At 36.4% G+C, this 115,343-nt stretch carries 106 protein-coding genes, 1 other RNA gene and 1 other annotated feature (1 of these 108 cut by a window edge); of the genes, 30 read left to right on the top strand and 77 right to left on the bottom strand.

Annotated elements, in window-relative coordinates; translation table 11 throughout:
- The 11 genes from iolD to iolB all read right to left on the bottom strand — a co-directional run.
- On the bottom strand, positions 1-79 hold the beginning of the coding sequence (gene iolD, locus JG29_RS04225) for a 3D-(3,5/4)-trihydroxycyclohexane-1,2-dione acylhydrolase (decyclizing) (protein ID WP_045922646.1). 1,847 nt of this gene lie to the left of the window's left edge; only the first 79 of its 1,926 coding nucleotides appear in the window; it begins with the start codon at positions 77-79; the stop codon falls past the left edge of the window.
- Positions 80-344: 265 nt separating this feature from the next.
- Positions 345-1,508: a Gfo/Idh/MocA family protein gene (locus tag JG29_RS04220; protein WP_045922645.1), complete on the bottom strand. Its 1,164-nt coding sequence runs from the start codon at positions 1,506-1,508 to the stop codon at positions 345-347.
- A 50-nt stretch (positions 1,509-1,558) separates the two neighbouring features.
- Positions 1,559-2,503 carry a sugar phosphate isomerase/epimerase family protein gene (locus JG29_RS04215; RefSeq protein ID WP_045922644.1) on the bottom strand — a complete coding sequence of 315 codons (945 nt, stop codon included), beginning with the start codon at positions 2,501-2,503 and terminating at the stop codon, positions 1,559-1,561.
- 13 nt (positions 2,504-2,516) lie between these two features.
- Positions 2,517-3,362 (bottom strand): Gfo/Idh/MocA family protein, encoded by an 846-nt coding sequence (locus JG29_RS08890; RefSeq protein ID WP_282432000.1) that lies wholly within the window; start codon positions 3,360-3,362, stop codon positions 2,517-2,519.
- Positions 3,359-3,544 (bottom strand): Gfo/Idh/MocA family oxidoreductase, encoded by a 186-nt coding sequence (locus tag JG29_RS08955; RefSeq protein ID WP_282431999.1) that lies wholly within the window; start codon positions 3,542-3,544, stop codon positions 3,359-3,361. Before JG29_RS08955 ends, JG29_RS08890 begins: the two co-directional genes overlap by 4 nt.
- Before the next feature lie 63 nt (positions 3,545-3,607).
- Complete coding sequence (locus JG29_RS04205; RefSeq protein WP_045922643.1) at positions 3,608-4,624, bottom strand: Gfo/Idh/MocA family protein; 1,017 nt, start codon at positions 4,622-4,624, stop codon at positions 3,608-3,610.
- Positions 4,625-4,657: 33 nt separating this feature from the next.
- Positions 4,658-5,605 carry a sugar phosphate isomerase/epimerase family protein gene (locus JG29_RS04200; protein ID WP_045922642.1) on the bottom strand — a complete coding sequence of 316 codons (948 nt, stop codon included), beginning with the start codon at positions 5,603-5,605 and terminating at the stop codon, positions 4,658-4,660.
- A gap of 195 nt (positions 5,606-5,800) precedes the next feature.
- Positions 5,801-7,255, bottom strand: coding sequence for a CoA-acylating methylmalonate-semialdehyde dehydrogenase (locus JG29_RS04195; RefSeq protein ID WP_045922641.1), 1,455 nt, complete (start codon positions 7,253-7,255; stop codon positions 5,801-5,803).
- 292 nt (positions 7,256-7,547) lie between these two features.
- Positions 7,548-8,588 carry a 5-dehydro-2-deoxygluconokinase gene (gene iolC / locus JG29_RS04190; protein WP_045922640.1) on the bottom strand — a complete coding sequence of 347 codons (1,041 nt, stop codon included), beginning with the start codon at positions 8,586-8,588 and terminating at the stop codon, positions 7,548-7,550.
- 42 nt (positions 8,589-8,630) lie between these two features.
- Positions 8,631-9,020, bottom strand: coding sequence for a tautomerase family protein (locus JG29_RS04185; protein ID WP_045922639.1), 390 nt, complete (start codon positions 9,018-9,020; stop codon positions 8,631-8,633).
- Positions 9,021-9,040: 20 nt separating this feature from the next.
- Positions 9,041-9,862: a 5-deoxy-glucuronate isomerase gene (gene iolB, locus JG29_RS04180; RefSeq protein ID WP_045922638.1), complete on the bottom strand. Its 822-nt coding sequence runs from the start codon at positions 9,860-9,862 to the stop codon at positions 9,041-9,043.
- Positions 9,863-10,161: 299 nt separating this feature from the next.
- On the opposite strand from iolB, the gene JG29_RS04175 reads away from it, so the two are divergent.
- On the top strand, positions 10,162-10,920 hold the full coding sequence (locus JG29_RS04175) for a DeoR/GlpR family DNA-binding transcription regulator (protein WP_045922637.1): 759 nt from the start codon (positions 10,162-10,164) through the stop codon (positions 10,918-10,920).
- Positions 10,921-11,008: 88 nt separating this feature from the next.
- On the opposite strand, the gene JG29_RS04170 is transcribed toward JG29_RS04175, so the two are convergent.
- On the bottom strand, positions 11,009-11,848 hold the full coding sequence (locus JG29_RS04170; protein WP_045922636.1) for a phosphate acyltransferase: 840 nt from the start codon (positions 11,846-11,848) through the stop codon (positions 11,009-11,011).
- Positions 11,849-12,148: 300 nt separating this feature from the next.
- Here JG29_RS04170 and amaP point away from each other — a divergent pair, with 300 nt between their 5' ends.
- From amaP to JG29_RS04155, 3 genes are read left to right on the top strand one after another with little or no spacing between them, the layout of a single operon-like run.
- Positions 12,149-12,706, top strand: coding sequence for an alkaline shock response membrane anchor protein AmaP (gene amaP, locus JG29_RS04165; protein ID WP_045922635.1), 558 nt, complete (start codon positions 12,149-12,151; stop codon positions 12,704-12,706).
- Between the two features lie 12 nt (positions 12,707-12,718).
- Positions 12,719-12,901 (top strand): DUF2273 domain-containing protein, encoded by a 183-nt coding sequence (locus JG29_RS04160; protein WP_045922634.1) that lies wholly within the window; start codon positions 12,719-12,721, stop codon positions 12,899-12,901.
- A gap of 12 nt (positions 12,902-12,913) precedes the next feature.
- A complete protein-coding gene (locus JG29_RS04155) occupies positions 12,914-13,432 on the top strand; it encodes an Asp23/Gls24 family envelope stress response protein (protein WP_045922633.1) in 519 nt (172 codons plus the stop codon).
- Positions 13,433-13,619: 187 nt separating this feature from the next.
- Here the strand turns inward: JG29_RS04155 and JG29_RS04150 are convergent, their stop codons facing one another.
- Positions 13,620-14,513, bottom strand: a complete 894-nt coding sequence (locus tag JG29_RS04150) for an SDR family oxidoreductase (RefSeq protein WP_045922632.1) — start codon at positions 14,511-14,513, stop codon at positions 13,620-13,622.
- 483 nt (positions 14,514-14,996) lie between these two features.
- Entirely contained in the window at positions 14,997-15,806 is an 810-nt protein-coding gene (locus tag JG29_RS04145) for a hypothetical protein (RefSeq protein WP_045922631.1), read from the bottom strand.
- A 378-nt stretch (positions 15,807-16,184) separates the two neighbouring features.
- Between JG29_RS04145 and JG29_RS04140 the strand changes: the two genes are divergently transcribed.
- Positions 16,185-16,706 carry a GNAT family N-acetyltransferase gene (locus JG29_RS04140; protein WP_045922630.1) on the top strand — a complete coding sequence of 174 codons (522 nt, stop codon included), beginning with the start codon at positions 16,185-16,187 and terminating at the stop codon, positions 16,704-16,706.
- 230 nt (positions 16,707-16,936) lie between these two features.
- On the opposite strand, the gene JG29_RS04135 is transcribed toward JG29_RS04140, so the two are convergent.
- The 3 genes from JG29_RS04135 to JG29_RS04125 all read right to left on the bottom strand — a co-directional run bounded on the left by JG29_RS04135 (position 16,937) and on the right by JG29_RS04125 (position 19,175).
- Positions 16,937-17,578: a hypothetical protein gene (locus JG29_RS04135; RefSeq protein ID WP_045922629.1), complete on the bottom strand. Its 642-nt coding sequence runs from the start codon at positions 17,576-17,578 to the stop codon at positions 16,937-16,939.
- A 2-nt stretch (positions 17,579-17,580) separates the two neighbouring features.
- A complete protein-coding gene (locus tag JG29_RS04130) occupies positions 17,581-17,850 on the bottom strand; it encodes a DUF6275 family protein (RefSeq protein ID WP_045922628.1) in 270 nt (89 codons plus the stop codon).
- A gap of 956 nt (positions 17,851-18,806) precedes the next feature.
- Positions 18,807-19,175, bottom strand: coding sequence for a DUF3021 family protein (locus JG29_RS04125; RefSeq protein WP_045922627.1), 369 nt, complete (start codon positions 19,173-19,175; stop codon positions 18,807-18,809).
- 213 nt (positions 19,176-19,388) lie between these two features.
- Here JG29_RS04125 and JG29_RS04120 point away from each other — a divergent pair, with 213 nt between their 5' ends.
- Entirely contained in the window at positions 19,389-20,996 is a 1,608-nt protein-coding gene (locus JG29_RS04120) for a peptide ABC transporter substrate-binding protein (protein ID WP_045922626.1), read from the top strand.
- 26 nt (positions 20,997-21,022) lie between these two features.
- Positions 21,023-21,865 carry a M55 family metallopeptidase gene (locus JG29_RS04115; protein WP_045922625.1) on the top strand — a complete coding sequence of 281 codons (843 nt, stop codon included), beginning with the start codon at positions 21,023-21,025 and terminating at the stop codon, positions 21,863-21,865.
- A 47-nt stretch (positions 21,866-21,912) separates the two neighbouring features.
- Here the strand turns inward: JG29_RS04115 and JG29_RS04110 are convergent, their stop codons facing one another.
- From JG29_RS04110 to JG29_RS08575, 5 genes are all read right to left on the bottom strand, one after another.
- On the bottom strand, positions 21,913-23,616 hold the full coding sequence (locus JG29_RS04110; protein WP_045922624.1) for an MFS transporter: 1,704 nt from the start codon (positions 23,614-23,616) through the stop codon (positions 21,913-21,915).
- A gap of 98 nt (positions 23,617-23,714) precedes the next feature.
- Entirely contained in the window at positions 23,715-24,242 is a 528-nt protein-coding gene (locus tag JG29_RS04105) for a PadR family transcriptional regulator (protein WP_045922623.1), read from the bottom strand.
- A gap of 267 nt (positions 24,243-24,509) precedes the next feature.
- On the bottom strand, positions 24,510-25,856 hold the full coding sequence (locus JG29_RS04100) for a uracil-xanthine permease family protein (protein WP_045922622.1): 1,347 nt from the start codon (positions 25,854-25,856) through the stop codon (positions 24,510-24,512).
- Positions 25,846-27,129 carry an amidohydrolase family protein gene (locus tag JG29_RS04095; protein WP_232297081.1) on the bottom strand — a complete coding sequence of 428 codons (1,284 nt, stop codon included), beginning with the start codon at positions 27,127-27,129 and terminating at the stop codon, positions 25,846-25,848. The genes JG29_RS04100 and JG29_RS04095 overlap by 11 nt, the downstream gene beginning before the upstream one ends.
- A gap of 374 nt (positions 27,130-27,503) precedes the next feature.
- The gene (locus JG29_RS08575) at positions 27,504-28,346 is read right to left on the bottom strand and encodes a helix-turn-helix domain-containing protein (RefSeq protein WP_052696297.1); all 843 of its coding nucleotides are present in this window, start codon (positions 28,344-28,346) and stop codon (positions 27,504-27,506) included.
- Between the two features lie 167 nt (positions 28,347-28,513).
- Here JG29_RS08575 and JG29_RS04085 point away from each other — a divergent pair, with 167 nt between their 5' ends.
- The gene (locus JG29_RS04085; protein WP_045922620.1) at positions 28,514-29,599 is read left to right on the top strand and encodes an NAD(P)-dependent alcohol dehydrogenase; all 1,086 of its coding nucleotides are present in this window, start codon (positions 28,514-28,516) and stop codon (positions 29,597-29,599) included.
- Positions 29,600-29,638: 39 nt separating this feature from the next.
- Entirely contained in the window at positions 29,639-30,334 is a 696-nt protein-coding gene (locus JG29_RS04080) for an MIP/aquaporin family protein (RefSeq protein ID WP_045922619.1), read from the top strand.
- Positions 30,335-30,460: 126 nt separating this feature from the next.
- On the opposite strand, the gene JG29_RS04075 is transcribed toward JG29_RS04080, so the two are convergent.
- Complete coding sequence (locus JG29_RS04075; protein WP_045922618.1) at positions 30,461-30,832, bottom strand: DUF805 domain-containing protein; 372 nt, start codon at positions 30,830-30,832, stop codon at positions 30,461-30,463.
- Between the two features lie 333 nt (positions 30,833-31,165).
- Positions 31,166-31,429: a binding site (T-box leader), on the top strand.
- A gap of 70 nt (positions 31,430-31,499) precedes the next feature.
- Between JG29_RS04075 and JG29_RS04070 the strand changes: the two genes are divergently transcribed.
- The 3 genes from JG29_RS04070 to JG29_RS04060 all read left to right on the top strand — a co-directional run bounded on the left by JG29_RS04070 (position 31,500) and on the right by JG29_RS04060 (position 35,601).
- Positions 31,500-32,411, top strand: coding sequence for a proline iminopeptidase-family hydrolase (locus JG29_RS04070; protein WP_045922617.1), 912 nt, complete (start codon positions 31,500-31,502; stop codon positions 32,409-32,411).
- Entirely contained in the window at positions 32,405-34,057 is a 1,653-nt protein-coding gene (locus JG29_RS04065; protein ID WP_045922616.1) for a peptide ABC transporter substrate-binding protein, read from the top strand. The genes JG29_RS04070 and JG29_RS04065 overlap by 7 nt, the downstream gene beginning before the upstream one ends.
- Before the next feature lie 143 nt (positions 34,058-34,200).
- Positions 34,201-35,601: an MFS transporter gene (locus JG29_RS04060; protein ID WP_045922615.1), complete on the top strand. Its 1,401-nt coding sequence runs from the start codon at positions 34,201-34,203 to the stop codon at positions 35,599-35,601.
- Positions 35,602-35,661: 60 nt separating this feature from the next.
- On the opposite strand, the gene JG29_RS04055 is transcribed toward JG29_RS04060, so the two are convergent.
- Positions 35,662-36,528, bottom strand: a complete 867-nt coding sequence (locus JG29_RS04055; RefSeq protein ID WP_045922614.1) for a DegV family protein — start codon at positions 36,526-36,528, stop codon at positions 35,662-35,664.
- 156 nt (positions 36,529-36,684) lie between these two features.
- On the opposite strand from JG29_RS04055, the gene JG29_RS04050 reads away from it, so the two are divergent.
- Positions 36,685-38,406, top strand: coding sequence for an Rqc2 family fibronectin-binding protein (locus tag JG29_RS04050; protein WP_045922613.1), 1,722 nt, complete (start codon positions 36,685-36,687; stop codon positions 38,404-38,406).
- 51 nt (positions 38,407-38,457) lie between these two features.
- Here JG29_RS04050 and JG29_RS04045 read toward each other — a convergent pair whose 3' ends face one another.
- The 7 genes from JG29_RS04045 to JG29_RS04015 are packed head-to-tail and all read right to left on the bottom strand — an operon-like array spanning position 38,458 to position 45,943.
- Complete coding sequence (locus JG29_RS04045) at positions 38,458-40,851, bottom strand: ATP-binding protein (protein WP_045922612.1); 2,394 nt, start codon at positions 40,849-40,851, stop codon at positions 38,458-38,460.
- The gene (locus tag JG29_RS04040) at positions 40,848-41,927 is read right to left on the bottom strand and encodes a carbamoyl phosphate synthase small subunit (RefSeq protein WP_045922611.1); all 1,080 of its coding nucleotides are present in this window, start codon (positions 41,925-41,927) and stop codon (positions 40,848-40,850) included. The genes JG29_RS04045 and JG29_RS04040 overlap by 4 nt, the downstream gene beginning before the upstream one ends.
- A gap of 14 nt (positions 41,928-41,941) precedes the next feature.
- Complete coding sequence (gene pyrR, locus JG29_RS04035; RefSeq protein WP_045922610.1) at positions 41,942-42,466, bottom strand: bifunctional pyr operon transcriptional regulator/uracil phosphoribosyltransferase PyrR; 525 nt, start codon at positions 42,464-42,466, stop codon at positions 41,942-41,944.
- Positions 42,466-43,371: an RluA family pseudouridine synthase gene (locus tag JG29_RS04030; protein ID WP_084232537.1), complete on the bottom strand. Its 906-nt coding sequence runs from the start codon at positions 43,369-43,371 to the stop codon at positions 42,466-42,468. Before JG29_RS04030 ends, pyrR begins: the two co-directional genes overlap by 1 nt.
- A gap of 19 nt (positions 43,372-43,390) precedes the next feature.
- Entirely contained in the window at positions 43,391-43,849 is a 459-nt protein-coding gene (gene lspA / locus JG29_RS04025; RefSeq protein WP_045922608.1) for a signal peptidase II, read from the bottom strand.
- A gap of 17 nt (positions 43,850-43,866) precedes the next feature.
- The gene (locus tag JG29_RS04020; protein ID WP_045922607.1) at positions 43,867-45,540 is read right to left on the bottom strand and encodes a formate--tetrahydrofolate ligase; all 1,674 of its coding nucleotides are present in this window, start codon (positions 45,538-45,540) and stop codon (positions 43,867-43,869) included.
- Entirely contained in the window at positions 45,530-45,943 is a 414-nt protein-coding gene (locus JG29_RS04015) for an EbsA family protein (protein WP_045922606.1), read from the bottom strand. The genes JG29_RS04020 and JG29_RS04015 overlap by 11 nt, the downstream gene beginning before the upstream one ends.
- Before the next feature lie 86 nt (positions 45,944-46,029).
- Between JG29_RS04015 and JG29_RS04010 the strand changes: the two genes are divergently transcribed.
- Complete coding sequence (locus JG29_RS04010) at positions 46,030-47,022, top strand: magnesium transporter CorA family protein (RefSeq protein WP_045922605.1); 993 nt, start codon at positions 46,030-46,032, stop codon at positions 47,020-47,022.
- Here the strand turns inward: JG29_RS04010 and JG29_RS04005 are convergent.
- The 4 genes from JG29_RS04005 to JG29_RS03995 form a co-directional block, all read right to left on the bottom strand.
- Positions 47,010-48,137 (bottom strand): THUMP domain-containing class I SAM-dependent RNA methyltransferase, encoded by a 1,128-nt coding sequence (locus tag JG29_RS04005; RefSeq protein ID WP_045922604.1) that lies wholly within the window; start codon positions 48,135-48,137, stop codon positions 47,010-47,012. The two genes, JG29_RS04010 and JG29_RS04005, sit on opposite strands and share 13 nt — an antisense overlap.
- Positions 48,138-48,228: 91 nt before the next feature.
- An RNA gene (gene rnpB, locus JG29_RS08670) (RNase P RNA component class B) lies at positions 48,229-48,593 on the bottom strand.
- 51 nt (positions 48,594-48,644) lie between these two features.
- Entirely contained in the window at positions 48,645-49,061 is a 417-nt protein-coding gene (gene gpsB, locus JG29_RS04000) for a cell division regulator GpsB (RefSeq protein ID WP_045922603.1), read from the bottom strand.
- An 84-nt stretch (positions 49,062-49,145) separates the two neighbouring features.
- A complete protein-coding gene (locus tag JG29_RS03995) occupies positions 49,146-49,700 on the bottom strand; it encodes an SLOG family protein (protein ID WP_045922602.1) in 555 nt (184 codons plus the stop codon).
- Positions 49,701-49,763: 63 nt separating this feature from the next.
- On the opposite strand from JG29_RS03995, the gene recU reads away from it, so the two are divergent.
- Positions 49,764-50,378 (top strand): Holliday junction resolvase RecU, encoded by a 615-nt coding sequence (gene recU / locus JG29_RS03990; RefSeq protein WP_045922601.1) that lies wholly within the window; start codon positions 49,764-49,766, stop codon positions 50,376-50,378.
- On the top strand, positions 50,371-52,692 hold the full coding sequence (locus JG29_RS03985; RefSeq protein WP_045922600.1) for a transglycosylase domain-containing protein: 2,322 nt from the start codon (positions 50,371-50,373) through the stop codon (positions 52,690-52,692). Before recU ends, JG29_RS03985 begins: the two co-directional genes overlap by 8 nt.
- A 57-nt stretch (positions 52,693-52,749) precedes the next feature.
- On the opposite strand, the gene JG29_RS03980 is transcribed toward JG29_RS03985, so the two are convergent.
- The 7 genes from JG29_RS03980 to JG29_RS03950 form a co-directional block, all read right to left on the bottom strand.
- The gene (locus JG29_RS03980) at positions 52,750-53,400 is read right to left on the bottom strand and encodes an endonuclease III domain-containing protein (protein WP_045922599.1); all 651 of its coding nucleotides are present in this window, start codon (positions 53,398-53,400) and stop codon (positions 52,750-52,752) included.
- Positions 53,401-53,405: 5 nt separating this feature from the next.
- On the bottom strand, positions 53,406-54,014 hold the full coding sequence (locus JG29_RS03975) for a DnaD domain-containing protein (RefSeq protein ID WP_045922598.1): 609 nt from the start codon (positions 54,012-54,014) through the stop codon (positions 53,406-53,408).
- A 95-nt stretch (positions 54,015-54,109) separates the two neighbouring features.
- Positions 54,110-55,405, bottom strand: a complete 1,296-nt coding sequence (gene asnS, locus JG29_RS03970; RefSeq protein WP_045922597.1) for an asparagine--tRNA ligase — start codon at positions 55,403-55,405, stop codon at positions 54,110-54,112.
- A gap of 30 nt (positions 55,406-55,435) precedes the next feature.
- A complete protein-coding gene (locus JG29_RS03965; RefSeq protein WP_045922596.1) occupies positions 55,436-55,918 on the bottom strand; it encodes a hypothetical protein in 483 nt (160 codons plus the stop codon).
- 31 nt (positions 55,919-55,949) lie between these two features.
- Positions 55,950-58,739, bottom strand: a complete 2,790-nt coding sequence (locus JG29_RS03960) for a helicase C-terminal domain-containing protein (RefSeq protein WP_045922595.1) — start codon at positions 58,737-58,739, stop codon at positions 55,950-55,952.
- Positions 58,740-58,743: 4 nt separating this feature from the next.
- Complete coding sequence (gene addA / locus JG29_RS03955; RefSeq protein WP_045922594.1) at positions 58,744-62,406, bottom strand: helicase-exonuclease AddAB subunit AddA; 3,663 nt, start codon at positions 62,404-62,406, stop codon at positions 58,744-58,746.
- Positions 62,403-65,873: a PD-(D/E)XK nuclease family protein gene (locus JG29_RS03950; protein ID WP_045922593.1), complete on the bottom strand. Its 3,471-nt coding sequence runs from the start codon at positions 65,871-65,873 to the stop codon at positions 62,403-62,405. The genes addA and JG29_RS03950 overlap by 4 nt, the downstream gene beginning before the upstream one ends.
- Before the next feature lie 274 nt (positions 65,874-66,147).
- Here JG29_RS03950 and mvk point away from each other — a divergent pair, with 274 nt between their 5' ends.
- From mvk to fni, 4 genes are read left to right on the top strand one after another with little or no spacing between them, the layout of a single operon-like run.
- Positions 66,148-67,086 carry a mevalonate kinase gene (mvk, locus tag JG29_RS03945; protein ID WP_045922592.1) on the top strand — a complete coding sequence of 313 codons (939 nt, stop codon included), beginning with the start codon at positions 66,148-66,150 and terminating at the stop codon, positions 67,084-67,086.
- Positions 67,087-67,095: 9 nt separating this feature from the next.
- Entirely contained in the window at positions 67,096-68,058 is a 963-nt protein-coding gene (gene mvaD, locus JG29_RS03940) for a diphosphomevalonate decarboxylase (RefSeq protein ID WP_045922591.1), read from the top strand.
- A gap of 51 nt (positions 68,059-68,109) precedes the next feature.
- Entirely contained in the window at positions 68,110-69,183 is a 1,074-nt protein-coding gene (locus JG29_RS03935; RefSeq protein WP_045922738.1) for a phosphomevalonate kinase, read from the top strand.
- A gap of 14 nt (positions 69,184-69,197) precedes the next feature.
- Positions 69,198-70,238, top strand: a complete 1,041-nt coding sequence (gene fni, locus JG29_RS03930; RefSeq protein WP_198139892.1) for a type 2 isopentenyl-diphosphate Delta-isomerase — start codon at positions 69,198-69,200, stop codon at positions 70,236-70,238.
- 60 nt (positions 70,239-70,298) lie between these two features.
- On the opposite strand, the gene JG29_RS03925 is transcribed toward fni, so the two are convergent.
- Genes JG29_RS03925 through JG29_RS03915 form a run of 3 tightly spaced genes read right to left on the bottom strand, consistent with a single transcriptional unit; the run spans position 70,299 to position 73,403 of the window.
- Positions 70,299-71,645, bottom strand: coding sequence for an RsmB/NOP family class I SAM-dependent RNA methyltransferase (locus tag JG29_RS03925; RefSeq protein WP_045922589.1), 1,347 nt, complete (start codon positions 71,643-71,645; stop codon positions 70,299-70,301).
- Positions 71,645-72,622 carry a hypothetical protein gene (locus JG29_RS03920; RefSeq protein ID WP_045922588.1) on the bottom strand — a complete coding sequence of 326 codons (978 nt, stop codon included), beginning with the start codon at positions 72,620-72,622 and terminating at the stop codon, positions 71,645-71,647. The genes JG29_RS03925 and JG29_RS03920 overlap by 1 nt, the downstream gene beginning before the upstream one ends.
- Before the next feature lie 4 nt (positions 72,623-72,626).
- Positions 72,627-73,403, bottom strand: coding sequence for a hypothetical protein (locus JG29_RS03915; RefSeq protein ID WP_052696295.1), 777 nt, complete (start codon positions 73,401-73,403; stop codon positions 72,627-72,629).
- Positions 73,404-73,560: 157 nt separating this feature from the next.
- On the opposite strand from JG29_RS03915, the gene lepB reads away from it, so the two are divergent.
- Both lepB and JG29_RS03905 read left to right on the top strand, forming a co-directional pair.
- Positions 73,561-74,220, top strand: a complete 660-nt coding sequence (gene lepB, locus JG29_RS03910; RefSeq protein WP_045922587.1) for a signal peptidase I — start codon at positions 73,561-73,563, stop codon at positions 74,218-74,220.
- Between the two features lie 20 nt (positions 74,221-74,240).
- A complete protein-coding gene (locus tag JG29_RS03905; RefSeq protein ID WP_045922586.1) occupies positions 74,241-74,429 on the top strand; it encodes an LBP_cg2779 family protein in 189 nt (62 codons plus the stop codon).
- A gap of 77 nt (positions 74,430-74,506) precedes the next feature.
- Here the strand turns inward: JG29_RS03905 and JG29_RS03900 are convergent, their stop codons facing one another.
- From JG29_RS03900 to rpsU, 16 genes are all read right to left on the bottom strand, one after another.
- Positions 74,507-77,035, bottom strand: coding sequence for a M1 family metallopeptidase (locus tag JG29_RS03900; RefSeq protein WP_045922585.1), 2,529 nt, complete (start codon positions 77,033-77,035; stop codon positions 74,507-74,509).
- A gap of 173 nt (positions 77,036-77,208) precedes the next feature.
- Positions 77,209-77,397, bottom strand: a complete 189-nt coding sequence (locus JG29_RS03895) for a 2-hydroxymuconate tautomerase (RefSeq protein WP_045922584.1) — start codon at positions 77,395-77,397, stop codon at positions 77,209-77,211.
- A 2-nt stretch (positions 77,398-77,399) separates the two neighbouring features.
- A complete protein-coding gene (gene pepT / locus JG29_RS03890) occupies positions 77,400-78,638 on the bottom strand; it encodes a peptidase T (protein ID WP_045922583.1) in 1,239 nt (412 codons plus the stop codon).
- 21 nt (positions 78,639-78,659) lie between these two features.
- Positions 78,660-79,454, bottom strand: a complete 795-nt coding sequence (locus JG29_RS03885; protein ID WP_376890565.1) for a Nif3-like dinuclear metal center hexameric protein — start codon at positions 79,452-79,454, stop codon at positions 78,660-78,662.
- Positions 79,454-80,140: a tRNA (adenine(22)-N(1))-methyltransferase gene (locus JG29_RS03880; protein ID WP_052696294.1), complete on the bottom strand. Its 687-nt coding sequence runs from the start codon at positions 80,138-80,140 to the stop codon at positions 79,454-79,456. The genes JG29_RS03885 and JG29_RS03880 overlap by 1 nt, the downstream gene beginning before the upstream one ends.
- Positions 80,141-80,211: 71 nt before the next feature.
- Positions 80,212-81,339, bottom strand: a complete 1,128-nt coding sequence (rpoD, locus tag JG29_RS03875; RefSeq protein ID WP_045922581.1) for an RNA polymerase sigma factor RpoD — start codon at positions 81,337-81,339, stop codon at positions 80,212-80,214.
- A gap of 12 nt (positions 81,340-81,351) precedes the next feature.
- Positions 81,352-83,190: a DNA primase gene (dnaG, locus tag JG29_RS03870; protein ID WP_045922580.1), complete on the bottom strand. Its 1,839-nt coding sequence runs from the start codon at positions 83,188-83,190 to the stop codon at positions 81,352-81,354.
- A gap of 118 nt (positions 83,191-83,308) precedes the next feature.
- Positions 83,309-85,390 carry a glycine--tRNA ligase subunit beta gene (gene glyS, locus JG29_RS03865; protein WP_045922579.1) on the bottom strand — a complete coding sequence of 694 codons (2,082 nt, stop codon included), beginning with the start codon at positions 85,388-85,390 and terminating at the stop codon, positions 83,309-83,311.
- Positions 85,390-86,310, bottom strand: coding sequence for a glycine--tRNA ligase subunit alpha (glyQ, locus tag JG29_RS03860; RefSeq protein ID WP_045922578.1), 921 nt, complete (start codon positions 86,308-86,310; stop codon positions 85,390-85,392). Before glyQ ends, glyS begins: the two co-directional genes overlap by 1 nt.
- Before the next feature lie 256 nt (positions 86,311-86,566).
- Entirely contained in the window at positions 86,567-87,328 is a 762-nt protein-coding gene (recO, locus tag JG29_RS03855) for a DNA repair protein RecO (protein ID WP_045922577.1), read from the bottom strand.
- Positions 87,328-88,233 carry a GTPase Era gene (gene era, locus JG29_RS03850; RefSeq protein ID WP_045922576.1) on the bottom strand — a complete coding sequence of 302 codons (906 nt, stop codon included), beginning with the start codon at positions 88,231-88,233 and terminating at the stop codon, positions 87,328-87,330. The genes recO and era overlap by 1 nt, the downstream gene beginning before the upstream one ends.
- On the bottom strand, positions 88,223-88,627 hold the full coding sequence (locus tag JG29_RS03845) for a cytidine deaminase (protein WP_045922575.1): 405 nt from the start codon (positions 88,625-88,627) through the stop codon (positions 88,223-88,225). Before JG29_RS03845 ends, era begins: the two co-directional genes overlap by 11 nt.
- Before the next feature lie 7 nt (positions 88,628-88,634).
- Positions 88,635-89,111, bottom strand: a complete 477-nt coding sequence (gene ybeY / locus JG29_RS03840; protein WP_045922574.1) for an rRNA maturation RNase YbeY — start codon at positions 89,109-89,111, stop codon at positions 88,635-88,637.
- A gap of 3 nt (positions 89,112-89,114) precedes the next feature.
- Complete coding sequence (locus JG29_RS03835; protein ID WP_045922573.1) at positions 89,115-90,077, bottom strand: PhoH family protein; 963 nt, start codon at positions 90,075-90,077, stop codon at positions 89,115-89,117.
- 84 nt (positions 90,078-90,161) lie between these two features.
- Positions 90,162-90,605 carry a GatB/YqeY domain-containing protein gene (locus JG29_RS03830; RefSeq protein ID WP_045922572.1) on the bottom strand — a complete coding sequence of 148 codons (444 nt, stop codon included), beginning with the start codon at positions 90,603-90,605 and terminating at the stop codon, positions 90,162-90,164.
- Between the two features lie 20 nt (positions 90,606-90,625).
- Positions 90,626-90,814 carry a 30S ribosomal protein S21 gene (gene rpsU / locus JG29_RS03825; protein ID WP_045922571.1) on the bottom strand — a complete coding sequence of 63 codons (189 nt, stop codon included), beginning with the start codon at positions 90,812-90,814 and terminating at the stop codon, positions 90,626-90,628.
- Between the two features lie 160 nt (positions 90,815-90,974).
- Here rpsU and JG29_RS03820 point away from each other — a divergent pair, with 160 nt between their 5' ends.
- Positions 90,975-91,781 (top strand): pyruvate, water dikinase regulatory protein, encoded by an 807-nt coding sequence (locus JG29_RS03820; protein ID WP_045922570.1) that lies wholly within the window; start codon positions 90,975-90,977, stop codon positions 91,779-91,781.
- A 5-nt stretch (positions 91,782-91,786) separates the two neighbouring features.
- Positions 91,787-92,680 carry a proline iminopeptidase gene (gene pepI / locus JG29_RS03815; protein WP_045922569.1) on the top strand — a complete coding sequence of 298 codons (894 nt, stop codon included), beginning with the start codon at positions 91,787-91,789 and terminating at the stop codon, positions 92,678-92,680.
- 58 nt (positions 92,681-92,738) lie between these two features.
- Here the strand turns inward: pepI and JG29_RS03810 are convergent, their stop codons facing one another.
- From JG29_RS03810 to hisS, 6 genes are all read right to left on the bottom strand, one after another.
- Positions 92,739-94,181, bottom strand: coding sequence for an MFS transporter (locus JG29_RS03810; protein WP_045922735.1), 1,443 nt, complete (start codon positions 94,179-94,181; stop codon positions 92,739-92,741).
- 79 nt (positions 94,182-94,260) lie between these two features.
- Positions 94,261-95,157: a deoxyribonuclease IV gene (locus tag JG29_RS03805; protein WP_045922568.1), complete on the bottom strand. Its 897-nt coding sequence runs from the start codon at positions 95,155-95,157 to the stop codon at positions 94,261-94,263.
- Between the two features lie 16 nt (positions 95,158-95,173).
- Positions 95,174-96,052, bottom strand: coding sequence for a YitT family protein (locus JG29_RS03800; RefSeq protein WP_045922567.1), 879 nt, complete (start codon positions 96,050-96,052; stop codon positions 95,174-95,176).
- Positions 96,053-96,103: 51 nt separating this feature from the next.
- The gene (gene msrB / locus JG29_RS03795) at positions 96,104-96,541 is read right to left on the bottom strand and encodes a peptide-methionine (R)-S-oxide reductase MsrB (RefSeq protein WP_045922566.1); all 438 of its coding nucleotides are present in this window, start codon (positions 96,539-96,541) and stop codon (positions 96,104-96,106) included.
- A 62-nt stretch (positions 96,542-96,603) separates the two neighbouring features.
- Positions 96,604-98,361 (bottom strand): aspartate--tRNA ligase, encoded by a 1,758-nt coding sequence (gene aspS, locus JG29_RS03790; RefSeq protein WP_045922565.1) that lies wholly within the window; start codon positions 98,359-98,361, stop codon positions 96,604-96,606.
- A 3-nt stretch (positions 98,362-98,364) separates the two neighbouring features.
- On the bottom strand, positions 98,365-99,645 hold the full coding sequence (hisS, locus tag JG29_RS03785; RefSeq protein ID WP_045922564.1) for a histidine--tRNA ligase: 1,281 nt from the start codon (positions 99,643-99,645) through the stop codon (positions 98,365-98,367).
- Between the two features lie 307 nt (positions 99,646-99,952).
- On the opposite strand from hisS, the gene JG29_RS03780 reads away from it, so the two are divergent.
- Entirely contained in the window at positions 99,953-101,269 is a 1,317-nt protein-coding gene (locus tag JG29_RS03780) for an N-acetylmuramoyl-L-alanine amidase family protein (RefSeq protein WP_045922563.1), read from the top strand.
- A gap of 37 nt (positions 101,270-101,306) precedes the next feature.
- Here JG29_RS03780 and JG29_RS03775 read toward each other — a convergent pair whose 3' ends face one another.
- Genes JG29_RS03775 through JG29_RS03745 form a run of 7 tightly spaced genes read right to left on the bottom strand, consistent with a single transcriptional unit; the run spans position 101,307 to position 106,827 of the window.
- On the bottom strand, positions 101,307-101,933 hold the full coding sequence (locus JG29_RS03775) for an HAD-IA family hydrolase (RefSeq protein ID WP_045922562.1): 627 nt from the start codon (positions 101,931-101,933) through the stop codon (positions 101,307-101,309).
- Between the two features lie 2 nt (positions 101,934-101,935).
- Entirely contained in the window at positions 101,936-102,373 is a 438-nt protein-coding gene (gene dtd, locus JG29_RS03770) for a D-aminoacyl-tRNA deacylase (RefSeq protein WP_045922561.1), read from the bottom strand.
- A gap of 10 nt (positions 102,374-102,383) precedes the next feature.
- Complete coding sequence (locus JG29_RS03765; RefSeq protein ID WP_045922560.1) at positions 102,384-104,615, bottom strand: RelA/SpoT family protein; 2,232 nt, start codon at positions 104,613-104,615, stop codon at positions 102,384-102,386.
- Positions 104,616-104,661: 46 nt separating this feature from the next.
- Entirely contained in the window at positions 104,662-105,003 is a 342-nt protein-coding gene (locus tag JG29_RS03760; RefSeq protein ID WP_045922559.1) for a hypothetical protein, read from the bottom strand.
- On the bottom strand, positions 105,000-105,761 hold the full coding sequence (locus JG29_RS03755) for an RsmE family RNA methyltransferase (RefSeq protein ID WP_045922558.1): 762 nt from the start codon (positions 105,759-105,761) through the stop codon (positions 105,000-105,002). Before JG29_RS03755 ends, JG29_RS03760 begins: the two co-directional genes overlap by 4 nt.
- Position 105,762: 1 nt before the next feature.
- Positions 105,763-106,620, bottom strand: a complete 858-nt coding sequence (gene prmA / locus JG29_RS03750; RefSeq protein ID WP_052696293.1) for a 50S ribosomal protein L11 methyltransferase — start codon at positions 106,618-106,620, stop codon at positions 105,763-105,765.
- Between the two features lie 9 nt (positions 106,621-106,629).
- A complete protein-coding gene (locus tag JG29_RS03745) occupies positions 106,630-106,827 on the bottom strand; it encodes a hypothetical protein (protein WP_045922557.1) in 198 nt (65 codons plus the stop codon).
- Between the two features lie 82 nt (positions 106,828-106,909).
- On the opposite strand from JG29_RS03745, the gene JG29_RS03740 reads away from it, so the two are divergent.
- Positions 106,910-107,413: a YbaK/EbsC family protein gene (locus JG29_RS03740; protein WP_045922556.1), complete on the top strand. Its 504-nt coding sequence runs from the start codon at positions 106,910-106,912 to the stop codon at positions 107,411-107,413.
- A 226-nt stretch (positions 107,414-107,639) separates the two neighbouring features.
- Here JG29_RS03740 and JG29_RS03735 read toward each other — a convergent pair whose 3' ends face one another.
- On the bottom strand, positions 107,640-107,882 hold the full coding sequence (locus JG29_RS03735) for an XRE family transcriptional regulator (protein ID WP_232297080.1): 243 nt from the start codon (positions 107,880-107,882) through the stop codon (positions 107,640-107,642).
- Positions 107,883-108,011: 129 nt separating this feature from the next.
- Between JG29_RS03735 and JG29_RS03730 the strand changes: the two genes are divergently transcribed.
- Positions 108,012-108,686, top strand: coding sequence for a LexA family transcriptional regulator (locus tag JG29_RS03730; protein WP_045922554.1), 675 nt, complete (start codon positions 108,012-108,014; stop codon positions 108,684-108,686).
- A gap of 100 nt (positions 108,687-108,786) precedes the next feature.
- Here the strand turns inward: JG29_RS03730 and JG29_RS03725 are convergent, their stop codons facing one another.
- Positions 108,787-110,190: a C69 family dipeptidase gene (locus JG29_RS03725; protein ID WP_045922553.1), complete on the bottom strand. Its 1,404-nt coding sequence runs from the start codon at positions 110,188-110,190 to the stop codon at positions 108,787-108,789.
- Positions 110,191-110,451: 261 nt separating this feature from the next.
- Here JG29_RS03725 and JG29_RS03720 point away from each other — a divergent pair, with 261 nt between their 5' ends.
- Together JG29_RS03720 and JG29_RS03710 are read left to right on the top strand one after the other, a co-directional pair.
- Complete coding sequence (locus JG29_RS03720) at positions 110,452-111,687, top strand: ArgE/DapE family deacylase (RefSeq protein WP_045922552.1); 1,236 nt, start codon at positions 110,452-110,454, stop codon at positions 111,685-111,687.
- 455 nt (positions 111,688-112,142) lie between these two features.
- The gene (locus JG29_RS03710) at positions 112,143-113,096 is read left to right on the top strand and encodes a zinc-binding dehydrogenase (protein ID WP_045922550.1); all 954 of its coding nucleotides are present in this window, start codon (positions 112,143-112,145) and stop codon (positions 113,094-113,096) included.
- A 161-nt stretch (positions 113,097-113,257) separates the two neighbouring features.
- Here the strand turns inward: JG29_RS03710 and JG29_RS03705 are convergent, their stop codons facing one another.
- The gene (locus tag JG29_RS03705) at positions 113,258-114,145 is read right to left on the bottom strand and encodes an SDR family oxidoreductase (protein ID WP_045922549.1); all 888 of its coding nucleotides are present in this window, start codon (positions 114,143-114,145) and stop codon (positions 113,258-113,260) included.
- A gap of 348 nt (positions 114,146-114,493) precedes the next feature.
- On the opposite strand from JG29_RS03705, the gene JG29_RS03700 reads away from it, so the two are divergent.
- Positions 114,494-114,859 (top strand): hypothetical protein, encoded by a 366-nt coding sequence (locus tag JG29_RS03700; protein WP_045922548.1) that lies wholly within the window; start codon positions 114,494-114,496, stop codon positions 114,857-114,859.
- Positions 114,860-115,343: the final 484 nt, after the last annotated feature.

Raw genomic sequence — 115,343 nt, 5'->3', positions numbered from 1 at the left:
CAACATCAATATATTGTTGATTTAAAAACTTAACCAGTGCTTGGGCAGTAGTTAAACGAACAGTCTTTGCTTTTTCCATCACTTGTCCTCCTTACATAATATTGTTAAAACTGCTTTAAAATAGATTTAAGACGATAATGATAATAAGGTTTTTCTTTTACCTCGACACCTCCAGATCATCATTTGTAAACCCTTACAATTGACAATATAATATATTTTCTGATGTAAGTCAATCATAATGTATTAATAATATAATCACAAAATTATCATAATATTATAAAAAGGGTTTAAAACAATCCAGTTGCTTTAAACCCTTTTTTACACTTAATATTAACTATCCTTTTTTACTTATAATCAATCCAAGAAGCCCCATTATCAGCAGATTTAACACAATTTTCAATCCAGCGCACTGCTTCGAGACCATCATTGACATTTGGATACCATTTATCGTAAGTCTTTCCATGATCAATAGCATACATCGCTTGAGCAAAGCGGCTATACAAATTAGCCCAAGATTCAAAGAGTCCTTCTACCACATCGGTTGCTCCGCGATCATCTTCTCGAGCTTCAGGATATAAATAATCGGCACCTTTAACCATAATCTTTTGCGGTTCTCCTTGAACTTCATAAGATAAAGCATAAGGATGATCTTCATGCCATTCGATACTAGCCTTTTCACCTACAATTCTAATTTTCATGCCATACATAGAGCCGCTATTTACACAACTTGACCACAAGTAGCCCACTGCCCCATTATTATACTTTTGAATTGTCATTGCGTTATCTTCTAGAGGAGCCCGGCTTTTAACAAAACTCTGACGAGAACACATTAATTTTTTAATTTTTAATTCTGGGCAGATAATACGGGAAAGATACAGGACATGAATTCCAATATCACCTAAAACGTAGCTGGGACCTGCCATTTTAGGATCAACTCGCCATTTAGTACTAGCATTATGCTTTTCAACTGCAACGTTATGATAACCATGAGCATAAACCATATTAATAACTCTAATATCACCCAAATCTCCGTGCTTAACCATTTGTCGAGCTTGTTCAATCATTTGATAACCAGAATAAGCAAAAGTTGTGGCTAAGATTTTTTTATGTTTTTCACTTAACTCTTTTAAATCTTCGGCTTCTTTAACAGTAAAAGTCATCGGCTTTTCACAAACTACATGTAAATCATTCTCTAGAGCCGCCTTAGTAATTTCATAATGTAAATAGTTAGGAGTGGCGATGATTACCGCTTCAATTCCGTCATCACGTTCTTTTTCTTTAGCAAACATTTCTTTATAATCATCATAAAGCCGACTAGGATCGATGTGTAAATTAATCCCAAAATCACGCCCACGCTCTGGATTAACATCAAATGCACCAGCAATTAGCTGAAAATTGAAGTCACGAGTTGCAGCCATCCGATGAATATAGCCAATTTGGCCACCACGGCCACCGCCAACCATACCAACGCGAATCGGACGATCTAATTTTTTTTCTCCATAATTCATAATTTATTCCTCCCATTTGGAATTTAATTAAGTAACAATTACAGTTGATACTATTGTTTAAAACCAACTGCTTTTAGGTAGTCAACACTTTGTTTAACATCTTGTAAACTACTATCGCTATTTCTGGGATCTCTTTCTTGCTCAATGGTAATAAAGCCTTCATATTTTAGCTCATCTGCTAATAAAACATGTAGTCTTTCATAATCAATTATTCCTTTACCGATAGGGCACATAACCTGATCAGCACAAGCATCAAAAAATTTAATTTTTTCTTGCATTACTTCTTCATATTTTTGCTGATCAATATCTTTAAAATGAATATAATCCACGCGATCCCAATACTTACGCAGCATTGTTTCCGGATCCATTTTGGAATAATACAAATGTCCCGTATCTAAGCAAAGTCCAGCCACTTCATAAGGTATATCTTGAACTAACTTAGCAATCTCATCTTCAAACTCAATAAAGCCTCCAGCATGCGGATGAACTACCGGACGTACATGATATTTTGCAGCTATTGCACAAATTTGCTTAATATGATCCATTAACAAATTCCACTTTGCTGCATCCAATCTCTCAGCGCGATCCGGATGACCCGCATTATAATCACGCGCTAAATGAGCAGGATCATTATCACTGAAATCCATAATTGTTAAGTAAGGAGTTGGGTAATGTTGATGAGGTTGCTTTTCTTTTTGAGGTAATTGTGAAACGAGTTGACAAATATTTTCTGTTTCTTCAATTATATCGGGAAAATGTTCTTCAGAGATTAAATCTTCAAAAATTGTACCAGTCATAATTGTAATGTTGTTTTGTTTCAAAACTGGTAATAAATCGGATAAATTAGTCGGCATATAAGTATAAGGACCTAATTCCATACCGGTAAAACCAGCTTGATGTGCTTCTTGGACAACTTGTTTCCAATCGGGTAAATAGGGATTGTTGGCATCATCCACTCCCCAGCAACAAGGCGCTCCACTAATATAAATAGTCATAATGCTGTCCTTCCTATAATTTTATATCAACAATTTTTCCAGTATTTACAGACTCTTGACAGGCTTTAGCAATTTTCAGCGCTTTAAGGCCATCTTCGACAGTAATTGAAGGCTGTTGACCCTTTATAATATTGTTGGCAAAATCTTGTAACTCAAGAATAAAAGCTTGATTAAATCTTTCAATAAAGTCCTGAAATGCGGGTCGAACTATACCTTCCTGATTAAAAATAGTTACCAAATTTTTCTCCGAATGTTCTCCTATTCGAAGCCAACCATTGGCTCCCATGACTTCCAATTCAACTTGATATCCGTGAGCAGCATGACGTCCCCCCAATAGTGTTGCAATGCTGCCATTGTCCATTTCCAACTGAGCCACTCCAGTTTCATATTCACCAAGATCTTTTAGTTCTGGAGCTGCAATATTATTGGCTAAAGCCCAAACTCTCACCGGCTCATGGCCACTAAACCATCTTACCAAATCAATATCATGAATATTCATATCTAAGAAAATTCCACCACTATCAGCTGCTGCAGCAAATTTAGTAAAGCCTTCCATTCCGGAAAGTGGATCTACACCGTATCCACGCAAATAAATAATATCTCCTATTGCTCCTTGACTAACCATTTTTTTAGCATATTGATAGGATTTATCAAAACGACGCATAAAACCTGATTGAAATATTTGGTGTGGATGAGAGTTAATGACAGATATCATTTCATCAACCGAACTTAAATTGATTCCTAGGGGCTTTTCACAAAAAACGTGCAGCCCTGCATTTAAAGCATAAATAGTCATTTCCGGGTGTAGAGCTGTAGGACTTGCAATGACAACTGCATCTAATGGTTCATTGTCAATCATTTTTTATAATCAGTATATACAGCGTTTACATTTAAATTATCTTGAGCCCATTGTAATTGGTTTTCAGCAGCACAAACTGCAACTAACTCTAAGGAATCGACCCGATTCACGATATTCTGGGCATGAAAGGAACCCAGTCGTCCTAAACCAATTACAGCTATTTTAATTTTTGGATTGTTCATTCTCTAATTAGTACATCCCTTCAGGAAGTAATTACTAATCACAAGATCATTAAAGGATCATCACTATTTATAAATATCAGGCTGTTCTCCAAAAGTGATATCTACAACTTGATTAGTCTGCAAACTTTCGGTTGCTTTAGCACAAGTAATAGCTGCCATGTAGCCTGTCCAAGCACTTGGTCCAGCCGGTTCTTCTCCTTTAGAAACATGATCAATAAAGTCTTGAAATTCCAATTGGAAAGCCTTGGCAAAACGCCCACCTGATTCTATTGGTACTGAATTATAAATTTTTTCATCTTTATGAATCCGTGTGGATGGCATATCAGGTAATTCGGCAATTCCGGTTTCACCAATTACTTGACATTTAACTTCATAACCGTAATGAGAATTAATATTTAAATAAGTGTTAATAATAGCACCGTTTTTTAATTTTAGCGTTGCTACCTGTGGCTCCTGCAATTCTGAAGCTGTATTAGTACTATTAGGCCGAGCATATTGAACCTGGACAGATTGATATTCATCATTAAAGAGCCAACTTATAACACTGATTTCATGGACAAAAGTATCATTAATAACATCTGAGGTTTTATAATAATCATTTGGCGGAGCCGGTGCAAAATGCCGACAATAACCTAATAGAGGAGCTCCAATTTCACCCTTATCAATAGTTTGTTTTAATTCTTGATAATAAGGATCATAGCGCCGCATAAATCCTACTTGAATCAAACGTTTGCCTTTTTTAACTTCTGCATCTACAATTTGCTTTGCTTCTTCAACTGTGGTTGCTAATGGTTTCTCAGTAAAAACCGGTTTATCGGCTGCCAAGGACTTTAAAATGGGTTCAGTATGAGTATCATTTTTACTGAATACTAAGACTGCATCTACTTCAGGTGATTCAATTAATTCATCAATTGAGTTGGAGGGCTGAATTCCTAACTTGAATTCGCTAATCACTTGCTCTGCAGATTTCTTATTAACATCATAAATCGCCGTAATTTTTGCTCCATGTAAATTATTAACAATATCATTGACATGAACATGACAAATATAACCGCAACCAATAACTCCAAATCTCAGCATTTTTTCCTCCTATAAATTAACAAACAAAATTATCTACTTGCTTAATGACTCATTTAAAGCCGCAATCGATGTTTTTATACCGGCATCAACACTCATTGTTAAATCTTCCATTTCTAAGGATACATAATCGTTATAACCCGACATCCTTAGGACAGAAAAGAACTCTTTCCACCAGTTAATACTTTGACCGCAGCCCACAGCTACATAATTCCAAGATCTAGCCCAAGATTCATCAACCTTTTTTGTTTCAACTAAACCATTAACAGCAGCCATCCCTCTTTCAATACGAGCATCCTTACCATGAACATGAAAGATAGCTCCAGCTTCTGCTAGCGGTCTGATTGTGGCAATAGGATCTGATCCCATAATAATCATATGCGAAGGATCCAAATTCATACCAATAATGTCACTAACTTCATTTCGCAAATAAAGGAGAGTTCTGGGGTTATAAACTAACTGACTAGGAAATTCTTCCAATGCAATTTTATTAATCCCATGATCTTTTGCGAACTGGGTAAATTTCTTCCACCAAGGAATTGCAACGTCTTGCCATTGATACTTTAAAACATCGGGCATATAATCTGGCCATGAAATAGTTGAAGAAATCCAATTCGGAGTTTTATCTTCCGGTGAGCCCGCAGGCAAGCCACTCATCATCACCACTTTTTCAACACCCAATTTGCTGGCCAATTCTATGGTTTGATAAGCAGTTTGAGAATGCCTTTGCCCCATTTCTCCCGGTGCTAAAGGATTTCCTGAACAGTTTAAGGCCACAATCTTAATATCACGTTTTTTAAATTCCTCAACGTAAGCCTGGAAGTAATCATCATCTTCCAATAAGCGTTGAGTATCAACATGCTGACATCCGCCCCAACCACCAGACGTCATTTCTACAGCATCAATGCCATAACTTTTGACTTTATCTAACATTTCGGTATAGGGCAAATCACCTAGGACATCAGTTATTAACGACAATTGCATCCGTTTAACCTCCTTTGTATTATTTTTTAAACCGCTTTCATTGTAAATTGATTTCCACCATAAGTCAACCAAAATAGGTCCAAAATAATATAATAAAATAACAATAATTACTCAAACTAAAACTTTATTACTTATCAAAAAAAGGACTAACTTATACCAAATATTTGGTCTAATTAGTCCTTACAAAAATAAAAATTATAATTCGGATTCTGCATAACGCGCAGTTACAACCTTACGATGTGTATAGAATTCTACACTATCTTTACCATTAGCATGCAGATCGCCAAAGAAAGAGTTCTTCCAACCTGAGAAAGAAAACCAAGCTAACGGTGCCGGTACTCCCAAGTTAATGCCTAACATACCCGCATCAATGTTTTCCCGGAAATAACGAATCGCTGAAGCATTGTTTGTAAAAATACATGCCCCATTCGCAAATTCTGATTGATCAGCTAATGCAACAGCAGCTTTGACATCGGGAACGCGAACAATGCAGGCTACAGGAGCAAACATTTCGTCTTTCCAAATAGTCATATCAGTGGTGACATTGTCAAAAATAGTTGGACCTACAAAATATCCCTTTTCCGGCAGGTTTTTTCGTCCGTCTAAGATTAAATCGGCACCTTCATCTATTCCCTTTTTAATGTAATTAAAGGTGCGCTCTTGAGCATCTTTACGAATCACTGGTCCTAAAAAGACTCCTTCGTCTAAACCATTACCAATTTTAATTTCCTGAGCAGCCTTTTTAAATTTAGCTAAAAATTCATCCGCGATTGCTTCTTCCAATACAATAACTGATGCCGACATGCAACGCTCACCTGCAGAACCAAAGGCTCCTCCAATGATATTTTTCACAGCACTATCTAAATTAGCATCTTTTAGGACAATAACGTGATTTTTAGCACCGGTTAAAGCCTGAACCCGCTTCAGATTCTGCGCACCGGTGCGGTAAACATATTCTCCTACATTCTTAGAACCGACAAAACTAATGCCTTTAACTAGAGGATTTTCTAAAAGTGTATTCACGACATCATGAGCTCCATAAACAACATTTAAAACACCCTTTGGAAAACCTGCCTGCTCGACTAGTTCCACAACTTTTTCCATCAACATTGGCGCTTTTTCAGAAGGTTTTAAAACCACAGTATTTCCTGTTGCTAAAGCCATTGGGAAAATCCAAAAAGGAACCATCATCGGAAAATTAAACGGTGTAATTCCACCAATAACTCCAATTGGATAGCGATAATTAGTAATTTCAATATCTGTAGCACCGGTAGAAATGGAATCGCCCATCATTAAATTAGTAATGCTAGCTGCATTTTCCACATTTTCAATTCCACGTTGGACTTCACCTAAAGATTCCGATAACGCTTTACCATTTTCCATAGTCACTAAACGAGCCAATTCTTGCTTATGTTCCATTAATAAGTTCTGTAACTTAAAGAAATAGCGTCCTCGCTTCGGAACGGCTACTTTTTTCCAGGATTGAAAAGCTGTTTGTGCCGCCTGAATTGCTTGATTAGTATCCTCAGCTGGTGATAGTGGTACTTGAGCAATCACTTCTTCGGTAGCGGGGTTAATCACGTCTAAAGTTTCGGTGGCCTGACTAGGTACCCATTGACCATTAATATAATTTTTTAAAATTCGAGCCATTTTCTTCCTCCTAATAGTATCATCAGTAAACTCATAAAAATTGCAGCGAAACAAGTGATTGATTGCTACAAGATAACTCCTAATAATTTATAAATAGTACTTATATATAGATTTTTTAAAAAATTAATCGTCCATTGATTTAAATTAACTCAGAGTAAAATTCTTTTTACAAATCTTGGGATATCAGAATTATTATAGTTGTGAATCAAAAAGCCAAAATATTATCATGACTATTATTCATTATTAGAAATCATCCTGTAACAATCAATCACCAAAAGTTTTAATCTTAAAACTATACTCGCGCAACCATATCACCATATTGGGACTTTTCCTTTTTGATAAAATCTTTCACTTCTTGTTCGTGAGGCATAAAGTCAGAACAACCATGACTGGCAACTAACATTGCAGCTTCAGCGCTGCCCATTTCTAAACAATCAATAATATCCCAGCCGTTTAAGACACCATTGAGAAAGCCGGCTGCATATCCATCTCCGCCGCCAAAAGATTTCAAAGCTTGAATTGGGAAAGGCTTAATTGAATAATCTTCACCATTATTTAAATAAGCCGTCGAACCCTTCTTGCCATGCTTAATGACCACAATTTTGGCTCGTTGATTAAACCAATAATCGGCTGAACTTTTATCAGTTCCAGCTAAGCCTAATAATTTTTCGGTTAAATCAAATTCTTCTCTGGAACCCATGATTATATCAGCAACATTAGCAATCAAACCATAATATACCGCAATTTCATCAGAACTTTGCCAATTGTAAGCACGATAATCAATATCAAAAATGATCGGTGTCTTAGTCTTTTGTGCTAAAGCAGCTGCCTTTAAAGCAGCTTCTCGCGATGGACTTGCTGCTAAAGCCGTGCCTGAAATTAGTAAGGACTTGGAATCTTTAATATAGTCTTCATCAATTATCTGTGGTTCTAACGATAAATCTGCTATTTGATTGCGGTACATTAAAATACTACTTTCATCTTTAGATAAAATCTCTGTAAAAGTTAGGCCCAAACTCTCTCCATGTTTACAAGTCATGATATGAGTAGTATCAATTCCCTCATTTTTAAAATACTCTGTAACGTATTCACCAAAGCGATCTTTGGAGACTGCTGAAAAAAAACCACATTTTTTGCCTAAACGACTGAGTCCGACTGCAGTATTAGCAGGAGAACCACCTACATATTTTTTAAAAGTAGTACTTTGTGCTAAAGTTTGAAAATAGTCTACCGGATTAAAATCAATTGCTATCCGTCCCAAAAGTGTCATATCATATTTTCTATTTTCAGGAAATTGAATAATATTTTTGGTTAAAACTGATTCACTACTCATCTTCTTATCCTTCCATTCAATACAGATTTTAAGTGAAATGTATCAAAGCTTTCCTGATACAAACTGTGCTTCACCCCAGCCAAAAGACCAATCAGCGTCTCCATTTTCCACTAATGAAATCAAGATTTCAGAGCCTTTGATTTGTAAAGCCTGCGTTAATTCTGTTGCTACTTGGCGATAAAACTTTAATTTGGCTTCTTTACTCCGTTTGCGACTAAAAACTTGAATAACAAGAGCATCCTTTGATCGCGTGAAACCCAAATTAGTATCTAATAAAACCATTTCGTTGGGAGCATGTTGCGTGATAATCTGATAACGATCACGATCAGGAATTTGAAAACAGTTAACGGCCACTTGATGAATAATATCCAAAGCTGTTTTTAACTGTTCATCAGAATAATTTTTAAATGTATCAACTCTAATTAAAGGCATAATTTTCCTCTCATTGCAATTTATTTACGGTCCCAAATCCATTCATGATCTGGATCATTGTGAAATCTCCAAATCCGTACTGGACCTGCCATCACATTTAAGTAGTAGGAATTATATCCATCAGGCACACCAACTGGATGATAACCCTTGGGAACTACTACTACATCATTATTTTCTACCGACATTGTTTCATCTAAAGACCGATCATCGGTGTAGACACGATGGAAGACAAAGCCCTGCTTAGGGGTGATTTTATGCAGATAAATTTCCTCTAATGAAGATTCCTCCGGTAAATTATCATGATCGTGACGATGCGGCGGATAACTGGAGAAGTTGCCACCATCAGTGTAGACTTCCACGATTAAGAGACTATTAGCTGCTGGATTGTCTTCTGGTAATATATTTTGTACATAACGTTTAATAGAGTGATTGCCCCGATGTTCAATTGTGTTGTCCGCAGCAGTAATTAATTTGGTTGGTAATTGTTTATTGGAAGGTGCATAGCATAAAGCAATTTCAGCCACATCACTTTTTGCGGTAACTTGATAGTCATGATCGTTAGAAATATAAACGCTGTCAGTCGGCTTTTTATCAAAAACGCTTTCGCGAGTTCCTATATTCTCAAACTGATTATCGCCTTCCTTAACTGTTACTTTCCCTGAGAGAGCCACTACACAAACTTCAGTTTTTCCCAACTTCTCCGAATAAACTGCACCTTTTTGCAGTTGGAGTAGTTTCACACCAGCATATTTTAAAGGTGCATTTTTACTACTAACATCCTGAATTAAAGTCACTCCAGAATCTAGTTCCTTATTTTGATGTACAAATTTTAATTTTGTCATTCTCAAATCCTCCAAATTTTGAGCAAACTCAGTAAACGCTATCATTAAATTGATTAGCAAAAGCCACTGACAGTCCTTGTAAACTCCCAATCATATAAAGTTGCCAAAATATAATTAATTTTATAATATTTTTGGTTAACTTTTGAATACATCTTTATAATACTAGCTCATTTTTTAATAGTCAAGAGTTCACAGCTAAGAGCTTTAGTAATTTATAGTGCTTGTTTGATAAACTTATTGCGAAGATGATTACTAAATGCTATATTAATGGTAAACTGTTTGGTTGTAGGTGAAAAACTGTGAAAGAACAAAGAATTAAAAGTATGATCCGTTATATTAAATCTTATGGAACCGTGAGTTTAGATGAACTTTGTAATGAATTTAATGTTTCTAAAAATACTGTTCGACGAGATATTAACGAAATTGCTGCCACCGGAATTATTAAAAAAGTATACGGTGGTGTGGTTGCCCAAACCCAAGGCGTTACTCCCTATGAGAATCGTGACAGTTCCTACAACGAGCAAAAGAAAGCTATTGCCCAAGAGGCCGCTAAATATATTAATAATCACGATCTCTTATTTATTGATTCCGGAACTACCACCCAATATATTCCCAAGTTTATTAATCCGGAATTAAAAATTACAATTATTACCAATAGTTTAAGCATTGTTAATGAAGTCTTAGATAACAATAATTTTGAAATTATTATTATTGGTAATCGTCTAAAGCGTAAAACTAAATCTTTTGTAAATGTTGAAGACTGGTCTTACTTTGATCGGATTAATATTAGTAAAGCCTTCTTGGCGGCTACGGGAATTTCCTTAGATAAAGGCGTCACTAATTCCGATATTTTGGAATATGAACTTAAGCGGCGCGTTGTGAACAAAGCTAGTAAAAATTATCTTTTAGTAGATCATTCCAAATTTGGCAAAGCCGCACTTTTGACCTATGCCTATGTGAACAGTTTTAATACCATCATTACCGATCATGATATTCCAGCAGATTTTATAAGATTAATGCGCGAAAAAAAAGTTAAACTAATTCAAACCAAAAATTAGTCAGCTTAACTAACTGCGGCAACATTTTTAAAGACCAAGAAAAACACTGAATTATCACTCCAAAAATTCAGTGTTTTTTTTAGTTGCATTATACTTCTGTATCCAGCTGTCTAAGCGCCAATTGTAAAGAATAAAATTTACTTTGTGCAGTATCACTACGGGAAGTTAGAATTACCGGCACTTTAGCTCCAGTAATCATTCCCCCGACTTGGGCGCCCGCAAAGAGTGCAAAAGCCTTATATAAAACATTTCCCGTATCAATATTCGGAACCACAATTACATCGGCATCTCCCATAATTGGTCCGTGATAGTGTTTTCGCTGCACTGCTTGGGGTGATAATGCTAAATCTAAAGAAAGCGGACCAAAAACTAAGCCGGTTGTTTGATCTTGAAAATGTTTCGCCACTTCTTTAGCTAATACCGAAGAAGGCATTTTAGGGTTAAAATTTTCAGCAGAACTGATTAATGCAATTTTGGGTTGAACTATCCCCAATTTATGGGCGACAACCAAAACATTATCAACAATTTCAATCATTGTCGTTGTTGTAGGCGCAATATTCATAGCACCATCTGTCAGTAAAAAAGATCTATTAGCAGCCTGCGGCAATTTAATCAGCGCAATATGACTTAAAAGTGTTTGCTTTTTTAAATCAAATTTATCTTGGACCAAAGCTTTTAATAAAATATGGCTTTGAATCAAACCCTTCATTAAAACCTGTCCCGACCCAGTTGCCACATAATTTACTGCTTGTTGTGCCACTTCTTGATCATTGGCACAATGATAATAAGTCCAAAAATGATTAGGATCAATGTTATCTGCTTTATCAAAAACTACAAATTGGAGTTGCTCACCATAAAAATTTTTTGCCAGATTAACAAATTCGACAATTTCTGGCTGTGAACCTCCCGCAATTACTATAACAGTCATGATTATAATCACCTCGATCAAAATCTCTATTTCTATTTCTATTATAGATTATTTTTTTAATAATAAATGAGAATTATTCCCTATTTTCTCAAAAGGAACTTTGGTAATCTTCCTTAGAGAAAGTTTATGAAATCACAGACTAACGTAAGAACAGGATTAATTTTTAGAGCGATTAGAAAGCTGGGCGCTTAGGAAACTACCAGCTTTTTTAATTTTTCTGAAACAAATAATAAAAAGCGTAAAAATTGGTATTGCCGTTAACAAAGGTGATATTATGACTAGTAAAGGGAGGTGAGCTTTTTGAACCGTGGTTGGAAGTGGCTATTAGTAATCATTGCTTTATTAATGATGCCAATGCCAGTATTAATTATTAACGCTAATTGGTGGCTCATTGAGCCTTATATAAAAATGAATTGGACACCAATATCTTGGAGTAACACGTTCCTAGCTTATTATTTGCTAATCGCCAGTGTGCTGGTTTTGCTGTTACTGCTGGTATTTTTACTGACAGTTCTCTTTTATCCAACAAGGCGTAAATTTAATTTAATCAATAAAAAGCATGGTCGCTTAACGATTACTGCGAAAGCCATTAACAACTTTGTGAAAGATTCTTTAGAAAAAGAACCTTATCTCAACAATCCTAAGGTAAGTTCACGTTTAACCAAACGCCAAATTAAAATTAAAATTGCTGGTGATTTGTTGGCTAGTAATAATGCTCAGGCCAAATTTGACAATTATCTACATACCTTAGAAGATAATTTGCGCAATCTATTGGGAATAGAGCAAAAGCCAAAAATTAGAATTAAATTAGCTAATTATCATCCCCAAGAAGAAAATACAAATCGCAAACTTCAATAAGAGGTGTAAATAATGAAAACATTAAGGGAGCATTATAATTACGAAATTGTCGGTGGTTTAATTGGTTTATTAATGGCAATAGGATTTGTTTGGCTGGGATTTATCAAAACGATTTTTATTGTTTGTCTCACCATAATTGGGATCGTTGGTGGACATTATTGTCCCAAGTTGTTTAAAATATTGCAAAAAAATTAGGGGGAATACACAATGGCAAAAGAAAATGAAAAGGCACAAGGAAATTCACAATCTGAAATCAAAGGTGAACTCACTTATGACCAAAAAGTTGTCCAAAAGATCATTGGAATGGCTTTATCTGATATTGATGGACTACTGACCGTGGATGGTGGCTTTTTTTCTAATTTGACTGATAAATTGGTAAACAATGATGACGTAACCTCAGGAATTAATGTTGAAGTTGGTAAAAAGCAAGTTGCTGTTGACGTAGACATTGTTGCGGAATATGGCACTAATATTTCTAAACTTTATGATCAAATCAAAGACAAAATTTATCAAAGAGTAATGCATATGACCGGTTTAGAAGTAGTTGAAGTTAACGTTAATGTTGTAGATGTTAAAACTAAAGCCGAGCATGAAAAGGATTCTACCAGTTTACAGGATAAAATTAGTCATGCAACTGACAATATTGGAAAAAATGCTAAACAAGAAGGCAAAAAAGCCCAAGATAAGATGCAAGAAAAGACTTCTTCCAACAACCGTGTGAAATAAGGCTTACACAATTATGTCTTCTTATTCTTAATTTTTATTTCGCAAATAAAAATTTCTAAAACCATTAACTTATTGGGGTGGACGACCAGGCCACCCTTTTTTATTGTTAAAAAATAAAGCTAAGCTATCATCCTTACGAATGCTTAGCTTAGCTTTCAAATTAATTAATAGCAGCCAATAATTAAACTTAACTATTAATAGGAGTCCCACCAGTGACACCATATATTTGTCCCGTAGTATAACTAGCTAAATTAGATGCTAAAAATACATAAGTAGGTGCCAATTCATCCGGTTGTCCTGCTCTTTTCAGTGGCACTTCACTACCAAAAGAAGTAATTGCTGATTGAGGTTGCCCACCGCAAACTTGAAGCGGTGTCCAGACAGGGCCGGGAGCTACCCCGTTAACCCTTATACCTCTGTCAGCTAATGCCTTCGCTAAATTTGTAGTAAAACTAACAATTGCAGCCTTAGTCGCCGCATAATCCAATAAAATAGGCGTCGGATTAAAGGCTTCTAGCGAGGTACTAGTGATAATGGAACTACCCTTTGGCAAAAATGCTAACGCTTTTTTTACAGCTGCATACATTGAAATAATATTAACTTGAAAAGTATCCTTGACCTGTTGCATCGATAAATCATCAATATTATTAACATGCTGCTGAATTGCAGCATTAAGTACTAAAATATCTAATCCGCCCAATTTTTCGGCTGCTCTTTGAACTACTGTTTCTGGTTCTTGTTCTTGACGAAAATCTGCTGACAATAAAAATACTTTGGTACCGATAGCTTTAATAATTTTTTCTACATCTCGAGCGTCTTGTTCTTCAGCTGGCAAATATTGAATTGCAACATCGGCGCCTTCTTTAGCAAAATGTATCGCCACACTGCGGCCAATTCCGGAATCACCACCAGTTATTAAAGCTCGACGTCCCTTTAATAATCCTCTGCCTTCATAATTTTGTGCATCGCTATCTGGCTGAGGATGCATTTGTGATTGAATCCCTGGATATGTTTGTGGCTGCTTATCATAGTTTTGTGCATAATACTCTTTTTGTGGATCTCTGAGCTCTGACTTCATAATTAAAACACCTCTCCCATTTAATCTGTGAAGCTTTACTTTATGAACCTTTAAAAACTTTCAGGCCTTAGTAACTAAGCCTATTTTCATTATAGTACAGACACTAAAAATCTTCCGAAATTGTGATATTTAGATTTTTAGCAACAAATATCTATAAAATTTTGTTTCGTTTAAATTCATAATAATTTTAAATTTCTAAATAGAGAGAAGCTAATCTGGCCACAAATTTATTTAGGATAGAATCAAGAATACGAATTATTTCTACCTTAAAAAGCAAAATTAAATTCCAAATTAAATGCGTAGGACTTTCTGAAATAATTTCAGATAAAGATATATCGAAAACATATAGATTTAAGCATCTGCTGATTGCTACTTCCGGGTAATTTTTTTATTTAAGTAAAGCAGACTCCTCGTATTTTCAGATACGTATTCTAAAAAATTAAACTCAAATAAAATTTTTCCAATACTTTCTGTATATGTATTTTTCTAACCTTTAAAACTAATCTGATACTTGGCCTCATACTCAGACTGATACTTCTTTAAATAATATAAGGGCAAAAAAATATCCATCGGACTATATGCTACTATAAAATAAATAGCACCAGCCGGAAATAAGGCCATAAACAACGTAAACCCAATAGATTTCAGAGTTCGATCCCACTCAAAACTTCGAAAAATCAACTTTTGCAGCCACTTAAACACCAAAATAAGCAAAAGGATAATACTGGAATAAGCACTCATTATTTTGAACCCCTTATCGATTTTAGTAAAAACCGGACTTTGGCCAGGATTGGGTATCTGTAATAAAGCGGCTCTTTGTTTAATAACACTTTTAACAGCTAAATAAATACCGAATACTGTCACAACCACACAAAAAAGCTCGATAAGAATAAATTCCACCGGTCCAGTTATCTTCTTAATTGTTAAGTAAAAAAAAGGAAATTCTATAAATATTAGAACTATTCCTAAAATGCTCAACAAACCCTGAGTAACTAACTTTTCAATAATCCAATTATGATAAAATGAACTGATTAACATAATAAAAGGAGCAATAACTGCTTGAGCCACAACCAATAGACACAAAAAATTAGTTACTGCGCCAAAAGTATGAGGAAAAATTACATAAAAGGAAATTATAAGAAAAATTGTCAAAAAATAAAAAGATAACATTCCTTTATAATCCCGCCAATACTTACGACGCAAACTGGGGTTCTCTTTTATATCTTCTATAATTTCTTCCGCTCGGGTCGAAGTAATTGCTTGACTTTGTTGAAAAGTAGCTGTAAAAAGTTTCACTAAACTAGCCTTCTTTCTTTGGTATCGCTTTCAAAAAATGATTAATATAATCTAATAAAATATTAGCAAACCACCCATACAAAGACAAGTTTGATTTACCGTTTACAAACTATCCCCAATATTTTATTACGGTTTACTAACGCTAGTAAAAACTATCTAAAATTTCTAAATTTCCCCTATAAGTTTAGAATCAGCACAAAAGTTGTGTTTGGATCATTTATATAAAAAATGAGATTTTCTTTTAAATTATAAGTATTTAAAAAATCTAATTTATTAACCTTAATTTTTGCAAGATAGAATTCTGTCTTGCAAAAATTAACTTAAAATGCTTAAATTTTAACATAAATTAATTAATAGTTTTCAATGGAGGTGTTAACTATGCCGCAAATTTATTTACGTCACACGCAAGCAACTGAATTAGACCAGGTCATGAAGATTATTCATGATGCTCAAAAACAATTATTAAGGGAAAATATTAATCAATGGCAGGATGGTCAGCCCAGTGTCGAACAACTTAAACAAGATATCCAAAACAATATTAGTTACGTTCTAATTTCTAACCAACAAATAGCCGGAACCGCTGCCCTCTTAAAAGAACCAGAACCTACTTATCAAGAGATAATAGATGGCAGCTGGCTTAATAATAACTCCCCTTATGCCACAATCCATCGCTTTGCTCTCGCAGATGATTTTAAAGGACATAGTTTAAGTTCTATTTTAATCAGTTGCTTACTAACAGTAGGCTATCAGCTAAATTTTGCTAACTTTAGAATTGATACCCATCCTGATAATCAACGCATGCAACACCTCGTTCAAAAGAATGGTTTTACTTATCAGGGAAAAATTAGATTGAATGATCCGCAGCGTAGTTTTCGACTAGCCTATGAACTTAATTTATAAATTTGCAACAAATAATTAGTTATATCACCAAATAAATCGTTTACAAAAAAAATTAACTATGCTATGATTTGGGTTGTAGGCATGGTAGCCTACTGCTTATATCAAGTCATCTTTTTCTTCACCTATCTCAAAAGCAAATTAATAATAAAAAATCTTCAGTGGACAATAACACTGAAGATTTTTTATTATTCCAAAACTAATTGGCATCTTATCAAAGTAAAATCCTGATTTTATAAAGCGGAATGATTCTTATTTTGAAATAATGACGCTAATTGAATTATATCCGTAACGTAATCCAAAACCGTCGTAACAAGCAGAAAAATATTGGCCGAACCTAATGAAGTACTTGTAGAAACCAAGCTAGCCCCCAAAGTTATAAATAATAAAATTACAGCCGTGGACGTAGAGGTGTTCGGATCATTTTTTAAATAGTGATTCAATTTTTTAATTGCTTTCCCAATGACCGCCGAAGAAACTCCTAATTTCTGTTGTAATTCCTGTTGAAAACTCTGATTGCTAAATACTGGTACTAAAGACTGATTAAATTTTTGCAGCAAAGTATTCAATTGCAACTGAATATGTTTGTTACGACTGGCACATTTCCGTAATAAAACTCGGACTTCTTGAATAATTGCCGGCGTTATTGGCTGACTTAAAAAATTTAATAACTGATTAACACTGTAATCATTTATTATTTTTTTCACAAAACCGTCGGTATTTTTAGTAAGCTTACTGGTTGATTCAGCACCACTAAGGCTTTGAAGATTAGTTAAAGAGCTCGCAGATATATGGCTGACAAATTCATCCAAAAATGAAGACTGTTTGACCAAATGTTGATTCTTATTCCAGTTAATTGCTTTTTCTTTTGCCATTGCTAATATTCCGCAACATCACTATAGATGCTATTATCGATTTTATGATAAACATCTAAATTAAACTCTTTTTTATTGCCATCATAACTAATCTCATAGTAAATTCCATCTTTATAATTGGTCGATAAAATCGCCTTATTATTTTGTAAAGTCTGACAACTCCAAATTACTTGGATATCTTCTTCGCCAATAGTCTGTTTGAAATCCGACATTTTATTGTACCGTTCAACTAATAATTGCCGACAAATCCTAAGAAAATTTATATTGTTCATTTTTATACCCCTCTCCCAAAGTGAATAAACTATATAAATTAGTTATTCTGAATAATGTATCACAAATAATAATAACGTGCCATTAATTTGTACATTTTTAATTGAGTATCTTTGCCTGTACAAGAAGTAGAGTTAAAAATTAACAACTAGTAACAATTAATTTTTAATTAAAAAAATTTACAGAAATTAATTATTTTCGCAAAAAATTATATTTTTTACATTTATAATGCTTTTTGAGATACTTTTGTTTCCACCTATGATATATTAATAGCGGGGGAGATGTCATAGCTCTGCGTTATGCGTAGAGCTATTTTTGTTTATTATTATTTTCATAAACATGAATCTTCCTCATCTCAAACTAATGAAAACATTATTTATATTTCCAGAATTGATAAATTATTGCTATTATAACAGATTTTTTTAAATTTAAATAATTAATCAGGGATTTTTTCTAATATAATTAATTATTACTGAAAATATAATTTATAATTACCCTTTTTTATTTTATATACATAGTTTAAGGACTACTATTTGAGGATTTTAAAGCTAATAGAATAATAGTAGACAGAGCTTTTTATTATGATGTCATCCAATAATAATTTTCTGAAATCATTAAAATTTAATAATGTTTAAATTATTTTCAGTAAAAATATACAGATCTTCAAATATTTATAAATTTACGGGTAGTTATCTAGCCTTAGCTAATCTTGCGGATTTACTAATTTCTAAATTATTAAATTAGAATCGCAATTAAAAAAGCTATTATTAGATAATATTATGTAATGGACAATTATTTTTAAGCAGAACAGCAATGGTGATTTATAACCTGTCCAAATCTAGGAACTTTTTATTTAGAATATCAATGCAAAATACACTTTAGTAATGAGAATATTGGAAAAATACTCAAATAAACTGCTCCGTTTTCCAAGAAGCAGTTTTTTGTTTGTTTAAAATTATTACTTTAAGATTTTACCAAACAAAATATCTGCTACCGTCCACAAAATAATACCGACAATCAAAAATAGACCAAATATCTTCACTAAGTCTAGTGCTGTTTTATTGGGAAACCAATTACTAAATACCAGACAAGGATATACAGTTAGTAGCATAATTAAAAAGTGAATGATAGATTGTTTAATCAATGACCAGCTTTCAACTTCATAAATAACAGAAGCTGCAACGACTGCTGTAACAATTAACCCCGTGATGAAAGTCGATTTAACCTGGTAATCGTCCAGTCGCTGAAATTTCATAATTCCGGAAAGTAGACTCATAATAATAAAAGGAATACTTCCACGTATTATTGCAGATAAAATATAGTTCATAACGTTTTCCTTAGTGGATAGTTAATTGTAAAACGATTTTATCATAGTTCAATTTCTAATAATAGTTTAATTTGTTTATGAAAGATACTAGATAGAAATTTATTTTTAATTTAATTTTAATTCCATATTGAAATTAAAATTAAAAAAAGTTAGTATTAGATAACATTATTTAAATGAAAAGGAAGGATTTAATTTTTAATGTGAGGTGATAATATGAAAAAAGCGCTTTTAGTTGGCTTAGCAGCCTTAAGTACTTTAGGTTTACTTGGTTGTAATAAAAGTAACGATGCCAACAGCAAAAAAGAAATCTCCATAGCTTCTTCAGCAGAATTGAGTACCGCCGATGTTTCCTTAGCCATGGACAATGAATCGGCTGAAGTAGCCGAACAAGTTAATGAAGGTTTATACGATTTTGACAAAACTGGGCAGTTAAAACCCGCCTTAGCAGCGGGAATGCCCAAAAAGTCAAATAATGGCAGCACTTATACCATTAATCTTAAGCATAATGGTAAATGGAGTAATGGTAAACCTGTTACTGCAGCAGATTTTGTATATGGTTGGCAAAGAACAGTTAATCCCAAAACCAAATCGCAACAAGCTTATTATTTGGATGGTGTAAAGAATTATAAAGCGGTTAACTCCGGCAAAATGTCTCCTAAAGCATTAGGAATTAAGGCTTTAGGAAAATATAAACTGCAAATTAATTTGGATCACCCTATTCCCTATTTTCCGTCAATTTTAGCTATGAGCGCCTCTTTTCCACTTTATCGACCTTATGTCGAAGCCCAAGGTAAAAAATATGGAACTGATTCCAAACATACCTTATATAATGGTCCTTTTGTTCTCACAGGCTGGGATGGTACCAACGATACATGGGCCTATGAAAAAAATAAAAATTATCGGGACCAAAAGCATGTTTATTTTAATAAGATCAAAGTTTCCGTGGTCAAAACCCAAGATACCGGAGTCTATCAATATCAATCTAAAGAACTATCATTGATTCCGATTTCTGGTCCGGAAGTCAAAAATCAAAAAGGCAATAAAGATTTGTATGTCCGTAAAGTTCCGGGAACTTTTTATTTAGAATACAACACACAGAAAAAACTTTTTAGTAATGAGAATATTCGAAAAGCCTTATCATTAGCAATTAATTTTAATCAATTGACAAATAAGGTCTTACAAGATAAATCAACTCCAGCTACAGGCTTTGTCCCAACCGGTTTTAAAAATAACAATTCCCAAAAGGATTTTGCAAAGCAGGCTGGGCAATTAAACAATTTTGATCCGCAGCAAGCCAAAATTTTGTGGAAAAAGGGCTTAGCTGAATTAGGTATGAGTTCGGCTCAATTTACCATTTTATCAAGTAACGATGATAAAAATAAAAAAGTTGATGAGTATCTACAATCGCAATTGGAAAATAATTTACCAGACTTAAAAGTATCTATTAAAGCGGTCCCATTTAACAATCGATTATCAGCCGCTAAATCGGGAAATTTTGATGCAGTCTTAGGTGGCTGGACACCAACTTATTCCGATCCAACTGATTTCTTAAATCTTTTGATGTCTGATAATTCTAATAATGATGGTAAATGGAAAGATGCCCAATATGATCAACTTATGAAAACAGCAAATATTGATAACGCTGGTAATCCTGATAAGCGTTGGGAGACTCTCCAAGAAGCCAATAAATATGTTTCACAAAAGGCTCCGCTTACCCCACTATATTTCTTATCGGAAGTATATTTGATTAATCCTCACCTGAAAGGAATTGTTATGGGACCAATGGGCTTTCCATATTATAAAAACGCTTATTGGAAATAAATTATTAACAAGGAGATTAGAAAGTAATGAAAATTTATATTTCAACAGATATTGAGGGCTTAGCCGGAATTACTGATTGGAACATGGAAAAAGATGACAACCAAGAATTTCGCCAATTATATAATGATCAAGTGGCCTGGGTATTAAAGGGAATTCAACAATCTTTTAATAATGATCAAGTCGAAGAAATTCTCATTTCTGATTCTCATTCTAAAGGCAATAATTTGAATTATAACTATTTATCCAAAATAGACGAAAGAATTGCTCTTATTAATGGTTATCCACGTGAAGATTACATGTTAAGCGGACTCGATTCTTCTTTTGACCAAGCATTTTTTGTCGGCTATCATTCGGGAATTGGAAAAGAAAATGGTAATATGGATCATGGTTATAGCGCCCGTTCTGCTTATAAGATTTGGATTAATGATGAATATCAAAATGAAACTACAATCAATGCCGCTTTTGCCGCTGAATTGGGAGTTCCTGTCACCTTAGTTATTGGTGATTCAGCTTTAAAAGAACAATTATTCACTGAAAAAATGTTTCCTACTCCTAAATATGTTTCTACTAAAAAGTCCCTAGCCAGATATGCAGCACTAAGCTATCCTCAAAAGCAAGTGCAAAATCAAATAATCGCAGCTGCTAAAGAGGTGATTGATAATCCTGAACCGTATAGCGCTATAAAACCTTATAATCATCCTCTAAATTTAAAAATACAATTAGCCAATACGGCCCAAGCTGATGTGATTGACTTATTACAAGATGTGACCAGACTTGATGGAAGAACTATTGCAGTACAATGTTCGAATATGAAAAAACTAATCAATGAAATTATTGCTATAGTAACTCTTGGCGGTACCCAAGCTTAATTAACTTTAACTAGTAAAAAATTCATCAACCAACAAAAAATAGAGCCTCAGGCTCTATTTTTTTGGTTACTGTCATAGTTCTTTCTTTTTTTAAAAACCAAACTCACCAAAAGAGCCATCAACAAAAACGGTAAAGAATTGGCATACAATTTGATAAAAGCCTTAGAAAATTCTCTTTTAGAATATTTTTGAATGCCTTGAATACAGTGATTGATTTTCTTATTAGTTACATTTAGTTGTCGATTTACTTTTTGTGTAATTTGAGTTTTAATAATTTTCCTCATTGTGAAATTTATCTCTTTTTTGTAACCTGTTACTCTATTATATTCGGCATTAATTATTTTTTTACGAATATTAGAGGAAATATGATTCTTAGAGTATTTTTTTCTAGGATTACCAGATTCTATACCGTTTTTAGTAGTAATAATCATAACCTTCTTTTGTTTTTGAGAAAGGTCTAACTTTTGAATTTTAGCAACAGCATATTCAATGGAATTATATTTTGCAACTTTCATATTAGAATATAAGCCTGTAACAAAAATCGCAATTGCAAGCACTACTCCTACTTGGCGCAAAACACCAGCAACACTTTGAGAAGCTGTTAATTTTTCTCCAGTAAAATCTGAAGCAGCTAGGACTGTTATAGGTCCAGTAATAACACCATAACCAAAGCCTAATATGGCACAAGCAGCAATTACTTGCAATTGGTTATCCATATTTATTTTACATAGCATAACGTAAGCAATAAACATTGCTAAAAATCCTACAAAAATGACTAATCTGGCACCCCATTTAGCTATTAAAATTGCAGCAATTGGTGAACAGATAAAAATCATAACGGTAATGGGAGTAATTAAAAGCGAAGCATATAACTCGGTTTTGCCCTGGATTTTCGTAAAATAAGTAGGTAGTATAACAGTAACTGCCACCAGAAATAAATTACTTAAAAGGATGGTAAGAGCTGCTCCATTAAATTGTCGATCGGAAAATAAACTCATAGGAATCATGGGATTATCTATATTTTTTTCGTAAATAATAAAAATTACAAAACTTATCACCGCTAATATCACTAATAATAATGTTAGCGACTTGGTCCAGCCCCATTTCCTACCTTGTACTAAAACTATTGTCAGACTAAATAAACAAATCATACTTAAAAAACAGCCAATCAGGTCGATTGGAATATTTTTACTTGGTTCTGCAAAATTTAAAGAATAAAGACATATCAAAATTGACACAATCATCAGGGGAATATTTATTAGAAAGATCCATCTCCATGATAAAAATTGAGTTAGCACCCCACCAATTAATGGCCCTAAAGCAGCTGCTAAACCTTGAGTAACACCTAAAGCAGCAATAACTTTAGTCCGGTCACTAATTTCAACTGTGGATATGCCAATAGTCATAGACAAGGGAAAAACAACTGCTGCTCCCAGGCTCTGAAAAGCTCTTCCAAAAATCAGGATAGTAATATTGCTCGAAAAAGCAGATATTAATGATCCTAATAGAAAGATAATCATGCCCCCAACATAAAATTTATGCATGCCTAATTTTTCGGATAATTTACTAAGTGGGATCGTCAACGTTGCAAATAAAATTGTATAAATGTTGAGCGCCCAGGATAAGTCATTTAAATTTACATTTAGGCCTGTCTGTATAGCTGGTAAAGCTATATTCATAATAGTTGTATCTAACATACATAAAAAGATACCAATACACGAAGCAACTACGGTTAACTTTGATTTATTCATATTATTCATCTCTATTAACATTGTTAATATAAATTATAGCAATTAATATTAACAATGTTAATATGCTTTTTAATAATATTTTTTAAGATAACAAATATTTATTCCGTAGTTGTTGTAAATTCTTTTAAAGCTTCCCTTAAAACTTTTAAGGCTGTTTGATAGTAAGAAATTCCATATTTATAGGTGATTTCTTGTAAAGAATCCATACCATTCGTTTTCCATTTTTCATAATTACGGGTTAACTCGTCCAAATTGTTTTCTTTTTTGGAAATTTCCAGTTGAATAAGTTCTCTAATTTTTTCTTTTTTTAGATTACGGCCAAAATAAAGTCGCATCAAAAAATCTGACTTATAAACTTCATCTGCTGTTTCTGATGCCAAATAATTATGAAATTCTTTTTTACCCGCACTAGTAATCGAGTAAACATTCTTATTTGGTTTATTCGTTTGTAATACTCGTCTTTTTTTAATAAAACCTTGTTTTTCCAGTTTTCTTAAAAGTGGATAGATCATCCCAAAACTGCCATCAAAGAAATACTTTAGTTGTGATTCAAAGATCTCTTTAATTTCATATCCAGTTAATTCCTTATTATTCAACAAACCTAGTACGACATCTTTACCTTGCATAAAAGTAATCCTCACTATATTTAACTGATTTAGATTGTGTTTCTTAATATTATCATAACCTAATATAGAGAAATAAGACTGGTTTTTCCAATCACACACTTTAACAAACAAAGGCCTTTACTAGCCGAACTGATTTGAAGTAAGTATTATAGGAACTATCTAAAAACAAATATTTTATTATTTCGATATTAAAAATTAATTATGTGTTCAGAAAAAATCTTTTAAAGATGCAAGAAAAACAAATTCAAACAAGAAACTCCAAGTAATTTAATTTTCTAAACTCTTTTTAGGCGTTCTTACTCGATACTCTTGGTTGAGAATTAAATTTAACACAATCGCGGTTAAAGCAGCAATGGTAATAGGAGATTTTAAAAAGTATTGTAAAAATTGCGGTGCTTGACTCATAATCTTTGCAGGAACCAAATTCAAAGCAAAGGTTAAAACCATTGGTATTCCGACTGTATAAATCTGATTACCATTAATTTGAGGAATGGATTTCAAACCATTTAACATGATAATAATGCAAATAATCGAAAAAACACCGCCAATAACTGCACTAGGAATACTTGCTAAGAAGGCAGATAATTTCCCGACAAAACCTAAAACAATGAACCAAAAACCAACTGCTAAAAAGACACGACGACTAGCTACCCCTGTAATTGAGACCACTCCGGCATTAGTAGAATAACCAGTCATTGGTGTACTACCTAATAAAGCTGAAACTAAACAGCTTAAACCTTCACCAATAAGACCTCGATTCCATTGCTGCTCAGAAATAGCTGTATCTGTCACCGTACTCATGGCAAACCAAGTACCTGTTGTTTCAGTTGTTAATACGATATAAATAATAATAAAAGTTAAAATTGCACTTCCGGAAAAACGTATTCCATAATGTAAAGCGGTAAATTGTGGCCAAGCAAACCAACTTGCCTTTTGAATAGCAGTCCAACTAAAAAGATGCATTTGACTGGCCAATAAAGTACCTATAATAATAGCAATAACAATTGATCCGGCTTTTAAAAACTTCTGTAATTTTAAGAAATAATTACTCAAAACAATCGCAGCCAACAAAGCTAACATCGTAACCCCAGCTAAGATAATATTTTGATTAGTGTTACCAGCGGCTTGAAAAATATTATCATTGATCGCCGATGGTAACAAAGATAATCCCACACAAGCAATAATAGTACCTCCCACTATTGGCGGTACTAATTTACTGATAATTTTTTGATAAAGACCGGTCATTCCTAACAGGATTAATAAAACCGCTCCGACAATACTCGCCCCGAGAACCGTAGCCATTCCACCGCGGCCACCACCATTAGCCAAATAAATTCCCACTATAGCCCCTACTGGTACATAGGAAGGTCCTTGCGACATGGGCATTTTCATTAGCCAGCCTGTTTGAATTAAAGTACCTAATCCACAAGCCAAAAACGCAACCTGTAAAAAACCGGTTTTATTAACAGCATCCAGTGACAAAAGCCCGGCAATAATTAAAGGTGGTACATAAACATCCATGGCTAAGACATGCTGTAATCCTAATAACCCAGCCTCTAAAGCTGGAATTCGATCTTCGGGTCCATACAATAAATCGTTATTTTTAGTCATCATTAACTCCCTGGTTTAAATTAATTAACTTTCCTTGAACCATCACTTGATCAATGTTGGCTTTCGTAGTATGATACATAAACTTTTCAAACCGCATTACTGGTGTTTCTGCTTGAAAAGCCTGCCAATTCTGGCGAACAATCTGCAAATCAGCATAGTGCCCAACTTGAATAACCCCGGCGGGCACATGCAAACTTTGGGCTCCACCGACAGTTGCTAAGTAAAAAGCATTCTTCATCGTTAACATTTTGCGAGAAGAACCGCGGGTGGACGGGTCAATGCGAGCATCTACACCTTCATGAAGTTGGTGTGATGAAATTACTGCTTGACGGATATTTTGATATAAACTGGGGCTAAAACCTCCGGAGATATCAGTTCCTAATCCCATTTTGTTTTTTCGTTCTAAAATTTCTTTGGCAGGTAATACTGCATTACCAAAATAAACATTAGAAATCGGACAATGGGCTAAAGCTACTTGTCGCTTTTGAAACAAATTCAGATCTGCCTCATTTAAAAGCGTACCATGTGCCATGACAGCTTTATCTGTGAGCAATCCAAAATGATTTAAAACTTCGGCATCGCGCTGATGATAATTTTGGATAGCATAATCATTTTCCCAATCACTTTCACTACAATGGGATTGAATTGGTAAATTATACTGACGGGCCAAGTAGCCTAAGCCTGCCAAAGTAGGCGTTGTACAACTAGGAACAAACCGCGGTGTAATCACGGGGGTAACCGGAATCGATTCAGATTGATTAAGCTGTTGGACCGTTTTAATAAAATCTTCCGTATCTCTCAAAGCTTGCGCAGTAGAAAGATCGCGGTAATCCTCAGGAGTTTGTTGCGGATTATCCATAACTACTTTACCCACAAAACCGCGCTGACCATAATGATAACAAGCTTTTACTAATTCCAAATTTCCCAGATTATGGACACTGCCAAAGTATAAAGCAGTAGTTGTTCCCTGTGCTAATAATTCTTGAACAAGATTGGCATAGACTTTTTTGGCAAATGAAGGATCTTGATACCTTTTTTCCAAGGGAAAAGTATAGGCATTCAACCACTGCTCTAACGGCTGATCTAAAGCAACTCCGGCATTGGGCCATTGAGGGGCATGAATATGTAAATCAATAAACCCTGGCAATATAACTTGGTCAGCTGCTAATTCCAATAAGCAATCAGCTTTTTTGGCCGCGTCAATAAGCAGCTGATAATCTTTCATTTGTGGCGATATAATTTGAGCAATATAGCCCTGATGATCTAGACAAAGCAAATTATTTTCTTGATATTCAATTTCGTTCGGATTTATAGCAGAAAAATAATTCCCGCGAATAATTTTAGCGAATTTAATACTTATCCCTCCTACATAAAACGAATTATTTTTAAATATTATTTATTTATAGTTCGTTTATCATTATAACAACTTATTTTAAAAATGAAAACCTGATTTTTTTAATTTTCAAACAACTAGTAAATTCCTGCCATCAGTCAAAAATCTCACGCTTTTCAATTTTAATAACATTTGTCAAACATCAAAAACATTTAAAAATGAAGATGACAAATTTCTCACGGTGAAATCTTAAGTACAGTAAATAAATTAAAGCCAGCAGCAACTAATTGAAGTTGCTGCTGGTGGTAAATTAAACTTTAAAGTTTAACTTTTTCTAAATACAATCTACGATATTGTTTTGGAGCTAGTCCGCTAAACTTCTTAAACACCCGATTAAAATAAGTGACATTGTCATAGCCCACGGCCAAGGCAATTTCGTAAATTTTTAGATATGGCTTAGTAATTAAAAGCGTTTGGGCCTCCCCTATCCTCCTCATTGTTAAATATTGAATTGGGGTATAACCATAATTCTCTACTAACTGCTGTTCAGCATAGGTTTTACTTAAACCTAAATCTGAACACATATCATTAATTTTAATAGGTTCAAAGAAATGTTTATCTAGGTAATTTTTAATCAACTGTCCACCCGTAGTATTTGTATGCTTAATCGTTTTGGAAGTAATAGTACTATTTTGTAGAAAAGGTATGAAAGCATTACAAATACTATTATTTGCCAATAAATTAGCTTGATAATTATCAGACTTTAACAATTGAAACGCCATATTTGCCAACTGCGTTAAAGATCTAACAATTTCTGCAGAAAAATGAAAAATAGGATACCGATATTCTGGTATTAATTGCCAAGTTGCTTCTTTTCTTTTGGATGCTACTCCAATACAAATTGATGGTAAAATATTCCCTTCTGAATGAATAATACCGGGGTTAATAACTAAGAGGTCATTTTTATTAACATTTTCATAATTATTATGAATAAAATATTTATTAGAGCCAGCCAATATGATAGTAATTTCACAAATATTTTGATGACAATGTAATCCTCGAAATGAATAACAATCAGCTGCCTCAATTTTACTGATATACTTTAAATTTAGATCGGAAAAAGTATTATCATATTCTATTTTGGAAAAACGTTGGCGCATAAGTATACTCCTCACATATTTTCATAAAGATAATAATAATGTTCATCAAGAAAAAAGAGGGCCAGCTTAACCCTTTTTTAGTTGGCAAATGTGAAAATAATAAATCTTAAAAAACCATATAATAAGATTATGTATTTATAAATAGAATTACTTAAAAGGAGAAAACAATGGTAAATAACAATAAAGAGTTACCTCAAACAAGTAAAAGTGCAGTCTTAGAAAAAGTCTTGGATTTAGAAATAAAGCAGACTCCCCTATCTCAATTGAAAGCAAATGAAGTCATGATTAAAATCATGGCTGTTGGAATTTGCGGTTCTGATGTTCATTATTATGATCAGGGAAGAATTGGCGACTTTCGCGTAGAAAAACCTTTAATTATGGGCCATGAAAGTACAGGGCAAATTATTGCAGTTGGTGACGATGTAAAAGATTTTCAAATTGGTGATCGTGTTGCAATTGAGCCTGGAATTCCGTGTGGCAAATGTGAATTTTGCCGTACTGGTCGTTATAATTTATGCCCCAAGATAAAATTTATGGCCACACCACCATATGATGGTGATCTCACTCAATATATCACCTATCCAGCTGATTTTATATACCATATTCCAGATAACATGTCCTATGAAATTGGAACTTTAAGTGAACCCTTCTCTGTAAGTATTCATGCTGCTCAATTGATGGATATTCAACCTGGAACCACTGTCTTTATTTCTGGTGCTGGACCTGTGGGACTCTTGGCAATCTTTGCAGCTCAAGCTTTTAAGGCCGGCAAAATCATCATTAGTGATGCTGAGGATAGTCGCTTAAAAATAGCTAAAAAATTTGGTGCTGATTTTACAATAAATGTTACAAATACTGATATTAAAACTGAAACCCAAAAACTGACTAATGGACAAGGGGTTGATTATGTCATGGAAGCTTCCGGCAATAATAAAGCTGAAAGTGAATCTTTGCTAACATTAAAATCAGGAGGCAAGATTGCTTATATTGGAATGCCAGCACACGATACAGCACCTTTAGATATAATGTTCATGACGACTCATGAACCACAAATATTTGGAGTTTTCAGATATGCTAACACGTACCCCTTAGCAATTTCTATTTTACAGCAAAAAAAAGAGATCGCTGAAAGTTTATTAACTGATTTTTATAGTCTTGATGAATCTCAAGAAGCATTTGAAAGAAACAAAAATAGTAAAGGCGAATCCTTAAAAATCATTATTTACCCTAATGAAAAATTAAGAAATAAATAGTAAATAAGTCAAAAATAGTTAAAGTTAGCAGGTGGAGATATGAAGGGGTTTATTGGTGAATTTTTGGGAACAGCCATCATGATTATTTTAGGAGTAGGATCAAGTGCAGGAACAAATTTAAATAAAACCTATGCTCAAAAATCAAATTGGAACTTTGTAACGATTTCTTGGGGGTTAGCAGTAACCATGGGGGTCTATGTTGCTGGTGAATTAGGTTCTTTAGGACATTTAAATCCTGCCGTAACTATTCCTTATGCTATTTTTGGATTATTTCCATGGAGTCAAGTAATTCCTTATATTTTAGGACAATTTGCGGGTGCTTTTGTAGGAGCAATCTTAGTACTGCTCCAATTTTGGCCACATTTTCAAACAACCGATCACAATGAAGTAGGTATTTTTGCAACACAACCAGCAATTACTGCACCAATATTTAATTTTATATCAGAAATAATTGCTACTTTTAGTTTTATCTTCATTTTACTAAATTTGGGTAATTTTACGACAGGATTAAAACCTATGATCGTTGGTCTAGTTATTTTAGTAGTTGGCAATAGCTTAGGAACAACGACCGGCTTTGCATTGAATCCAGCTCGTGATTGGGGACCTAGATTAGTATATACTCTCTTTAACATTCCACATAAAACAACAGCTAATTGGCAATATTCCTGGGTGCCAATGTTGGGACCCATTATTGGTAGCATCTTAGCTACAGCTTTAAAATCCTGCTTACATTAATAAATCAAAAGGGATACTAAAAAATTCTTAGTATCCCTTTTTTATTCCAAAAACTGATAAACATTGAAAGCAATGATTGACTTGTTGAGCTGGATAAGCCTCAATGCTTACTTCAAAATCATAATATTAATTACGATAGCGATTGCGCTTCGTCGGTAAGATCATTAAAATAAAAAACCAAATGGTTCCAATTATAGGAATTAAATCAATCAAAATCCACCACGCAGAATGATTGGAATCATGTAATCTTCTAAATTTCAAGGATAAGGTTCCTAACCAAACAATAAAGAATATCGTATTAGCAACGAAATTGGCCCCAAAATCTGGCAGCGTATAAATATGCACATTATAAGGATGCCCCAAAAGTGCTTGAATCCCGGTGGCTAAAATTGCTCCCAAAATATAATTAATAATTACCGGCCACCAATAATCAGCTCTGCCAGAAGTACCAGAGAAATTTAGTAAATTACTCCAAAATTTTTTATAAGAACTAGTCATATAATAATCCCCCATTAACATTAAGTAAATTAGTTACTAAGTTAATTATATACTATACCAAGGTGATATTATCAAGGCTTAAGCATTATGATTGCTGAGATTTAACGGCTAATAGTACTACTGGAAAACTGTATATTTTTGCCTTCATGGATATTTAAAGTCAGTGGGCTCCAACAAAGAATTTTAATTAAAGAAACATCAACAATATCTTTCTCCTCTAGAAATATATTTTTAAGACACCAGATTATTAATTAAAAAACATACTAACTCTTGACAATTTTAAAAATTACGTTTATGATGCAAACATCATTAAAAATAAATTAAAGATAAATTATAAAAGCGTTGAGAAAGTAAGTAACAATTAGATATTATTCAGCGAGCCTAGTTGAGTGAGAGCAGGCATATTATCTTCTTGTGAAAATCACTTTGGAGCTAACAACTGAATTATAATGTAAGTTGTATCGGCAGCTACCGTTATCCCAGCAGCAAATCACTATCCTTTTTGAAAGATGGTTGTTTGTGTTTAATGAGGCTTTTTGATTTTGGATAAATGAAAAAGCAAGTAAGGTGGTACCGCGCTTTTTGAGCGCCCTTTCAGAGAATTTCTTTGAAGGGGCGCTTTTATTTTTAATTTTATTAATATAAATAATAATGGAGGCAATTTCACATGAATCAGGGCAGTCATATTTTAACTTTAAGGAATGGATTTCACTTATTTACCCGAATTATGGGCACAGGTTCAATTAAACTATTATGTGTGCATGGTGGACCGGGCAGTAATCACGAAGAATTTGAGAACTTTGCTCAAGGTTTGGCAAAACTGCCTGTTCAAGTGGCCATGTATGATCAGCTGGGATCCTTTTATTCAGATCAACCGGACTTTGATCAACCAGAAAATCAAAAATTTCTCAAGATTGAATACTTCTTATCTGAATTAGAAGAAGTTCGACAACAATTGGGTTGGGATAATTTTTATCTTTTAGGACACTCTTGGGGTGGTCTTTTAGCTCAAGAATATGCTTTAAAATACGGTCAGCATTTGCGCGGACTGATTATCATGAGTATGATCGATAATATTCCTGAATATATTCAGCATATTAATTATTTGCGCGATCAGACTTTTACTGTTTCAGAAGTAAATTACATGAAAGATGTTGAAAAACAGGAACGTTTCTCTGATCCTATGTATAACCAACTGGTACAGCGGCTTTATAAAATATATGTAATGCGACACCCCGAAAATGGTCCCCGGCATCTCATTTCTACAAATGCCACGGCCGTTTATAATCACTTTCAAGGTAATAATGAATTTGTAATGACGGGTTCCTTAAAAACCTGGGATAATCGTTCTCAAACCAGCAAAATTACTGTACCAACGCTGTTAACTTTTGGAGACCATGATACAATGCCGCTTGCAGTGGCAGCCCGTATGCATCAACAGCTCCCTCATTCCCGTTTTGTTCTGACACCTGATGGCGGTCATTGTCATAGTGTAGACAATCCGACAGCCTTTTTCCAAAATTTAGGCGATTTTCTATCTGATGTCGATAATTCCCGAAAGGAGTTTCAATCATGCTAAACCAAACGCCCAAAAAACATTTTACTCTTAAGCTGCTAATGGTCCTATTTTTAACAGCTACAGTCAGCGGCTGTTCGCAATCAGCTTCTTCTTCAAAAAAGCAAAGTAATACTAGCAAAAATACAATTACTCTTATGCAAACGAACGAATTACTTTCATTAGATACTTCTAACCATGCTGATCTCACAACTTGGAATATTTTAGAGAACACCATGGAAGGATTATATAAAGCTGACAGCAAACATCAGCCAGCCCCAGCTATGGCCACCAAAGTTGTTTCGCCAACAGCTAATGGGACACTCTATACTTTCCCTTTACGACATAATGCCAAATGGAGTAATGGCGATCCTGTCACTGCCCAAGATTTTGTTACAGCTTGGCAAAGATCGGTAGCCCCCACAGCCAAATCTGGCTATAATTATATTTTCTCAGGAATCAAAAATGCTGATGCTATTATTGCGGGCAAAAAAGCCCCTCAAACTCTCGGAGTTAAAGCTCTAGGACGCTATCAACTGCAAGTAGAATTAGAACATCCTATGCCGTATTTTAATAAAATGATGGTCATGCCCGCCTTCTTCCCAGAAAATCAAACTGCCTTAAAAAAATTTGGCAATAATTATGGTACCAACTCACAACGTTTATATTATAATGGCGCTTTTAAAGCTACCGGCTGGGATGGAACCAATGAAAGCTGGACTTTAAAGCCCAACAAATATTACTATGACAAAAAAGCTATTCATCTTCAAGCTATCAAATATCTTGTGGTAAAAGATCCTAATACCGCCCACGAACTCTTTGAACAGCATAAACTTGATGATGCTACTATTACAGGGGTTACAGCTAAAGAACTACAAAAAGATAAGAATTTAATTCATCAAAAACGGGCTGGCAATTATTATCTACGCATTAATTTAGCTAATAATCAACCCTTAACAAATAATAATATGCGCCAAGCTTTAAACTTAGTCCTAGATCGCCGAGCTTTAACTAAAGACGTCTTAGCGGACGGCTCTGTGCCGGCTTATACCTATACGGCCAAAGATTTAGCTACAGATCCGACCAGCGGTAAAGATTTTGCTAGTGAACATCAACCACAACAAACCTATAATGTAGCTTTAGCACGTAAGCTATGGCAGAAAGGACGCTCTGAAGCTGGACTGAAAAAGACCGTAAATTTGACACTTATTGGTGATGATCAAACTGTAACTAAAAATGTAGCTCAGTTTGTTCAAGCATCTATTCAAAAGAATCTTCCAGCAGTTAAAGTTACTATGCGTAATATTCCTGAAAAAAGTGCCAGTGCAGCCGTTAAAAGTGGTAAATTTAACCTTGCTCAAACTCTGTGGCTGGCTGATTTTGCCGATCCGATTAGTTTTATGGGCATTTTAACCAAAAACAATCCGCAAAACTATGGGAAATATAATGATGACGAATTTAACCAACTGTATCAAGCTGCCCTTGAATCTTCTACCAGCACCAATCAGTATTGGCAAAACATGAACAAATTAGAGGAACGTTTAAATCAAACCGTACCCGTTCTTCCTCTTTATCAAATGGTGGAAAGTCATTTAGTTAATCCCCGTCTTCACGGAGTTTTAAGTCATCCTGTCGGTGAAAATGACTATACTAGAGCCTATTTAAAGTAAAAAAATATTTATAAAATAGTGAATCGATTTTGCAGTAAACGATTCACTATTTTTTTGGGTTTAATTTTCTGTTTTTAAAAAGGCGTCTCTATATTATGTGTTAAAATAATATGTTGTAATTCCTCAGAAAGTGTGAATTCTTAATGACAACTGTTAAATGGAAAACTAAATTAGCAATCTTAGCAACTGGTTTTTTATCCTTTATTGGCATTCTTATTGAAACTTCCATGAATGTAACCTTTCCCACCCTCATGCATGAATTTCACGTTGATCTAGCGACGATTCAGTGGGTAACTACCGGTTATTTATTATTAGTAACAATCGTAATGAGTACCACTTCTTATCTCATAAAGCGTTTTGATACGCAAAAAATCTTTTTTACAGCAGCACTGATGTGCTTATTAGGCACTTTACTTTGTGCAATCGCTCCCAATTTTCCCACTCTAATGCTGGGACGGTGGTTAGAAGCCATTGCTACAGGGCTTTCGACCCCGACTTTATTCCATATCATTACTTCGCAAATTCCTGCCTACAAATTAGGGATTTACACTGGCTTTGCCACGATGGTTACCTCGTTTGCGCCCGCATTGGGACCCAGCTATGGCGGCATTATCAATAATTACACTTCTTGGAGATTTATTTTTTGGGGAGTAGTACCAATTATTATTTTAGTCATGCTTACGGGTATGTTCACTATTAAATTACCAGCCCGGCACGATAACTCTCGTTTTGATTTTCTGGGATTAATTATTTTGGCTTCGTTGATGATTACTTTAATAGTTAGTATCGATCAGGGTGGCAAAAACAGATTCAATAGTTGGCAATTTGGGGGTGGATTGATTTTAGTACTGTTTTTACTTATCATTTTTCTGCAGCATCTCAAAAACGGTCACCGTCAATTACTCAATTTTACCATTCTGCAAACGCCTTTAATCGGACTTCGAGCCGTTAATTTCTTTATCTTACAATTTATTAATATTGGTATTTCTTTTGTCATTCCAATTTTAGCTGAAGAAACCCTCCAGGCTAACTCGATGACTGCGGGATTAGTGTTACTTCCAGGATCCATTTTAGGTGCAATCATCTCTCCTTTTGCAGGAAGCATTTATGATCACTATGGGTCTTGGCCACCTCTTTTAATTTCAAATGTTGCCATTCTTATTGGTGCCATTCTTTTTGCTAGTACTGTTCCCCAAATGACTTTGGGCTTGATTTTATTTTTTTATTGCTTTATGCGCGGAGGCTTTAATTTTGGTTATGGTAATACTATGTCCGACGCCAGTAAATTAGTTGCGCCCGCCTCCCAACCAGATGTTAATTCGCTTTTCAATACTTTGCAGCAATATGCCGGGTCTTTAGGCACAGGAATTATGTCGGCTGTAGTTTCCGCTCAACAAATTAATCTTCATAAAACTACTGCCAATGTTGCTGCTAGTGCTGCCAAAGGCTGTCAGCTTGATTTTGTCATTCTTATTATTTTGGCTGGTGTTGCTTTAGGTACAACCATCATCGGAGAACGGATTTTACGAAAAGCTAATCATTAAAATAGCGTCAAAACAAAGTTTGTCTTGACGCTGCTTTCATCTTAGTTATTGCCAGTTCATTTACACCTGATCAAAATCCTTAATCCAACCTAAAGCCAGGGCTTTTTCTCCCAAATGGGTTCCAATTACTGGACCAAAATAGCTTTGCTCAATAGTCGTATTAGGAAACTTTTTTCGCAGAGCTTCTGTCCATAAATTATTCGCTTGCGGATCGTTAGCATCAATTACCACTAACCGATAAGGAAAATCCGCTTGAGCCTGAGCTTGTGCAAAACGTTGTTCTGTTTTTAAATACGCCTTTTTAAGTGAACGTACTTTTTCGTAAGCCACAATTTCATCAGTTTGATTATCAAATGTCAGTAAGGGCTTAATATTCAGCATTGTGCCAATGACAGCTGAAGCATTAGACAAGCGCCCGCCCTTAACTAAATTAGTTAAATCGTTGACAATGATATTCTCATCAATAGTACTGCGCAAATCATCCAACCGCGCTAAAATCTTATCCAAATCCTGATTAGCAGCAGCCATTTTAGCGGCTTCGATAGCCAAATAACCCATTAAGCGAACAGTAATCCGAGAATCATAAGGAATAATCTTAATATTAGTTTGACTGGCAGCCAAAGTCTTGAGATTGTTAATTAATCCGGAAATAGTAGCTGCTAAATGTATGGAGATGACAGCATCATAGCCTTCAGCCGCTAATTGATCGTAAACCTGACTCATTTCACCTAATGCAGGCTGCGAGGTCTTGGGTAAGTCTTTTGAATTACGTAAGTGATCATAAAATTCTTGGTTTGTGATATCAACGCCTTCGTGATACATGTGTCCATCAATAATTACCGGTACTGAAATCACACAAATTTGATACTTTTCTGCTTCTTCTTTTGATAGATATGAAGAGCTGTCTGTAACTACAGCAATTTTCATATATTCTTCACCAACCGTTCTTCAATAAGATTATCCAAAGTAGCATTTACAATAGGAACAATTGTATCACATTATTATAATTAGTGTAAAATATTAATTGAATAAATTCGCGCTAATTGATAATTAAAATAAAAAACCATTGGAGTTGTTAATTTCATGTCATTTGATGGAGTATTTACTCATACAATGGTTGCTGAATTACAAAATAAGCTCTTATCCGGACGAATCACCAAAATTCAGCAGCCCTTTGCTTTAGAACTATTATTAACAATTAGGTCATTTAATCACAACTACAATTTGCTGCTGTCAGCTAACCCGAATTATGCCCGGGTACAAATTACCCAAAATAAGTTCGTTAGTCCGCCACAACCCAGCAATTTTGTTATGACCTTGCGTAAACATTTAGCAGGAGCTTTTATTAAAAATATTTCGCAAATAAAAAATGACCGCATTATTGTTTTTTCCTTGGAAAATCATGACGAATTAGGTGATCGACAGAATTATATCTTATATGTCGAAATTATGAATCGTCACAGTAATATTATTCTTGTCAATCACCAAGACCAACAAATTATCGATTCTTTAAAACACATCAGCTTAAGTCAAGACCGTTATCGGCAGTTATTGCCACATTTAAGTTACAAATTACCCCCACAACCAAATTTAAATGATCCTTTTGATATTTTTGCACGGGAAAAATTTGTCAAAGATCATACTTCAGAACTAGTAGCTCAAAATCCAGCCCAAACAACCCAGCTTTTAAAAGCCAACTTTATGGGGTTGGGTAAGGATACATTACAAGAACTAACTTTTCGTCTCACTAACACTACAGCGGAACCGGCTTTTATTTTACGGGCTTTGAATGAGACTTTTAATCAGCTGCACACCCCTCAAGCCTGTATTTACAGCAATGAAAAACGCCAAATTTTTACCCCGATCAGCTTTCAAAGCTTACAAAAACAAAACTTTACTGTGGAAAAATTTGACTCTTTAAGTACGATGCTTGATATTTATTATCAAGATCGGGCTCGTCAAGACCGGGTGCGCCAACAAGCGGATAATCTATTACAAGTCATTAAAAGAAATTTAAAACGGGATCGTCTCAAAAGTGAACGACTAAAAAAAGATTTGCAAAAAACCTCTCAAGCTCCGGCCAAACGTCTACGTGGTGAACTTTTAACTACTTTTATGAATCAGGTTCCCCAGGGAGCTAAAACTGTAACTTTGCCTAATTATTATGAGAATAATCAACCTTTGACAATTGCCTTAAAGCCGGACCTTAGTCCTTCCAAAAATGCTCAGAGATATTTTAAAACTTATCAAAAATTAAAAAACTCTACTGCTCACCTCAAAGAACAATTAGAACTGACACAGCAGGAAAGTGCTTATTTTGAAAGTATATTAGCCCAAATGGAATATGCTCAACCGCAAGATTTAGCTGATATAACTTTGGAATTACAGCAACAAGGGTATCTCAAAGCTAAGAAAAAAGCTTCGAGAAAACCCACCAAGGTCCGTCATGGCGACATATTTAAGGCAACGGACGGCACTGAAATTCATGTCGGCAAAAATAATTTGCAAAATGATTATTTAACTATGAAATATGCTGACAAAAGATATACGTGGTTGCATATTAAGAATCTTCCCGGTTCCCATGTCATCATTGCTGCTCTTCATCCCTCAACTGCCACTATTAAACAAGCAGCTCAATTAGCAGCATTTTATTCCAAAGCCGGCAAAAATCCAGCCAAAGTCCCAGTTGACTATACTTTAGTCAAGCATGTGCATAAGCCCAAAGGTGCTAAACCGGGATTTGTTATCTATACTGATCAAAAGACCTTACTCGTGGTTCCCCAAAATAATTTAAAACCTCAATAAATCCTCAAAAGGACAAGAGCTATCAAGATAGCTCTTGTCCTTTTTCTAATTTCATTTCAAAATTTGCCGATAAGAAGCTGGCAAATCAAAATAATGGACTTTAGTAGTATATAAGCCTGTATTAGAACGTTGACAATTAATCTTACGGCCAAATAAATGCTTGCTTTTTTGTGATTTCGAAGGTGCAATCCCTACTAATGAATGACATAAAACGTCAATAAAGTTAGGATTAACCTGACTAATAATCCCAATATTAGTGGTAAAACCGGCTAAATATTTAACTACGGTCTCATCAACGATAATCAGTGTCCCGAAAGTTAAATGAGAAAGTTTTTTATTAACAAATTCTGTTGCCAGCTGTACTAACCGGGAATTTAATTTGCCCGGTACAGCAGTCATTTCCCAGTGCTGACCGGTATTTCTTTTTAATACACTAGTAATTGGTAAAGACAGCCAGACTTTATGTTCCTGATTTTGAATAAAACTAATTTCCGTTAATACGCGCTGTTTAGCCAATAAACTCCGCTGATAATCCAAATTATAAAGCGAAATCGGATAGTTTACATGTTGATTTTCTAAAGTATTAATTGTAATATTCAAGCGATTTTGCTGTTCATATAAATAGGACTTGTTATAATCGGAATCGATATAATAATCCCCAACTATACTGGAATCAATTTTACTTAAAAGATAGCCCTCAGAAGCCACTGAATAACCATCCATCTGAAACTGATGCAGCAATTGGTAAGCCAGAATTGACATTTCATAGTTAGAAATCATATCTGAATTGGGATAATTTTTTAGAATAATTTGATAATTTGGCTGGCGAGGTTGCGGATCATCTAAATAAACAGTAAAATAATTATTCACTGCTCCTTGATTTAAAGAAAATGAACTGGGGGTCGGCAAAGTCAAGCAATTAAGTGACAATTGTGTCGTAATTTCTGCTACTTGTTTGGTGGTGATATTCCATAATTGAGCAATGAGAAAATCCGAAAATCCATAACGCTTACAGATAGTTAGAATTTCTAAATTACCCTTTTTATATTCAAGTAAACGTGCCAAATCTAAGAGGTGTTTTAAAGTTTCTAAAAAAACCAAATTAAATTTAGTAAAACTTTGAACTTCCTGGACATCAAATCCGCGATCTAAAGCCTCGCAGACAGCAATAATGCGTTGGATATTGGTATGAAACAATAAGGCTTCAATTTGTTCATCATCCAGCTTGGAATCTGGTTTATTAATGAAGATATCATCAGTTAGATCCAGGATTTGCAAGCCTTTCATGATTACACTTTCCAAGTTATTACCGCTGACAATTACCGACCCCAAAGAAGAAGTATGGGGACCTAAATTACTAACCAGCTGTGATTCCCGACATTTTTGCCAGATGGGAAAACGCGCTGTAAGATGATTGGAAGTTAATTCAACGGCTGCATTAATTGTGGGGCCCGCCAGCGTGGTTACCTGCTCTAAACGATGTCCGATACTTACTTGACAAATAACTTCAAACAAAGGGTAACCTGTACTAGCAATAATAGGTAAAATTTTACTTTGAAATAGTGGCGAAATAGCCAAAACATAAAAAGAATTTGTTTGCTCATCTACAGCTAAATCAAACGTACAAATACCAACTATTTTTAATAAACGGGTTAATTTTAAAACCGCATCCCGTAAACGCTGAAACATATCATTAGTCAAAGAAAATACCGGCGTGACGCTAATAGAATCATTAGAATTAATACCGATTGAATCCATATCTTCTGACGAATAAATTAAAGCCGCATTATCAAAACGATCTCTAATAGTGGTCATGGTTAGTTCTTTAAAGTTATTAATACTGCGTTCAATTTCATAACCATCATCAGCCGTGGTGGTGGCTAATAATTGAGCCAATTCTTCTTCAGTATTAATACTGTTCCAATAAGTTTTTTGTTCCTTATTATTAACCCGAATAATAATCGGAAAATGATGCTGCTGCACAAAGGCCATCGCTTCCTCAAAATTATGGACAATTTGATGTTCAATAATACGAAAGCCCTGCTTTTGTAAATAATTAGTTAACGCCTTATGACTAATAGTCAAATTCAAATTATTCTTATTTAAAACCAGCAGTTTAACCTGATGTTGCTGCAAAAAATCCTGCTTGATCAAATTTCGAAAAATGCTTAAATTTTGATTGGCGGTATAAGTAGGAAAAATAAAATCAATCTGATATTGTAAAATAATCGTCTTTAAATTATTTAAGTTAATCTCTTGAAACACAATTTGCGTAGCAACTGTCCGAAATTCTGGAAAAAGTTCCCGATTTTCTGTTAATAAGATCGTCTGATATCCTGCTTGTTGGAAAGATTTTAAAGTAACATAAATAGCTTTTTCCTGTGCCAGCTTTTCTCCCGAAACTAAGCCGGTAGTGGTCCCAATTATTAAAACATTTTTTTTCATAATTGTTTGCCCTGCTTAAAGGAATTAATCATTTCAATGAATTCATCAAAAACATATAAAGAATCATGTGTTCCCGGAGCTGCTTCCGGCTGAAATTGCACTGTCATTGTCGGATCATTACGGTGTCGCAAACCTTCAATAGTATTATCTTCCAGGCAACGATAAGTAATAAAGAAGTTTTTCCGCAATTGATTATCCGCAACTACTAAATAATTATGATTGTGATTAGAAAACTCAATATTTTCCGTAGCAACTTCTAAAGTCGGGATATTAGAGCCATGATGTCCATAAGCCATTTTCTCAATAGTTGCTCCATTAGCCAGCGCAATTACTAAATGTCCTAAACCGATTCCCATCAAGGGAATCCTACCTTCTAATTGCTGGCAAGTAGCGATGGTTTCCGGAATTTCCTGGGGATCGCCCGGTCCACTGGTAAATAAAACTGCATCCGGATCCAAGTCAAGAATATCCGCTGCACTAGCATTATACGGTAAAACTAAAGAATCACAACGCCGAATAGATAATTGTCTTAAAATGGAAAATTTCAATCCCAAATCAATTACGACAATTTTAAAACCTACGTTAGGATTTGGATAAGGCTGTTTGGTCGAAACCGTTTTGACACGATCACGCGGGATTACTAAGGCATGAATTTGATCAATAGCATGTTCATCATCCGTATCCATAATACTGGCTTTTAAAGTACCATGTTTTTTAATATGCCGGGCCAAACGTTGAACATTAACATTAGTAATACCTGGCAAGCGCCGTTTTTTTAAAAAATAAGCTAAAGAAGTATGGTCACTAGGGTCCAATTGATTAAAAGGAATACTGTTAAAGATAACTCCTTTGCAACTTAACGCAATGGATTCATAGTCATCACGATTCATCCCAATTGTATTAATTACTGGAGCCATAAAGACAATAATTTGGTCATTATAAGTTTGATCAGTAATTGCTTGTTCGATGCCGCTAACATTATTAGTTATAACCAATTCTCCCGTAGAAATAGCGCTTGAGCCCACACTATCACCACTGAAGACAGTTCCATCTTCTAGAATTAAATATCTTTTCATTTTTAGTACATTAATTAATTAGTAATAATTTCAATTTTATCTTCATCATCAATTTCGGCCATCGATACTTTAATCGTCTCTTTATGTGAAGTCGGAATATTTTTACCCACATAGTCGGCGCGAATAGGCAATTCACGGTGACCCCGATCCACCAAAACAGCTAATGAAATCTTGCTGGGACGGCCAATACTCATAATAGCATCTAAAGCAGCCCGAATAGTCCGGCCTGTATAAAGAACATCATCTACTAAAACGATGTGTTGTCCGTCTAAATCTTTTTTTGTAAAACTAGGGGCTTCCCCCTTCTTACTAGCAGGATGATCGTCGCGATAGTTAGTGACATCCAAATCAAATTGCGGTACTTCAATATTCTCTAGTTGATATAGCCGTGACTTGATTCGTTTAGCCAAATAAGCTCCCCGAGTTTTAATCCCAATTAAGACTAAGTTTTGATTGCCCTTATTTTTTTCAATAATTTCATAAGTTATCCGTGTTAAAGTCCGTTTCATCGTCTTATCATCAACAATTGCTTTATTCATTATTCTGTCCTCTCTCGTCGTAATTGCTGTAAAGCTGTTTGAAATACTGCGGGCGGTTCAACGTGAAATTGCAACCATTGGCCACTGCGGGGATGTTGAAATCCTAAAGTGGCGGCATGCAAAAATTGACCAGCACCACTCAAAGTATGACGTGGGCCATACAAAGGGTCTCCGGCAACAGGATGATTGATATATTGCAGATGAACCCGGATTTGGTGCGTTCTGCCTGTTTCCAAGCGGCATTTAATTAAACTAAAGTTGGTAAAATTTTCTAAAACTTGAAAATGAGTTACAGCGGGTTTGCCCTGGGCAATCACTGTCCAACGCTTGCGATCTTGGGGATCACGGCCAATAGGAGCATCAATTGTTCCCGATTTTTCGGAAAAAGGTTGATGTACAAGGGCCAGATATTCACGTAAATTGGTTTTCGCCTTAATTTGGGCACTCAAAGAACGTTGGGCTAATTCAGTTTTTGCAACCATTAATAAGCCCGAAGTATCTTTATCAATTCGATGAACAATTCCAGGACGAATCGGGTCCAAACTCTGCAATTGCGTATGATACAAAACCGCATTAACCAAAGTCCCATCCGGATGTCCCGCAGCCGGATGAACTACCATTCCCTGGGGTTTATTAACTACTAAAACATCTTGATCTTCATAAACAATCGCCAGAGGTAATTTTTGCGGTTTGGCAGTTAAGGGTTCTCTCTGGGGGGCTGTTACAGTCACTTCCATATTTTGCGAGAGCCGATAGCCCGTCTTCGTAATGATTTGACCATCGACTTGCACTCGACCGGTTTTAATCCAATTTTGAATTTGCGACCGCGAAAATTCCGGATGAAACTGTAAAATAATTTTATCTAAACGCCCTGAAGAATCTAAATTATTGAAATTAAAAGTAATAATAATTACTGCTCCTTTTTTAATTATCTGTTTTAAAAATATAGATGATTAATAAGACTACGCCGCTGGTTATCAAAATATCGGCAAAGTTACAAACAAAATTTAAAAAAGGCAGATTAAAAATATTTAAATAAATCATATCTACCACGTAGCCATGCAGCAGGCGATCCAGCGCATTACCTAAAGCTCCCGCTAACAGCAACGATAAACTTACACCTAAGAAATGGGACTTTCTCCCATATTTAATCAGCAAAAATAGCAGGACTACAATTGCGATCACAGTAATAATTAAAAAGAATAATCTTTGTCCAGACAAAATATTATAAGCGGCACCATGATTATTCAATCTGATAAAAGCTAAAAAATTAGGAATAATTATTTGTTCTTGACCAGCAGGCAATTTAATAATAGCCCAATATTTTATTAACTGATCTATTCCTAATCCTAAGACAATAAGCAAACCATAAATCCAACCCATTATTTTAACCTAATAACCTAAAATAGACCGGTAATTTCATTATTATCAGCAATATCCATCTGTAAAGCTGCTGGTTTAGTTGGCAAACCGGGCATTGTCAAAATACTCCCAGTTAAAACTACTAAAAATCCTGCTCCCAGGTCAGGAACCAGAGACTGAATATGCAAATCAAAATCTTGCGGGGCGCCTAATTTTTGCGGGTCATCACTAAAAGAATACTGGGTTTTAGCAATACATACAGGTAAGTTAGACCAGCCATTTTTTTCAATAAGCTGTTTTTGCTTCAAAGCTGATTTGCTGAAGATTATCCGCTTAGCACCATAGATATTTTGAGCAACTTGAGTAATCTTGTCTTCAATACTATCTTGATCTTGATATAGCCGGTGATAAGAAGCTGGCTGAGACCAATCAATTATTGCTTGAGCCAATTCTAAAGCACCTTTACCGCCATCTTGATGGACAGTTACCGGATAAGCTTGTGCGCCTAGTTGCTGACACAATTTTTGTAATAATTGAACTTCGCCATCGGTATCATTACTAAAACGATTAATCGCCACAAAAACCGGCAGTCCGAAATGCTGCATATTTAAAATATGGCGTTTTAAGTTGGCAAAACCAGCACTTAAGGCCGGTTCATTAGGCTGATTAACATCTTTTAAGTCGACTCCGCCGTTATATTTTAATGAACGAATTGTAGCTACAACAACTGCTACATCCGGCTTTTTATCTAACTTAGGTGAAACAATATCTAAGAATTTTTCCGCGCCTAAATCTGCACCAAAACCGGCTTCCGTTAAAGCGTAATCACCTAAATGCAGTGCCAAATTAGTAGCAATAATACTATTGCAGCCATGGGCAATATTGGCAAAGGGTCCACCGTGCATAATGACCGGTGTATGTTCCAATGTCTGGACCAGATTAGGTTTAATTGCATCTTTGAGAAGTAAAGTCAGGGCTCCTTGCGCATGCAGATCTTTTACAAAAACCGGCTGCTGATCATAGGTGTAACCAATCAAAATCTGACCTAAGCGCTGTTTTAAATCCGCCCGGTCTTTTGCTAAGCACAAAACCGCCATCATTTCTGAAGCAACCGTAATTTGAAAATGCTCTTCTCGTACCACTCCCGAACTAGGTCCGCCTAAACCAATGACTGTATTACGTAAAGCCCGGTCATTGACATCAAGCGCCCGCTTCCAAATAATGCGTCGGGGATCTAACTGCAGCTGATTACCATGTTGTAAATGATTATCAATTAAAGCTGCTAATGTATTAATAGCAGCGGTTAAAGCATGCATATCACCCGTAAAATGAAGATTAATATCTTCCATAGGTACTACTTGGGCAAAACCGCCGCCAGCAGCGCCGCCTTTAATACCCATTACCGGACCTAAAGAAGGCTCGCGCATGGCCACCACAGTTTTTTGCTGTAACTGTTGCAAAGCATCAGCTAAACCTACCATAACCGTAGATTTGCCTTCTCCAGCTGGAGTTGGATTCATAGCCGTTACCAAGATTAATTTCCCCAGAGGTTGCGCTGTTGCTTTTTGAATAGCAGCAGAACTAATCTTCGCCTTATAATTTCCATAAAGTTCTAAATCCTGCGGCTGTAATCCTACTTTAGCTGCAATTTTAGTTATTGCTTGAATTTCCTTTTTTTCATTTTCCTGTGCAATTTGAATATCACTTTTCACATTTTTCACATCCCGAATTTAAAGATTGTAGTTGCAGGACACCTTTTTTACTTAACCATAACTGTAAAGGAAAGTAACTTTTATCACGAAAATAAAAAATACAACGGTGTCGATGACAGTTAATTTTCTTAATTTGAGAAAATTGGAATCGATGTTGATTAGAATTAAATAAACTATGAATAATCAACAATTGCTGCTGACTATCAATTATTAAAATGTGCTGTTGCCATTGTAAAAACATTGCTATTAAAGATAAAACAATTAAAAACCAAGCTCCCCAATTATTCCATTGGCTTTCAAATATGATAATTAGGCCTAAAAACAGCACACTTAAAATCCAGCACCAAGTGATAATTCCCACTTGACTGGCTAATTGATAGTGAAATTTTTTAATGGTATTCACCTCATTTACTATGCTCTAGTGATTTAATTTTATCACAAAAATCAGCATTACTAATGATTGCCACTATAAAATAATGAGAAAAATCCATGACAAAAATTATATTTAAAGTTATGATGGCCTTAAATAATACTAAGAAAGAAATGGACATGAGCTTTATGATAAAAGAATACTCGCTTAGTGATCAATTTACAATTATTAATGCTAACGATATCACTGCAACTGATCAAAAAAGACTAATTACTGACTACCAAATTACTCATGAAACTATCAATTATGCGCTCGATAACTTAGAACGCCCCCGCATTACTTTTAATGAATTAACCCAAAGTTATTTAATGGTTATTGCTATCCCTTCATTTCATGATGAGCTCGAAAATATGATCCAATCAGTTACCTTGGTCGCTAATAAGCAACATATTATTTGTTTTACCACTCATTATAGTCAACATGTCATGAAATATATTAGTAGATTTTTTAACCAAAACAATAACTCCCAAAATATTATTTTGGAATTGTTTGCCTATCTAATTCAGGAAATATCTAAAGAATTTTTAGATGTTCTGAAAGTTTTTTATGACCAGCAGGAAAAAATTGAAGTAGAATTTCATAAACGCTCGCGGCGGGCTACAACAATTACAACCTTAGCCGAATTACAATCTAAAATCACTTTTGGTTTAACTTCTGCTTCAGGAAATGATGATTTAATTGATCAAGTTAAAAATATTTTTCGCCTACCCAATCAATCCCGCAAAATAAATCATCATACGCGCAAACAGCTGGAAGCCGCACAAATCGAAGCCAACCAAGTTTTGAAAAATTTTCAACTCTTAAATGAAATTGTTCAACAATTATCAGGAACCTACAACAATATTTTAAATAATGAAACTAATGATGTTATGCGTTATCTAACAGTTTACTCACTGATTTTAACTATTCCGACAATTGTCGTAGGCTTTTATGGAATGAATATGCATCTGCCCTTAGCTCATGGGAGTTGGGCGTGGTTATATGCACTGATTATTACAATCGTTTTAACCATTATCTTAATTATTGATATGATTCGTCGTCATTTTTTATAAGTGGGATGGCCCCAATATTGAAACAGATCCGTTCTTAAAGCTCCATTATATAACTTACGCCGTTTGGTTGCCTTAGTACCGTAATATTTTTCAAATTGCAAATCACTGGATAGATAATACTTACTCCAAGTAGTTAATTTTTCAAAATTACTTCCCATTTGCTGATACAGATTACGGGCCTGATCTTGGTCCTGCATTCTTTTTCCATAAGGAGGATTGGCAATCAAAATTCCGTTAGCAGCCTGTAATCTTAAATCTTTGACAGCAATTTGCTTAAACTGAATATCGTGTAACACTCCTGCTTGATAAGCATTTAATTTGGCTAAATCAATCATCCGGCCATCAATATCGCTGGCACTAATTTGTAAATTACCACTGGGAATAATTTGTAAGCGGGCCTGTTCGCGGACTTTTACCAATAATTCCGGCTTAAACCAGGGAAAATTCTCAAAAGCAAAGTGCCGCTGTAACCCTGGCGCAATCTGACGTCCGATCATAGCTGCTTCAATTGCAATTGTTCCTGACCCCGTGGTAGGGTCACAAAAAGGATCATTCGCCCGCCAAGGTGTCAATAAAACTAGAGCGGCAGCAAAATTCTCTTTCAAAGGAGCGCCCCCGTGTTCTTGGCGATAGCCTCGTTTAAATAAGGAAGCACCTGTAGTATCAAGGGTAATTTCGGCCTGATCTTTAACCAGCCGAATTTCAATGGGAAAAGTTGCCCCACTTTCAGGAAGCCAACCTTGACGATGATATACCGTAGCCATTTTTTCCACAATGGCTTTTTTAGTAATTGCTTGAATATCCGGTTGCGAATGTAACTGTGAATGAACGCTACGTCCTTGGACCGGAAAGGCGGCATCCAAAGGCAACCATTGATCCCAATCGAGTGCGCGAACATTTTCAAACAATTCATCAAAAGTGGTTGCGGCAAATTCTTTTAACACAATTTTAATACGATCCGCACTGCGCAACCATACGTTAGTTCGGACAATATCAATGAGATCACCTGTAAAATAAGCTTTCCCATTTTTAAGCTGCACTTGATAACCTAAGTTCTGCAGTTCTTTTTTCGTCACGGCTTCTAAGCCGGCAGCCATAGTTGCTAATAATTTCATCGTTTCTCCTTTTATGTTATAGTCTTATTTCTTCTTTAATAATAGTTATACAAAAAAAGAGCAGAACAAGTCCGCTCTCAGCTCTACAGATTTCTATAAGCCACGTTCTGTTCCAACAGTTACGCTACTAACTGTTTTTAGTAATCATCTATCTACACTATTACTAGTGTTTTCGACGTAGGTTTATTTTCCCGTATCGAAACTCCCCTACCAAAGTTTGGGTTTCCTGCTCGTGGGGTTTACCCGTTCCATTCTTTTGTTTCCAAAAGACTGCGTTTCTGTGGCACTTTCAGGCTACTTTTGCCTAATCTAAAAGACCTTAGCAATTTGACCGCCGTAATTCGATTGCCGAATTCTCCAGCTTATTGGGCTGAACGCGAACACTATAAGCATTGCAGCTTATGCCGGCGTGGACTTTCCTCAGCTTGCATTCACAAACCGCGATTACTCAAAACCTGCAGAATTACATTTTACTCTTTTTCAAGTGAAAATACCAGAGTTTCATCATTAATTATCGCTTAATTGTTCACTGGAATTGACAATTGGCTGACGATGAGCATAATGGTTATTACTTTCGCTACTGGCTGATTGGCCAAATACATGCCGTTCCAAATTAGATAAACGTTTTAAAATGTCATAATAGGTGGTTCCAGGTGCCGAATTATCCATCGTAGTATTTACTGGCTTGCTATTAGTTTCTGGTTTATCACTACTTTGGCTTTGATGAACACCACTATTATTATCTATTTGTTCAATTAGCCTTTTATTTTCTGATTTTAAATCAGCAATTATTTTAGTATATGCTTCATAATCCTGGATAATTTCATCTAAAAAAGAATCAACTTCCTTAGCGTTATATCCCTTAATTGTAGTCCTAAATCTTTTTTCTACAATCTGTTTGGGATCCAACTTAACTTCTGCCATTAATCAAACACCCCCATTGCTTCTCTTATAATTATAACAAAAACTAAACCCAGCTAAAAAAATAAACCAGAACTTTAGTTTTTTTTAAAATTCTCTTTGGGAATCTGCAAACTCTTGCAAATCATAAAAACTGATTAATCGTAATTCATAATCATGTTGCCTTTGATAACGCCGAATCGCCTGGTATTCATATTGACATTTTCCAGGAAATTCCAAATCGTAAACCAATAAGCTGCTATCCGTATGTTGCAGCATGAATTGTTGCCAATTGGTAAATTGGCGGGGATTAAGATAATTTTGATTACTAACACTTTGATGATAATCGGCTGCTTGTATAGCTTGAATTAAATGCTGTTGATTTTTTTCACTCCAATGCTGAGACATATTTTTAAAAGGAGTCATCAGTGCCACTTGTAAATTATACGCTTGTAATTGCGGTTTCTTAGCTACCGTAACTGCATATTGCTCGATTCCTAATTGACCTCCTGTTAAAATCCATTGCAGACCTTGATCACAATATTCTTCTAAAACTTGCAGCAAATACTTTTCAATAATTTGTTTTTTGGGATCCTGATCTTGAAAAATCTTTAATTCATAAGAACGATAACCACTAATCCATAAATTTTTAACACTTTTCATTCTTCATCATTCTCGTCTATTTAGTAACCATGATATAATGTTTAACGATTAGGAGTGATTTAATTGGACATTAAATATCCAAAAGGTGCGACTTTAACTGCCAGTTCATCTGCCGCTGCTAAAAGACCGACTATTTTTGGCGATCGCGGAATGACACTGGAACAAGAGATTAACGAAAGCAACACCTATTATCGCAAACAAAACCTCGCTGTTATTTATAAAAAACCCACCCCGATTCAAATCGTTAAAGTTGACTATCCTAAACGCAGCCGAGCAGTAATTCGCGAAGCTTATTTTCGTCAAGCTTCAACGACTGATTATAATGGAGTGTATCAAGGCTATTATATTGATTTTGAAGCCAAAGAAACAAGACACAAGCGTTCATTTCCTTTGAGCAATTTTCATGAACATCAAATTCAGCATCTGGCTAACTGCTTGCAGCAGCAAGGAATTTGTTTTGCAATTATTAAATTTGTAACCCTACAACGTTATTTTGTTTTACCGGCAGCCGTTTTAATTGATTTTTGGCAAAAAGCTAGTCATGGCGGTCAAAAATCCCTGCCCCTTCATTTTATTGAAACAAACTCTTTTGAAATCAAAGCTGGCTATAATCCTATCTTACCTTACTTGGATATTTGCCGCCAACTAATTAAGCTCACAGGAGAACATCATGGCTAATTCACGCATGGCAAAGTACCATCAAGTATCATCCAAATCACCTAAACGTTCACATTTTTTTAAATACCTCTTATTAATTATAATCGGACTGTTAGTTCTTAGCTTGGGGATCTTTCTTTATTACGGATTGAGTGCTCCTAAGATTAACGCCGAAGTGCTTCAAAGTGGCGGTTCTTCCACTATTTATGATCGCCATGGACAAGAAATTACCGCTTTAGGTAATGAAAACCGCACTTATGTCACCATTGATAAAGTTCCGACTCAAATGCGTGATGCAATTATTTCAACCGAAGATCGACATTTTTATCAAGAGCATTTGGGAATCAACCCGTTTAGAATTGCCAGAGCCGCTATTAATAATTTAGAAGGTGATTCATTACAAGGTGGAAGTACTTTAACTCAGCAATTAATTAAGCTATCCGTTTTTTCTACGAAAAAATCTGATCAAACTATTAAGCGTAAAATGCAGGAAGTTTGGCTTGCCGTCCAAGTCGAACGGAATTTTTCCAAAGATCAAATTTTAGAATATTATTTAAATAAAGTTTATTTAGCTAACGGAACTTACGGTTTTCAAACGGCGGCTCATTATTATTTTGGAAAAAATCTCCAGCAACTAACCTTGGAGCAAATGGCTTTACTGGCGGGAATGCCACAAGCTCCTAACAATTACGATCCCTATAAAAATCCCCAGGCTGCTAAAAACCGGCGGGATCTGGTTTTAAAAGCAATGTATAATAATAATAAAATTACTTTGGAACAGGCGCAAGCCGCCAAAAATACGCCTATTACTACTGGTTTAAAACCTTATCGGCCTAATACCGGTGTGGGCGAAAACAAGTTAATTGTGGACCCTTATATTAAAGAAGTTATCCATGAAGTAAAGGCTAAGGGCTTTGACCCTTATCGTGACAATTTAAAAATTACCGTTAATATGGATATTAAAGCACAAAAGCGGTTATATCAAATTGTTAATGGTTCTGAAATTGCTTTTCCAAATGATCAATTGCAAACTGGTGTTAGTGTAGTCAATCCGCAAAACGGTGCGGTCATTGCTATGATCGGGGGACGTAAATTGGGTAATGTCCAATTAGGATTAAACCGGGCCGTACAAACATCGCGCAGTAATGGCTCTACTATGAAACCTATTCTCGATTATGCTCCTGCCATTGAATATTTACACTGGTCAACTAATCAGACCCTGCGTGATACACCTTATACCTATCCAGGCACAGATATTACTCTTAATAATTGGGATCATACCTATATGGGTAATATTCCCTTACGGACTGCTTTAGCTGAGTCAAGAAATGTTCCAGCGGTTAGAACCTTAGGTGCAGTTGGATTCAATCGCGCTCGTAAATTTGCCCGCAAGATGGATATTAAAGTTGCGCAAAATGAAGGTCTTTCGGCCGGTATTGGCAGTAATGTTTCTTCGCTACAACTAGCTGGTGCTTATGCCGCCTTTGCCAACGGTGGTACTTATTATAAGCCTGCCTATGTAGCCAAAATCCAAACCATTGACGGTCTTAATCATCATTATGATAATCCCGGTAAACGGGTCATGAGTGAAGCTACTGCGTATATTATTACCGATATTTTAAAAGACGTGGTTAAACCAAGCGGTATGGGATCCCAAGCTTATATTAGCGGTTTATATCAAGCAGGTAAAACCGGAACCACAAATTACAGTAATGAAGAGCTGAGTCGTAACCCCGCTTTAGCTAATACTGCCAAAGATGCCTTATTTGCCGGTTATACCAAGAATTATGCCATCGGAGTTTGGACTGGTTATGATCAACCAAATATTAGCGGAGTGGACACTACCCAGCAAAAATTGGCCGGTCAAATCTACCAACGTTTAATGCGTTATTTGTCCACTACTTCCACCAACACTAATTGGAGTAAACCTTACAGTGTCGTCCGCGTATCCGGTACCAATATTTTATACGTTCGCGGACATCATCCGAATAATGTTTCTGAACATAGTAGTTCAGCCGCTTCCCGTCATCAGCAAGACAACGAATCTGTAATACCAAATCGAGGCCGCCGGGAAAATAATAGTACTAGTGAAAATGAAGATGGTGAAGAAAATAATAACAGTGATAGTGATTTAGATAATAGCAATTCTCAACAACCTAACGATAATTCTAACAGTCAAAATTATCCTAATGATAGTTCTGCCGGTGACAACCATTTTCCACCTGCAACTAATAATCCTAATCAAAATTCTAACGCTAACACTAACTCGCAACAGCCAGTGACACCACCAACTAATAATTCCACCAATAATAGCTCTAGTGTCACGCAACCATAAATAAAATTTTTGTAGATAGCAAAAAAGCTCTGACCAGAAGTCAGGGCTTTTTTACAGCTAATTTTTTACTAAATTACTACGTTCCCAGTTATCACAGGCTTGTACTACCGGCAAATTGCTAATTTGTTTTTCCTTATGAAAATTATATTTTCTTCCCATGGCAATTAGCGCATGATGACTTTTAATCCATAAAGACTCCGGCAAAGCCTGCGTTAAGCGACGTTCCACTTGAGTCACATTAGCTTTAGGCGCGACAAAGTGTAAACGCTGGGCGATCTTACTAACATGGGTATCAACAGCAAAGGCGGGAATATTAAAACAATCAGCTAAGACAACATTAGCCGTTTTGCCGCCAACACCCGGTAAAGTGACCAAAGATTTCTTATCTGCTGGTACTTCACCTGCAAAATCAGTGCATAGCTTTTGCGAACAGGCAACTAAATAACGTGCTTTGTTATGATAAAGACCAATTGTTTTAATTAAAGGTTCAATTTCTACAACTTTTGCTTGGGCCATGGTTGGTGGAGTGGGATATTTTTGAAAAAGCTGCGGTGTCACCTGATTAACAGCCTTATCAGTAGTTTGAGCACTAAGAATCACAGCCACTAAATATTGAAAATTACTTGCAGCCTTTAAACTGGGACCTGCCATGGGAAATTCTGCCAAAATCATTTGAAAAGCTTGTCGAATTTGTTGATCAGATAACATTAGATCTATTTGCCCCCATAACGCATTTTGTTTTGTTGTAACTGTGCCGCTGTAGTGATGTGCTGTTTTTCCCAATTAATTAAAATACGATCCATATATTTCAAGGAATATACCTGATTTAAAACGGCTTCTTTGAGCGCTAAATTAATAATTTCAGGACTATACTTATCCTCTTGCAGCCATTCTTGAATGGTTTGTCGCTCAATTGGCGATAAGGGGCGGCCAAATTCAACTTCAATTTTTTGAAATAAATTTTGGACTTCATTATTCGTATCCTGAATCGGTGTAGTCTGTTGTTTTACTTCTAATTTTTCAAAAGCGGGTGACAAGTCATAATAATCTTGATATTTTTTATTTTGACTAGTGCGGGATTCGATTTGAATTAAATGTTTATCTATTAAACTCTGAGTTAATTGATAAATTTGAGGTACCGAAAATCCTGTATTTTTTGTTAACTGGACCGTAGCCGGAAAATGAATCCCCTGTTCTTGAAACATTTTGAGATTGACAAACAGGACAAATTCATCACTAGTAAATTGCAATTCTTGAAAATGTTGAATTAATAAGTTATTGATATTGGTACTTCCAGCATTAATTACTTTTTTCCAATTCATGAGCTTGCCCTTTCTTGCTAATTGTTGCCTTATCTACCAATTAGAAAAAAGGCCGGGAGTAAAAATTGCCCGTACCTTTTTCTATGAACAATTGATTAAGGCCGCAAACGATTAATCATTCTCGGAAATGGAATAGCTTCCCGTAAATGATCCAAATGACAGATCCAAGTAAGAGCTCTTTCTAATCCTAAACCAAATCCGGAATGCGGCACGGAACCGTATTTTCTCAAGTCTAAATACCAATCATAATCAGTTAAACTTAGTCCCTGACGCACCATTTCCGCTTTTAATTTCTCATAGTCTGCTTCTCTTTCTGAACCACCAATGATTTCCCCATAACCTTCGGGAGCCAACAAATCGGCACAAATATATAAATCATCACGTGTTGGATCGGTCTTCATGTAAAAAGGTTTAATAGTTTTCGGGTAATTCAAAACAAAGACTGGCTGATCAAATTGGTCGGAGATATAAGTTTCTTCTGGAGCACCAAAATCATCACCCCATTGAATATTAATTCCACCTTTTTGACACAATTTAATGGCTTCATCGTAAGAAATTCGTGGATAAGGCGTCTGCGTATACCGTTTTAAGATTTCCGGATCACGTTCCAATAATTTTAATTCATATTGACAATTATCCAATACAGCTTGTACTAAGAAAGCAATATAACGTTCCTGAATTTGTAGGCTTTCTTCTTGGTGCATAAAAGCCATTTCCGGTTCAATCATCCAAAATTCTGTCAAATGCCGGCGGGTTTTGGATTTTTCTGCCCGAAAAGTGGGACCAAAAGAATAAACCTTATCAAATGCCATAGCTCCAACTTCTTCATATAACTGTCCGCTTTGCGATAAGAAAGCTTCATTATCAAAATAATCAGTAGAAAATAATTCCGTGGTCCCTTCTGGAGCCGTACCAGTCAAAATCGGAGCATCAAACTTCACAAAACCTTCCTGGTGAAAGAAATTATAGGTGGCACGAATCATCTCATCACGAATTTTCATAATTGCAAAAGGACGCCGTGAACGCAACCATAAATGACGATGATCTAAAAGAAATTCAATACCATGCTCTTTGGGCGTAATAGGAAAATCAGCACTTTCCCCCACTAATTCCAAATTAGAAATTTCAATTTCATAACCAAAGTGGGAACGTTTATCTTGGTGAATTACGCCGGTCACATAAAAGCTTGTTTCTTGTCTTAGTTTTTTAGCCAACTCAAAAACTTCATCACTGACTTGATTTTTGCTTACCACTCCTTGAAAATAAGCAGTTCCATCACGTAATTGTAAAAAAGCAATCTTACCAGAGGACCTTTTATCGGTTAGCCAGACACCAATTTTAACTTCCTCATTAACATGTTGTGCTGCGTCAGCAATATTAATTTGTTGCATTCTTTATTCCTCCAACTTAATTTCTTACTTTTATAAATGGTTAATAACTTGGACAATTTTAGTATTTTTAAAGTTCAATAAATAATACCCCAGAGTTTGATCCTTATTTAAAAAGGTTACTTCCCAAACCGGCTGCTTTTGATGATAACCTAAGGCTACTTTGGTAACTTTTTGCGGATGTTGATTATTAATCACAATTTGCCGTGCTTGATAAGGTAAATTCGGTTTACCAAACAAGGTTTTGATTTTGCCATTCTTGCCATTGATAATAACATATTTATACCGTCGTGGTTGCCGCCGATCATAGCCGCCAACAGAATAAAGTCGCTGTTGGCGATCAAATTCTGAATAAAAAGTGGCATTAGTTACTGCAGCCTGCTTGTGAGCAACATCCAATGCTTGTGAACGTGCCGAGCTGTGCAAACCCGTAGCTAATGAATAAAAAGCCCAAAATAAAGCAATTAAGGCAATAAAAGTTATAATAATAGCTGTTTTATGCCATTTATTTTTCATAATTACTCCCTATTAACTCTTCTCTAGTGTATCAAAAATTTGTCTTTAGAAACATCTTTATTTGTAAAGCAATTTCTGGAAGTGTTAATTCCTGATTATAGTCCGGTAAATCCAGTTCCTGATAAAGCCGCTGACCATATTTAGTAGTCGCTAGGCGTCTATCTAAAATTACCACTGCTCCATGATCAGAAGGAGAACGAATAAGCCGTCCTACTTCCTGTTTTAATCTTCTCGCTGCAGTGGGTAAACTTTCGACCTTAAACGGATTTAAACCTTGTTGTTGCCAATAATTATTTTTAGCTTTCACAAAAGGATTATCAGGCGCTTCAAACGGCAAACGGCTAATAATAACCAAAGATAAATCGCCATTGCTTAAATTGAGACCCTCACCAAAACTATTGGCTGCTAATAAAATGGCATTTTTATTTAAAGCAAATCGTTTTTTTAATCTTTGAGCCGAACCGGTAATTCCCTGAGCTAAAATTTCGCGCTGGTTGTCAAGTGCTGTTGTCTGCAAATAATCATAAACCCGCTGCAAGGTTTGTAAAGAATTAAACATAACTAAAGTTTTACAATCATTCTGCAGCAATAAGTCCGCAATAGCACCAGGTAAAAATTCATCAAACTCCAGCACTTTTCGCGGGCTGGGGGTGTTATTAGGAAGATAGATTTGGATTTGCCGATCTAAAGGATAATCCCGTTTTAAAAGCAGGTAATCTTTGGCAGGCACTTTTTGAGTAAGGCCTAATTGCTGGCAAAAATTATGGAAACTATGCTGATAAGCTAACGCCGCTCCTACTAAAATTGTGGTTTGAAACTTTTCTTGCAGATAGTCCATAATCAGATTATGATCAAAGACCTGTGTCGCTAAACTCAACGAGTCCCAGTTATTATAATTTACCATGTGCACAATTAACCCCGTATTTTGCTGCCAAATTGATAAACTCGCTAGAACTTCTTCTAATTGCCGTTCCTGGAATAAAATCGTCTGGTATTCGATTTGTAAATGATACATAATCTGATCAATTACCACAACGGAATTATCAGCTACTTGTTGGTAAAGTTTAAATAAATAAGCTAATTTACTTAAAAGTGCCTGTAAAATTTGGGCCAATTTATTCAACGTCTTAAGCGTGGCCGTATGAACCTGTTGCGTTTTTAAGGGCAAATCCAGCGGTTGTTGACGCTGGGATAAAGGTACCATTTTTTTGATATAATTACTCAACAAATCAGCTTCCAAGATTTGTATTTGCTGACGCACCTCATTAAATCTATTATCCAGTTCCAAAAGATCATTATGTCCCCAAGAATTTAAGCGACTCTGATGAAAAAAACTTCTGATCGTGACACGTTGCTGATATAAAATATCGCTGGTTTTTTTCAGGGCATCTTTTAAGGGACGTATTTGTAAACGTGCTTGCGGTCTTAAAGATTGCTGAATCAAATTATTAGCTTCATCAACAATTAAAACCTGAGCACTTTTCCATAAATCAAGATCAATATTTTTTAATAAATAAGCCTGATTAGTAATAATCACATCACTTTGTGCGGCATTTAAACAGCGACGGTGCCAAAAATCATACTGCATAAATAAGCCTGATTGTCGATGACCATTACTAACAATAAGCTTGAATAAATTACTTTGATAATTAGTTAAATTCAATTCTGCTAACGATCCTGTTCGGGTTTGGGTTAGCCAGACAATAAGCCGCATTTTTAACAAATCAGCCGGACGATGTCCCGTGTCCAACGGCAAAATCTGATAAAAATTATCTAAGTCTAAATAATTATGTGCACTATTAATCACAGTAGCACTATAATGACGCTGCCGCAATCTGGACAATAATGGTAATGATTCCTGCAATAATTGTTGTTGTAAAAGCTTAGTCGAAGTAGCAATAATGACCGGCTTTCCCTGGTCCAGATAATAAGATAACGGAAAAAGATAGCCCAAAGTTTTGCCCATACCTGTGGGGGCATCCACTAAAGCCAGCGGTGATTTTTGTTCTAACTTGCGATGAACAAAATTCATCATTTTCATTTGTTGCGGCCGACTAGAAATTACCTGATCAAATAATTTTTCTTTTTTGGCCGTACTCGTTGGGTATTTACTCGGCTTTGGCAAACTACCTGTCAGAGGACGTGGTTTTTGTAATACTAAGCCGTGCACGTCTACTAAATAATTAGGTAAAGCCTGCGGTTGAGCACAGGCCTGATCAATAATTGCCGCCATAAAATCTCCAGTTTGCCGAATCAAACTTTTAGTAAAATGCTTTAATAAACGCAACGTCGGCTGCGGTAAATGTCGTAACTGCTCTTGCAGATATAAAAACAGTTGGGCAGTAACTAAAGCATCACTATTAGCTTGATGCGGATTTAAGTGTTCAATATTCAAATAATTTGTTAAATCTGCCAACTTAAAGCTGGGCGCCTGTGGTAGTAAGATCTGAGCCAGCTCCACTGTATCAATCGCAGAATTGCTTAATGTTGATTGATCAGCTGCCTGTAATTCCGCCTGTAAAAAAGGCAAATCAAAATTAACATTATGGGCTACAAAAACTGCATCTTGTAAAATTTGTTTAATCTGAGGAACAAAACGAGCAAAAACCGGCTGCGAACTTAATTGCGCATCCTTGATCCCCGTTAATTCGGAAATTTTAGCCGATAATGGTTGTTGCGGATTAATTAAAAAATTATCTTGGCGTACTATTTGTGAATGCTCGATAGTGACAGCCGCAAACTGAATAATTTTATCGCCGTTTTTAAATTGGGTCCCTGTGGTTTCTAAATCTACTACTACATATTTCTTATCAATTAACATATTTTTATTTTACTTCAACCACCTGATTGATGGAAAGAAAACATAAATATTTATGAATAACTTTTTGCTGAGCAATCTGTTCTACAGCCTGCTGATACAAGTTTAATTGTCCCGAATATTCTTGTAAGGCATGTCTTACAGAATGTGGTCCCGTAGCTTGACTAGGGTCTAAATAATCGGTTTTATAATCAAAAATTATAATTTGTTGTTGGTCATTTTTAAATAGGCCATCAATAATTCCATGGATTAAAATTTGATCGTCATCCGCAGAAGACAACTGGTTAAACAATCTTTTAGCTGGTAAAAGCATCGAAAAGGCCCATTCTCTTTTCAGAGAAGTCCGATACTTAAGAATATTCTTTCCCAATTGTGACTGATAAAAATCACCTAAACTTTGATAGTCTATCTTTTGTGCTACAGCAGCAGTTAGTATCTGTTGCTGTACGAGCTGATGTGCTAACTGTTTAAAATCAGCAGTGGTCGGAGGTAAAGACTGCAAATTAATTTTTTGTAACAATAAATGTGTCGCACTGCCAATGTCGGCAGCGTTGACCGCCACTTTAGTCGTTGCTAAAAACCGGGGACGGGCAAATTCGTCAATTGTATAACGATTTCCTCGTGAATGTTGCTGCTGCCAATCAACTACCGGCAAATTCTGATCGTCAGGACTGGCAAATAAGTGTTTAATTTCTGAGACTGATTGATAAGCTGTTGTCCGCGTGGCTTCTTGATGTGAATAAGTGAAATTAAGAACTTGTTGCACTGTTTTTTGAAAAATTGGAGTAGGTTTAAAGTCTTTCTCCTCATTTAATTGCGCTGAAGTTGGTGTTACTACAATTTTTGGTTCTGCTTTTTGAAACACAACTTGAAAGTCAAATGGGCTCTGCGGTTGAGCTACAACTTTATTATCTTGCAACTGACCATTCAATCCCCAAATATACTGGAGCATTGTTTGAAATGAATTAAACTTATTTCTTAAAGCTGTATCAATGACTGTGTGGGGCTTTTGGGGCAACTGCCACTCTGACCACTGAGCACTGACAGTTTTTTTGGTTGCTCCCACTAAAATTAATTTTTGTTGTGCCCGAGTTAAAGCCACATATAACAGGCGCATCTCTTCGGAAATAACCTTCTTTTTTTGTTTAGCTTTAATCGCATACAGCGGTAAAGTTTCATAAAGAATATGGGTTGTTGGATCTAAATATTTAACGCCGATTCCGGTTTGGGAGTCTAATAAATATCTTTTATGACTGTCTTCATTATTAAAATGATGGTCAATATTTAACACAAAAACCAGCGGGAATTCTAATCCTTTACTGGCATGAATGGTCATAACTTGAATTTGATCACTGGCCTGGTTATATTCCATCGGCTGACCCAAATCCTGCTTATTATTTTGAATATGTTCAATAAAATGAATAAATTGAAATAAGCCTTTAAATTCCATTCGTTCAAATTGATCGGCTCGTTGATATAAAGCATGTAAATTGGCAGCCCGCTGGCGTCCATTAGGCATTCCTTGAACATAGGATAAATAGCCCGTTTTTAAATAAATCTGCCAAATTAATTCGGCAATACTCATTTTGGGTGCTTGTTGGCGAAAACTGTCGAGTTGCTCCATAAAGTGGCGCACTTTAACAGTCAATTTTTGAGCAAATTTATTTTTTTGATTGTAATCGCTATCTGCTAAATAATTCAATAAGGCTTGATAATAGTCACCTGTACGGCTGTTAATCCGTAAATAGGCCAATTCATTTTCATCAAGCCCGCCAATCATAGAACGTAGAACGGCTACCAGGGCAATATCTTGGCGCGGATTATCAATAATCTTTAATAATGACAAAATAACCTGCACTTCAGTAGCTTGAAAATAATTAGCTGCATCCGTCACTATAACTGGTAAATGCGCCTGAGCAAAAAGATGCATTACATCATTATTGAGGCTTTTAACCCGTGTTAAAATCGCAATATCCGAATATTTTAAGGGGCGTTTTTGATTTGTATGGCGATCAAAAATCTGATAATCTTGGGCAAACAGTTGTTGAATGCGGGCAATAATCAGTTTAATTTCTTCTTGTTCATTAGTAGTGCTGCTATTCTGCAAGTTTTCCTGATTAATAATTACTTCGGTAGTTGTATCCAAATCCTCTGGAAAATGAGCACCACTAACTAACTTTGCCGCGGCATCATAATTCATATCACCCAAATCTTGATCCATTATTCTAGTAAATATTTCATTGATCGTTTGAATTACATTCGGTGCTGAGCGGAAATTTTCCGATAAGTTAATTAATTTCCCAGTTTGCGGCAGAGATTGCATTTGCTGATACTTGTGTACAAATAATTGTGGTGCTGCTTGGCGAAATCCATAAATGGACTGCTTGATATCCCCGACCATAAATAAGTTGCCGGGATCGCGACGCCGAATTAATTGGATGATAGTTTCTTGTAAAGGATTAGTATCCTGATATTCATCAATTAGAATTTCTTGGAATTGTTGTTGATAATATTCTTGCGCTACTTGATGACCACCTTTTTGTGTTTGCAGCAAAGTTAGCGCCTGATGTTCTAAATCATTAAAGTCTAAGCTATGTTGTAAACTTTTTTCAGTTTGAAATTGCTGTAAAAACCTTTGTGCAACTTCGACCAGTTTAGTAACTAAATGACCGGTTCCTTGTAGAATCTTCTGCCATTGCTGGTTATCTAAAGCAAACAACTTATATTGCAATTCCTGCAATTGACTTGTAATATTTTTTTTCAATGTCAAAAATGGCTGCGTAATGTGAGGATCGGTTTTAGGTTTGGCTCGGCCGCTAATAGTTGGTAAATCTAATACTAAATGGCGTAAATCATCCCATTTTAAATTAGGTAAGTTTTGCTGCAGACTTTGAATCTGTTCATTTAATTGCTGCAAGCTAGCTTGATAAGCAGCTAATTCATCATAAGTCTGAGCAGTATCTTGCGCCTTTTGCACTTGGAGTTGTAAATAAGCAACATTATTAATCAAAGTTGCTTGTAAAATCTGTTGGTAAAAATCCGTCTGGGTTAAATCGCTACCCACTTGATATTGCAGGGGTAAACTTTCAATCCAAGACTTCGGATCAGGTGTAGTCGTGGCAAAATCAGTTAAATGAAAAAGCAAATCTGCCATCGTACTGTCATCGCTACCGCCAACAAAATTATCCTCCAGTAAAAAGAAATCTTCATCTTCTGCTTGATAATAAGCAGTGCGCAGTTTCTGCCAAGCACGCTCTTTTAATAAAAAGCGCTCATTATCATCACTTAACAACCGAAAATTAGGATCAACATCCCGTAAGTAATAAAACTTACGAATTACACGCAGGCAAAAAGCATGCAAAGTACTAATATAAGCACTAGGAATTAAAGCTAATTGTCGATACAGATGCTGGCGTTTTGAAGTATCTGTTACCGTTGCAGTTCTAGCCTGTAACTCATGAGTTAGGCGCTGTTTCATTTCTTGAGCCGCGGCCTCGGTAAAAGTTACGATCAGTAAATGATCCAGATCTTGACCGTTAAATAATTGTTCAATGATATGTTCAACCAAAACTGTCGTTTTGCCTGAACCTGCCGCGGCAGATACCAAAACATCTTGATCTGCTTTTTCGAGAGCTTGTCGCTGATTTTTAGTTGGAATAAATTGAGTCATCTTGATAATTTCCCTTTCGAATTTAGCCTGTCAAAAAATTCAGTTTTAGATAGATTTTCCAAAATGCGGTAATTATTTTCCGGCAGCATAGCATCAAAACGCATAATAGGTAAATAATCACTATACTGTAAAGTTGTTTTTTGTTTATCAATTTTTAAAGGACTTAATCGATTATCACCGGTTAAAATTTTAGTAGCCGCTTGTTTAATTAAAAATTGATTATAAGCTAACATCTCGGTGAATTGCTGTGGAGAAACCACTTTTTGCGCACTAATTTTATGATTTTTTGTAATAGGGAAAATTTTCGAGGCACTGGTTAAATGTGGCTCTAATAAAGCTGCGGTTTGTCCATCATCAATAATTAAGCCTTTATATTTAAACTGTTTAAATAAATAATCCTGATATGCACTTGGACGGCCTTTTAAATCTTCAAAATTAACCACCGGATCTTGTACTTGAAAATAAAAACCACCCAAAGCAAAAGCGGGACCACTAAAAAGCGACGGATCATTGATTAAACTAGCCAAATAAGTCATCATTTGTAAATTTATCCCGGCATAAAATTGGGAAAACTTAAAATCATGCTGACTTGATTTATAATCGACTACAAAATAATCCTGGGGAGCATTAACTAAACAATCCACGCGATCAATCCGGCCACGGACTACCACATCTTCGTCTTCATTTAATTGATAACGCAAGGGAGCAATATTATGCAAGGCCCCCACTTGTCCAAAAGCAATCTCGGTTTTATAAGGATAAAATTCCGCCAACCGTGATTGCTGGCGTAAAGCTTCTAAAGAATTTTGGACAGTCTGAATCATGCGATACCGGGCAAATTTTTCATCCCGGGAATAAATCCGGTATTGAGTTTGCGTTAAGAGCTTTTGAATAACTTGGTGAGATAAGTGCCGCAGTTCAGGAGCACTCAACTGATTAATTGTTTGATGGTTATTTTGCAAAGCTTTGATCACTTGATCCATTACTGAATGAAAAAATGTTCCCTGATTAGCAGGAGTCATCTTAAATTCAGCCCGCGGTCGCAGATTTAAACCATACTTTAAAAAATATTCATAAGGATTTTGATAAAAAGTTTCCAACTGCGAAATCGACACCGTTAAATGTTGCCCATATAAATCACGACTAATATTGGAACTTAAGGGTTGCGGCGTATTTTGATAGGAGAGACTCGACCACAAAAGCTGCAAATAAGTTTGCAAATGCGATTGACTAAATAAAATTTTACGCACACATTGCCACGCCTTAGGAACCGTTTGCTGACGATCTTGGGCTTGCCGATATATTTCTAAAAGATGATTTAAAGTAATTGTCGGACTGCCAATATTGCTCAGAATTTGCTGCTCATTATCACAGTGACTACAGTCGATCAGCTGCTCCACTAAATGAAAATGGCGTTTAATTAATTCGACATAAGGCGAAATTTGTATTTCCTTACCATCCTTAGTCGTAGAATAAGTAAAAATTAAGCGCTGTTGGGCCGACAAAAAACCTAAGTCATGCAGATAAGGTTCATTACTATTTAACTGCTGCTCAGTTTCCGGTAAACGTTCCTCAGATTGTAATAACGGTTTTAAAAAATTCAAATCTTCATCGGATAAAAGACTGTGATTAGTATTAGCTTGCGGCATTTCTTCGGCATTAGCTCCCATAATAATGGTAATTAAATGATTATCGCTTTGAACACTGCTCAATCCGGAAATGTGAACAGAATCTAATACGGAAGGAATAGTTGAGTATTTAGCCTGCTCAAAACCATTGTCAATTACCACCAAAAATTCAGTCGCATTAAACTTTTCTGCTCCTAAAATTGCGACATACTCATCTAATAACTGACAAAAAGTTTTTACAATTTGTTGTGGTTGTTGGCTTAAAGCGATATCTCCTGCTGTAATTGCTGCTTGTTCCCATATTCTCAAGTTAGAAAACACATTCAGTTGCTCTAACAATGCGTATAATTGGGTGCAGGCCTGCTGTCCGGAAAAAGATCCATTAATGATTTGATTAACAGCTTCATAAGTTATCTGTACTAAATTTTTTATCTGATTAACTTGCTGCATTTGTTTTTGCAATTGCGTATTCGGACTATCCGAAACAAAATCTTGTTCTCGCAACCAATCATGTGCCCGAACGCCATGCGCTAGAATATAATTATCAGTTAGATCAACTGCCTGCCGATAATCAGCAGCAGTCCAGTCCTGCGGTACGACTAATTCTGTTCGTAAAAAGCGCATTACATCTAAATACTGTAAATTATTTTGGACTAAAGCAAATAAACTATCAATTAAATCTTTAAAAGCATGATCTTTCATCGAATGCTTTAAATCCACGAAATAACTAATACCCTGATTAGTAAAATAAGGTTCCAAAAATTGCCGATAATCATCTAAATTACGGGCTAATACCAAAAAGTCGCGATACCGATATTTTTGAGTAGCAACTAACTGGCGAATATAAGTAGTTACGGCAGCTAATTCTTTTTGCGGGGTAGTGGTAGTCCAAATCTGAATGGCACTCGGATCTGCTAATTTTTCTGGCGGATAATGAGTTATATTAGTATTTTGAGCAATCCAAAAATCTTCTAAATGCGCTAAATCCGGACACACCCGTAATTCATTAGCGACTGTGGTAGTAAAAGGAATCCGTTGTTGTTGACACCAATTCACCAAATCCCGAAAAGTTTGTCGGGAAATCTGAAAAAAAGGACTGGACTGCTCTTGCGCATAAGCATGATCTAAATTAAGACTAATCTCCACACTGGCACTACCTTTAATCATTGCTTGGATAATGGTTATTTCTTGAGCACTAAATTGTGAAAAACCACTCACTAAATAATGAAAGTGCGCTTGTTCTTTATGATGATCATTTAAATAAGTGATTAATAGTTGGGCCAACTGCTCTTTATCACTATACAAGTCTTGAATTTGCTGGCGATACTCTTGATAAATCAGTTTTAAATCAGCTAATTTTAAAAATAAATCACCATTCTTATTCTGATCAACTTGTTCCAAGAGTGTCTGCAACCGTTCCTCACTGAAATTACCAGCAATTAAATCATTAATTTGTGAACTTAAATCCGCTATAAAACCAATTCGATTAGCTTCGCCATTATACAAATGCAACTGTGGTGCTAGCCGCTGCACAATTTTAGCCAACATCATTGCCTGCATCGTATCGGTTAATTGCGGGCTTTGGTAAAGCGGATCATTCCGTAAAAAAAACCAGGCTAAACGTGAAAAGGAAAAAATCTGAACTTGATTAGTAGCAAAAACGTTGGTTTGTGTTTTTAAAGCCTTTAACACTCCAACTTCACTTTCAAATTTTAAGTGATTAGGAACAATCCAAACAAATTGATCATGCGGATTTTGAGCAATTTGTTGTTTTAAATCGGTCAATAATAAGGCTTGTTTATTAGTTTGAGCCTTACCCAAAATAAATTTCAATTTCATATTTTACTTCTAACCTCAAATTTTAAATAATGCGATAATGATGTATAGCTGCGCAATAATATAGATTTGTGTACAATAAAAGATGGTGTTTTATGTTATTATTATGAACGCTGACTCTTATTATTGATTTTCAGCAATAACAAAGCTAGTGTTATTTAACTATTTTACTATAATAATATGCTTATGAGAACACTTGTTCAAAAGCTTAATTAAATAATTGAGTTAACAAATTAGGATCATTTTCTATCTGCAAAAGATGTATCTCAAAGGAGGAATGATTTTGCTGGGTATTGGCAAAACTCACGGAAAAATTTTTTTAATGGGAGAACATGCTGTTGTTTATCATCAACCGGGGATCACTATTCCTTTAATTAATCTTCCCACAACAGTTCAGGTAACAACTGCACAAGGAAGTGAAACATATCTCAACTCACAATATTATCAAGGCCCTCTAAACCACAGTCCTATCGAACTTAAAGGCATCAAAGCTCTGATTGAACTCTTATTACAGGATCTGCCAATTAGTAAACCCCTGCAGATTCAAATTACTAGCGAGCTGCCCATCGAACGCGGCATGGGCTCTTCAGCGGCCACAGGAGCTGCAATTACCAAAGCTATGTTTAATTATGCACAGGTCAAATTAGACTATCAGCAATTATTGCACTATACCGATTTTTCAGAAAAAATAATCCACGGTACTCCTAGTGGATTAGATGCCATTACTGTTAATTCACAGCAGCCGATTTATTTTATTAAAGATCAACTCACGCAACCTTTTTCTTTCAGCTTACCCGCATATTTAGTTATTATTGATTCGGGGATCAAAGGTCAAACGGGGGCGGCTGTTCATGATCTGCGCCTTTTAAAACAACAAAATCCGCAACAAGTTACCCAACAAATTAAACAATTGGGAACCTTAACCAAGCAGACTTACAAGCTTTTAAAACAACCGGATGTCGCCGGTTTGGGAAGTTTGTTTCAGCAAGCTCAGACTATTTTGCAACAGCTTAAAATTAGTAATTCTTTTTTAGATGAATTAGTAGACCTTGCTAATCATGCTGGAGCTTTAGGTACGAAAATCACGGGTGGCGGCCGCGGTGGTTGTTTAATCGCTTTAGCTGCCGATAAAACCCAAGCTCAAAATATTGCTCAAGCCGTCAAAGGCTCAGCCCACCAAGTTTGGATCCAAGCTTTAAATAATTTTGATAAATAGGATGGCATCATGATACAAACTACTACCACTGCACATACAAATATTGCCCTGATCAAATATTGGGGCAAAAAAGATCCCGTGTTGCACCTACCCTATACGGATAGTCTCTCACTTACACTAGACAGTTATTATACAACCACCACCACTAGCTTTTTAGCCGGTGACACTGATCAAGTACGAGTTAATAATCAGGTTGCCAGCCCGCAATTTTTTAAGCGTACTCAACAATTTCTTAATTTGGTCCGGACGCTTAATAATTCACAGCAGGCTATTGCTGTCGAAACTATAAATCATGTTCCTACTGCTGCCGGTTTAGCCTCTTCTGCTTCCGGCTTTGCTGCTTTAAGCGGCTCTTTAAATAAATTATTTCAAATGAACCTGTCGCGCAAAGAATTATCATGTTTAGCACGGCGGGGGTCAGGATCAGCTACCCGTTCAATTTATGGAGGATTTGTTCAGTGGCATCAAGGAAAAGACAACCCCAGTTCTTTTGCAGAGGCCATTGACGAAAATCCCAGCTTACCAATCCGCCTCATTAGTGTGGTCATTAGTAAGCAAGCTAAAAAAATCTCCTCTACTCAAGGAATGGAGCATGCTGTTAATACTTCACCTTTTTATGCGCAGTGGCCACAAGTCGTTAATTGCGATATGCAAGCCATGCTACAAGCTTTAAAAACACAAGATTTAGAAGCTGTCGGAAGGATTGCGGAAAATAATTGTTTAGCTATGCACGCTTTAAACTGGACTTCACGTCCTGCTTTTTCTTATTTCACAAAAGAAACTTTACAGATCATTAACCTAGTGCATAAACTACGATCCCGCGGTTATTGTGCTTACTATACAATCGATGCCGGTGCCAACGTCAAGGTTATTACCTCCCTTCAGGATGTAGCTGCCGTCCAACAACAAATTCAGCTCAACTTCCCCCAAGCGCAATTAACTCTTTTAAAACCTGGTCCGGGTATTAAATAAGTATGCTATAATTATTTTTTGGTTAACTACTTAGTGAAAGGTTTTGATGATGTGATAACTGTTCAGGCCCCCGGAAAATTATACATTGCGGGTGAATATGCGGTTGTAGAACCTGGATATCCAGCAATCGTAGTTGCTTTAGACCAATTTGTAACTGTTTCAATCGCTGACGCTTACGATCATGGAACAATTAATTCCAAACAGTATGAAGAAATGCCGGTACGCTGGCGGCGGCGGGGTAATCAATTAGTTATTGATAAACGGGACAATCCTTTTGAATATATTTTATCTTCAATACATTACACAGAAAAATACGCTTTAGAAAAACAACACTCGTTAGAATTATTTAATCTGACGGTTAATAGTCAGCTGGATTCTCAAGACGGCAAAAAATACGGATTAGGATCTTCTGCGGCAGTAACTGTTGCCACAGTAAAAGCACTTTCCCAATTTTATAAATTAAATTTAAGTAAAGAAGAAATTTTTAAATTAGCCTCTATTTCTCATTTCCAAGTGCAACATAACGGCTCCTTTGGCGATATTGCCGCCAGCGTTTACGGCGGCTGGATTGCTTATCAATCTCCTGATCGTCAGTGGCTGACACAAATGTTAGCCACGCACTCTTTGACGGAAATACTTCAATCAGATTGGCCTCAATTAAGTATTGAACAATTAGAGTTTCCTGCTAATTTGAATTTACTTATCGGCTGGAGTGGCAGTCCTGCTTCGACGCCTGTTCTAGTTGACAAAATTGCAGTTTTTCGTACTAAACAGCAACAGCGTTATCAACAATTTCTTGATGATTCGCGCGCTTGTCTGCAAAAGATGATTGCCGGTTTTAAACATGGTTCTAGTCAGATTATTAAACAACAAATTAATGTTAACCGCCAAATACTGCGCCAATTAGCGCAATTTAGTGGTGTAATTATTGAAACTCCTAAATTGCAAAAGTTATGTGAAATTGCCAGTAACTACGGCGCGGCTGCCAAAAGCTCCGGTGCTGGCGGCGGCGATTGTGGTATTGCTGTGATCGATGCAGCTCCCAATGTTAAAGATGCACTGCTGGCAGACTGGAATCAACAGCAGATTCAACCACTAAACTTTAACGTCCATGCTTTAAATTAAAAATGAGGTGCCCTGTGCCAAAACAACCAATTGAATGGCAACGAAAAAATGAGCATATTTTTTTGGCCGAAAAATATTACCAAAAACATAATCCCTTTTTTGATGAAATGCGGCTAATGCCGGTCAGTATTCCTAATATTGCCTTAGACCAAGTTGATATCCACACTGCTTGGAAACAGCAACAGGCTGATGGTCCCTTATATATTAATGCTATGACTGGCGGAGCGCCGCAAACCATTGCGATTAATCAAAAGCTGGCTACACTGGCAGCAACTCTCAAAATTCCTCTGGCAGTCGGATCAATGAGTAATTATCTCAAATACCCTGCTGAAGCTGAAATTCGTCATTCTTATACAATTGTTCGAGAAAGTAATCCCCACGGTATTATTTGGGCGAATGTTTCGGCGCACACTCCCTGGCCTGACGCTCAAAAATGTATTGATTTAATTCAGGCCGATGCTTTACAGGTTCATTTAAATGCAGCTCAGGAAACGATCATGCCTGAAGGAGACAGTAATTTTGTCTGGCAAGAAAATTTGCGGCAAATACTGAAGCACATTTCGGTTCCCGTTATTATTAAAGAAGTAGGCTTTGGTATGACGGCACAGACCGTTCAGCAACTGCAAGAACTAGGAGCAAAGGTCATTGATATCTCGGGGCGCGGTGGTACTAATTTTGCCCAGATAGAAAATACCCGCAATCATCAAAAGGATTATCAATTTTTGAACGATTGGGGATTAACAACACTGGAATCTTTGTTAGACACGCAAAAATTTCAATCTCAGAGTTGTATCTTGGCTTCTGGCGGGATCCGTTCTCCTTTAGATGTTATTAAGTGCCTCGTTTTAGGAGCACACGCTGTAGGAATAGCGGCTCCAGTCTTACATCTATTAGAGCATCAAGGTTTGGCAGCTACTACTAAACATTTTGCTCAATGGCTGGAGCAAATTCGCGAATTGATGGCACTCTTAGGCTGTCATAATTGCCAAGAATTACAACAAGTTGATTATCGCCTTTCTGCTAATCTGCAAAATTTTTTAACCTCAAGAACTTAAAAAATAAGAAAAATATACTTTGTTTTAACAAAAACGAGATCAAAAAATTTGATCTCGTTTTTATTGTCGTAAGCCTTTGGGATAAAAGTTTTTTAATTGATTATTCACTAATTTTCCCCAAGAAAAAATTCTTTCCTCAAAACTCACAGCAACCCAGCCTTTAAAAGCTGCTTTATTAGTTATCGTGAGCGTTTCTCCATGAATAAAATGCTGAAATTGATCCGAAGTTAAGGCAACAACGTGCCGAAATTGTTGTGGTTGCAAGGCTAAAACCAAGGCATGATTAGGCTCAAAACGCTGCTTTTTAAATTCCCCCAATCTTAGACCATTGCGGAGAATTTTCAAAGGTCGTGGCTGCTGGTTAAATATCTTAGCGGCATTATATAAGTTTTTTTGTTGAATCAATAAATTAGAAAAATTAACATCTTTGAGACTCTGGGTCGCAAATTCTTGCCAGAATTTTAGATCTATTGAAGATGAAGACACGGGCAATTTAGCCGCTGAAGCTAATTGATCGCTGACCCCTGGTTTTTTTAGAGCACAAATAAAATGTCCTTCGCCTTGATAATGATGAGGAAATAAGCGTACTGTTAATTTTAAAGCAGCATTATTATTTCCCCACTGTGGGCAACCCGTATCCATACCCGGAAAATGTTTTAACGGTAAAATTTCCCAACCATATTGTTGCTGTAGCCAATCTATATTCTGCTCGTCTTCTTCAGGAGCAAAAGTACAAGTAGAATAAATTAAACGACCGCCTGGACGCAACATCTTAACTGCTTCACTCAAGATTTCTCGTTGTCTTTGAGCACATTTTTGAACGTAGTCCACAGACCAATAAGTCATCGCCTCCGGATCCTTACGAAAGAGTCCTTCACCGGAACAAGGCGCATCAACTACAATACAATCAAAAAATTCCGGAAAAATTTTCGCTAACTCTGCAGGCGCATTATTCGTCACTATAGTATGAGTTAACCCCCAGCGTTCAACATTAGAAGACAGTACGCGTGCTCTTGAATGATTGATTTCATTAGCAACTAATAAGCCTTGATCACCCATTAATGCTGCTAATTGAGTAGTCTTTCCCCCGGGAGCAGCACATAAATCCAGTACCCTTTCATCGGCTTGAGGTGCAGCATATTGAGCAACATTCATGGCACTGGGATCTTGTGAATAAACCCAGCCGGCTAAATTATCAACGCCGTTACCATCAATTTTGCCATAATAAGCGTAATTTAAATTACTAATCGGATGCGTACAATCTTCGTTAAGCAAATCTAAGTGCGCTTTCAGGGGATTTATACGAAAACCGGCAGTTGGAGGCTGATTAAAGCTGGCAAAAAAAGCAGCCGCTTGATCCGCTAATAATTTCTGATATTTTGTAATAAAAGCAGCCGGTAAATTCATTAATTCATCAATCCTTTTTTGTTATTAATTAAAATTCGACAAACAGCTACCAAATTAACTACCGCAAACAATACTACAAAATATAAAATCATGATTTTTTTGCTAATCAAAGGAATTTTTAAAAAGACTAAAAGTGCTGCTATTACAAAAGTAACTGCTTCAGTTAGAAAGAATTTAAACCAACTTCCTAATTGAAAATCTGCCAGTAAATCTCCTTTAAGCGGTGTAGTTTTTAGTAAATTAAGCATGGGTAACTGTACAAACCAGCATAAAACCAAGATGATCAAAGCTAAAGCGATCAAACCAAAAAAGGTCAGCCCCCAACGTGTCCACCAAGTTTGGCGTACGTTATTAATTTGATTAGCCGAGCGATAAGAATAATGTGCACCTAGAATATGCTGCATTTGTTTTAAATGTTGCGGATGATGTAAAATATTTCCATCTACAACAATTTGATAATGACGAATCTGGGTCTGATTATGCTGATTAGGTGAGGCTGAAATAAAAATATGCCGGTTTAATTTCTTCGTGTTAGCCATTCCGGCTGCTCCGATTACAGAATAATAATCACCATGTAATTGATAATAAGCTTGTGCTTGCGGCTTATAAGCATTTTTATAGAGATCCTGACCTAGGATAATGAACGGAATCGTAGATTGAAAATCATTTTCTGTAAAATAACGTCCGTTCGTCATCGGTACTTTGGTTAAATGCTGTGACATATAAACATAACTTAAATCAGGATTTTTCTTTTGAATAAAATAAATTTGAAAATTACGTAATTGTTTTTGCTGCATTTTCTGTAAAGCGGTTGGAATCGACTGCTTGGATTTTGACGGAAAGATCAGAGCCCCATCATGAATATCGCCACGATCCATTAACCGCTGATAGTTCCGGCTATCATTATGTGATACTAAAAATCCTGCTAACAGCAAAACTAAAATAATAGTTAAATTGATAATTAAATTCTTCTTCATACCTTTATCCAATCTTAAAGAGATGATCTTTGATAAGATCAAAACTAGGAAATAAACGATTAATTTGTGCCAAACGGCTATCATAAATTAACCTAGCTTCTTGCCAAAATTCCAAACTGTTAGTTGCCCCTTGATACTCTCCGATAATCCAAAATTGCGGCCGGGGAGTCAGTTGCCGAATTGTTGTCAAAATTTGGTAATCTATAGGATCACGATCCGGACTCCAAGAAAGTAAAACCACATCAACATAACGATAATAAGCAAATAACGCTGATAAGGCATCAGACTTTTCAATTGTGGTCCAAGGCTTATTTCCAGTTGCACTGCTAGTTGCCCAAGATAAATTATCAGTCGCCCAGACTCTTTGGCCTCGCTGCTGCAAAGAGTGGGCTAAAATTCCATTCCCGGCCATTAATTCAAGATACTTTAAATGAGGAAATAAAGTGGTCCAACGCTGCATCATGGGTGCGTTTAGCAGCGTCCAGATCCCCAAGTCCTTTTGAATAAAATCGCGAAAATCATCTAAAAACTTAGCAAAATTTTGTAGAAATTGACTTTTTGCGGGCAAAGTCATCGTTGGCAAAAAATCACTATTGGTCATTAAATCAGCAAAATCACCCGCAGTTACTTCCAACTTACTCAAAATAAAATTCGGCAAAAGCTGTTGCCGATAAGCGTTAATTACTTGCTGCATTTGTTGTAATAAATAATTGAATTTAGGTATTGTCACAAAAATTAATTGATATTTTTGGAGCTTTTGTTCATAATTTAAGAGGTCCATCTTTTTCCTTTGAAATAATTAATTTAACATACTGTTATATAATAAGCGAATTTAGTTAAATTTCAAAATTCTTTAACAAACCTTTAAAGATATCTTCTTTTTAAAAGTGTATCATAGTTAATATAATAAACAGAATTAATCAAGTGAGGCAAGTTGAATGAGCAACACGAATAATAATAATGATGACAATACCCTTAAAGGCTGGTTGATTTGGATTGTTCAAACAGTTATTCTGGCAGTTATCATTTTTGGAGTTTTTATGATTTTCAATACGTATGTTTTTTCGAATACCCGAGTTTCAGGAACTTCGATGCAGCCAACTTTTGAAGACGGTGATCGCACAATTGCCTGGCGCCATAGTAAATTAAAAACCGGCGAAGTAGTTGTTATTAACGCGCCTGATGAGCCGGGATCATTTTATATTAAAAGAATTATTGCGACTCCCGGACAAAAAGTGGTTTCTAAAAATAACAAAATTTATATTAATGGAAAAAAACTAAAGCAAGACTATCTGAAACCGGGAAGTAAATTAGTTGATGATGGTTCTGATAATGTATACGGGACTCATTATACCGATACGGGTGATTTTTCTATCCGCTCTTTAGCTAAAACTTCCAACTATCAGGATATTTATTCGAAAAAACAATTAGCACAAATGATTAAAACTAATCGTGTTCCCAAAGGATCCTATTTTGTCATGGGTGATCATCGTAGTGTGTCTAAAGACAGCCGCTATATTGGTTGCATTGCCCGTAATAAGGTTGTCGGAGTCGTGAAAGTTAGATACTGGCCTCTTACTCAATGGCGGATTTTTTAATTTCAAAGGAGTATAAAATTATGCAAAATAGTCTGGCCGAATTAATTATCCAATATCAAAAGAAGACTAACAAAAATGATGCGCAATTTGCTTTCGAAAGTCATTTTACAGTAGAAAAGATTCATAAGATCAAAGCTGGCAGCAATAATTATACTGCAGACGAAGAAAGACGAATTATTCAATATATTAAAGAGCATTCTTCTTTTTAGTAATTTAAAAGCAAAAGTTTTTTGAACAAAAACTAACGCAAAATAAAAAGCCGTTTGTCAACGGCTTTTTAATATTATTAATTTATTTGTTGCTTAACGGCTTCATTAACGGCTGCTTGTTCTTCACTAATTAATTGAACACGACTCGCAATAATAGAAGTATCCATCTTAATTTCCCGAGTTAAGCCGGGAGTATTCAATTTTGGTTCAAAGAAATCACGAAATTCCTGCAAACGTGCTGGAGTACGAAAAACTTGAGCAATAACTGTAATATAACTAGAAAATTCCATATCTCCACCAACCGTCTGCTCTAACCAAGTCCAATCATCTCGTAACCAATCCCAAGCCTTCTGCTGGCCCTGAGGATTAGCTAATAAGCCGTAGAACCAAGCGCGTAAATCTTGCGGCTTGATAGTTTCACTATCTTCAAATAATTGAACGATTTTACTAACCAACTGTGAATCAGTAACCTGAGTCAAAGCAGCACACAAGTCGGCTTTATAATTACCATCAGCAGTCTGTCGATATTCCATTAATAATTTATCAAATAATTGCTGATTTCCAAAATTTTGTACTTCATTTTTTAAAACTAAAACGCGAATATCAGCTGATAAAGCTGCCAAATTCTGCTGGTTATCTACAAAGAGCTGATGTGCTGCTGCTAACGATGCCGGATTTTTAGCATATAAAGCAGCATTTAAAACCAGCGGCCGGGTTAAAGTATCTTCTTCAGTTTCTTGTGAATGCTGTTGCCAACCTAAGCGCTGAACCTGGTCTTTACTTAATTGATCGGCAAAAGTACGCAAATTCTTTTCTGCTGATGAGTTAGGATCAACAAATTTCTTTAAGTTATTAATCACCCGATAAAGTGCTTCATTCACAATATGAAATGGGCTGTCTGCAAATTTTGGTAATAAATTAACCAATTGTGCATATGAAATTCTTTTACTTTCAGCTAATAAAAGCAGATCTTGTAAAATTTGCAATTGTGAGATAGCATCCAGATCTTTAACCGTAGTTAAAATATCATCTAGTAAAATCGGATCATATTGTACGATAAAATGCGATTCATTGCCGACATTCAATCTTAGAGGTGCCTCGTTTTTTTGCCGCAACTGCTGATAATTTCCCAAATTAACAGTTTTTTGAGCCATAATTTGAGGTGCTGCGGAGAAATTAGCCTTTAGAGGAATTTGCCACTGGCGTTCGTGCTCTTGATTAGCGCCAATAAAGAACTGCTGTTGGCTCAGACACAAATCTTTGCCTTCAAGTTGAACTTGGACAACCGGATATCCCGGCTGCTCCAGCCAAGTATTCATAATTTGACTAATATTCATCCCGGAAACTTGCCCTAAAGCCGCCCAGAGATCAGCCCCGGTAGCATTGCTATACTGATGAGCCGCAAAATAATTTTTTAAACCGCTCCTTAATGCCTTATCACCAATTAAAGCCCGCACCATCACCAGCATCCGAGCCCCTTTAGCATAAACAATGGCTGAATCAAATATAGAATCGATATCTGCGGGACTTTCAACTTGAACGTGCACGGGTTGCACCCCGTCAACCGCATCACGTTGTAAAGCCATCGGTGCTTCTGCTGTCTGAAAAATTTCCCAGATATGCCAATTTGGTTCTAATGCATCAATAGCAACATATTCCATCATATTAGCAAAACTTTCATTGAGCCATAAATCATCCCACCACTGCATAGTTACGAGATCACCAAACCATTGATGGGCTAATTCATGGGCAATTACTGTGGCGACATTAGCTTTAGTATTTAAAGAAGTGTTGTCAGGATCTAAGGTTAAATAGGCTTCCCGGTAAGTTACCAGGCCCCAATTCTCCATCGCTCCTGCGGAAAAGTCAGGCAGTGCTAATTGATAAGAATGCGGTAACGGATACGGCGTCTGATAAAAATCCTCATAGAATTCAATTGACCGTTTAGCAATATCTAAAGCAAAATTTAATTCTTTGGCTTGATGAGCCTTGGTCGCAAAAACTCCGATTTCCACTCCACTTTGTGTATGGGTAATTTTACTCTGCAATTCTCCAAAAGCAAAAGCTACGAGGTAAGTAGACATTTTTACGGTTTGCGCAAAATAATGCACCCCATTTTCGACTTTTTCTTCAGGCATATTGCTAATGATGGTTTCTCCGGCTTGTTCATCAAACTTAATAGCCAAAGAAAAAGTGGCTTTAGCAGCGGGCTCATCAACACACGGAAAGGCCTGACGAGCAGCTGTAGTTTCAAATTGGGTACCAATAATTTGCTTTTTTACACCTTCTACTTGGTAATACGAAGGATAAATTCCCATCATAGAGTCAGTTAATGGCGCTGTATAAGTGATTTCTAATTGCAGTGCTCCAGCTTTAGGTAATGAAATTAGTACTCTTTCTTGTGAGTCATCTTTTTGAAAAGCTACATTTTGACCAGCAACTTGGACTTGAGTAATGTTTAAATATTTCTGATTCAAAAATATTTCTTGTTGTAAAGCTTGGGCTTGAATAGTTGTTTTACCAGTAATCTGTTTTTGGTGGCGATCAATATCTAAATATAAGTCATAATGTTCTGGTTGAAAAAAATCTATTAATCTTTGCGTCATTATCTCAGCATCCTTTTCATTTAATTATATTTTCTCGGCTAATAACGTGGTCATTTAATCTTAAAAGACCCTTTATTAACCAATCCAAGCAAGAAAATACTATTGCCAACCGTAATTAGCTTTAGATACAAAGAAACTGGCCTTTTGAAATGATGGCCAGTTTTTCATAATTGTTATTTTTCTTCCGATTTTAAAACGCCACCGACAGCATAGTGATCTTTTTGCATCTCATTAAGAACAATATGAACATGCTCTTTAGGTGCTCCGGTATTTTTAGTAATTGCATCAGTCACGTCTTGGACTAGTTGTTTTAACTGTTCTGGTGAACGTCCTTCAATTAATTCAATATGAACTAGCGGCATTGTTATTCTCCTTTAAAAGTAAGATTAATAATTTCCAAAATTACATCGACAGCCTTTTCCATTACCTGTTCTGAAACATATTCAAAACGACCGTGCATATTCTCCGGACCCGCAAAAATATTAGGTGTCGGCAATCCCATAAAAGAAATTATCGAACCATCAGTCCCACCGCGAACGGCCTGTTCATCGGGTGTAATCCCTAAATTTTTCATTGCGGTTTCCGCACGTTGAACTACATCTGGATGTTTTTTCATGACCTCATACATATTATAATATTGATCATAAATTTCGGCCTGCAGTGTCTTTGCTCCATAACGCTCATTTAATTGGTCCACAATTTGTTGCAGTAATTTTTTTCGCTGTTCTAAGCCGTCACGCTCAAAATCCCGAATAATATAGGCCATCTCTGCATGATCAATATTACCAGAAAAATCTGTTAAAAGAAAGAAGCCCTCTCGTCCGGAAGTCTTTTCCGGAACTTGTTCAGCTGGTAGAGCCTTTTGCAATTCCATGCCCACCAGAGTAGCGTTAATCATGATATCCTTAGCTTCACTGGGATGAACATTTTTACCAGTAATATGAATTTTGGCCGCGGCTGCATTAAAAGTTTCAAATTCTAATTGTCCTTGTGCACCACCATCGACCGTATAAGCAAAATCGGCACCAAAAGCCGGAACATCAAAACGCTTAGCCCCTTTTCCAATTTCTTCATCCGGACCAAAGCCCACTCTAATAGTGCCATGCTGGATTTGGGGATGCTGCACTAAATATTCTAGTGCTGTAATAATTTCACTGACCCCCGCTTTATCATCAGCTCCCAACAAAGTTGAACCATCTGTAGTAATTAAAGTGTGACCCGCATACTTTTGTAATGTGGGAAAAACTTTTGGATCTAACTGATATTTTCCCAAAGGATCAAGCTTGATTGTACTTTGACCATCATAATTTTTAACTTCTTGAGGATTAATCCCCTCAGAATTAAAATCAGCCGTATCGACATGACTTAAAAAGCCTACGACCGGAATAGTTTTTGCAGTATTAGCCGGTAAAGTAGCCGTTAAATAAGCAGTTTTAGAATTATATAATACTTCACTTAAACCAATTTCTTCTAACTCAGCTTTTAACTTTAACAAAAAATCAACTTGCCGTTGTGTAGAAGGAACGGTTTGAGAATTTTCATCAGAACGAGTATTTTGTTTAACGTAACTTAAAAATCGCGGTACTAACTGTTTATATTTCATTAATATCTCCTTGTCCTAAATTTAAATAAATTGAAAAGGTTCAGTATTGCTTTGTGAAGCTTGGACTGTCAGGTCCCAATCATGGGTTTGGGCCCAATTAGTTAGCAGAATTTTAGTTTGTTCACTAAAGATTACCTCAATATGATGTCCCGGGTCAATAACATTTAAGTCAGAAGCCAACATCTCATGTGCAGTATGATAATAAACATCACCCGTAATAAAAACATCCAGCCCGGCAGCTAGTGCTTGAGAATAAAATTTACCCCCGTCACCACCAATGATACCCACTTTTTGTACCAGCTGTTTTTCATCATTAGTAATTAATCTTAAACCTGAAAGCCCAAACAGCTGCTTAACATTCTGTGCTAATTCGCGTAAGGATAAAGGTTGAAATAACCGACCCCAGCGGCCTAACGCCACGTTATCCACATCGCGGCCGAAGGGTTGAATATTTTGTAATTGTAATTTTTGAGCTAACCAGTCGTTCATACCACCGGTAGCTTTATCCATATTGGTATGGGCTGCATAAACTGTAATTTGATGACTTAATAAATCCGCATACATTTGATTTTGCGGATCAGAAGTATCTAAATTACGGGCCGGATGAAACATAACGGGATGATGTGCAAAAATAAAATCAATCTTTTGCTCAATAGCTTCTTGCACCACTGCCGGCCGAACATCAAGCGTAGTTAATACGCGGTGGACTGGCTGGTCCAAATTGCCTAATTGTAAGCCAGTAGGGTCATTGTTCATTTTTAAGGTCAGCGGAGCATAATTTTCAATTGCTTTTACTAACTCTTGACCAGTAATTATCATTGTAAAACCTCCTTTATTTTTTGAATGCGCACTTGCGCTTGTTTTAACTTTTGCGGTTGAAGTTGATGTGCCTTTAGTAAATTATTATACATGAATTGTGCTTGCTGCAATTGCTTCTGCCACTTATTTTGAAAAACTTGTGATCGCTCTTGTAATAAGCACGGACCAAACATCACCTGCTGGGGAGTTAAAGGCTTAAAATTGGCTTGCTTTTGGGCATAAATAATTTCATAGATATGTCGACCTTCTTGAACAATTTGCTCGGTTTTAATTTGCCAGTGATGCTGACTTAGCCATTGGCGAACACAGGGCTCATCATTATTAGGTTCTAAAATCAATTGGGAAATAAAGCGCAGCTGTGACTGCCCCCGTTCTAATATTTGGGTGATCAATTGGCCCCCCATGCCAGCAATTACGGCTAAATCTACCTGATCCTGACGACTTAGACCGCTTAATCCGTCGGCCAAGCGGGTTGTAATCTGCTGTTGTAAATGTGCCGCTTGAATATCCCGTTGAGAAATCTTTAGTGGTCCGGACGCAATCTCACTTGCAATAGCCCGGCGAATACGTTGTTGCTGTATTAAAGCTATCGGGACATAGGCATGGTCGGAACCAATATCCGCCAAACACTCCAGCGGCGGAACCATTTCGATAATTGCACGCAATCTTGGTGATAATTTCACAAATTAAAACTCCTTCAAAATAAAAAGGAGTCAGAACTTAGATATTAGTTCCAACTCCTGATGCTTGATATTTATTCTAAAAAATCTTTTAACTGTTTGGAACGTGAAGGATGCCGTAATTTACGCAAAGCCTTGGCTTCAATTTGACGAATACGTTCACGTGTGACTCCAAAAACTTTTCCTACTTCTTCCAAAGTTCGAGTCCGTCCGTCATCTAAACCAAAACGTAAACGTAAAACATTCTCTTCACGATCAGTCAAAGTATCTAAGACGCTCTCCAATTGTTCTTTTAGTAATTCATAAGAAGCGTGATCCTCAGGGCTGGTGGCATCATCATCTTCAATAAAATCTCCCAAATGAGAATCATCTTCTTCTCCAATTGGAGTTTCTAAAGACACTGGTTCTTGCGCAATTTTCAAAATATCACGGACTTTAGGTGTCGGAATATCCATTTCCGCGCCAATTTCCTCGGGTGTTGGTTCCCGACCTAAATCTTGCAATAATTGCCGCTGAATACGGATTAATTTATTAATAGTTTCGACCATATGCACTGGAATTCTGATGGTTCTTGCCTGATCAGCAATCGCCCGCGTTATGGCCTGACGAATCCACCATGTAGCATAAGTGGAAAACTTAAAACCTTTACGATAATCAAACTTTTCGACCGCCTTCATCAATCCCATATTGCCTTCTTGAATTAAATCCAAGAAATGCATGCCGCGGCCGACATATCTTTTAGCAATAGAAACCACCAACCGTAAATTAGCTTCCGCTAATTGCTGTTTGGCATCTTCATCGCCCTTTTCGATACGTTGTGCTAATTCTACTTCCTGCTGAGCGTTTAAAAGCGGAACCCGCCCAATTTCTTTTAAATACATCCGAACCGGGTCATTCATTTTGACGCCTGTAGGTGCCGACATATCATTGAGTTCATGATGATTAACTTCTTTTTGGTTCTTTAAAGCTAACTGGCTGGGATCGCCTTTTTGATCAACTACACTTAAACCATTTTCCTGTAAATGATCCAACAAATCTTCGACCGAGCTTCCTTTGAGATCAAAAGGCTTGATAATTTTATCATTAACAACTGTTTCTGGGATCTTCTTTTCCTTTTTATACTGTTGAATGATGGTTGTTATCGTCTTTTCTAATTCCTTACTGGATTTAACAACGCTCTTTTTCTTTTTATTTGTTGCCATCACCAAGCCCCCTTAAATATCATGTGCTTCTAATTTTTTCCGTAAAGAAATTAATTTCATTGTTAATTGCAGCTCACGTTTGGCATCACCGATTTGAGCTGCTTGTTTAATCTGTGCTTGATATTCTTGTAATTGTTTTTGTTGCTCATAATGGATAATGTTCATAATATAGTCCTGTACTTCGGCGGATGAATAATCACCGGGTCGTTCCAACATCTCAATTGTAATGACTAATTCTCGCAAATTATCCGGTACCAAATCCACAAATTGAGCAACCCTTAATTGTGGCTGGGTCAAAGAACAGCGCAGCCAACAATCAAAAATATCCTGATAGGACTGATGAACAAATTTAAAATTAGGATAGGTATCTACAATATTAATTACTTCGGGAAAATGAAAAATTATATTTAATAAATTACGTTCTGATTTTTCAACATTATCTAGTTGACTATATTCCAAATCATGATTGGGTTGAGACTTTACTTCCGCCGCAGGCTGACCATAATCAGCAACAGGTTGTAATATCTTTTGCGTCTTTTTTTTATCAGCCAGTTCTTGCTGTAAGGCTGCCAGCGAGATTTTTAAGCGTTGCGCTAATTGATTCAAATAAAGTTCTTGTTCAACTGGCGATTGAACCTGAACAATATAATCTAATGCGCCGTTTAAAAAATCGACTTTATCAGCATCATTATTTAAATCATACTGCTGACTTAAATATTGAATCATAAATGCTGTCGGCGTCAACGATTTATGGTCAACTAATTTTTGAAAAGCCGCCGCCCCCTGAGCTTTAATAAACTCATCTGGATCTTGTCCATTCGGGATCACAACAATTTCCACTTCAAAATCTGTCGTTTTCAAAAGTTTTAAAGCTCTTTGCGCAGCTTGAATCCCCGGTTGATCGCCATCATAACAAATTACAATTTTTTTAGTTAATCGATTTAAAATATATAACTGCTGTTGTGTTAAACTAGTTCCCATCGAGGCTACACCGTTTAAAACCCCGGCCTGATAAGCACTGATGACATCCATAAAGCCTTCAAACAAAATGACTTTGCCACTTTGACGAATAGCTTTTTTTGCCGCTGCCAAATTAAACAGCGTTTGTCCTTTATTAAAAATTTCAGTTTCCGGGCTATTTAAATACTTGGCAAGCGGTTGATCAGCTGGCGGCGCTTGTAACATGCGCCCGGAAAAAGCCACAGTATTACCGCTTTGATCAGTAATTGGAAAAATCACCCGATTACGAAACCGATCGTATAAATTACCACTATCATCACTGGAAAATAAACCTGAACGATTTAATTCCGCATAATCTTTTTTCTGAGTCTGGAAAAAATTCACCAAAGTTTTATTATCATTGGGCGCATAACCAATTTGAAAATGTTTAATGGTCGCTTCACTCAATTGCCGCTGCTGTAAATATTTTAAGGCTGTTTCGCCAGCAACAGTTTTTAATAAAATATGATGATATAACTCTTGCGTAGCCTGATAATCTTGTTTTAGTTCCGTGGCTTGCGAATTACGATCTGAATTAGCAGCAGCCTGATAGCTTTTCGGCAAAGCAATTCCGGCAAAGTCTGCAACTTTTTCTACTGCCTCCGGAAAACTGAGATTTTCCATTTCCATCAAAAATTTAAAGACATTTCCGCCTCGGCCGCAGCTAAAACAATGAAAAATCTGCTTTTCTTCCGATACTGAAAAAGACGGTGTTCTTTCTTCATGAAAAGGACATAATCCAAATAGATTACGGCCCGCTTTTTTCAGCTGTACATAAGGTTCAATAATATCGACAATATTAGTCTTTTGACGGACTTCTTCAATAAACTCTTCCGGAATCTTACGTGCCATTACTATCTCACCTCCGGTACATCGAAGATAAAAGATAGTCGCATTAAAAATGCGACTACTTTCCCTTATACCGTGATATATTCTACACGCTCTTGGCTTTATTTGCAAAAAAATTAACTTATTTTACGATTAACTGATTTAAGTCCCCCAGCTGCTTAATTAAAGTTGCTAATTGCTGTAATTGGTGCAAGCGATTATTTCTGATTTCTGGGTTTGGATCCATCACCATATTTACAGTAAAATAATCCGTAATTACCGGTTCTAAATGAGCTAGTGCCTGATATTTTTGTTCAAAATCTGAATCTTTAAAATCAGCTTGACAAGCTTGCACTGCTTGATAAAGCTGTTTTTCAGAATCAGTTTGAAATAACTGCGGATCGACCGCCAAGTCGGTTGAATCTGTCAAAGGTGCTTTTTGCGTGATGCGTAAAACTCTGGTAAGAGCTTCAATTGCGCCTTTAAAATCAGGATCGGTTTGATGATGACTGATTACTTGGACTAACTGCTGCATGGCTGTAGGATCTAAACTGGGCAATGCTACTACCGTATCAATCAGATCATGAGCCACTTGATCTTGGCTGAATAATTGCCGAATTCGATCAATTAAAAATTCATCAACCTCTGCTTGATGTTTGAAATAATCAAATTTAAGCGTTGAAAATTGCTTCTGATAGGCAGCAACAATTTCATTTTGTAATTGATGTAAATTTAATTGCCAATTTCTCTGCTCTAAAATCCGAATAATACCTAAAGCCTGCCGCCGCAAACCATAAGGATCATTAGATCCATTAGGGATCAAATCGACTGCAAAAAAGCTCATAATGCTTTCTAATTTATCCGCTACTGCCAACACAGAACCGACTAATGATTGTGGCAATTGTCCTTCGGCGGAGTTAGGCAGATAGTGTTCTCGAATAGCTTGGGCGACTGCTGGTTTTTCACCCATTAATAAGGCGTACTTTTCTCCCATTACGCCCTGTAACTCGGCAAATTCGCCTACCATATCAGTTACTAAATCAAATTTATAAATTTCAGCCGCCCGTAACACCGCAGCAGTATCGCTACTGGAAAGCTGCAGCTTTTGAGCTAATAAATCAGCAATAACTTTAGTTCGTGCCATTTTTTCACTCATAGAACCAATTTTATCGTGAAATGTTACATGTTGCAGCTGCCTTACATAATAATTTAAATCATGTTTTTGATCTTCAGCAAAGAAGAAAGCAGCGTCATCCAGGCGGGCTACTAACACTTTTTCATTACCGGCAATAACATTTTCCAGATATTCTTGATTACCATTTCGCACAGCAATAAAATTAGGAGCCAAACTGCCATCTTTTTTACGCACATAAAAATACCGTTGATTATCCTTCATCGAAGTGATCAGCACTTCTTCCGGCATTTCTAAATACTTTTCTGAAAATTTTCCAGCAAAAGCCGTGGGATATTCTACTAAATTATTTACTTCTTCTAACAAGTCTTCATCCACGTCTACTTGCCAGTTATTTTCGGCAGCGAGTGCGGCAATTTGTTGACGGATTAAATTTTTTCGCTCTTGGGCATCTACAATGACATAATCATCCGCCAAAGCCTTTTGATAATCTTGAGCAGTAGCTAAGGTAATGGTACTACCCAAAAAACGATGTCCCCGGGTTTGATTATTGGCCGTAATATTTAATAATTTCAGATCAATAACTTGTTGATCCAACATGGCTACTAGCCAATGAATAGGACGAATATAAGCAAAATCAAATTTATTCCAACGCATACGGGTAGGAAAAGTCATCGCTTTAATTGGTTCTATCAGACCTTGCAATACTTGGACAGCAGATTGACCCGCAATATGTTTTTGGACATAGACATATTCTGTACCTTTTACGTCTTGAAAATAAATATCGTCGGTTGTCATTTTTTGCCCCCGCACAAAACCTTGCGCTGCTTTACTCCAATGACCTTCTTTGTCCAGAGCAATTTTTTTAGCCGGACCTTTAACCGCTATATTTTCATCTGGCTGTTGGTCAGCCAATTCATGAACTAATACCGCCAAACGCCGCGGAGTTGAATAAGCCTGAATGTCTTGAAATTCTAATTTCTGCGCTGTTAAATAATCACTTACCCGCTGTTTTAATTGTAAGCTGGCAGAACTAACTACATGAGCCGGCATTTCTTCCAAGCCAATCTCTAATAAAAATGTTTTTCCCATTATTTATTTTTCATCTCCTTTAAAATTTTATTCCGTTGAGCTTCATCTAGGAGCGGAAAACCTAATTTTTGACGTTCGGCAACGAAGGCTTGTGCTACTTGATGAGCCAAAGAACGAATACGATGCATAAACCCGGCCCGTTCTGTAACAGAAACCGCCTTGCGTGCATCTAACAAATTAAAGGTATGACTACATTTTAAAATATAATCATAAGCTGGATGAACCAGACCCAAAGCAATTAGGCGTTTAGCCTCACTTTCATAATTATCAAAAAATTTAAATAACATTTGCGGATCACTAATTTCAAAGGAATATTTGGAATGTTCATATTCCGGTTCCTTAAAAATATCACCATAATGGACGCCGTTACCCCACTCCAAGTCAAAAACCGAATTGACATCCTGAATATAAGAGGCTAAACGCTCTACACCGTACGTAATCTCGCTAGTTACCGGATTGACACTGAGACCGCCTACTTGTTGAAAATAAGTAAATTGACTAACTTCCATACCATCCAGCCAGACTTCCCAGCCGACACCGGCACAGCCCATGGAAGGATTTTCCCAATTATCTTCGACAAAACGAATATCATGTTCTAATGGATCAATCCCCAAGGTTTTCAAACTATCTAAATAATACTCTTGAATAGCCAAGGGTGAAGGCTTCATTACTACTTGAAACTGATGATGTTGATATAAACGGTTGGGATTAGCGCCATAACGACCATCTGCCGGACGTCGGGAAGGTTCGACATAAGCTGCATTCCATGGTTCCGGACCAATAGCCCGTAAAAAAGTATAGGGACTCATGGTACCGGCACCTTTTTCTGTATCATAAGCCTCCATCAACATGCAACCCTTTTGGGCCCAAAATTTTTGTAAGGTCAAAATCATCTCTTGAATATTTAATTTTTTTACCATTATCTTAATTTACCTCACTTTATTGCACTGAAACATTTATAATATTATGTCTGTTCAATTCCACAAAAAAAGTCCCTATGCAACAATTTGCATAGGGACGAATTTCTTCGCGGTTCCACCCTACTTCAGGAATACCCTGCACTTTCAGAAAATATTAAAATGTTTCTTTTCGCCAAATTTACTTACGTGCTTCCACCATTCACGCTCGCTATTTATCTACTCCAATATTCTAGCATCTTAAAATATCCTGTCAACCTCAGATTTGCCAATGATCCATCTGATCCAAAAATTTTTTACTCTTCGGATAAACTCCTACACTATCACGATAAATAGCATCAATTGTCTGCCGCAATTGTGCCTTAATATTTGCACTCACTTTAATTTGACCAATCCGTTGTAAATCGATTTGGGCAAATAATCGTAAATAAGAGACTGCTTTCGGTGCCAAGTGCAAACGATGTTCATCTTCTGCCCAGTGTTTTTGACAAATGATACCTGCTTTAACTAGCGAATAATCAAAATCACCCTGCGTTTCTCCTCCAATAACACACGAGTGCCAATTTGGTTGAACTCCAAATGGTTGCAATAATTGAATCTCAATGATATTAGTAATAATTTGCGCATCCAAGCCTTGATCAATCAACTTGGTAGCCTGCATGATTTTGTTAAACCATAATAACTGCACTTCACCAGCTGCAAAAGCTCTTAAGACAAGGTCATAAATATAAGACGTATAAGCATTCAAACGCAGATCGGTTGCAATTTTCTCAAACTGCTGGACTTGGAGTGCATCATTTAAAAAGGAGAACCCCCGTCTATTGATGGATCCCTGATATTTACCGTAAGTAAAAGGTAGCGCCAAATAGTGTTTTTTGGAACGCGGCTTTTTCACTCCCCGCAGCCAAAAAGTGATAATTCCAAAGCGATCTGTGAAAACATAGAGTAATTGATCATTATCCAAGTAATCCTGGCTACGCAACACCAATCCATGAAATACTTGATTACGAACTAGCGGCATTATTTTAAATCCTTCAGTTGATATCCGACTCGTTGTAAGAATAACGGATCATTCCGCCAATTTTTTTGAACTTTAATCCATAATTTCAAGTTAATTTTTTCTCCCAATAAGCGTTCAATCTTTTCTCGTGATCGAATACCAATATTTTTAATCATTGTACCTTTTTGGCCAATTAAAATTTTCTTTTGGCTCGCACGTTCAGCATAGATCGTTGCCTCAATTTGCAATTTTCCATTAATTCGCTGATTCATTTGCTCAACTACGACAGCAACAGAATGTGGAACCTCTTGCTGAGTTAATTCAAGGATTTTTTCACGAATTATTTCTGCAACGACAAAATATTCGGGGTGATCACTCAACTGTTCTGGCGGATAATACTGTGGTCCTTGCGGCAGATATTTGATCAATGTCTTTAATAATTCTGCAACATTATTACCTTGAGTGGCCGAGATCGGAACCACCTCTTGAAATTTTAATAAATTATTATATTGTTCAATTAACGGTAACAGACTATCAGGGTGGACCAAATCAATCTTATTAATAACCAAAAACAGCGGTTGATTAATAGTTTGCAAACATTTTATGATATCTTGCACATTCGCATCGATTTTCGTATCCGCATTAACCATTAATAAAACTACATCAACATCTTGCAAAGCCGAAAAAGCGGCTGTGTCCATATATTTGTCCAAGCTGTTTTTGGGCTGATGAATGCCCGGAGTATCAACAAAAACAATCTGTTCTTGATCAGTCGTATAAATTCCTTGAATTTTATTACGGGTAGTTTGTGATTTGGGAGAAATTATTGCAATTTCACTACCTAAGATCCGATTCATCAAAGTTGATTTGCCGACATTGGGCTCTCCCATTAGGGCCACAAAGCCCGAATGAAAATTATTTTGCATGTTTTAAATCCTCCGCGCTAAAAGCTCCCGGCAGTAATTCAGCCACAGTTAATTGGCGACATTTTCCGGCCTGATTAGTTAAATAAACTGGCATGGTAGGAGCACAAAATTCACTCATAACTTGACGACAAGTGCCACAGGGAAAAATGACGTCTTGTGTAGTGCCGGTAATTAAGAGAGCCTGAAAATCTTGTTGGCCAGCTGCAATCGCCGCAAAAAAGGCAGTTCTTTCTGCACAATTAGTAGCTCCATAGGCAGCATTTTCAATGTTGCAACCTTGATAAATCTGACCATTAGAAGCTAAGAGCGCTGCTCCCACGGGAAAATGGGAATAAGGCACATAAGCGCGAGTTAGCATTTTTGTAGCTGCTTGATACAAAGTTTGAGGAATCATTTGCTCACTACCGTTTCAATCCAAAATCATTTAAAATTTGTTTTTGTAAACCAAACATAACTTCTGCTTCTGCTTTTTGAATATGATCATAACCGGACAAATGTAATAACCCGTGAACCACAGTATAACCAAATTCGCGCTCAAAACTATGCCCATACTCTTGAGCATGCTGTCGTACAACTTCGGGGCAGATAAATAAATCCCCAATATCACGGGGCAGACCAAATTCTTGTTCCAATGCTTGGGTACTGATGCCGGCATCATCACCATCTTCTAAAGCAAAACTGATAACATCAGTCGGGCGATCAGTTTGCCGATATTGCCGATTAATCTCCTGAATCTTTGCTGGAGTACAAAAAGTAATGGAAGCTTCCGTATTTTCCGGCAAAGAAATTTTTTGTGCTCCATAATTAAATAATTTCTCAGCTAGCTGTCGATGCTCTTCATCAACTAAATTCTGATCATCGTAAATCGCTAAATCCATGAACTACTCCTTTGTGTTTTGGGCATACGCCTTGATAATTTCCGCTACTACAGGGTGGCGGATAACGTCGCTAGCTTGAAAATCAACAAACCCAATATGAGGCAAATGACGCAAAAGTTGTTGTGCTTGTAAAAGTCCACTACGCGAATGCCGGGGCAAATCTATCTGGGTTATATCACCGTTAACTACCATCCGCGAATTAAAACCTAGTCGGGTTAAAAACATCTTCATTTGTTCTTGGGTTGTATTTTGTGCTTCATCCAAAATAACAAAAGCCTCATCTAATGTCCGTCCCCGCATATAAGCTAAAGGAGCAATTTCAATTACTCCACGTTCCAATAAACGTCCTGTATGGTCACGTCCCATAATGGCATATAGAGCATCATATATCGGTCGTAAATAGGGATCAACTTTTTCTTTTAAATCACCGGGCAAAAATCCCAGATTTTCGCCTGCTTCCACTGCAGGTCTAGTTAGAACTAAACGCTGTACCTGACCTTTTTTTAAAGCAGATACGGCCATCACTACTGCTAAATAAGTCTTGCCGGTACCCGCAGGCCCAATGCCAAAAGTTATATCATGATGTTTAATGGTTTGAATATACTTACGTTGGCCTAAATTGCGAACTCGAATGGGTTTGCCCTTTGCATCAGTTAATAAAACTTGGTTATATAAATCTTCAAAATAATCCAGTTTATCTGCTTGCGCCATTCGGGCGGCACTGATTACATCCGTTTCACCAATTTGAATTCCAGAATGTAATAAGTTCACCAAATGTTTTAAAATCTCTGCTACGAGATTAACACTGGCTTTTTCACCCTGTAGATCCACGTGATCGCCAAAAGGATGAATATTAATCTGAAATTGTTCTGCTAATAACTCTAAGTTAGCATCATTAACACCAAAAATAACCGCATCATCATTATTAAATAATTTAAAAGTTTTCGTTGTTGTTGTCAAACACATCTGCTCCAGTCATTTATTACCACATATTTTAATACCAATTTATGTAAAAGAAAAGGCTGGGACTATACTAGCGTCCCAACCCTTTTACTGCAATAAATCTTTAACCATCTGGTTAACCTTGTTACCGTCAGCCTTGCCCTTAACCTGCGGCATCACGGCTTGCATCAACTTTCCAAAATCTGCTTTAGAAGTTGCACCGATTTTTGCAGCAGTTTGTTGAACAATCTCTTGAACCTCAGCTTCAGATAATTGTTGCGGCATATATTGGCTTAACACTTGCATTTGGGCCTTGGTATCCTCTACAAGATCTTCTCGTTGAGCCTTTTCAAACTCAGCCAAAGAATCCTTTTGTTGTTTCATTTGTGAAACAACTACCTGCAATTCCTCTTCGGAATTCAATTCATGCCCAAGCTCAATTTTCTTGTTCATTAAGGCTGATTTAAGCATTCTGATAACAGATAGAGCCGTTTTATCATGACTTTTCATAGCGGCCTTTAAGTCTGTCATTAATCGATTAGTGAGGGACATCTACAGATCACTCCTCAATCTTAACGTCTTTTCCTCTTCTTATTACGCTTCCGAGCAGCTTCAGATTTCAATTTACGCTTGACACTCGGCTTCTCGTAAAACTCACGCTTGCGATATTCTTGAAGAGTACCACTCTTAGAAACAGAACGTTTAAACCGACGAAGAGCATCATCAAGAGACTCGTTCTCACGAACAACTGTCTTAGCCATATGATATCCCTCCTTCCGATTACTTACGTAACTGCTTTTTGCAACAGTTCTTATATAGTATAACAAAACAATTTCCAACTTGAAACAATAATCCGCGAGTTTCAGTAGCTTTTTTTTATTAAAAATGATAATTTAAGTTTAATTAGGAGGAAAATCACTTATGAAACAAATAGTCTATGCACTTTCGGACTCTTCAGGAGAAACGGCCACAATTTTTTCTCGTTCGATGATCGCCCAATTTCCCATGCTAGAAATTGAGCAAAAACGGTTTTCATTTATTCAAAATCTTCAAACCTTAAAGGAAATTTTTCACCAAGCTAAAAAAGATCAGGCCATTGTGTTTTATACTTTGAATAATCCCGAGTATGATCAAATGGTAAAAGAAATCACGCAAAGCCAACAAATTTTAGCCTTTGACATTTTAAACCCCTATTTAAAAAAAATCGAAGCTTATACCCATCAGAAAGCTTCCCGCGAAATTGGGGCAGCTCGTAAATTAAGTGCACAATACTTTAAGCGCATCAAAGCGATTGATTTTGCAGCAGAAAATGATGACGGTAAAAATCCTAAAAGCATCTTAGATGCGGACATTGTTGTTTTGGGAGTTTCCCGTACTTCTAAAACGCCTTTATCGTTTTTCTTAGCTAATAAAAATTACAAAGTAACTAATATTCCTCTGGTTCCTTCAGTAGAAGCGCCCGCTGAATTATGGCAAATTGATCACAAAAAAATTGTCGGTTTAACTACTAACGAAAATATCTTACAAAAAATTCGCCAAGAGCGGATGCTGGCCTACGGTTTACAAGCCACTACCAACTATTCTGATACAGCCAAAATTCATGCAGAATTAAACTATGCCAACAGTTTATACAAAAAATTAAATTGCTTAGTAATTAATGTAGCAAACCGTTCAATTGAAGAAACGGCAGCCATTATTGAAAATAAATTAAATTTTGATAAGGTCTGACAACAATGGTCAAAATTACAACTGGATATCTTGAATTTCATAATTATCGAACATTTTATCGAATTGTCGGAGAACAAAAATTTCAAAAACCGCCGCTATTATTACTTCATGGCGGACCGGGTTCCACTCATAATTATTTTGAAGCCTTAGACGACTTAGCTTATGATGGCCAACAGCTGATCATGTATGATCAGCTCGGTTGCGGTTTATCATCAATGCCTAATCAACCAAAGCTTTGGCACCCTAAGACTTGGGTCGAAGAATTAATCGCTTTAAGAAGGCATTTACATTTAAACAAAATCCATCTTTTGGGTCAATCGTGGGGAGGAATGTTAGCTTTAATTTATCTGTGTGATTATGACCCCAGCGGTATCCAAAGTCTGATTTTAGCCAGTACTTTATCGTCGGCTCAATTATGGGAACAAGAACAAAGAAGATTAATTACCTACATGAGCCCTCAGGATCAACAAGCAATTAAAAATGCAGAAAAAAGCCAAAATTATCAAGCAGCTGATTATCTCAAAGCTAATCAACACTTTATGCAGCAACATGCTTTAGATCCGGCCACTGAACAAAAGTTTTCTTTTCTAAAACGCCCTAAAAACCAAGGTACTCAAGCATATTTAACCGCCTGGGGTCCTAATGAATATACTCCCACCGGAACTTTAAAGGATTTTGATTATACTAATAAGCTCCAACAGATTCAAGTTCCAACTTTAATTACCAGCGGAACAAATGATTTGTGTACACCGTTAATTGCGAAAACCATGTATGATCATCTTCCCAATGCTACCTGGCACTTATTTGCCCACAGTCGTCATATGGCTTTTATCGATGAGCCTGAATTATATCTACAAATTTTAGACGAGTGGCTGCAACAACATGCAACGCCAAAATAACCTTAAAAGTCTTCGATAAAATAATTTTATCGAAGACTTTTTTAATGAAGCACTGAATTTATTTAATTATTTTGTGATTCGGATCTAGGAAATTAATAATAAGAATCAACAGCAACAAAATTGCGACCACTAAAAAGACAGCATGTAAGCCTTGTAAAACTACAAGATTAATAGCTAGTTGATTCTTAAATTGGTGATAATTAGAAGCACTTACAGCCCGATTTAAAGTACCTAAAGAAATAGATCCGCGATTATTTACTAAAACAATATTAAAAACTGCTCCATAAATACCGGTCATGATTGTTTGCCCTAAAGAACGTCCTAAAGTAATCATGCCACTGGCTTCTCCTACTAAATTCGGTCTTACCAAGTGCTGGGCTAAAATTGTATTCATACTAATAACAATGCCTAATCCCAGACCATTAACGCCGGCAATAAGATAAAACATCCAGACAGGAAAAGCCGTTGAAGCAAACAGTAAGGAACTATAAAAAACTAACTCCAAAACTGCAATCAATAGAACTACCCTTTTAGGAACAAAACGGGTCATCAATCTACCTACTAAAAACGATCCCACCAGCCACATAATGGAACTGGAACTAACAACCATGCCGGCCATTGAAGCGGGCAAATGATAGATGGATTGAAGCCAAATAGGAAAATAGACCTGATAAGAAATCAATACCCCACTAAAAAGCATGATCGTGACCACTTGGATAGTAAAAGTTTTATTAGAAAACATCTGCGGCTCAATTAAAGGATCAGCAACCTGATGTTCCCATTTAGCCAGCAATAATAACAAAACTAATCCGATTAGAAATAATCCAATCGCTGGCCAAAAATAAGTAGACAGAGTTTGAACTGCTATTAGCAGGCATAATAAACCTAGAGTTAACAGCCCAATTCCCGACCAATCAATGGTTAAATTTTGAGAGGTGGTCTGTTTTTGCACATAACCCAGCCCCATTAAACCAAATACCAGAATTCCTAGGGGAATATTGACAAAAAAGACCCAATGCCAAGACAGTTTATCCACTAAAAATCCGCCTAATAAAGGTCCAATTAAAGACGATAAAGCCCAGGCAGTATTATTTAAAGCTAAAATCTGAGCTCTTTTCTCAAAACTAAAATAGTCGGCAATAATCGTAAAGGTCAGCGGCATAATGGCTCCTGCCCCTAATCCTTGAACTAGTCGAGCGCCTATCAACCAGCCAATATTACCGGCTAGACCGCTGCCTAAAGAACCAAGCGTAAATAAAATAACTCCCCATTGAAAAACCGGCTTACGGCCTAGACTGTCGGCCAGTTTCCCGCAAATCGGAGTACTAATCGCAGTGGTAAAAAGATAAGCACTCATAATCCAGCTTTGAAAAGCTAAACCATGTAATTCACTAATAATTTGTGGTAAAGCGGTCGTCACAATGGTTACTTCCACCGAAGTCATAAAACTGGCCATAAAAATTGCGGTCATTACTAAAATTCGCTGCTGGAAACGAGACATATGTTGCTGCAAACTTGTCACCTCATCCTCAAAATCTAAATTTTATTCATAACTAATTGCCGCTTTGGGACTTCAGCTACTAACTGCTACTTAAACGTTGCTGCATTTGCGGATCAAATTGCTGTTCTTGCAGCATTTTAATTTCGGATGCGTAAGGAGCCACTGCTTTTTTAGGATTTTGTGCTAATGGAACATAAGGAGTTTCCATAATTTTCGGAATGGCGGCTAATTGCGGATGATGACAAATATAGTTTAGTGCTTTAAAACCAATTTGACCAAAACCAATATTAGTATGACGATCTTTATGCGATCCCCGGCCGTTTTTGGAATCATTTAAATGAATCATGGCCAAGCGGTCAAGTCCGATAATTTTATCAAATTCTAATAAAACCCCGTCAAAATCATTTACGATATCATAGCCTGCATCATGCACATGACAAGTATCAAAAGTAATTGTTAATTGCTCATTATTTGGTGTCAGGTCAATAATTTGGGCTAATTGTTCAAAGGTCGCACCGATTTCAGTGCCCTTGCCTGACATAGTTTCTAAAGCAATTTTGACTTGAGGCTGACTCTTTAAAACCTCCTGTAAACCCTGGGCAATTGATTTTATTGCAACTGGCGCCCCCAGTCCCACATGGGCTCCCGGATGAAAACTTAATGCTTCAATTTGCAAGGCTGCACACCGTTGTACTTCCGCCTGTAAAAAATCTATTGCAAATTCATATTTAGAAAGATCTTTGGTATTACCCAGATTAATAATATAAGGCGCATGTCCCATAATCCGTTGAATTTGATGCTGTTTTAAATAATGCCAGCCTTGAGTAATATTCATTTGACTAGTAGGTTTGCGACGACTATTTTGCGGAGCACCTGTAAAAATCATCATCGTATTAGCGCCATAACTAACTGCCTGTTGTGCTGCACCCAGCAGCATTTTGTCACCACTCATGCTTACATGGCAACCTAAAATCATTTTCTCACTTCCGGATCTAATAAATATGTTCTTGGTAAAAACGTCCCATAATTAGTTTAGCCTCCGTCATGCTTACAAAAGCATAGGGATCAGAGTCCTGCAAAGCCTGACGAAATAGCGGCAATTCATATTGTGAAATCACCGTGAACAGCATTGTTTTTGAAGAATGCTGATAAGCACCTTCAACATCGTGCACTATCGTAATGCCCCGCCGCATCTCATTTTGAATCTCTGTAATCACTTTATCCGGATGAGAAGTGACAATTATCACCTGTAATTTTTGATTACGGGTATATAAACTATCAATCACACGGCCATTTACAAAAATACTTAAAATAGTATATAGGGCTTGAACCCAGCCAAATAAGCAGCCAGCGCCTAACACTACCAAAATATTAAAAGCAATGTTAATAGTACCCACGCTTTTTCCCAATTTTTTGCGCAGTACAATACTAATAATATCCAATCCTCCGGTTGACATCTCGTTTTTTAAAGCCAAACCTGTACCAACACCATTAAATAAACCACCGAAAATAGCACAAATGATTGGGTCAAATTTAACTGCTACCGGCGGAATTATATGCAAAAGGACGGTAGACAAGATAACCGCCACAATTGTGTAAAAAGTAAACTCATGGCCAATCTTTTTCCAAGATAGAATTAATAATGGTAAATTAAGGGTAGCATAAAGCACTGGCACGCCAATGGTAAAAGGCAGCCAGTGCTGACTGATAGTAGAAATTAACTGGGCTAAACCCGTAATGCCAGAACCATAAATTTTTCCTGGATTCCAAAAAACATTAACTGCAACGGAAACACATAAAGCATAAATTAAAGCGAACGACAATTTAGCTATATTGCGATATCGTCGAGCAATTTTTTCTAATTCATTCATAAATATAGTTTAATCCTCACAAGATAATTCCGTTACATACTTTAACATAAATTAGGCATCGGTATCAGGTGTTTCTACATATTTTAAATATTCGGCATATCCTTTCTCGGACATCTGTTTTTGAGGAATGAACTTTAAAGCCGCCGAATTGATACAATAACGTAAACCACCTGTAGATTTGGGGCCGTCAGTAAAGACATGTCCTAAATGAGAATCCGCCTGTGGACTTCGCACCTCTGTGCGCTGCATTCCAAAACTAGAATCTGATTTTTCCGTTAAAGGAGTAATGGGACGACTAAATGCAGGCCAGCCACAACCGGAATCATATTTAGCACTGGAGGCAAATAAGGGTTCACCGCTGACGACATCCACATAAATTCCTGGTTCAAAGAAATTATCATAACGATTATTAAAAGGTTTTTCGGTAGCATTTTGCTGAGTAACAGCATATTGTTCCGGGGTTAATTCTTGTTTTTGCTTTTCATACATAACAAACACTCTCCTTTTTAGTAATTTTAACTAAAATAAAGGTGTTGAGGGGTAAATATAAACTATTTTTTAATATCTAAATGTAAGTCAGCTAATTGTCGCTCGGCAACAGCTGAAGGGGCATGCATCATCGGCTCAGTAGCTTTGGAATTCTTCGGAAAGGCAATTACATCACGAATATTTTCTCGATGCGATAAAAGCATTGCAAAGCGATCCAAACCAAGAGCCAAGCCACCATGCGGTGGAAAACCATAATCTAAAGCTTCCAACAAAAAGCCAAACTGTTCCTGGGCCCGCTCTTGGCTAAAGCCCAAGGCCCGAAACATTTTTTCTTGAATTGCTCGTGTATGAATACGAATTGAACCACCACCCAGCTCGTAGCCATTTAAGACAATATCATAGCTTTGAGCATGAGCCTGATGCGGATCAGTATCTAACAACTCCAAATCTTCTTCATTAGGCATTGTAAAGGGATGATGGGCCGATACCCAGCGCTGAATACCTTCATCATATTCAAACAGGGGCCAGTCTACTACCCACAAGAAGTTATACTGATTATCGTCATATAAATGCAAATCTTTGGCAAAGTATTTACGCAAATATCCTAAAGAATCAGCACAAACTTTTTTAGAAGCTGCGACAAATAAAACCAAATCGTTATCTGCCAATTCTAATCTTGCAGTTAAAGCAGCCGCTTGTTTTACCAAAAATTTAGCCACTGGTCCATGAAATTCACCCTGTTCTACTTTTAACCAAGCTAAACCATGTGCCCCAAATCTGGTAATGTAGGCTTGTTGTTCGTCCAGACGTTTGCGGGAATACTTTTCCGCAGCATTTTTTACAACGATTGCCTTTACTTGACCGCCATCAGCAATTGCCTTGTGAAAGACTTTAAATTCACTTTCACTGAACAAATCACTTAAATCTTGCAATTCCATGCCAAAACGTGTATCCGGCTTATCCGAACCATAACGCGCCATAGCTTCATTCCAAGTAATCCGCGGAAAAGGTAATTTCACAGTTACCCCTACAGCCTGCTGCATGATTTGCGCAATCAAGCCTTCGGTGTAATCTTGAATCTGCTTTGCACTTAAAAAACTGGTCTCTAGGTCAATTTGGGTAAACTCCGGCTGCCGATCTCCTCGTAAATCTTCATCACGAAAACAACGAGCAATTTGATAATATTTATCAAAACCAGCTCCCATAAGTAATTGTTTAAACAGCTGCGGTGATTGCGGCAAAGCATAAAAATTACCCGGATAAACTCGTGATGGAACTAAATAGTCACGGGCTCCCTCAGGAGTAGACTTGGCCAAATCAGGTGTTTCAATATCAATAAAGCCTTGCTGATCCAAATAAGAATGAGCTGCAGCAGTAATACGGGCTCGGGTTCGAATAGCCTGTTGCATTTCTGGACGACGTAAGTCTAAATAACGGTATTTAAGCTTTGTATCTTCAGTGGCATCTACCTGATCTTCAATATTAAAAGGAATAGTTTTAGCCTTATTTAAAATTTTCAACTGGCTCACTTCTACTTCCACATGACCAGTTGCCATTTGTTCATTAATAGTAGCTTTAGAGCGGGCTACTACCTGGCCTTCAATGCTGATAACGTCTTCTGCATGCAATTTGGCAGCCTGACCAAAAGCTTGATCGCCGTATTCTTGACTAAAAACTAACTGCACAATTCCTTCGCGATCTCTCAAATCTACAAAAATTAAATTACCTAAATTACGCTGTTTTTGCACCCAACCTGCTAAAGTTACTTTTTGACCCATATACTCTTGAGTGATTAGTCCACAATAATTAGTTCTTTGCATGTTTTACCCCTTTTTTATTTTCGCAATTAATTCTGTTAAATCATCTAGATGAACTAAAGTCTCTTGACCATCCTGCATTCTTTTCAACTGTGCCGTTTGTGCAGCCAATTCTTGCTCACCCAAGGTCAAAGTAAAACGGGCGTGTAAGCGATTAGCCTGCTTAAATTGTGCTTTTACTTTTTTAGCTAAGTAATCACGTTCGGCGGAAATGCCTGCCCAGCGTAATTGGGATAACAATTTGGCAACAGCTACGGTCACTGTCTCATCTACAGTAACCAAATAAATATCCGGAGAAGATAACTGTGGCAAATTATGGGTTTGCGCTTGTAAAACCAATAATAAGCGCTCCACTCCCATACCAAAACCAACTCCGGCAACATCAGGTCCCCCTAATTCTGCTACTAAGCCATTATAGCGGCCCCCGGCAATTAATGTCATCTCTTTATTGCCAAAGGCTGGACTAGTCATCATAATTTCAAAAATAGTGTGATTATAATAATCTAATCCGCGCACCATATTGTGATCAATTTCGTAATTAATATTTAAAGCCGTTAATAACTCTTGAACTTGATCAAAATGAGCTTGCGCCGCTGTTGTTAAATAATCTAAAATTGAGGGTGCTCCGGCAACAATCTCTTGATCCTGTGGATCTTTACTATCCAAAATCCGCAAGGGATTTTTGTGTAAACGTACTTGTGAATCTGCACTTAATTGTGCAGCCAAAGGCGTTAAATAATCAACCAAAGCTTGATGATAATTTTGGCGTGTTTCTTGGTCTCCTAAAGTATTAATAACTATTTTATAATCAGTTAAACCTAACTCCTGCAAAAAATTGCTGGCCATAGCAATGGTTTCCACATCAATTTCCGGACGATCACTGCCTAAAGCCTCTACTCCAATTTGATGAAATTGTCGTTGGCGGCCAGATTGCGGACGTTCATAACGAAACATCGGCCCATGATACCAGACTTTATAAGGATGTATTTGATCAGGGCCAAACAACTTATTCTCGACATAAGCTCGAACCACTCCAGCTGTTCCTTCAGGCCGCAAGGCTACATGTCTTTGACCTTTATCCTGAAAATCGTACATTTCTTTTGATACAATATCTGAACTATCACCAGAGGAACGGGCAAAAACATCATATTGTTCCAATAATGGTGTGCGAATTTCATGATATTGATAATTCTGGAAAACCCGCTGAGCAGTGGCTTCTAAATATTGCCACTGTTCACTTTCTCCTGGCAGAATATCAACCATACCTTTTAACTTTTGATAACGCACCGTGGTTCCTCCTTCAAAAACTTGCTTAAACTAGTTATTATCAATCTTAGCACACCTCTTTTTAATCGCAAACCAGCAATTATGCTCTTAAGAGCCGAGATTTTTCGCTGATATTGGCAACACATAATAAATTACCATCATCATTATTAAAGTCAAGGCGCGCTCGGGGAAAATAATCATCAAAAAAGCAAGATAAATCTTTTTAAAAATATTGCTTGTGACGATTAAATAGCTATATGTATAGCTATTTAATCGTGAATATTATAATATAAATAAGAAAGTTTAATCTTAAATGGGATGTTAATTAATGAAATTGCGTAGAAGCGACCGCCGCCAGAAACGCCAGCAGCGGTGGTTATGGGGAATTATTATTATTTTAATTACTTGTTCCAGTCTTTCAACCTTAGCTATGGCTCAGGCTAATCAGCTGGTCGTCAAGGCCAATTTTTTAAATGTACGTATTGGTCCTAGTCTTTCTTATGAAACTTTGACCCGTGTTAAACGCGGGGAAACCTTAACTATTTTAAGTAAAAAAAATCAATGGTATCAGGTTCGCCTAGCAGGTGATAAGATCGGCTGGGTTGCCAGCTGGTTAATTGATAATAATGAAGCCAATACTTCCAGCAATACTATCGGCATCATTAAAGCGCCGAATACTAATGTTCAAAAATATCCCCAAAATGATTCTGAAGTTTTAGGAACTTTAGCCCAACTGCAAAAAGTTAATATTGTTTATACTCAAAATAATTGGAGTCAAATTTTGTTTAACGATACCGTGGGCTGGGTTCCTAATTCCGAGCTGATTATAACTGACAAAATCGCCCAAAACATTTGGAATAACCACCACCAAAAGTCCACCATTCGCTCAGTTACAACTTTGCAAAACAATACTAAAATTTTAGCTAAACCGGATCCCGACAGCAAAGTTGTAGCTCATATCACTGATAAAACCACCCTTCCTTATCTGGGAAAAGAAGGAGATTTTTATAAGATTAGATTAAATTCGGGCGAATCGGGCTATATTGCCAGCTGGCTCGTTTCTATTTCTAGTTCCGAACATGCAGTTAAAAGCGCCGCAACCAAACTATCTGAAGCCACTATTGTGATTGATCCCGGCCACGGGGGTGCAGATACGGGCGCTTTAACCAACAATCAAAAACATACTGAAAAAGGTTATACTCTGGATACCGCTAAACGCCTTAAAAAACAATTACAGCAGAGCGGAGCTAATGTAATCCTAACCCGCAATAATGATAGCGGTCTGGATTTAGCCTCCCGAGCGCGTTTAGCTAATAAACTGAATGCCGACGTATTTCTCAGTTTGCATTTTGATTCCACACCTGTTGCCAGCAAGGCTTCCGGAATTACCACTTATTATTACTCCGGAAAAAAAGATCGACCGCTTGCTCAAAGTCTGCATAAACAATTAGAAGATCTTCCCTTGCCTGATCGGGGTCTGCGCTTTGGCGATTACGAAGTCATTCGAGAAAATGAACAACCGGCTGTCTTAATCGAAGGCGGATATTTAAATAACAAACATGATAATAAGCAAATTGCTAATCCCGAATACCGACAAAAACTAGCCGTGGGTATTGCACAAGGATTAAGTGATTATTTCAAATAATAAAAGTGGAAGGAACTATCCTCCCACTTTTTCTTTCTTAATGTGTAAATAAAGGAGTTATTTGTGTTAAATCCTGAACCACATAATCGGCATTTGGGGCATCATGTAATTGATCAACATCAAAATAAATAGTCGTTAGCTGAGCATTCTGCCCCGCTTGGACATCTAAAGAGCGATCCCCAATCATGGCAGTAGCTGCTCGATTTAGATTATACTTTTGGACTAAATAATTCAATGCCGCCGGATCCGGCTTACGTGCAAAAGCAGATGTACTTGTAATAATCTGCGTAAAATATGATTGAACCTGTTGCTTGGCTAATAACTTGATCGCCAAATCATCACGATGAGTCCACAAAAAATTATGACCACCTTGGGCTACAATCGCTTGTAAAGTCTGAGCTGCTCCCGCTACTAATTGAATATGGGTTTGATTTTGATGATCAATATTTTGAAAATGTTGATAAACTTCATCAAAATCCGGACTGAGCTCCAATTTTTGTAAATATGATTTTACGGAATGCAATTTAATGAAACGATACACCTGTTGCATATCAGGCTGCGGATAATCAAAGTCATAAAAAGTCTGTTGTAAACTCTTCAAAATTCCCGTATAAGTATCGGCTAAAGTACCATCAAAATCCCAAATTGCTGTCTGTAAAACCATAATTACCTCTCATAAATAATTGTTAACGGACCATCATTAACTAATTCCACTTGCATGTCGGCTCCAAAAACTCCAGTTTGTACATCACAGCCGCTGGCCCGTAATTTTTCATTAAACAATTCATAAAGCTCTTGTGCTTGTTGCGGGTTTAAAGCATCAACAAAACTCGGCCGATTGCCTTTAGCAGTATCAGCATAAAGCGTAAATTGCGAAACTGATAAGATCTGTCCTTGAACGTCATTAATGGCTAAATTAATTTTGCCATCCTGATCCGAAAAAATTCTACTTTTACTAATTTTGCGAGCTAAATAGTCCACTGTTTGTTCATCATCATTTTGTCCAAAACCAACTAGTAACAAGGATCCGTTTTTAATCTGAGCTACTCTTTTTTGGGCAATCGTGACGCTGGCTCGTTGTACCCGCTGTAAAACTACTTTCATGCTATCTTCCTCAATTAATTACTCTTTTAACATTATAAACATCCGGAATATTATTGATTTTAGTCATAATATCCTTCAGATGCATTAAATTACGTACACCCACTGTTAAGGTTACATGTGCCATACGATCATGATCCATGCGGCCATTAACATCATTTAACATATTGGTTTGCTTATTAACCACCTGCAAAATATCATTTAATAAACCATTACGGTTAAAACCAAAAATTTCTAATTTTACCAGGTAGTGATGATTTTGAATATTACCCCAACTGGCTTCAATTAACCGTGCCTTCTGATCTTCCTCTTGGATATTAGGGCAATTCTGGCGATGAATGGTTACCCCTCGACCTTTGGTAATATAGCCGACAATCTCATCACCGGGTATCGGAGTACAACATTTAGCCATATGAATTAAAAGATTGGCCACACCTTGAATATGAACTTCCCGTTCTTGAGTTTCCGAATCGTTATCGTTATGTTCACTGGAATGCTCTTCTTTAGTTTTAGCAGCTTTGGATGCTTCACCCATAACTTGTTCTTCATATTCAGCCTTTTTTTGCTGGGCTTGTTTTTTGCGTTCCGCTTCTGTCAGTCTATTAACGACACCAATTACCGAAACTTCACCGTAGCCTACTGCTGCTAATAATTCATCTTCAGTCGTAAAATTATAACGTTCCAAAACCGGCTGTAAAGCTTTCTTACTGAGATAATTCTTCGGAGCAAAATTACGATCAAGTAATTCCCGCTCAATCTTATTACGCCCGGTTTCGATATTCTGTTGGCGATCAACACTTTTAAAGTAACGTTTAATTTTATTGCGGGCCCGCGTTGTATAAACAATGTTCTCCCAATCCCGGCTCGGAGCAGCATTAGATTGTGTGAGCATTTCTACAATGTCACCATTACGTAATTTATAATCTAAAGGAACAATTTTGCCGTTAATTTTGGCGCCAATGGTATGATTACCCACTTCTGTATGCACCTGATAAGCAAAATCCAAAGGTATTGCCCCTTTAGGCAGCTCCATTACTTCGCCTTTAGGAGTAAAAACATAAACACGATCACTGAAAACATCGCCTTTAATATTCTTCATGAAGTCGGCATCAGTTGAGGATTCTTCCTGAATTTCCATGATTTCACGAAAAACATCAATTTGCTGATCATTATTATCGAGATTAATTTTTTCTTTTTTACCCTCTTTATAAGCCCAATGGGCTGCAACCCCATATTCAGCGACTTCATGCATTTGATAAGTACGGATTTGTACTTCTAACGGCCGGCCTTGTGGTCCAATTACCGTCGTATGCAAGGATTGATAGCCGTTAACTTTCGGTACCGCAATATAATCCTTGAAACGTCCGGGAATAGGTTTCCATTGTGCATGAATATTGCCCAGCACTCCATAACAATCCCGAATTGAATTGACCATAATTCTAATTGCCAAGAGATCATACAATTCTTCAAATTGTTTATGTTTTTCGACCATCTTTTTATAAATCGAATAAATATGCTTGGCTCGTCCGCTAATATCATAATCGATATGCAATTGGTCAATATTAACTTTAACTTCTCTAATGGCTGCTTGAATATATTCTTCTCTTTGGGCCCTTTTCGAATTCATAAGGTGAACTATACGATAATACTGCTGCGGATTTAAATAACGCAGTGACAAATCTTCTAATTCCCATTTAATTGTACTGATTCCCAGTCGATCAGCTAATGGGGCATATATTTCCAAAGTTTCATTTGCAATGCGTCGTTGTTTATCTGGCCGTAAATAGTTTAACGTGCGCATATTATGCAAACGATCTGCCAATTTCACCATAATTACCCGCATATCTTTGGCAGTGGCCAGTAACATTTTACGATGATTGGCCGCTAATAATTGTTGATGGGACTTATATTTATACTTGGAGATTTTCGTGACCCCTTCAACAATTGTAGCGACATCGTTGCCAAATAGTTCCCGAATATCCGCGGAAATAATATTGGTGTCTTCTACCACATCATGCAAAAAGCCCGCAGAAATTGTATCCGGATCCATTTTCAAATTAGCTAAAATAGCAGCCACTTGAATAGGATGAACAATATAAGGTTCACCGGATGCCCGTTTTTGTTCACTATGAACATAAGCAGCCAGCTCATAGGCCTTTTTGATATAATCAATATGGCGTTGATTCATGTAGGTTGCGCAAATATCAAAAACTTCTTGTGCAGAATAGACTTTTTCCTTGGGCATATTCTCGTTTCCTTTCTGCTTTAAAAATTAAAAGATTAATAATATTTTAATGTTTTTTAGTTAAAATGAAAGTTAAATATTCGATTAATCCATACAAAACAAAGAATAAATAAGCATAAATGCTTAAAGTATAACGCAACAGAACTAATACTAAAAAAGCTCCCGGAAAAATGCCAAAAACCCAAGTCGGCTGCTGTGTTTTTTTAATCCAACGACCCATAATAATTGAAACAGTAATATTAACAATAATAAAAAGCAGGCCAATACGCCAAGATTTTCCCAAATGAAAACTGCTGGCAATCAACGGCAAAGTTACTGCAATTAAAAGTGCTAATAAAATAATCTTACAATAATCTGAATACCAAAATTTCAAGATTTTTATTTTCAATTTGTTAATTCCTTCTCTAATTCTGTCTGATATGAGAGCGCACTGAGAAAATACAAGGGTGCTGTTTCCGCCCGCAAAATTCTGGGTCCCAGACCGCATAATTTATATTTATTTTGCCTCAATTGCCTAATTTCTTCAACCGCAAAACCGCCTTCCGGACCAAACAGACACATTAATGATTGTCCGGCCTGAAGTTGCTGGAAAATATCAGCCAACGCCCCCTTCTTTTGCTCTTGAGCCATTTGTTCGTAAGCTACCAATTGATAATCAGCATTTTGAGATTTTATTAGCTCAGCTAAAGTAGCATAATACTTCACCTGCGGTACTTGCAGACGGTGCGATTGTTGGGCGGCACTAAGAGCAATTTGTTGCAGATGATCTAATTTTTTAGGAACTATTGTTGGTGCCCATTTCATGATTGAGTAACGTGACCTAAAAAAAACAATCTGCTGAGCTCCTAACTCGGTGGCTTTTTGTGTAATCCAATCCAACTTATCTTTTTTAGATAGCGAACAGGCAATAATTGAAGTAACTGGTAATTCACAATTTGATCGATGTAAAGTCTGCAAGTGAACCTGAAAATTATCCGAATTAATAGTCGTAATTTGAGCTTGAAAAGTTTGCTGCTGCTTATCTACAATCCAAAAATAATCGTTAACGTGCAACCGTAAAACCTTAATTAAATGTCGAAAAGAGGTCCCCTCCAAAACTAAATCCTGATTAGGCGTTAATCTTTGTTGGACAAAAATTTGTTGCATCTTATTGCTCCTTCTGCGCTATAAGACAGCCCCATCCTTGAGCTGTACTAGTTTGAAGTAATTGAAAATGCTGGTCTTGCAATAATTGTATAATTGGCGTCAGCTTCTGAGCCAAAATTCCTGAAATAATCACGCAGCCGTGCTCATGCAGATGCTGAAATAGTTGAGGAATTAGTTGACGTATGGGTTCTTCGAGCATATTAGCCGTGATAATATCTGCACTTTGGTCGACGTTATCTAACAGCGAGTTTACCTGTCCTTGAAAATGAGCCTGTGGACAATTCAATTTAAAATTCTGTTCTGCAACTTTAATAGCAGCTGCAGAAATATCATATCCCCAAATATTATTAATTCCAAACTTAGCAGCCGCAATCGCCAAAATACCACTGCCTGTACCCACATCAATTAAAGAATCCTGCTGATTGACAATATTCGTCAGAGCTTGCAAGCATAACTTAGTTGTTGGATGTTCACCACTGCCAAAAGATTCCTGCGGATCCATTAAAATATCATAAGGACTGGTTACTTGCTGCTTTTGCCAGCTGGGAATAATAGACATAAAATGAGAAATGCGTACTGGACGATAATAAGGGGCCCATTTATTTCCCCACTGCCAATCTACATCCGCAATCACTTGTAATTGATAATCCTTTATAGCTAAGCCCAAATCTTTTAAAGTTTGCTGTAAGTGTTCACACCACTCGGCAGTTAATTGTGTTTTCGGTAAATAAATTGCTAAACCTTGATCCTGGGGCAAATTCTCAATCCCGGTAATACCTTGAATAATAAGAGCATTAGTAACTAGTTCAAAATTAGTCTGTGATGTCAGAATATTTAATTGCTTCCAATTGTCGGCCATGGTGACTCCTTAATTATTTTTTTTAGATGACTGATGCTTTGAGGAAGTAGGCGCATCCGCTGAGTTAGCGGGATAAGTTTTAACCAACTTGCCGAATTGTTCTTGCGCTTTGGCCAGTTGTTCACTATTATGCCGTAAACGAGCGGTCATCTTAGCAAAATCATGGTCTTTTAAATCTAAACGATCTTTTTTGTGAAATCCAAACATGTACTTTCCTCTTCACATAATTCAATTTTTATTTATTATATTATAATGTTAATAAAAATAATAATAAATCAATGAGGTTAATATGAGTAAAAAACAGCTCCATCATCAAAAAACTTTAGTCGAGAAAATTTTAGATAAAAAGCACATCCCCTATCAAACTGTTAGTTTTGCTACCGAAACTCAAGGAGACATCGAACAAATTATTCCCCAGCAAACCGACCAGATTCATATTTATAAAACCTTGGTTTTAAAGGGTAATAAAACCGGCCCTTTAGTAGGAGTATTGCCATTAAACAAGCATCTAAGTTATAAATTATTTGCCCAATTATCCGGTAATAAGAAAGTGGGAATGGTTCCACTCAAAGATTTAAAAAAGACTTCTGGTTTTGAACATGGGGCTAATAGTCCTATCGGAATTCGTGAGCAGCATAATTACCACATTTATTTTGATAATCAAGCCCTGCAAGATCAACAAATTGCCGTTTCCGCCGGAAAAATTGGGCGCTCCGTCATCGTTGATGCCCAACAGCTGGCAAAATTAGTAAACGGCACCTTTGGCGACTTTGCCGTTGAGGTAGTAGAATAAGTTTTGAGCTTAACAAATAAAAGAAAAGAAGATAAGACAATAGCTGTCCTATCTCCTTTGTAAGTTAACAATTATGAAAAGAATAATTTCCAATTGTTAACTTTACACCCCTGCCAAGGAGTTCTATTATACACCTTTATGAGCATTTAGAAAACAACAACAGTAAATATGTAAAAGCTAATTCATAAAAAATTGTATTTTCTAAACACTCGTGAAAATTCGGGTTTTAGTACTCATAAAATAAATACATAATGCTCTTTTTAAATTCATGTGCTATAATTAACATTTCGTAATCGTGAAAGGGTGCTTTACCTTTTTCCTTTTGTTCATACTGCCGCCGGTTTTTTAAACCAATTAAGGCAGCCATTTCACTAGTACTGTATTCATGAGCTAAACGTTCTTGACGCACATGGGTTTTCGGACGAAGTAACTTTTCTTTTAATTCCTTCTTATCGGCCAATATTATCACCTCGATTTGACTTATTCTTAATATCGCATAATGGGATTGAAAATGTCAAGGACAAAAAATAAATTTGTAGTTTTATTTTATTTGTGATATCTTTTTCTCATTGAGATATTTAAAAAAGGAAGTGAAAAGATGGGAGAAAATACTTTGGGTCCCATCATCAAAAAAATTAGGAAGCAAAAAAATCTGACCCAAACTGAATTAGGTAATTTAATTGGCTATAGTCAAAATACTGTTTCTAATCATGAAAACCAGAAAAGAGCTTTAAGTGAAAAAGGAATTTCTAAATATGCAGCGGCTTTAGGTACTACCCCGCAAGAATTATTTATGAAATCACAGCCAGACTCCCATTCTCATGTTTCTAAAACCTATTACGACTATTACAATGCTGATTTTGATCCGACCTTGGTGAATTCACCGGTATCACTAGATCAAGATCCCAGAATTCAGCATCTGACAGCAGCAGATATCTTGTTAGGCAAATACGCTCACCAAAAAGATATTTTTATCACTAGAATTAACAGTGAATCAATGAATCGAGTTATTCCTAACAAGGCACTTATCATTGTGAAGCGGATTAATCAATGGCAGGAATTACAAGATGGGGATATCATTATTGTTCAAACCGGTGATGATTTAGACGTTCATTTTAGTGTCAAATATTATTACTACAATAATCATCAACAACTTGTAGCTTTAAAACCGGATTCTTCTGATAAAAACTTTACAGAATCTTATTATTCCAACGATGAATTAGAAAACATCAAAATAATTGGCAAGATTGTTTCTTACACGGTTCAATTATAACTGGCTGCTGTAATTAAATTACCTGACTTATATATTTTAGATCATATGAGAATATAAAAAACCCTTGACTTGATTTTACCATCAACTCAAGGGTTTTTTATTAGTCAAAAATGGTAAATTTTAATTGCATCCGTTCAGAACCGGAATTAACCATATTACCTAATAATTCCCAGCAATTATGAATATAAATATCTGCCATTTTTTGATTGGCTGCTAATAAAAGTTCTTCAACTTTTGAATGTGCCACAAGTTGATGATCGGTATCTTTAACAACTGCTTGCAATTGAGCCAGAGTTTTTTGTTCAAATTGGGCATGGTATTCACTATAAAGTGGATAATTAGTATCACCCAAAACTCCTAAAGTACGGCTCAGCCAATAAGCATTATTCGGATCATAATTTTGACCAGCATCTTTGAAAGCTGCCGGTGTATCAGAGACATTACTATAAAATGGCACAAAAGTATTAAAGGTATTAGGACCAAAACCTAACCAATGGATACCGGCAACTGCTTCCGGTACTTTATTACGAATCTGCAAAATGTGACTTTCTTCATTACGATTAATACCAATTGGTCTAAATAAAGTCTTATCCTCACTGCACCCAGTACCATAGCGGTCATAAGGGGTATTTTGATAATGAGAACTCATCGCCCATTTCATTTCTTCAATACTAATTTTACGATTAGCATGACAAATAAAAGGCAGATCTTGATCTAAAGGATCCTGTTTCACAGTGGGGGTAAAGAATTTTTGTAAATACCACGCCCGTGGATTATTATAGCGAGTATCCTTAATGGTAGATGAGCCGAAAATGTGACGCAAATTGACCTCATTACTATCAGGATTAAGATCATTTTCTTCAATAAACTGAGGCAAATCAGAAGCATATAAAACACTGTTACTCTGAAAATCAAAATGATCAATATTTAAACGATTAGGCGCGATAACATAAGCATCATCGGGAATTTTGATGGCTGCCCAGTGATGCCCACCTAAAGTTTCTAAATACCAGATTTCATTATGATCAGCAAAGGCCATCCCGTTAGATTCATAGGTACCATACTGTTCCAATAATTGCCCTACTCGACGAACACCGTCTTGCGCAGAACGAATATAAGGCAGCACAATAGTTAATAAATCTTCTTCACCTAAACCTTCAGCAACAAGCGGATCAGCGGCTAATACCCGTGAATTGGTGGTGATGGTTTCCGTAGCGGTCATGGCAACATTCTCACTGTTGATACCCGAACTGCCCCAAACGCCATGTGACCGCTCAGAATCAGGAGTCGCAGTATACCGCAACGGATTATCAGGTAAATCCAAGGTTAATTTAGACAATTTAGCCTGATAATGATGAGGTTGATTTTGTGGTTCTACAACAATAAATTTTTTTGGAGTGGGATGATCACCATGATCTTCACTTCTAGCAATCATTGTTGATCCATCGATTGTAGCCTTTTTACCCACTAAAATTGTGGTGCAAGATGATGTAATTTTACTCATCTAGAAATCCTCCTTAAATTACAAATCTCTCTTAGGATTAAGCACTAATTAAATAGCTGCAACTGCTTTAATCATCACAATACTATAATTTTCAGTATTTGTAAAACGCAACCTGCCTAAGCCTGTTGTTAAAACCCGGTTTTTAAATAGTTTATTTTATTTAGACGTTAAAAATACGATCTTTATTAAAAGTTTTTTAATTAATTTTAAGTGGTTAATTTATGGTAGGATTAAGTATCTATAAATTTAGGAGGGCTAGTCATGGAGAAAGCTGAAAAGGTTCAAATTTTACGTGATCTTGTTTCTATTAATACCGTTGGTGGCAATGAACTAGAAGCTGCACAATATTTAAAGTCAGTTTTTGACAAATATGGTGTCAAAAATGAAGTTCGGCCGTTACAAGGTAATCGGGCGAATTTAGTAGCCGAAATTGGCAGTGGTAAACCAATTTTAGTGGTTTCAGGTCACTTAGATGTAGTTGCCGTCAACGAGCAGGAATGGCAAAACGATCCTTTTACTCTAACTGAAAAAGATGGCCAATTTTATGGTCGCGGCACTGCCGATATGAAAAGCGGCATGGCAGCTTTCGTTATTGCTATGATTGAAGCCCAGCAAGCTCAACAACCTCAGCACGGAACTGTTCGCTTATTAGCAACCGCCGATGAAGAAGTAGGTGAAATCGGAGCTGCTGCTTTCTATGAAGATGGTGCAATGAAAGACGCCGACGCCCTCCTCTTAGGCGAACCTACCGGATATCTGCTGGTTCATACCCATACAGGAGCAGTCGATTTGCAGATTCAAGCTCACGGTCAAGCTGCCCATAGTTCCCGCCCCCAAACCGGGGTTAATGCGGTTGAAAATCTCATCGAAGTCTTGGATTTAATTAAAAATAACGTCCTCAAAAAAACTCAATATACCATTAGTCCCGTATTGAAAAAACCAACTCTTTTTAATATTGATTGTTTTCATGGTGGTGAACAAGTTAATACTATCCCTAGTGCCGCCGAGGCTGAAGTTAATATTCGTACTATTTCTGAGTATCCTAATGATCAAATTATCGACATTGTGAATAAAAGTATCGCCGCTTATAATGAACTCAATAAAGGCCAAATAACTTATAAAGTTACAACTAATTTAATTCCTATTTCTGGAAATCCTGATTCGCGTTTAATTAAATTAATCCAAAAAATAGCACAACCTTATTATCAAGCTCTCAATGATACACCTGCAAAAATCCAACAGCATCAACATGCCGCTGAGCTGATGGGCGTTCCTTATGCTGCAGATAAAATTCTCGCCATTGGTGCCATGGGGGGAACAGATGCTTCCAAACTCCTTTATGATCGCCCCCGCGGAGCCGATTATGTTATTTTTGGACCTGGCAATGAAACGCCTCACCAATCTAATGAACATATTTCCCAACAGATGTTTTTTGATTTTATTGACATTTATCGTCAATTATTTACAGACTATTTTGTTTCCGATCCTAAAGCTTAAATTATTAAAAAACACCAAACCAGTTTATTACCCAGCTTTTTCCAATAATTACTGGTATAATAAGTATTATCACCAAGCTACTAGCATTTTTTAGGAGGTAGACAGATGCTATTTTTAACACTTTTAGTAGCTTTAATCTGCTGGAAATTATTCAAATTCTCGTTTAAGCTATTTTTACCTTTATTATTGGTTGTGTTTTTTATTGGCTTAGTGTTTAAATTAATTTTCTTCTCTATACCGATCGTGCTCATATTACTAGTATTCTATCTTTGGAAGAGAAGCAACATTTAATTAAAATAATTATTTATAAGATTAACCCTTAAATTAAAATTTAAGGGTTTTATTATGTATTTTTGAAAAAAACAATCCTTGCATAGCTTGCATTTAATTTTGTAAGAAGACTACAATTACTATTGTAAACGTTATTAATTATTAAAAGAAGGAGGTAAGTTTTCGTGAAAGCTTGGGTTTTTACTAAAACACATGAACCTTTACAATTAAAAGAAGTGGCAGACCCGCAACCATCTCCCGGTACAGTTATCGTCGACGTCAAAGCTACGGGGTTATGTCATACCGATGTTACCATTTTAGATGATCCCGGGTGGATGGATTTAGTGAACGCACCCGTGATTTTAGGTCATGAATGTTCAGGAGTTATTTCTGCAATTGGGACAGATGTAGAAGATTATCAGGTCGGTGATCGTGTGGGAGTTTGTCCCGTCGATCCAGATACGAAAGTTTCCATTGGCGGCGGAATTGACGGCGCCTACGCTACTAAAATTAAAATTCCGGCTACAGAATTAATCAAACTTCCCGAAAATGTTTCTTTTGTTCAAGGAGCTGCCGCTACAGATGCGGGAATGACCTCACATCACGCAATTTTTGCGGTAGGACAAGCACAAAAAGGAATGAAGGTAGGAATTATTGGCTTAGGCGGCTTAGGCGAATTTGGAGCTAATATGGCCGTTGCTGAAGGCTGTGAAGTTCTCATAGCTGATCCCAAACCCGCAGCTCAAGCTATCGCAAAGAAGTTAGGTATTACCAAAATATATCAAGACGTTATAGAAATGAAACCGGAAAAACCGGATCTCATTGTCGATTTTGCCGGCTTTGGTACCACCACAACCAACGCGATCAAAGCAGTCAAAGATGAGGGAACGATTGTTTTAGTTGGTTTGGGTAAACTGCAAGCAGAAATTGATACTTCTGAATTAATTACCCGAAGATTAAAACTGTTGGGCAACAATGGCGGTAATAATCAAGATATTGCGGCCGTCTACCGTTATTTTAATGAGGATAAATTACACCCAACTCTAAGTACTATTAATTTTGATGAGATTGATCAAGGACTTGACCGCTTGCGGCATGGTCAAGTTTCAGGTCGCTTAATTGCTGTCTTAGATCAATAAATTCCGGTTTTGCAAGAGCTAATAAATTATAAAAACCTCACAAAAATTTGTGAGGTTTTGTTTTACAATCAAATTTAACTGTCATCATTACATAAAACTAATCCGATTCTCATTTCCGGATGAGACATTAAGTAAATCAATGCTTAAACTTAGTAATTTAACTAGTTAATTGCCTGTCCTCCGGTAACTCCATAAATCTGACCTGTAATATAACTTGCCATGTTGGAAGCTAAGAAAATATATAGGGGCGCTACCTCATCAGGCTGTCCTGCACGATCTAAAGGCTCTTCGTGGCCGAAACTTGGAATTCCTGACTTTTTTTGGCCGCCACAAACTTGTAGAGGTGTCCAAATTGGACCTGGCGCTACACCATCCACTCGGATTCCCTTAGGAGCTAATTCTTGGGCCAAATTCTTAGTAAAGTTAGCAATCGCTGCTTTTGTAGAAGCATAATCTAATAAAATCGGTGTTGGACTAAAGGCCTGCACAGAAGTTGAAGTTAAAATTGCACTCCCAGCCGGTAAATGAGGCACAGCCGCTTGAACCAATTCAAACATTGATAAAATGTTAACTTCAAAAGTATCATGAACCTGGTCTAAAGATAATTCGGCTAAACTATTTGTGTGTTGCTGAATTGCTGCATTCATCACAATTAAGTCCAGACTCCCCAACTTGGACAAAGCTTGTTGTACGACACGTTCTGCTTCACCACGTTGACGAAAATCTGCCGGTAGTAAAATTGCTTTTTGACCTGTTTTTTCGATTAAGTCAACTACTTCTTGGGCATCTGGCTCTTCTGCTGGCAAATATTGAATCGCTACATCGGCCCCTTCTTTAGCAAAACCAATCGCTACTGCACGACCAATTCCGGAATCACCGCCGGTTACTAAAGCATGGCGGCCCCTTAGCAAATTATGGCCTTCATAATCAGCCATATCACCATCAGGAATCGGTTGCATTTGTTGTTGCAATCCTGGATATTCTTGAGATTGCTCCGGAAATTCTTTTGTACGATAAAGATTCAACGGATTTTTTAAATTATCAGTCATTACTTAGGATCCCCCTTCCATAAGCTTACCTTCAACATACCGCTATTAGAGGCAAAATACAAAACTATTGCTCATTATTTCATCAAATGTGACTTTTGTATTCAATCAGAGTTCTCCAAATCTTAGCAAATATTCTTGAAAATTCAGTTTATGAAAGATGATAAATAATTTATAATAATATTAGAAAAGCCAAAATAAACATAGCTATTTTGACAACTTGATCTTTGAACTGACTAATAGTTTATTAAAGTATAAGTTGAAAATCCGCCTTATTGTAAACGGTTTAATAAGCTCATAATAACACATCCTTATTTGTTCAATATCGATTGAGTTTTAGGAGGAAGAATAATGAGAAAATTTAAGACTAAGAGAAATAATGACCAACAACCTAAACACTATCATACTTCTACCCATAGCTATTCTTTGCCAACCGGACAAGATTATAATACCCAACCAGCTAGTTACTTTCGTCCGGATTCTCAACATCCGAACTCTTCACCTTCAGCACCTGCTTCTAATAATTTTTCTAAATCAAATCCTAATTATTCTGTTCCCGAAAAAATACCAGCTAAAAATAAAAAACCTTTCTATGCAAAATGGTGGTTATGGTTTTTGATAATTATTATTTTGGGACTTATTGGCGGTACTATCAGCAATATTACCAATCACAAAGAAAACAATACGTTCCAATCGCAGTTAGTAATAAAAAGTTAATTAGTTAAGTAATATCAGCTGTCAAGTGCTTTTTACGTCAACCAGCAGCAAGATAAGTTAATTAGAATATTATTCGAGGAATTTTCCTATTTTTGTCATCATTATGACTGGATTAATAGTTATAATTTCATGATTATAAAAAAAGGCTTTAATAATGGGTATTAATTGAGATAAGGTGTTTAATTCTGTAAACTTCCAGATTTTTTTAATTTTATCTTTTCAATATAATTAATAATTAAGTACTGATTAGATCTTAAAATTATCTTTGCCAAAGATTTCTAATACTTTATAAAAAAACAGCTTAGTTAGCTGTTTTTTTAAATAAACAATTTTAAAAAATATAATCTTAATTGGACAAATGAATTTCAATTGCTAAAATATTACGCTAAATTTTGGTAGTCTTTCATACGGAATTTACCAATTCATAATTAATAGTTCCTTTATATGTGCCACTTTTTGGAACCGAATTACTTTGAAGATTTAA

Source organism: Bombilactobacillus mellis (assembly GCF_000967245.1).
GTDB lineage: Bacteria > Bacillota > Bacilli > Lactobacillales > Lactobacillaceae > Bombilactobacillus > Bombilactobacillus mellis.
This window is presented reverse-complemented; position numbering and strand designations above follow the sequence as displayed.

Coding starts and splice junctions, on each gene's coding strand:
- JG29_RS04100 (WP_045922622.1), bottom strand. CDS start 25,856: ATGATGACTAAAAATAACGATTTATTGTATGGACCCGAAGATCGAATT.
- JG29_RS04205 (WP_045922643.1), bottom strand. CDS start 4,624: ATGCTGAGATTTGGAGTTATTGGTTGCGGTTATATTTGTCATGTTCAT.
- rpoD (WP_045922581.1), bottom strand. CDS start 81,339: ATGGCAACAAATAAAAAGAAAAAGAGCGTTGTTAAATCCAGTAAGGAA.
- JG29_RS04215 (WP_045922644.1), bottom strand. CDS start 2,503: ATGACTATTTATATTAGTGGAGCGCCTTGTTGCTGGGGAGTGGATGAT.
- JG29_RS03960 (WP_045922595.1), bottom strand. CDS start 58,739: ATGTTAATTGATAAGAAATATGTAGTAGTAGATTTAGAAACCACAGGG.
- recO (WP_045922577.1), bottom strand. CDS start 87,328: ATGCCGCTAGTTCGTAATCAAGTATTTCATGGATTGGTGTTGCGTAGC.
- JG29_RS03905 (WP_045922586.1), top strand. CDS start 74,241: ATGCAAAATAGTCTGGCCGAATTAATTATCCAATATCAAAAGAAGACT.
- JG29_RS04120 (WP_045922626.1), top strand. CDS start 19,389: ATGAAAAAAGCGCTTTTAGTTGGCTTAGCAGCCTTAAGTACTTTAGGT.
- JG29_RS04085 (WP_045922620.1), top strand. CDS start 28,514: ATGGTAAATAACAATAAAGAGTTACCTCAAACAAGTAAAAGTGCAGTC.
- JG29_RS04110 (WP_045922624.1), bottom strand. CDS start 23,616: ATGAATAAATCAAAGTTAACCGTAGTTGCTTCGTGTATTGGTATCTTT.
- glyS (WP_045922579.1), bottom strand. CDS start 85,390: ATGGGAAAAACATTTTTATTAGAGATTGGCTTGGAAGAAATGCCGGCT.
- lspA (WP_045922608.1), bottom strand. CDS start 43,849: ATGGGTTGGATTTATGGTTTGCTTATTGTCTTAGGATTAGGAATAGAT.
- JG29_RS03920 (WP_045922588.1), bottom strand. CDS start 72,622: ATGAAGAAGAATTTAATTATCAATTTAACTATTATTTTAGTTTTGCTG.
- asnS (WP_045922597.1), bottom strand. CDS start 55,405: ATGCAACAAATTAATATTGCTGACGCAGCACAACATGTTAATGAGGAA.
- addA (WP_045922594.1), bottom strand. CDS start 62,406: ATGACTCAATTTATTCCAACTAAAAATCAGCGACAAGCTCTCGAAAAA.
- JG29_RS03725 (WP_045922553.1), bottom strand. CDS start 110,190: ATGAGTAAAATTACATCATCTTGCACCACAATTTTAGTGGGTAAAAAG.
- JG29_RS04170 (WP_045922636.1), bottom strand. CDS start 11,848: ATGACTGTTATAGTAATTGCGGGAGGTTCACAGCCAGAAATTGTCGAA.
- JG29_RS03730 (WP_045922554.1), top strand. CDS start 108,012: ATGGGAGAAAATACTTTGGGTCCCATCATCAAAAAAATTAGGAAGCAA.
- era (WP_045922576.1), bottom strand. CDS start 88,233: ATGCAAAATAATTTTCATTCGGGCTTTGTGGCCCTAATGGGAGAGCCC.
- JG29_RS03720 (WP_045922552.1), top strand. CDS start 110,452: ATGGAGAAAGCTGAAAAGGTTCAAATTTTACGTGATCTTGTTTCTATT.
- iolC (WP_045922640.1), bottom strand. CDS start 8,588: ATGAGTAGTGAATCAGTTTTAACCAAAAATATTATTCAATTTCCTGAA.
- JG29_RS03900 (WP_045922585.1), bottom strand. CDS start 77,035: ATGACGCAAAGATTAATAGATTTTTTTCAACCAGAACATTATGACTTA.
- JG29_RS04070 (WP_045922617.1), top strand. CDS start 31,500: ATGAATCAGGGCAGTCATATTTTAACTTTAAGGAATGGATTTCACTTA.
- dnaG (WP_045922580.1), bottom strand. CDS start 83,190: ATGGCACGTAAGATTCCGGAAGAGTTTATTGAAGAAGTCCGTCAAAAG.
- JG29_RS04130 (WP_045922628.1), bottom strand. CDS start 17,850: ATGAACAATATAAATTTTCTTAGGATTTGTCGGCAATTATTAGTTGAA.
- JG29_RS04135 (WP_045922629.1), bottom strand. CDS start 17,578: ATGGCAAAAGAAAAAGCAATTAACTGGAATAAGAATCAACATTTGGTC.
- iolB (WP_045922638.1), bottom strand. CDS start 9,862: ATGACAAAATTAAAATTTGTACATCAAAATAAGGAACTAGATTCTGGA.
- JG29_RS04040 (WP_045922611.1), bottom strand. CDS start 41,927: ATGAAAAGATATTTAATTCTAGAAGATGGAACTGTCTTCAGTGGTGAT.
- JG29_RS03755 (WP_045922558.1), bottom strand. CDS start 105,761: ATGCAACAAATTTTTGTCCAACAAAGATTAACGCCTAATCAGGATTTA.
- JG29_RS03700 (WP_045922548.1), top strand. CDS start 114,494: ATGAGAAAATTTAAGACTAAGAGAAATAATGACCAACAACCTAAACAC.
- JG29_RS04155 (WP_045922633.1), top strand. CDS start 12,914: ATGGCAAAAGAAAATGAAAAGGCACAAGGAAATTCACAATCTGAAATC.
- JG29_RS03775 (WP_045922562.1), bottom strand. CDS start 101,933: ATGGTTTTACAGACAGCAATTTGGGATTTTGATGGTACTTTAGCCGAT.
- JG29_RS04080 (WP_045922619.1), top strand. CDS start 29,639: ATGAAGGGGTTTATTGGTGAATTTTTGGGAACAGCCATCATGATTATT.
- dtd (WP_045922561.1), bottom strand. CDS start 102,373: ATGAAAGTAGTTTTACAGCGGGTACAACGAGCCAGCGTCACGATTGCC.
- ybeY (WP_045922574.1), bottom strand. CDS start 89,111: ATGGATTTAGCGATTTACGATGATCAGAATTTAGTTGATGAAGAGCAT.
- JG29_RS08955 (WP_282431999.1), bottom strand. CDS start 3,544: ATGAACAATCCAAAAATTAAAATAGCTGTAATTGGTTTAGGACGACTG.
- JG29_RS03915 (WP_052696295.1), bottom strand. CDS start 73,403: ATGGACCTCTTAAATTATGAACAAAAGCTCCAAAAATATCAATTAATT.
- JG29_RS03810 (WP_045922735.1), bottom strand. CDS start 94,181: ATGTCTCGTTTCCAGCAGCGAATTTTAGTAATGACCGCAATTTTTATG.
- msrB (WP_045922566.1), bottom strand. CDS start 96,541: ATGTATGAAAAGCAAAAACAAGAATTAACCCCGGAACAATATGCTGTT.
- JG29_RS08575 (WP_052696297.1), bottom strand. CDS start 28,346: ATGCGCCAACGTTTTTCCAAAATAGAATATGATAATACTTTTTCCGAT.
- JG29_RS04140 (WP_045922630.1), top strand. CDS start 16,185: ATGCCGCAAATTTATTTACGTCACACGCAAGCAACTGAATTAGACCAG.
- JG29_RS03705 (WP_045922549.1), bottom strand. CDS start 114,145: ATGACTGATAATTTAAAAAATCCGTTGAATCTTTATCGTACAAAAGAA.
- JG29_RS03820 (WP_045922570.1), top strand. CDS start 90,975: ATGAAACAAATAGTCTATGCACTTTCGGACTCTTCAGGAGAAACGGCC.
- JG29_RS04200 (WP_045922642.1), bottom strand. CDS start 5,605: ATGCAATTGTCGTTAATAACTGATGTCCTAGGTGATTTGCCCTATACC.
- JG29_RS04005 (WP_045922604.1), bottom strand. CDS start 48,137: ATGAAATTATTAGCAACTATGGCTGCCGGCTTAGAAGCCGTGACGAAA.
- JG29_RS04065 (WP_045922616.1), top strand. CDS start 32,405: ATGCTAAACCAAACGCCCAAAAAACATTTTACTCTTAAGCTGCTAATG.
- rpsU (WP_045922571.1), bottom strand. CDS start 90,814: ATGGCTAAGACAGTTGTTCGTGAGAACGAGTCTCTTGATGATGCTCTT.
- aspS (WP_045922565.1), bottom strand. CDS start 98,361: ATGCAAAGAACTAATTATTGTGGACTAATCACTCAAGAGTATATGGGT.
- JG29_RS03925 (WP_045922589.1), bottom strand. CDS start 71,645: ATGAATTTACCGGCTGCTTTTATTACAAAATATCAGAAATTATTAGCG.
- JG29_RS04160 (WP_045922634.1), top strand. CDS start 12,719: ATGAAAACATTAAGGGAGCATTATAATTACGAAATTGTCGGTGGTTTA.
- JG29_RS04115 (WP_045922625.1), top strand. CDS start 21,023: ATGAAAATTTATATTTCAACAGATATTGAGGGCTTAGCCGGAATTACT.
- JG29_RS03980 (WP_045922599.1), bottom strand. CDS start 53,400: ATGTTATCTGATCAACAAATTCGACAAGCTTTTCAAATGATTTTGGCA.
- pepI (WP_045922569.1), top strand. CDS start 91,787: ATGGTCAAAATTACAACTGGATATCTTGAATTTCATAATTATCGAACA.
- JG29_RS03845 (WP_045922575.1), bottom strand. CDS start 88,627: ATGATTCCTCAAACTTTGTATCAAGCAGCTACAAAAATGCTAACTCGC.
- mvk (WP_045922592.1), top strand. CDS start 66,148: ATGATTTTGCTGGGTATTGGCAAAACTCACGGAAAAATTTTTTTAATG.
- JG29_RS03975 (WP_045922598.1), bottom strand. CDS start 54,014: ATGAATTGGAAAAAAGTAATTAATGCTGGAAGTACCAATATCAATAAC.
- JG29_RS03835 (WP_045922573.1), bottom strand. CDS start 90,077: ATGTGTTTGACAACAACAACGAAAACTTTTAAATTATTTAATAATGAT.
- JG29_RS03895 (WP_045922584.1), bottom strand. CDS start 77,397: ATGCCGCTAGTTCATATTGAATTAATTGAAGGACGTTCACCAGAACAG.
- JG29_RS03830 (WP_045922572.1), bottom strand. CDS start 90,605: ATGTCCCTCACTAATCGATTAATGACAGACTTAAAGGCCGCTATGAAA.
- pyrR (WP_045922610.1), bottom strand. CDS start 42,466: ATGAATAAAGCAATTGTTGATGATAAGACGATGAAACGGACTTTAACA.
- JG29_RS03805 (WP_045922568.1), bottom strand. CDS start 95,157: ATGATTTTAGGTTGCCATGTAAGCATGAGTGGTGACAAAATGCTGCTG.
- JG29_RS04185 (WP_045922639.1), bottom strand. CDS start 9,020: ATGCCTTTAATTAGAGTTGATACATTTAAAAATTATTCTGATGAACAG.
- JG29_RS04045 (WP_045922612.1), bottom strand. CDS start 40,851: ATGAAAAAAAATGTTTTAATAATTGGGACCACTACCGGCTTAGTTTCG.
- JG29_RS08890 (WP_282432000.1), bottom strand. CDS start 3,362: ATGATTGACAATGAACCATTAGATGCAGTTGTCATTGCAAGTCCTACA.
- JG29_RS03950 (WP_045922593.1), bottom strand. CDS start 65,873: ATGAAATTGAAATTTATTTTGGGTAAGGCTCAAACTAATAAACAAGCC.
- JG29_RS03740 (WP_045922556.1), top strand. CDS start 106,910: ATGAGTAAAAAACAGCTCCATCATCAAAAAACTTTAGTCGAGAAAATT.
- JG29_RS03965 (WP_045922596.1), bottom strand. CDS start 55,918: ATGAAAAATAAATGGCATAAAACAGCTATTATTATAACTTTTATTGCC.
- JG29_RS04050 (WP_045922613.1), top strand. CDS start 36,685: ATGTCATTTGATGGAGTATTTACTCATACAATGGTTGCTGAATTACAA.
- glyQ (WP_045922578.1), bottom strand. CDS start 86,310: ATGGTAAAAAAATTAAATATTCAAGAGATGATTTTGACCTTACAAAAA.
- JG29_RS04220 (WP_045922645.1), bottom strand. CDS start 1,508: ATGAATTATGGAGAAAAAAAATTAGATCGTCCGATTCGCGTTGGTATG.
- lepB (WP_045922587.1), top strand. CDS start 73,561: ATGAGCAACACGAATAATAATAATGATGACAATACCCTTAAAGGCTGG.
- JG29_RS04010 (WP_045922605.1), top strand. CDS start 46,030: ATGACAAAAATTATATTTAAAGTTATGATGGCCTTAAATAATACTAAG.
- JG29_RS03985 (WP_045922600.1), top strand. CDS start 50,371: ATGGCTAATTCACGCATGGCAAAGTACCATCAAGTATCATCCAAATCA.
- JG29_RS03995 (WP_045922602.1), bottom strand. CDS start 49,700: ATGAAAAGTGTTAAAAATTTATGGATTAGTGGTTATCGTTCTTATGAA.
- JG29_RS04195 (WP_045922641.1), bottom strand. CDS start 7,255: ATGGCTCGAATTTTAAAAAATTATATTAATGGTCAATGGGTACCTAGT.
- mvaD (WP_045922591.1), top strand. CDS start 67,096: ATGATACAAACTACTACCACTGCACATACAAATATTGCCCTGATCAAA.
- JG29_RS04055 (WP_045922614.1), bottom strand. CDS start 36,528: ATGAAAATTGCTGTAGTTACAGACAGCTCTTCATATCTATCAAAAGAA.
- JG29_RS03780 (WP_045922563.1), top strand. CDS start 99,953: ATGAAATTGCGTAGAAGCGACCGCCGCCAGAAACGCCAGCAGCGGTGG.
- JG29_RS03745 (WP_045922557.1), bottom strand. CDS start 106,827: ATGTTTGGATTTCACAAAAAAGATCGTTTAGATTTAAAAGACCATGAT.
- JG29_RS03765 (WP_045922560.1), bottom strand. CDS start 104,615: ATGCCCAAGGAAAAAGTCTATTCTGCACAAGAAGTTTTTGATATTTGC.
- JG29_RS04075 (WP_045922618.1), bottom strand. CDS start 30,832: ATGACTAGTTCTTATAAAAAATTTTGGAGTAATTTACTAAATTTCTCT.
- pepT (WP_045922583.1), bottom strand. CDS start 78,638: ATGAAATATAAACAGTTAGTACCGCGATTTTTAAGTTACGTTAAACAA.
- JG29_RS04105 (WP_045922623.1), bottom strand. CDS start 24,242: ATGCAAGGTAAAGATGTCGTACTAGGTTTGTTGAATAATAAGGAATTA.
- JG29_RS04125 (WP_045922627.1), bottom strand. CDS start 19,175: ATGAACTATATTTTATCTGCAATAATACGTGGAAGTATTCCTTTTATT.
- prmA (WP_052696293.1), bottom strand. CDS start 106,620: ATGGCCGACAATTGGAAGCAATTAAATATTCTGACATCACAGACTAAT.
- JG29_RS04060 (WP_045922615.1), top strand. CDS start 34,201: ATGACAACTGTTAAATGGAAAACTAAATTAGCAATCTTAGCAACTGGT.
- gpsB (WP_045922603.1), bottom strand. CDS start 49,061: ATGGCAGAAGTTAAGTTGGATCCCAAACAGATTGTAGAAAAAAGATTT.
- JG29_RS03800 (WP_045922567.1), bottom strand. CDS start 96,052: ATGAATGAATTAGAAAAAATTGCTCGACGATATCGCAATATAGCTAAA.